The sequence below is a fragment of the Leifsonia sp. Root227 genome, from assembly GCF_001428745.1.
In the GTDB taxonomy this organism is placed as follows: Bacteria; Actinomycetota; Actinomycetes; order Actinomycetales; family Microbacteriaceae; genus Leifsonia.
Genome location: NZ_LMIO01000004.1, coordinates 56110 through 167600 on the forward strand (window position 1 = coordinate 56110; position 111491 = coordinate 167600).

The following is a 111491-nucleotide window of genomic DNA, read 5'->3' on the forward strand; positions in this document are numbered from 1 at the left end:
ATCCACCGCGACCGGGCCCGGCGAGCTGATCGCCGCCGTCACCGCCGAGCGCGGGCCGATCGGGGCGCTGATCCTCAGCCACGCCCACGACGTCGAGTCGGGAATCCTCGACACGACCGCCGACAGCTTCGACAGGCACGTCGCCGTCAACGCCAGGGCGAGCCTCCTCCTGATCGCCGCCTTCGCACGCCAGGTCGCACCGGGCGGCGGGGCGATCGTCGCACTCACCAGCGACCACACGACGGGCAACCTGCCGTACGGCGCATCCAAGGGTGCACTGGACCGCATCGTCATCTCCGCAGCACGAGAGCTCGGCCCGCTCGGCATCTCGGCGAACGCCGTCAACCCCGGCCCCATCGACACCGGCTGGATGGACGACGAGCTCCGGGAGACGCTCACCCCCGCGCATCCGCTCGGACGCCTCGGCACCCCGGCCGACATCGCGGCCGTCGTGTCCTTCCTGGTCTCGGACGAAGGACGCTGGGTGTCCGGGCAGCTCCTGCACACCGACGGCGGTTTCTCGGCGCGCTTCTGAGCGGAGGCCCGCGATAGCGTTGGTGCGTCGTGAAGCAATCCACCGCCCGCCCGGTCGACCGGGACATCCTGCGCCTCGCCGTGCCCGCGCTGGGCGCGCTGGTCGCCGAGCCCGTCTTCCTGCTCGCCGACTCCGCGATGGTCGGGCACCTCGGCGTCGCGCCCCTCGCCGGGCTGGGGATCGCCAGCGCGATCCTGCAGACGATCGTCGGCCTGATGGTGTTCCTCGCGTACAGCACGACGCCCGCCGTCGCCCGCCGCCTCGGCGCAGGGGACCTGCGCGGCGCGGTGGCGTCCGGGGTCGACGGCTGCTGGCTGGCGCTCGGGCTCGGCATCGTGCTGGCGGTGGGCGGCTGGTTCGCGTCCCCGGCGCTGGTGAGCCTGTTCGGCGCATCCACTGCCGTGTCGGAGGCGGCGACGCGCTACCTGGAGATCTCGATGCTCGGGCTGCCCGCGATGCTGCTCGTGTTCGCGGCGACCGGTCTGCTGCGCGGGCTGCAGGACACGAAGACGCCGCTCGTGGTCGCCGTCGCCGGGTTCGCGGTCAACATCGTGCTGAATTACCTGTTCATCTATGTCGCAGGGCTCGGGATCGCGGGGTCGGCGGTCGGGACGGTCGTCGCGCAGTGGGCGATGGCCGCGGTCTATCTCGTGATCGTCGCGGTGAACGCGCGCACGGTCGGCGCACCGCTGCTGCCGCACCACACCGGACTCACCAGCACGGCCAGATCGGGCGGCTGGCTGCTGCTGCGCACGGCCAGCCTGCGTGCGGCGATGCTGCTCGCTGTATTCGCCGCGACCAGGCTCGGGCCCGACGAGCTCGCCGCGTTCCAGGTGGCGATGACGGTGTTCGCGACCGTGGCTTTCGCACTGGATGCACTGGCCATCGCCGCGCAGGCCCTGGTCGGCAAGGGGCTCGGGGCCGGTGACCTGGCCGGGGTGCGCGCTGTGCTGAGGCGGTGCATCCAGTGGGGCATCGGCGCCGGGGTGGTGCTCGGCGGGGTGGTGCTGCTGACCAGCCCGGTCGCTGCCGGGCTGTTCACTGGCGATGCGACGGTGGCCGCGCTGCTGCCGCCCGCGCTGGCGATCATCGGCGTCGGAGCGCCGCTGGGCGGGTACGTGTTCGTGCTCGACGGCGTGCTGATCGGGGCGGGCGACGCGCGCTACCTCGCGCTGACCGGGCTGGTGAACGTCGCGGTGTTCGTTCCGCTCGCGGCGGCCGTCGTGGCGTGGGGAAGCCACGACGTCGCCGGGTTGGCCTGGCTGACGGCGGCGTTCGCGTTCGGCTACATCGGCGCGCGGGCGGTCACGCTCGGCCTGCGGGCGCGCGGCGACAGGTGGATGCGCGCTGGCGCCTGAGCGGCGCGCGGGGTCAGCCGAGCCAGGACCGCGCGGCGACCACGAGGGCGCGCACGCCCGTGCCGATCGTCGGCTGCGCCAGCGGAGCGAAGTGCGGCGAGTGGTTCGACGGGATGTCCGTCTCCGCCGTTCCCGCCGCCATGGCCGCCGCGACCTTCTGCGGGTCGCCTCCGCCGAGCATCCAGTAGACCAGCGGAACACCGGCCGCCGTCGCCAGGTTGCCGACGTCCTCGCTGCCGGAGAGCGCGCCGGGGTCGAAGATGCGGTCCTCGCCGAACTCCGCAGCGAATGCCGCGTTCACCCGCGCCGTCGCCTCCGGCTCGTTCACCGTGACCGGGTACCGCTCGCCGTAGACCACGTCGGGCGCCACGACGGCACCGGATGCCGTCGCCTCGGCCGCGATGATCCGCTCGACCGACGAGAGCACCCTGTCGCGCACCTCCTCGTTGAAGCTGCGGACGCTGATCCCGAGGGTCGCGTCTGCGGCGATGATGTTGTTCGCGGTGCCGGCGTGCAGCGACCCGACCGTCACGACGGACGTGTCCTGCGCCGCCACCTCACGGGACACGACGGTCTGGAGCCGCATGACGGTCGCCGCTGCCATCACGACGGGGTCGATGGTCGTCTCCGGGCGCGAGCCGTGCCCGCCGCGGCCGTGGAGGGTGACCTCCATGGTGTCGACGGCGGCCATCGCCGCGCCGGAGTGGGCGCCGAGCATCCCGGCAGGGAGAGGGGTGACGTGCTGGCCGAGCACGATGTCCGGCGTCGGCACCTTGTCGTAGAGGCCGTCCTCGATCATCACCTGGGCGCCTCCTCCGTGCTCCTCTCCCGGCTGGAAGACGGCCACCAGCGTGCCGGACCATGCATCGCGATCGGCGACGAGGCGCTCGACGGCGCCGAGCAGGCAGGTGATGTGGATGTCGTGACCGCACGCGTGCATGACGGGGACCGTCGCGCCGGTGTGATCGACGCCGGTCTGGGTGGACGCCCAGTCGAGGCCGGTGTCTTCGAGCACGGGCAGCGCATCCATGTCGGCGCGCAGCAGCACAGTGGCGCCGTCTCCGTTGCGGAACACGCCGGCGACACCGGTGCCGCCGATGCCGGTCACGACCTCGACGCCGAGCCTGGTCAGCTCGTCGGCGACGATGCCGGAGGTGCGGTGTTCGGAGAAGGAGAGCTCCGGGTGGCTGTGCAGGTCGCGGTACAGGGCTTCGAGATCCATGATGCCCAGCCTATGCGCGACGCGCGCCTGCACCGCCCGACTCACGCGGTGCGCGGCGCCGCCGTGGTGTTGCCCAGGTGGAACACGCTCGTGAAGGTCGCCGGATGCGCGACTCTGCCCTCGAGCATGTCGACGATCGCCGCGCCTGCCGCCCTGCCCTTGTCGACAGCGGGCTGCACGAGGGTGGTCAGGTCGTACGGCCAGAGGCCGTCGACGCGGGCGCCGTCGAAGCCGACGACGCTGACGTCGGCCGGCACCTCCAGGCCGGCCTCCTCAGCGGCGCGGATCACGCCGGCGGCGAGCAGGTCGCTCTGCGCGATGATCGCGGTCGGGCGCTTCGCCGGGTCGTCCAGCAGGGCGTGACCGGCGATGCGGCCCTCCTCCACGAACGATCCGCGGGTGATGTACCCACCGGCTTCCGGGAACACGTCGCGGACGCCGGCCAGGCGCTCGATGGTGGTGTTCGAGCTTCCCGCTGCCACGCGCTCGGCGGTGAGCGAGCCGCGCGAGCGGTCGCGGGTGAGGGAGAGGGTGACGACGGCGACGTCCGTGTGGCCGAGGTCGGCGAGGTGCTGGGCGGCGACGCGGGTGGCCTCGCGGTTGTCCTGGGCGATGGTCAGGACCTCGTCTGCCGGGTCGCCCTCGATCGCGACCAGCGGGATGCCTCGCTGGCGGAGCATGGCGACCGACTCGTCGAGGCGGGGGCTGCAGCCGATGAGGACCACCGCATCCATCGGCGCGTCCTCGATGCGCTGGGCGGCCTCCCCCGCGTCGGTGAGGATGAGCAGCCCGGCGTCGATCGCGGCGATCTCCTCGGAGATGCCGTCGAGGAGGGCGATCTTGATCGGGTCGCGGAAGGCGTCGCCGACGCGCTCCTCCATGACGACGCCGACGATGCCGGAGCGGCCGCGGCGCAGCGACCGGGCGCGCGGGTCGGGGCCGGCGTAGTTTAGCTGCTTGGCAGCGGCGAGGACGCGGTCGCGGGTGGCGTCGGAGACGGGGCCCGTGCCGCTGAAGGCGAGGGAGGCGGTGGAGTTGGAGACGCCGGCCAGGCGGGCGACCGCGGCGAGCGTCGGGCGGACGACGGCGGCCGCGTCCTGCTCCGGGTCGGGCTTCTCCACGTCTGACTTCTCCACCTCGGGGGTCGTGCTCGTGTCGTTCACATGTGGTAGCTTAGTCGAATCGTTTCGATCGAAACGATTCGACACCCCTTTCGCCCACTCAAACAGCAGGATTCAGCCGATGTCGCAGACGACCCCGACCAGCACCAGAAGCCGCCGCGAACTGCACGCGTGGCGCAACGCGGTGTTCGTCATCTTCATCCTCAGCGGGCTCGCAATGGCCAGCTGGGTCGCCCGCATCCCCGGCGTGCGCGACGGCCTCGGGCTGGGCAAGGACCCGTCCGCTGTCGGGCTGCTCATCCTCGGGCTGTCGGCCGGAGCGATCGTCGGCCTCGTCGCCGCGTCCCCGCTGCTCGTCCGGTTCGGCCCGCACAAGGGCATGGTGGGCGGCCTGTTCATCGTGTCGGCCGGCATGATGCTCATCGGCGTCGGCGCATCCATCGCCCACTCGGTGCCGCTGGTGGCGATCGGCCTCATCCTCCTCGGCTTCGGCAACGGGATGGTCGACGTGATGATGAACGTCGAAGGCACGGCCGTCGAGCGCGAGATCGGCAAGACCCTGATGCCGCTGATGCACGCCTGCTTCAGCCTCGGCACGGTCATCGGCGCCGGCTTCGGAGCAGCGGCGGCCGCCCTCGGGATCGACGTCTCGTGGCACCTGATCGTGACGGCCGTGGTGATCGCGGTCGCCATCGTCATCGCCGTCCGTTTCGTCCCGCGCGAAGCCGAGCTCGGCGACGAGGTCGCGAACACGCCCGCCGTTCCGTTCCGCCAGCGGATGCGCGAGAACCTGGCCGTCTGGGCGGACTGGCGCCTCATCCTCATCGGCGTCGTGATGCTCGGCATGGCGTTCGGAGAGGGCTCGGCCAACGACTGGATCTCCCTCGCGGTGGTCGACGGACACGGCCAGAGCAACTCGACGGGCGCACTGGTGTTCGGCTTCTTCGTGGCCGCGATGACCCTGGGCCGCGTGCTCGGCGGCCCGCTGGTCGACCGGATCGGACGCGTCCTCGCCATCCGGATCACCGGCGGCCTCGGCGCGGCAGGGCTCCTCATCTTCATCCTCGGCGGACCGCTCTGGGTGGTCATCATCGGCACGGTGCTCTGGGGCTTCGGCGTCTCGCTCGGCTTCCCGCTCGGGATGTCCGCCGCCTCCGAGGGCGCGGCCAACCCCGCAGCGCGCGTGTCTGCTGTGGCGATCATCGGCTACTGCGCCTTCCTGGTGGGACCGCCGGTCATCGGCTTCCTCGGCAAGGAGTTCGGCCTGCTCAACGCGCTCTACCTGGTGCTCGTGCTCCTGATCGCGGCGTTCGCGGCGGCCGGCGCTGTGCGGCCGGTCGCGAAGCCGGCGCCCGCGGCGTCGCCGGCGTCTCCCGCTTCCGAGCCCGCCGCGTAGCGGCGCGCACGCCTCGTGCGCAACGTGCGGTCGCGGCCAACGTGACCGCACGTTTCGCACGAACGACCGTCGCCACGCGTGGCGCGAGTCGCGCGAGTCGCACGAGTCGTGCGAAAGGCGCGATGGGAGCGTCAGCAACCGCACGTTCGGCACGAATCATGCGGTGAGTCAGGCGAACTCGAGCGTGAAGGAGATCGGAGTCCGGAACGTTCGGATGGAGCGCGGCGGTGCCCACTCCGGGTACGGTGCGCGAGCGAACGGCCGGAGCAACGTGCGACAGAGCGCGGCCGAGGAGTTGTAGTCCACCCAGCGGACAAACCTGCGCATGCTTCCCCTGCGCCAGAGCGCCGGGCCGCCGAGCACCCAGACAGCGCCGGCGACGGGGACCAGCACCCACAGCAGGAACGACCGGACGATGAAGAGCGCGACCAACCCCGCGGGTCTGAGGTTGAAGGGCACGCGTTCCATCGTCGCGACGATAGCCGCATCGTTCCAGCCACGCGCCGGCGCCGGGCTAGACGAAGTGCAGCGACACCGGCGTGGGGACGGGCGCGGTCGACAGGAACGTGAGCGCCCGCGACTGCTGGTCGAAGGCGAACACGGTGACGTCGCCGCTGTCCTGGTTCGCGGTGAGCACGCGCGACCCGCCGGGGGCGACCACGAGGTCGCGCGGCGTTCGGCCCTGCGTGGGGACCGCATCCACCAGGGTCAGCGAGGCCGAGGGGCCATCGAACGCGAACACCGCGACCGTGTCGTCGCCGCGGTTCGTGACGAAGACCGTGCGGCCGTCGTCGGTCACCCGCACCGCGGCTGGGCTGTTGACACCGGATGCGCCCTCCGGCCTGGTCGACGTCGACGACGCGACCACGAAGCGGCCGCCGTCGCGGCGCAGCACGTCGATCGTGCTGTCCAGTTCGTTCGCCACGAACGCGTGCCGCGCATCCGGAGCGAACACGATGTGCCGGGGGCCGGCAGCGCCGAGCACGATCGTCGCTTCAGGGCGCGGCGTCAGCGAGCCGTCGTCGCCGAACGCGTACCAGCGCACGTCGCCGAGGCCGAGGTCGACCACCACGAGGTCGCCGGTGGTCGGGTCGAAGCTCAGCTGGTGGACGTGCGGGCCCTCCTGCCTGTCCGCGTCCGGCCCGCTGCCCTCGTGCTGCACGAACGCCGTGCGCGCGGCCAGCGAACCATCCTCGGCGAGCGCGAACACCGAGATCGAGCCGCCGCCGTATGTGCCGGTGGCGAGGAAGCGCTCCGACGGGTGCAGCGCCAGGTGCGCCGGCGCAGCGCCGCCGGACGACTCGGACGAGAGCTCGACAAGCGCACCGTCACCGGCCGCACCGTCACCGGCCGCACCGTCACCACCCGCGCGGGCGAACGCCACGATCGCCCCGTCCGGCTCCGTCTCGCTCACCGCGTACACGCGCGACCCGTCCGCCGTCGCCGCGACCCACGACGGGTTGGCGACCTCGGCGACGACGCGCGCATCCCGCACGGTCGTGCCGTCGAACTCTGCCTGCAGGATGCCGCGGGCGCGACCGGAGACGTGCGGAAGGATTTCGGTATACGTGCCGATGAGGAGTTGGCGGGTCATGTGCCCATCCTGCCAGCGCCGTAGGATGATCCGGTGCGTCTCGTCATTGCCCATTGCTCCGTCGATTACGCCGGTCGCTTGAGCGCTCACCTGCCGCTCGCGAACCGGCTCCTCATGCTCAAGTCGGACGGCAGCCTCCTCGTCCACTCCGACGGCGGCTCGTACAAGCCGCTCAACTGGATGAGCCCGCCGTGCACGCTGATCATCCTCGAACCGGACGACGCCCAACGGGAGGCGGGGGTCACCGAGGTCTGGAAGGTCAGCCAGGCCAAGACCGCCGACATGCTCGTGGTCTCCATCCACGAGATCCTGCACGACTCAGCGCACGACCTCGGCGTCGATCCCGGCCTGCAGAAGGACGGCGTCGAAGCCCACCTGCAGAAGCTCCTCGCCGAGCAGATCCACCTCCTCGGCGACGGCCACACCCTTGTGCGCCGCGAGTACATGACCGCGATCGGCCCCGTCGACATCCTGGCCAGGGATGCGCAGGGCGGCGCGGTCGCCGTCGAACTGAAGCGACGCGGAGACATCGACGGCGTCGAGCAGCTCACCCGCTACCTCGAGCTGATGAACCGCGACCCGCACCTCGCCCCCGTGCAGGGCGTTTTCGCGGCGCAGGAGATCAAGCCGCAGGCGCGCACCCTCGCCGAGGACCGCGGCATCCGATGCCTGGTGCTCGACTACGACGCGATGCGCGGGCTCGACGACAGCGACAGCAGGCTGTTCTGATGGCCGCGTCCCCCCGGTTCCCGCAGAGCTACGAGAACGTCGCCGTCCGCAAGGCGCTGGCCGCCATCGCGGCAGAGCCGACCCTCGAACACCTGGATGCGCTCCTCGCCGCCGCGACGAAGGGCGGCCTGGTCGTCGACGTCACCGGCTCCACCCCGCAGGACACCCGTCTGCGCACCCTCACCTCCACCGCCGGCGAGCCCGTGCTGCCTCTGTTCACGTCGATGAAGGCGCTCCGGGATGCGGTCGGCGCGACCGAGGAGGGCGCAGGGACGCAGGTGCAGGCCGTGATCGTGCCGGCCGTGGAGGCCCTCGGCTTCATCCGCTCGGCCGAGTTCGTCGCCGTGCAGTTCAACCCCGGCGCCGAGCAGACCATGGTGGTCGCGCGGTCGCACATCGAGTCAGCTCTCAGCGAGCACTGAGACGTTTCTGAAACACCTCACATACCATAGGACAGCTATGACCAACCCGACCACCACCGTCACTCGCACCTGGACCTGCGTCCTCTTCGACCTCGACGGCACACTCACAGACTCCGCACCCGGCATCACCTCCTCGCTCGCCACCACGTTCGAGAAGCTCGGCATGCCCGTGCCCTCCCCCGGCCAGCTCGTCGAATACGTCGGCCCTCCGCTGCTCGACTCGCTGCAGCAGTTCGCCGGCATGACCGAGCAGGAGGCGCGCGACGCTCTCACGATCTACCGCGCCGACTACCACGAGCACGGCGCGTTCGACTCTGCCGTGTTCCCCGGCATCCGCGGGCTGCTGACCCGGCTGCACGCCGCGGGCATCCCGCTGGCCGTCGCGACCAGCAAGCCGGAGCTGCAGGCCACGCGCATCCTCGAGCACTTCGATCTCGCGCAGTACTTCGACGTCATCACCGGCGCGTCGGAGGACGAGACGCTGAGCGCGAAGGCAGACGTCGTCGCCGAGGCGCTGCGCCGTCTGACAGCTCAGGGCGTCGACCTGGCGCACACCGTCATGGTGGGCGACAGGGCGTTCGACGTCGAGGGCGCAGGCGAGAACGGGCTGCCGACGATCCTGGTCGAGTGGGGATACGGATCCCCGGCAGAGGCCGCGGGCGCCATCGCCGTCGTGCACTCGAGCGACCAGCTCAGCGCGCTCCTGCTCGGCTAGCGTTCTTCGCCGTCTGCTGTGGGCAGATCCGGTGTCAGCGTGCGCGAGTAAGCTGATTGTTTGCAATTCCGGATACAGATACAGCACTAGGAAACAGATATGCAGTCACGCAAGAAAATGCTCGTTCCGGCCGTCATCGCGGCGGCCCTCACCATCGGTTCCCTCGCAGGCTGCGCCAGCGGCAGCGGGAACGACTCGTCCTCCACCCCCTCGGCCTCCGAGACCGCCGCAGCTTCGGCAACGCTCCCCGCGAGCTTCCCGAAGAACGACGTCCCGCTCGTCGACGGGATCGTGCTCGTCGCCCGCGGCGACGAGGCCAACGGCTGGTCCGTCACGGTCCAGCCGAAGAGCAAGACCGGCTTCGCCGACGCGAAGGCCGCCCTCGAGAAGGCCGGGTACACCGCCCAGTCCGGTGCAACGGACAGCAAGGCCGTCTACACCAACGACAAGTACACGGTCGCCATCGGCACCCCAGGCGTCTCGGTCACATATACCGTCACCGCCAACTAGCGCCCACCCGTGCAGCCATCGAGCCCACGTCTCTCGCCTCACGACGCGTTCGTGAAGTGAGAGCACCTGGGCTCGATCGCGTTAAGCGGGGGCACAGCGGGCCGGTGCCTACGAGTCGATGATGCGGACGAGCTCGTCGATGAAGGCGGCGAAGCTGTCGGCGCGCCGGATGAGGCCGAGGACGGCGTCGCGGTCGGAGAAGACCTCGACGAACTGGTCGAAGACCGTCTGGAACGACGCGCGCCCGCCCGTGTCGAAGGCGATGAACGCGATCACGTTGACCCGCGCATCCCCCCAGTCCATCGCGGTGTCGTTGACGACGATCGCGATGGCCGTGCGCTTGGCGCTCATGGTCATGGCGTGCGGCACGGCGAGTGAGTCGGTGAACGCCGTGGACGACATGTGCTCGCGCTCGATGGTCTTGTCGACGTAGTCCTGGTCGATCGCCTCTGCGGCGATCATCCGGTCGCCGAGCGCCCTGATCATCGAGATCGGGTCGCGGGCATAGAAGTTGCGCAGGAACAGGCCCTCGTCGAAGTACTCGAGCAGGTCGTTCTTGATCCGCGCCCTCCTGCGCTGCCGCCGGATGCGCGCGATGGCCTGCCTGGTGTGCTCGATGTCGGTCTCGGTGAGGAACGGCTGCACGATCACCGTGTTCTCACGCCGCCCGCGCGGGTCGATGGTGCTGAGCACCAGGTCGGCGTCGATCGCATCCCAGTCGGCCTCGGTGGAGGTGATCACGGCGGTGACGTCGAGCTCGTCGCCGAGCGCGCTCTCCAGCCGCTCCCTGAGCAGGATGTGCATGTCGTAGTAGTTGGGGCAGATGACCGCGCAGGTGACCGCATCCCGTCGCCGGGACTGCTGTTCCAGGTATGCGCCGACGTGCATCGCGATGTATGCGATCTCGTCGTCGTTGACCACGATGTCCTCTGCGGCCTGCAACCGGCTGGCGATGTAGACCGCCAGCTCGTAGATCATCGGGTACGAGCTCTTGATCGACCGGGTGAGCGGGTTGCGCGAATACGACTTCTCGTGGGCGCGCGCCACCAGGTTCTGCACGTGCAGGGTGAGGCGCACGATGAAGTTCTCGTCGCGGAGGTCGACCAGGTACTCGGTGGATGCGCGTGCCACGATCCCGCGCACCACCGCGAGGTCGTCCTCGCTCACGAACTCGGCGACGGTGTCGCTGCCCGCGCCAGGCGCGATCACCCTGGTGCGCAGCAGGATGGCCAGGTAGCGCAGCTCTGTCGGATCGAGAACGACGTCGAAGTGCTCGGCCACGAGGGTGCCGAGGTCGTCGGCGAGGGTCTGGATGGTCTCGTTCACCTCCGGGTCGGCCGTGGCAGGCAGCACGCGATCCTTCGCGACGCGGTCGAGGGCCACGGCCATGTGCAGGAGCACGTCGTTGATGCCGTATTCGTTGACGAAGAACCCGCGCGCATCCAGCATCTCGACCAGATCGGACTTGAAGCTCGCGAGCCCCTGGGAGTCGAACGCCTCCTGGATCCGCGCGATGTCGACGACGCCCTGCCGCATCTCGTCGCGGAACAGGCGGCTGAGCAGCTTGCGCCTGGCGATCTCCGGGCCGGCGAGCTGCACGACGGGGCCGTGCCTGGCGAGCGTGAGCTCGGTGTCGGCGAGGAGGCCGCGCATCCTGGTCAGGTCGGACTCGATGGTGGAGTCGCTGACGAACAGGCTCTCCGCGGTCTCGTAGACGTCGATGCCGTCCGGCTCGTCCAACAGGCGGCGCACGAGGAAGACGAGCCGTTCCTGCGGTGAATCTGCCGTGTCGCCCGACCCTGCGCCGAAGCCGGCGCCTGCGCCGGCCTCCACCTCTTCCAGCCAGCGGTCGTATGCGTCGCGATCGAGGCGGTAGCCGTTCGCGCTGGACTCCACCAGTTCTTTCAGCGCTGCCGTATAGCTGCGGATGCTGCGAGTCGTCACGCCGAGCTCGCTCGCGAGTTCAGCGGCGGTTACCCAGGCAGCACGGCGCGCGAGAATGTCGAGCATTCTCGTCTGCTTCGCCGAGAGAGCCACAGCGACCACCTTTCCCTGACGAGTCAACCACCTCCCGCGTCTCCTGCGACGGCTCCCCCGCGATCTTTCCGCACGGGAGGAAGAAACGCTGCTGGAACGCCGACGGGATGCGGACCAGCATCGAAGAAGCTCCATCCGCACCATCTCGAAAGGCAAGGCAGATCAATGAAGATCCTCGTCGTCTGCGGCGCGGGCGCGTCCAGCACGTTCGTCGCCCTGAAGCTGCGCAACGCAGCTGCCGCCCGCAGCGTCGACGTGACAGCGGTCGCGGGGAGCGCCAGCCAGCTCGAGACGTTCGCGGACGTCGACGTCATCCTCGTCGGCGCGCACCTCTCGTCCGAGCTCCCCGCCCTGCGTGAGCTCGCCGCCGCATCCGGCGCCGCCGTCGCCGTCCTCCCAGCGGTCTCCCCCGCAGCGATCGACGGCGCCGTGGCGCTCGACCTGGCGCTCGGCGCGAAGGCAGCGGCACTATGAGAAGCCGGGAAGGGTTCCCGAGCCACATCGAAGGAGCACACAATCATGGCTGAGCGGATCATCACTGTCGGTTCGACCCACGGGCTGCACGCGCGCCCGGCGAAGCTGTTCGTGGAGGCGGTCGGCAAGTCGGGCGCTTCGGTGAAGCTGACCAAGGAGGGCGGCAAGACCGTCGACGCCGGCAGCATCCTCGGCGTCATCTCCCTCGGCATCGACCACGGCGACAAGATCGTCCTCACCACGGACGCGTCGAACGGCGAGGCCGTGCTCGACGACCTGGCCGAGATCATCGCCACGGACCACGACGCCTGATCATGGCCGACACCACAGAGACCACCGTCCTCACCGGGGCGGGCATCGGCCAGGGCACCGCGATCGGCCGCGTGCTCCGGATGTCCGACCCACTCCCTGAGCCGGCAGACACACCCAGCTCCAGCACCCCCGACGAGGAGCGCGCCCGGTTCGCGTCCGCCGTCTCCGTCGTCGCCGACGACCTGCGCGGACGCGCAGCGAAGGTGCATGGCACAGCGGCGGATGTGCTCGAAGCGCAGTCGATGATGGCGGAGGACTCCACTCTCGCCTCCGACGTCTCCGACCGCATCGGAACTGGCAAGACCGCAGAGCGAGCCGTGTTCGAGGGTTTCGCGGTCTTCCGCGACATGCTCATCGGCCTCGGCGGATATATGGGAGAGCGCGCCACCGACCTCGACGACGTCGCCCAGCGTGTCATCGCCGCGCTCTCCGGTCGCCCTGCCCCCGGCGTTCCCGAGTCGGACACCCCGTACATCCTCGTCGCCCACGACCTGGCCCCAGCCGACACCGCCCTGCTCGACCTGACCAAGGTGCTCGGCCTGGTCACCCGCGAAGGCGGCCCGACGTCGCACACCGCGATCCTGGCGCGCGAGAAGGCCATCGTCGCCGTCGTCGGCGTCGCGGGGGCGGACACGCTCGCGGACGGCACAGAGCTCATCGTCGACGCCGCATCCGGAACCGTCTCCGTCGCCCCGGACGCCACCCAGCGCGCGGACGCGGAGAGTCGCATCGCCGAGCGCGCTGCCGCCCTCTCCGGCGGCGTCGAGCCCGGCGCCCTCGCCGACGGCACCGCCATCCCGCTGCTCGCCAACCTCGGCTCGGCAGACGGAGCCCAGAAGGCCGTGGATGCGGGCGCGGAGGGTGTCGGACTGTTCCGCACCGAGTTCCTCTTCCTCGACCAGCGCATGGCTCCGACCGTCGAGCAGCAGCGCGCGGAGTACATCCGGCTGCTGTCGGCGTTCCCCGGCCAGAAGGTCGTGGCGCGCGTGCTCGACGCCGGCGCCGACAAGCCGCTCGAGTTCCTCAACGACGCGCACGAGGACAACCCGGCGCTCGGTCTGCGCGGCCTCAGGGCGCTCCGCGCCAACGAGGACCTGTTGCGCGAACAGCTCACCGCTCTCGCGGAGGCCGACGCTGCCACCGACGCCGACCTGTGGGTCATGGCCCCGATGGTCGCCACCGTGGAGGAGACGCGCTACTTCGTTCAGCTCGCCACCGAGTTCGGCCTCAAGACGGTCGGCGTGATGGTCGAGATCCCCTCCGCTGCGCTGACGGCGGACCGCATCCTGCGCGAGGCCGCGTTCGCATCCATCGGCACCAACGACCTCACCCAGTACACGCTCGCCGCCGACCGCCTGCTCGGCTCCGTCGCCGGGTTCCAGGACCCGTGGCACCCGGCCGTCCTCCGCCTGATCGGCGAGGTCGGCGCAGCCGGACGCGAGCACGGCAAGCCGGTCGGCATCTGCGGTGAGGCCGCTGCGGACCCGCTGCTCGCGGTGGTGCTCGTCGGCCTGGGCGCCACGACTCTGTCCATGTCGCCGTCGGCAATCGCCGACGTGCGCATGTCCATCAAGCGTTTCACCCTCGACCAGGCGAAGCACCTGGCCGAGGTCGCCATTGCCGCCGACGGCGCGGCAGAGGCCCGGGATGCGGTCACGGCCGCGATCTCCGGGCATCCCCCTCAGTAACCCCGACAGAAACGAGGCACCACAATGTCCACGGCGTCAGAGACGACGACACGGAAGCCGGGCGGCGCACGCGTTCACGTGCAGCGCTTCGGTACCTTCCTCTCGAACATGGTCATGCCGAACATCCCCGCATTCATCGCGTGGGGGTTCATCACGGCCCTGTTCATCGCGACCGGTTGGCTGCAGAGCACCAACTGGGCGATCAGCGGCATCCTGGGCGGCTTCGGCGACCAGGCCAAGATCGGCTGGCAGGGCGCGGCAACCGTGCTCGCCCAGGACGCGGGTGGTCACACCTTCCAGCAGTACGTCGGCCTCGTCGGGCCGATGATCACGTACCTGCTGCCTCTGCTCATCGCGAACACCGGTGGCCGCATGGTCTACGGCGTCCGCGGCGGCGTCGTCGGCTCGATCGCCACCATGGGCGTGATCGTCGGCAGCAACATCCCGATGTTCATCGGCGCGATGATCATGGGACCGCTGAGCGCCTGGGTGATCAAGCAGGTCGACCGCATCTGGGACGGCAAGATCAAGGCCGGATTCGAAATGCTGGTCAACAACTTCTCTGCCGGCATCGTCGGCATGCTGTTGTCGATCGGCGCGTTCTTCGGCATAGCCCCGGTCGTCGAATGGCTGAGCAGCGTGCTCGGCAACGCCGTGAACTGGCTGGTCTCGCTGCACCTGCTGCCGCTCGCGAGCATCCTGATCGAGCCAGGCAAGGTGCTGTTCCTGAACAACGCCATCAACCACGGCGTGCTCACGCCGCTCGGCATCGAACAGGCGCAACAGACCGGCAAGTCGATCCTGTTCCTGCTGGAGGCGAACCCCGGCCCCGGCCTCGGCATCCTCGCCGCGTACTCGTTCTTCGGTCTCGGCGTCGCCCGCGCGAGCGCCCCCGGCGCCATCATCATCCAGTTCTTCGGTGGCATCCACGAGATCTACTTCCCGTACGTGCTGATGAAGCCGATCCTCATCGTCGGCGCCATCGCGGGCGGCATGACCGGTGTCGCGATCAACGCCGCCTTCCAGACCGGCCTCCGTGCCCCTGCCTCCCCCGGCTCGATCATCGCCGTGCTGCTGCAGACCCCTGGCCCGAGCCTCGTCGGCGTCGTACTCTCGGTCGTGGGTGCCGCTGCGGTGTCGTTCATCGTCTGCTCGGTGATCCTGCGGGCGAGCCGCAAGCGCGACCTCGCCGCGGGCAACGCCGGCGACATGACCGCCGCCGTCGCCGCGACCCAGGCCAACAAGGGCAAGGAGTCGAGCGTGCTGCAGAGTCTCGTCAACGAGGGTGAGCACGACACCGGCGACGCCCAGGGCGACGCCACCTCGCGGCTCGTGCGCAACATCGTCTTCGCCTGCGACGCGGGGATGGGGTCGAGCGCGATGGGCGCATCCGTCCTCCGCAACAAGATCAAGAAGGCCGGAATCGACGGTGTGACCGTCACGAATCAGGCGATCAGCAACCTCGACGGCACCGCCGACCTGGTGATCACCCAGCGCGAGCTGACCGACAGGGCGAAGGGCCAGTCGCCTGACTCGCAGCACGTCTCCGTCGACAACTTCATGAACAGCCCGCGCTACGACGAGGTCGTCGACCTCGTGAAGGCGCAGCAGAAAACACCGGAGGAAGCGAACAAATGACCGACACAATTCTCGACCGGGCGAACGTCGTGGCCGCGGGTTCCGCGACCTCACGGGAGGACGCCATCCGCGAGGCGGGCGCGCTGCTGGTGAGCGCAGGAGCCGTCGAGCCCGCGTACGTCGACTCGATGCAGGACCGTGAGAACACCGTGTCCACGTTCATGGGCAACGGCCTCGCGATCCCGCACGGCACCAACGAGTCCAAGGACGAGATCAAGCGGTCGGCACTGTCGTTCATCCGCTACTCCTCGCCGCTCGACTGGGGCGGCGAGGAGGTGCGGTTCGTGGTCGGCATCGCCGGTCAGAACAACGAGCACCTGGAGATCCTGTCCAAGATCGCGATCCTCTTCTCGGAGGAGGACGACGTGCAGAAGCTGCTCGACGCACCGGATGCGGACGCCATGTTCGCGCTCCTCGCCGACGTGAATGAGTAGGGCGGGCGAACGAATGAAAGCCGTTCACTTCGGCGCAGGCAACATCGGCCGCGGCTTCGTGGGGCTCCTGCTCCACGAGGCCGGGTACGAGGTGGTCTTCGCGGACGTCAACGCCGAACTGATCGACGCTCTCGCCGCCGCTGACTCTTACCGGGTGCACGAGGTGGGCGAGACCTCGAAGACGACGGTGGTCGACGGCTTCCGCGCCATCAACAGCGCACAGGACGAGGCGGCCCTGATCGCGGAGATCGCGACCGCCGACATCGTCACCACGGCGGTCGGACCGCGCATCCTGCGCTTCGTGGCTCCGGTGATCGCGGCCGGGCTCGCCGCGCGCGCCGACGATGCGCCGCGCCTGGCCGTGCTGGCCTGCGAGAACGCGATCGGCGCGACCGACCTGCTCGCCGCCGAACTGTTCGACGGCCTGCCGGACGACGAGACCAGGGATGCGCTGGCAGCCAAGGCGATCTTCGCCAATACCGCTGTCGACCGCATCGTGCCCGCCCAGGACCCGGATGCGGGCATCGACGTGACCGTCGAGGCGTTCTACGAGTGGGTGGTCGACCGCAGCCCGTTCGCGGGCGCGGAGCCGAGCATCCCCGGCGCACACTTCGTGGACTCGCTCGCGCCGTACATCGAGCGCAAGCTGTTCACGGTGAACACCGGCCACGCGACGGTGGCGTACACCGGCTTCCTGGCCGGCGCGACGACGATCAGCGAGGCCATCGCGATCCCGTCCGTGCGCTCCGCCGCGGAGGCCGCGCTGGCGGAGACGTCGGCGGCGCTCGTCGCCAAGCACGGCCTCGACCCCGCCGATCTGGCGGCGTACCGGGCGAAGATCCTGGACAGGTTCACCAACCCGTACCTGGTCGACGAGGTGACGCGCGTCGGCCGCGAGCCGCTGCGCAAGCTCGGCAGGAACGACCGGTTCATCGGCCCGGCCGCCGACTATGTGCAGTACACGGGCGGCATCCCGGAGGCGCTGCTGACGGCGGTCGGCGCCGCGCTGCGGTTCGACGTGCCCGACGACACCCAGAGCGTCGAGCTGCAGCAGCTCCTGCGGGAGGCGACGGCCGAGGACATCGTGACGGAGATCACCGGCGTCGCAGAGGGCGAGCCGCTCTTCGCGCCGCTGGTGGCGACGGTGCTGGCGGCACAGGAGTCGCGGCGCTAGACCTCACGCATTGGGCACGAGAGTGGCCGTCGGATCGAGACACCAGTCGAGAACCGACGGCCACTCTCCGTATCCGGCCGTGCGCTCCAGGTGTCCGCCGCCCGGGATGATCGTGACCGGGATCCCCAGCGGCGCGCCGAACACGGCCTGCGCCCCCTCCGGGCAGAACGGGTCTGCGTCCGAGGCGGCGATCTGGGCCGGTGTGCCAGGGGCGGTCAGCGGCAGGGCGGCGAACGCGGCGATCTCCGGCTCGTCGGCGATGAAGGACGGCGCCGGCGGGGCGACGAGCAGCACGCGCTCGACGGTGTCCTCCGGCGGGCGCGCTCCCAGCCAGAGCAGGCAGGACAGGCTGTGTGCGAGCACGGTGACACGGGCGCGGCCGGTGTCGTCGTCGCCGTCCGCCGCCTTCTCCAGCGCCGCGGCCACCGCCGCCTGCCACGCCGCCACGTCGGGGTGCGCCGCATCCGGGAGCTGCGGGTACACCACCCGTTCGCCGCGCGACCGCAGAGCGGAGGCGAGTTCGTGCTGCCAGTGGCCAGGAGGACGGAAGTTGTCCCAGCCGTGCAGGATGAGGAAGGCGCGGCGGCCGGCCTGAGTCGTCCGGGTCTGAGGTGTCTCGCTGCTCACACCGCGACTCTACGCAACGCGCGGCCCGGCGTCTCGTCCGTGCGCATCCCGTCGGCCAGCACAGGGCGCCCTGCCACGAACACCCATGGGATGCCCGCCGCCTGCTGCCGAGGGTCGGCGTACGTCGCGCGGTCGGCGACGGTGGCGGGGTCGAACAGCACCAGGTCGGCCGTGAGGCCGGGGGCGATCCTGCCCCTGTCCGTCAGGCCGAGGCGCGCAGCCGGGCGAGCCGACAGGTGCACGATCGCGTCCTCCAGCGTCAGCACCCCCTCCTCGCGCACGTAGTGGCCGAGGTAGCGCGGGAAGGTGCCCCACGACCGCGGGTGCGGCTTGGCGCCGACCAGGATCCCGTCGCTTCCGCCGGTGTGGCGCTGGTGGCGCATCATCGTGCGGACGTTCTGCTCGTCGCCGACATGCTGCAGGATGCTCGTGCCCAGCCGGTCGGCGACGAGCAGTTCCAGATACACAGACGATGGCGGGGCGCCCCGGTCGGCGGCGATGGCGGAGATGCTACGGCCGACCGCGGAGGCGAGCGCCTGGTCGCGCACGCCGGAGATCTCGATGGTCGCCCAGTCGACGGGGACGCCGTGGCAGCCGTCCGTGCCGACCACCTCGAGCTCGTGGGCGACCCGCGCCTGCACCTCCTGGTCGCCGAGGCGGGCGATGGTGGCCTCCGGACCGCCGACCGCCGCCCAGCTCGGCAGCAGCGCAGAGAGCGTGGTGGACCCGGCCAGGTACGGGTAGGTGTCGAGCGTGATGTCGACGCCGTCCGCGAGTGCGCTGTCGATCAGCGCGACCAGCTCGGACGCGCGGCCCCGGTTGACGCCGAAGTTCATGGTGGCGTGCGTGAGGTGCAGCGCGCACCCGGAGCTGCGGGCGATGTCGATCACCTCGGCGTACGCGTCGAGCGCGCCGGCGCCGTACGACCGCTGGTGCGGCGCGTAGAAGCCGCCGTGCCGGGCGACCACGGCGCAGAGGGCGGCGAGCTCTGCGGTGTCCGCGAACATCCCCGGCACGTAGGTGAGGCCGGAGGACAGACCGAACGCTCCGTCGCGCATCCCCTGGGCAACGATGGCGCGCATCCGGTCGAGTTCGTCCGGGGTGGCCGGGCGGCGCTCGTTGCCGACCACGGCCATGCGGACGGAGCCCTGCGGGATGAGGTAGGCGACGTTGGCGGCCGGGCCCCGCGCATCCACGGCCGCCAGGTAGCCGGCCACGCTGCGCCAGGAGTATTCGAGGTCGGGGACGCCGTTCCAGCCGGCGAGCTGTTCGAGGAGGACCGGCATCGTCTCGTCGGTCGTCGGCGCGTATGAGAGGCCGTCCTGGCCGACGAGCTCGGTGGTGACGCCCTGGGAGACCTTGGCGAGATGTGCGCTGTCGGAGAGGACGGCGAGGTCCGAGTGCGCGTGCATGTCGATGAAGCCGGGGGCGACGGCGAGCCCGTCCGCGTCGACGATGCGGACGCCGGTGGTGTCGAGGTGCTCGCCCACCGCCGCGATCCTGTCGCCCTGCAGCAGCACGTCAGCGCGCCGGCCTGCGCGACCGGTGCCGTCGAGCACCAGGCCGCCACGCAGAAGCGTGGGCCGCACTGCGCTGGATGCGCGGCTCACGATCCCTTCGCCGCCGCCACGAACGCGGCAGCGCGGTCGGTGACCGCTGACCAATCGGCCGCCTCGATGGCCGCCGCAGACACCACGCTCGATCCAGCGGTGACGGCGAGCGCGCCCGCCTGCACCCACGCGGCGGCGTTGTCGGCGTGCAGCCCGCCCGACGGAACGAAGGGAACGCCGGGGAAGGGCCCGGCCAGGTCTTTCAGGTAGCCGGGGCCGACCAGCGAGGCGGGGAAGATCTTCACGGCGGCGGCGCCGGCCTCGACCGCGCGCATCACCTCGCTGGGGCTGAGCGCTCCGAGGAGGAACGGGATGCCCGCCTCCCGGCAGATCGCTGCGACGCCGTCGTGCAGTCCTGGCGTCACGATGAAGCGGGCGCCCGCGGCGATGGCGGCCTCCGCCTTGGCCTCGTCGGTGACCGTGCCGGCGCCGACCAGCGCGGCTGCGCCTCCCTGCTCGGCCGCGGCGGCCGCAGCGGCGACGGCCTCTGCCACGATCTGCTCGACGCCGGGGGTCGTGAAGGTGAACTCGACCGTGCGGATCCCCCCGGAGACCAGCGCTGCGCACAGGGCGGCCGGGTCGTCGATGCGCGGGGCGCGCACCACGGTGAGGGCGCGGTCGGCGCGCAGAGTGCTGAGGAGGGCGGGGTCGCTGTCGTTCATCTTGCTCCTGAGGGTGCGGGGGTGGTCGTCATCCGAAGGCCGTCTCCAGCAGGCCGATGACCTGCGGCGTCTCCGCCGTCACGTCGTCCACCACCGGAAGCGCCCGCCACTTGTCGAACGTGGTGCACGGGTGCGACAGGCCGAACCGGATCACGTCACCCACCTCCACCACGGCCGACTCCGGCACGCGAACGAAGGTGTGCTGGTCGTTCATCGCCGTGGCGACGGCGCCGGCGAACGGCGTCACGGTGTGCTCGCCGAACCGGCGCAGCGCCTGCGGCACCGGGAGGCCCTCGTCGTACGGGAAGTCGCGTTTGCCTGCATCCACCAGGACCAGCCAGGGCTCCGGGCGGGACACGACCGTGGCCCAGCCGTGGATCGCGGAGCGGAACTCCCCTCCCGGCCCTCGGCGGAGCGGCGTGATGCCGCTGTAGAAGCCGTCGTCGTGCGTGATGTACGCGCCGGAGCGCAGCAGCACGTCGACCGGCATCCCTCGCTCGCCTGCGAGGTCGCGGCGGGGCGCGAGCACCTCGGCCACGACGTCGAAGTATGCGCTCCCGCCCGCGGTCAGGATCGTGGGCGCGTCGCCCTGGTAGAGCCCTGCGCCCTCGATGGCGTCGTGCAGGGCGAGCATCCGCTGCAGGTAGGAGCGCACCACGGCGAGCGCCGCGTCCGATCCGTCGTGGGCGAGCGCGCCCTCGTAGCCGGCGACACCGGCCAGCCGCAGGCCGGTGGATGCGGCGACCTCCTTCGCAACGTCCAGTGCGTCCTCCACGGTGCGCGCCCCTGTGCGGCCGCCGGGCGCGCCGAGCTCGATGAGGACGCCGAGCCTGGGCTGCGCGGCTGGCGCGGCGTGCTCCGCCGTCTCTGCCAGCACCGCATCCATGATCTGTACCGCGCGCACCGAGTCCGCCCACACCAGCACCCGTTCGGCGTGCGGCGCCGCGTACCGGAGTGCGTCAGGCTGCACCAGCGCGTTGGCGAGCATGATGCGCGGGACGCCCCACTCGACGGCGACCGAGAGCTGCCACGGGGTCGCGACCGTGATGCCCCAGGCACCGGCGTCGAGCTGGCGCTGCCAGAGTTCGCGGTTCATGGTGGTCTTGCCGTGCGGCGCGATGCCGACGCCTGCAGAGGCGCACCAGGCGGCCATGGTGGCGAGGTTGTGCTGCACAGCGGCCTCGCTCACCGTGACGAGCGGTGTGGGGAAGGCGGTCAGCGGGGGCCGGCGCTCGGGGAGCGCCGCGATGTCCTCCTCCGCGTATGCGAGCGGCATGGCCTTGCTGGCGAGCACACGACTCCTTCACGCGTTGCATATAGCGCAACGCTGATTGCGTAAACTGTTGCCTCTGTTCTAGCATGACGACCATCCCCGACGGAACCCCGCAGCAGCAGGAGCAGCAGCAGCCGTCGGCACGAGACCGAGACGAGGAGCGAGTGGGCGCACTGGTGACGATCGGCGAGGCCATGGTCGTCCTCTACCCCGAAGCCCACCGCCCGCTCGCCGAAGCGGAGACCTTCGGCTCCGACGTCGGCGGCGCGGAGTTCAACGTCGCCACCTCCCTGGCGCGGATGGGGCTGCCGACCGCCTGGATCTCCCGCCTCGGCGATGACGGCTTCGGCGAGCGCATCCGCGCCACCGCCTCCGACGCCGGGCTCGACCTGTCGGCGGTCGACACCGACGACGACCGCCCCACCGGCATCTACGTCAAGGAGACCACCAACGGCCCGGACGGCGCAGGCACGCGGATGCACTACTACCGCCGCGGCTCCGCGGCCTCCGCCATCGGCCGCGACAGTCTCACTGCCGAACCGGCCGCGAGCATCCTGCGCGACGCGGCGATCGTGCACACCAGCGGCATCACGGCCGCCATTTCCGCAAGCGCCGCCGAGGCAGTCTCCGCTCTTCGCGAACTCACCGGCGAGCAGACCACGATCAGCGTCGACCTCAACCACCGGCCGCGGCTCTGGCAGGGCAGGGACACCGCGCCGCTCGACGCGCTCGTCGGCCAGGCGGACACGCTGTTCCTCGGCGCAGACGAAGCCGAGAGGCACTTCGGGCACAGCGACCCGCAGCGGTTGTTCGACGCGCATCCCCTGCTCGAACGGGTGGTGCTCAAGGACGACGCGCGCCGCGCATCCAGCTACCTGCGGGACGGCGGGGAGATCCACGTGCCGTGCCTGACCGTGGAGGTCGTCGAGCCTGTCGGCGCCGGCGACGCCTTCGCCGCGGGATACCTGGCCGGGCTCGCGGAGGGCCGCGACGCCGCCACGTGCCTGCGGATCGGCCACGCGCTGGCCGCGCTGACCCTGATCGGGCACGGCGACCGCCCTCTGACGGTCCCGGATGCACGAGAGCGCGCCCTGATCGCGGACGCAGACGACGACACCTGGTCGCGCTGGCGCGTTCACCCCGGCGAGATCCCGTGGCGGTCGGCCACGTGAGCCAGTCGCTCTCCCGCGCCCTCGAGCTGCTCGACCTCGTCGCGAACGGCACAGGCAGTCTCGACGCGCTCGCGGACGCGGTCGGCGTGCACAAGACCACCGTGCTGCGGCTGCTCAGGACGCTGGAGGAGCACGGTTACGTCACCCGTGACGCCGAGTACCGCTACCACGTGGGCTCGGCGGTCTTCCAGCTCGCCCAGACCTCCCTCGACTCGCGGGATGTGCGCGGCGTCGCCTCGCCCGTCCTGCGCGCCCTCGGCGCTGACACCGGCCAGACCGTGCACCTCGCCGCGTACGACGCGGGGACGGTGACGTACATCGACAAAGTCGAGTCCAGGCAGCCGCTGCGGATGTACTCGCGCGTCGGGCTCCCTGCCGCGCTGCACGCGACAGCGGTCGCGAAGGTGCTGCTCGGCGGGCTGGACGACGCAGAGCTGGCGCGCATCGCATCCGCGGTCGACTACGAACGGTTCACCGGCAACACGATCGGCTCGGCGGCCGAGCTCGTCGACGAGGTGCGGCGCAGCGCAGCGCGCGGCTGGGCGCAGGACCACGAGGAGCACGAGACGTTCATGAACTGCGTCGGCGCGCCGGTGTTCGGCGCGGACGGGCGGATCGCCGCTGCAGTGTCCGTGTCCGTGCCGAACGTCGTGCTGCCGTACGAGGGCGTGCTCGGGCTGCTGCCTGCGCTGCACGACGCCACAGCCCGCATCTCCGCCGAGCTCGGCTTCGCCGGCGACGCCCCCTTCCTTCCTCCCGCATCCCCACCGTCTCGAAAGGACACCCATGACTGACCGCACCGCCATCGTCACGTCGGACGCTCCCGCCCCAGCGCACACCTTCTCCCAAGGGGTGCAGCGCGGACCGTTCCTGCAGGTCTCCGGCCAGGGCCCCGTCGACCCGGCGACCAACGAGTACCTCTTCCCGGACGACGTGGCGGCGCAGACCACCCGCACGCTGCAGAACGTGGAGGCGATCCTCGCCGCGGGCGGCGCGACCTTCGACGACGTGATGATGCTCCGCGTCTACCTGACCAAGCGCGAGGACTTCGCGATCATGAACGAGGCATACGGCGCGTTCGTCACGCCGCGCGTCGCATCCGGCGTCCTCCCCGCCCGCACCACCGTCTTCACCGGCCTCCCCCGCGCCGAGATGCTCGTCGAGATCGACGCGCTCGCCGTCCTCGCCTGACCCTGGCCCCTCGCCGCTCCCCGCTTCGCGTGCACAAATCCCGGCTCGCGCCGATCGCGGTCCGCCGGGGCATGGAACGATAGACGCGTGGAAGAGCGCGTGGTGCTGCAGGTGGACGGTGTCGGCTTCGTGCGCGGAGGACGGACGATCCTCGACGGGATCGGGATGCGCGTGCACGCCGGAGAGCACTGGGCGCTGATCGGCTCGAACGGCGCAGGAAAGAGCACGATCCTCAGCATGCTCGGCGCCGTCGTGCATCCCACCAGGGGAACAGTGGAGGTGCTCGGCCGCCGCCTCGGGCGCGTCGACCTGCGCGAACTGCGCGGCCTGATCGGTCACGTCAACCCGCGGCACGAGGTGCGCTCGCCCCTGACCGTGCGAGACGTGGTGCTCACCGGAGCCACGGGCACCACAGAGCGGATGATGCGCTGGGAGCCGACCGAGGAGCAGGAGCGCAGAGCGGACGAGCTCATCCAGCTGCTCGGGATGCACGACCTCGCCGACGCGGTCTGGCCGGTCCTCTCGCAGGGCGAGCGCGGCCGCGCCCTCATCGCCCGCGCCCTCCTGCCCGACCCGCATCTGCTGCTGCTGGACGAGCCGAGCACCGGGCTCGACATCGCGGCCAGGGAGCACCTGCTCGACCGGATCGACGGGCTGCGCGCCCAGCATCCCGACCTGGCGAGCGTGCTGGTGACGCACCACCTCGAGGAGCTTCCCGCGACCACGACGCACGCCATGCTGCTCCGCGACGGCCGCATCGTCGCGCAGGGCGCCGCCGACGACGTGCTCACCAGCGAGCTCATCTCGGAGACGCTCGACTACCCGCTGGAGCTGACCCGCACCGACGGCCGCTGGGCCGTCAGAACCGCGAGGAACTGGGGCTGAGACCGGCCAACATGGGAATCGTCCCCGCCGGGGTCGCGCCGCCGTCGCACGGTGGTACGTTTCGCATGTGAGCCGCATCGTGTCGGTGGCTCCGGTCGTGCCCGACCGGAGTTACAGCCAGGGCGAGATCACCGCGGCTCTGCTCGCGATGATCACCGCCGATCCAGGGCGTCAGGCGGTCATGCGTCGCATCCACGCATCCAGTGGGGTGGAGACGCGCAATCTCGTGATGCCGCTCGAACAGTACAGTTCGATCGCGTCGTTCCAGGAGTCCAACGACTTCTTCATCGCCGAGGGCACCACCCTCGCCGAGCGCGCCCTCACCGGTGCGCTCGCTGCGGCCGGCCTGCAGCCGACGGACGTGGACTTCCTCCTCTTCACCTCGGTGACCGGCATCGCCGCGCCGTCGATCGACGCGCAGCTGGTGCAGCGGCTCGGCCTGCGCACCGACGTCAAACGGCTGCCGAGCTTCGGGCTGGGCTGCGTCGCCGGCGCAGCCGGGATCGCCCGCGTCCACGACTACCTCACCGGCCACCCGAACGAAGTCGCCGTGCTGCTCTCGGTCGAGCTCTGCTCGCTCACCGTGCAGGCCAGCGACGACTCGATGGCGAACATCGTCGCGAGCGGCCTGTTCGGCGATGGGGCGGCAGCGGTGATCATGGTCGGCGACAACCGCGCCAAGCAGCTCGGCCTCCCCGGCCCGGAGATCGTCGACACCCGCAGCCGCATCTACCCCGACACCGCGGATGTGATCGGCTGGGACATCGGAGGCACCGGCTTCCGCATCGTGCTCAGCGCCGGCGTGCCCGAGGTCATCGACCGCAACTTCGCCTCCGATGCAGAAGGACTCCTGGCCGCGCACGACCTGACGATCGCCGACGTCGGAGCCTGGGCGGCGCACCCGGGCGGCCCGAAGGTGCTCGAAGCGTTCGCCAGGGCACTCGACCTGCCGGACGGCGCCCTCGACGCGAGCTGGCGCTCGCTGGCACGGGTCGGCAACCTGTCGTCTGCCGCGGTGCTGCACGTGCTCGCCGAGCTGATGGATGCGCACCAGGCGCCGGGCACGAACGGCCTGCTCTTCGCGCTCGGCCCAGGCGTGACCGCCGAACTGGTGCTGCTGCACTGGGCGGACGGGAACGCGGAGTCGCACGACCGCGCGGCTCTCGACGGCGCGGCTCTCGACCCGGAGGACGACGGCACGGCGATGGGCACCGCCGCGTGATCCTGTACGCGATCCTGGTGCTCGCCACCGGCGGCGAGCGCATCGCCGAGCTGATCGTGTCGTCGCGCAACGCGGCCTGGTCGTTCGCGCGCGGCGGCGTCGAATACGGCAAGGGGCACTTCCCGCCGATGGTGGCGCTGCACACCGGGCTGCTGCTGGCCTGCCTGGCCGAGGTGTGGTGGGGCGGCCGTCCGTTCATCCCGTGGCTGGGGTGGCCGATGCTGGTGCTCGTGCTGGCCAGCCAGGGCCTGCGCTGGTGGTGCATCGCCGCCCTCGGACCACGCTGGAACACCCGCGTCATCATCGTGCGCGACCTGCCACTCGTCACGCGCGGGCCGTACCGCTGGCTGAAGCACCCGAACTACATCGCGGTGGTGGTGGAAGGGTTCGCGCTCCCGCTCGTGCACACCGCGTGGATCACGGCCATCGCGTTCACGGTGCTGAACGCCGTGCTGCTGCTGGCGGTGCGCATCCCCTGCGAGAACCGCGCGCTGGCGTCGGTGGAGCCAGCGCGAGCATGAACGCCGCGCCCGGCCTGATCGTCGTCGGGGCAGGCCCGGTGGGACTGGCGTGCGCGATCGAGGCGCGGCTGGCCGGGATAGCCGTGCTGGTGATCGAAGCCAGGGACGACCCGATCGACAAGGCGTGCGGTGAGGGCTTGATGCCCGGCGCGCTCGCCGCCCTGCACGTGATGGGGGTCGACCCTGCCGGGCATCCGCTGGCCGGGATCGCCTACCTGGACGGCACGAGGCGGGTGGAGCACCAGTTCTCGGAGCGGCCGGGGCGCGGCGTGCGCCGGACCACACTGCAGCAGGCGCTCGCGACGCGGGCGCGCGAACTCGGGGCGACCGTCGAGCGGGCGCGCGTCGTCGGGCTGGAGAACGGGACGGACGAGGTGTCGGTGATCCTCGCGACGGACGCCGCGCATCCCACGGGTGGCAGACGCACGGCCCCGTGGCTGATCGCGGCAGACGGACTTCACTCCCCGCTCCGCCGTCTCGCCGGTCTCGACGGCCGCCCGCAGCGGGATGCGCGCCGCCGCTTCGGGGTGCGCCGCCACTACGCGATCGCGCCGTGGACGGACCTCGTCGAGGTGCACTGGGCGGCGGACGTCGAGGCGTACGTGACCCCGGTGGACGACAACCTCGTCGGCGTCGCCGTGCTCGGCCATCGGCCGCTCGACCAGGATGCGGCACTCGCGCGCATCCCGCAGCTCGCCGAGCGGCTGCGCGGCGTTGAGGCGGTCAGCTCCGTGCGCGGGGCCGGCCCGCTGCTGCAGCGCACGAAGGCGCGCACCGCCGGCCGCCTGCTGCTGGCCGGAGACGCCTCCGGCTATGTGGACGCCCTCACCGGCGAGGGGATGCGCGTCGGCTTCGCCCAGGCACGCGCCGCGGTCGCTGCGGTGGTGGCCGCGGACCCTGCGCGATACGAGCGGGCGTGGCGGACGACAACGCGCGACTTCCGCATGCTCACGTCCGGCCTGGTGACGGCGGCCCGCTCGCCGATGCGCGGCAGGATCGTGCCTGCCGCCACCGCCCGCCCCCAGCTTTTCGGTTCCATCGTCGAACGGCTGTCGCGGTAGCGAGGCGTGTGCCGTAGTATGTGACACGTTCAGTGATCAGATGCGGTATGTCCCGGGAGCCAGATGGGTGAAGCGAACCAGCCCGTCCAGGGCAGCGGGCTGTCGCGCCGCACGACGATCACGTTCTATCTCCCGGAGGAGCTGCGCAGCCGGGCACGGGCCGTCTACCGCTCGACGTCGTTCGAGGAGAAGGACAGCAGCTGGTCGGAGATGCTCAACAAAGCGCTCCTCACTGAGATCGGGCGTCGCGAGGCGATCTACAACGACGGCGTCCCGTTCACGGGCCGCGACGATCCGCTCCCGCCTGGCCGCCCGATCGGCTTTTAGCCGCCGGGAGCGCGTCAGTGCGTCAGCGCTTGGCGAGGGTCCCGAGCTTGTCGCCGCCGTTCTTGTAGACGGTGAGGGTGTCGCCGTCGACCTTGGCGGTGTGCGCGAGGTTGAGCCACGGCGTGACGCCCTCGCAGGCCTTCAGAGTGGAGGCGAACGGCCCGAACGTGAAGGTGTCTCCCGAGACCGTGCCCTTGCCGCTCATGTCGTTGCAGCCGTCGTTTCCGTGGAACGTTCCGTCCGACTCGATGGTGAGCGACGGTTGTCCAGCGGTGTCCTCACCCCAGGAACCGGTGAAGGACGACGCGGACGACGAGCATCCGGAGAGGGCCGCCAGCACGACGGCGGCGGCGATGGCGATGGCGGGGCGGACGAGCCTGGCGGTCTTCATGGCTAAAACCTAGCGGCGATCGGTCACGACCGGAATGCATGCATAATCTCATTTCGACATCCGATTGCATCCCGCCGACGCGAGGGTAGCGTGACGGCAATGACAGACAGCACGAGCACAGATAGCACGAGCACCCGCGACGACGACCTCGCCACCATCTCCGGCCTCATCTCGGCGTCCCGCGTTGCGCTCTTCACCACGCAGACCGCGTCCGGCGCCCTGCACTCCCGGCCGCTCGCCACCCAGAAGGCCGAGTTCGACGGCGACCTGTGGTTCTTCACCCAGGACCCGAGCCCGAAGGTCGCCGACATCCACGCGCATCCCCAGGTCAACGTGTCGTACGACACGGGGAAGGGCTACCTGTCGCTGGCCGGCACGGCCGAGCTCGTCCACGACAGGGACAAGGTGGACGAGCTGTGGAGCCCGTCGATGGAGGCGTGGTTCCCGGAAGGCAAGGACGATCCAGCCGTCGCGCTCCTGCACGTCAGCGCGGAGTCGGCGGAGTTCTGGGCGTCGCACGAGCCAGGCATCGTCAAGGTGTTCAAGATCGCCAAGGCGGCCGTCACCCACACGCCGCCGGACATAGGCGAGAACAAGACCGTCGAGCTCTAGAGCACGACCCTCGTGGATGCGCGCAACGACTCCCGCGCGGCCAGCGCGACTCTGAGCGCATCCACGGCGGCGCTCGTCGGGCAGCGGTCCGGCGGGCTGCCCTCTGTGACGCAGTCGAGGAAGTAGCGCGCCTGCGCGACGAACGGCTCGCCCTCGGCCGGCTGCAGCGCATCCACGCCGTCCGTGCCGACCAGGTCGAGGCTGGTGCTGAAGGCGAAGCCCTCCGGCAGGTCGGCGACGCTGAGCACGGTCGCCACCCCGCCGTCGCGGTACTCGGTCGTGGTCGTCACGGGCGCGCCGTATCCGCCAGGGGTTCGCACGGCCGTCACCGCCACCGGCTCCCCGAGGTGCAGGTTGGCCTGGTCGAAGTCGTGGATCGCGAAGTCGACCACCATGCCACCGGACTGCTCCTCGTCCGCGAGCCAGTCCGGCCGGTGCGGCGACGACGTGAGCCGCGTGGCCCGCAGCGCGCGGACCCGCCCGATCCCTCCGGCGGCCACCCGCTCGGCGAGCTCAGCGTACGCGGGGAAGAACCGCACGACGTGCGCCACCATCAGCACGCCGGGCGCGCGGTCGGCGGCAGCGGCGACGGCGCGCGCATCCTCGACGGTCAGCGCGATCGGCTTCTCCAGCAGCACGTTCCTGCCCGCCTCCAGCGCGCGGATCGCGAGCTCTGCATGCGTCGGGGTCGGGGTGCAGACCGACACGATGGTGACCGCCGGATCGGTCAGCGCTTCGTCGAGCGTCGTCGCCCAGCGCGCATCCGGTGCGGCAGGCAGCGACGGGCGACGACGCGGCGACACCACGGCGTGCACCCGGACGCCGAGCGCGAGCCAGGCGCGGGCGTGCGCCTCCGCCATCCGCCCTGCGCCGACGATCGCGACACCGTGCGATGGGCGGCTCACCGCACCACGCGGTTGATCTCGGCGGCGTCGAACAGCTTGTCCAGCACCAGCCGCCCCGCACCGCGGATGCCCGCCCTGTCCTTCGTCACCGACACGGCGATGTCGAGGTTGTCCGTCACCATCGGCAGGCACTCGAAGTAGATCGCCGAGCGCACGCCGGCGACGAACGCCTCCGCCTCGCCGAGGATCCCTCCGAGCACGAGCCGCTGCGGGTTGAAGAAGTTCATGATCGTCGCGAGCACGCCGCCGACCCTGCTGCCTGCTTCGCGCAGCATCTGGGTGGCCAGTGGATGCGCATCCCTGGCCAGCGCGAGCACCTCGCTCGTGTCAGCGACCTCCACCCCGGCGTCGCGCAGGGCCTGCACGATCGCCGCTCCCCCCGCCACCGCATCCAGGCAGCCGGTGCGACCGCAGGAGCACAGCACGGGTGGTGCGCCAGGCACGCTGACGTGGCTGATGTCCCCCGCCATGCCGTGGTAGCCGTGGTAGAGCCCGCCGAGCGCGATCACGCCGCAGCCGATGCTCGATCCGGCCTTGACGAAGACGAGGTGCTGCACGTCGTCGCCGAGGGCGTCGTGCTCGCCGAGCGCCATCAGGTTGGCGTCGTTGTCCGTGGCGGCGGGAAGGCCACTCAGCTCTGTCATGGCCGCGGCGACGTCCACGCCGTTCCAGCCTGGCATCCTCGACGGCGAAACCATGCGGCCGGTCGTGGAGTCGACGGGGCCAGGCAGGCCGATCCCGTAGCCGCGCAGGCGCTGGCCCGCTTCGGCGTGCTCGGCGACGAGCGCGTCGGCGACGGTCATGATCCAGCGCAGGATGCGCTGCGGTCCCTGGCCGATGTCCATGTTCTCGTTGCGCACGGCGATGAGACGCCCGGAGAGGTCGATGAGGCCGAACGTGGCATGGTGGGAGCCGAGGTCGACGGAGCAGACGACACCGCTGCTCGGGTCGACTTCGAGGGTGCGCGGGCGGCGGCCGCCCTGGGAGACGCCCTCCCCCGCCTCACGGATGTAGCCGGAGGCGATCAGGGCGTCGATGCGCTGGGCGACCGTGGACGGCGACAGCCCGGTGCTGCGGGCGATCTCGGCGCGGGAGCGCGAGTGTCCAGAACGAATCAGGTCGAGGATCGCCCCGGCGTTCGAGCCGTGGAGCTGGTGTGCGTCGATGGTGCTGGTCATGGCGCAGCTCGCTCTCCTCTGAACACGTGTGAGTTGAGGATACTGTACCGACTTTCTTCGATTTCGCATTAAGTAATTCCAATATTGCGCAAAACTAGGTTCACTTAGTACGCTTTCCGCAACCCGGACCACCGGCCGCTCGACCAGGCCAGATCAATGACGACGCGAGGAACCCGCATGACCGCAGCAACCGACCAGCAGCTCATGGTGAGCCTGCGCGCCGTCGACAAGCACTTCGGCGAGCTGCACGTTCTCCAGAACATCGACCTGGACGTGCACCCCCAGGAGGTCGTGGTCGTGGTCGGCCCGTCCGGCTCTGGCAAGTCGACGCTGTGCCGCTCGATCAACCGCCTCGAAACCATCGACTCCGGCGAGATCCGCGTCGACGGCGAACTGCTCCCCGTCGAGGGCGCCGGCCTCGCCCGCCTCCGCGCGGACGTCGGCATGGTCTTCCAGTCGTTCAACCTCTTCGCCCACCGCACGATCCTCGACAACGTGACGCTCGCCCCCATCAAGGTGCGCGGCACGAAGAAGGCGGAAGCGGAGAAGGAGGCGATGGTCCTGCTCGACCGCGTCGGCATCGCCGACAAGGCGCACGCCCACCCCGCCCAGCTCTCCGGCGGCCAGCAGCAGCGCGCCGCCATCGCGCGAGCCCTCGCCATGCACCCCAAGGTCATGCTCTTCGACGAGCCGACGAGCGCCCTCGACCCCGAGATGGTCGGCGAGGTGCTGGACGTGATGACCTCGCTCGCCAAGGAGGGCATGACGATGATCGTCGTCACGCACGAGATGGGCTTCGCCCGCCGCGCCGCCGATCGCGTGGTCTTCATGGACCGCGGTCAGATCGTCGAGCAGGCCACCCCAGCCGAATTCTTCGACTCGCCGCGCTCCGAGCGCGCCAAGTCGTTCCTCGCTTCCGTCCTCTCGCACTAGCGAACGGAAGGCTTCGCCCTGCACCACCCGATCGCATCCCCGATCGCCCCCATTGGAAAGGACGCACCACATGATCCGCAGCATTACCCGCAGGAAGGCAACGGCCGCCGGAATCCTGCTGGCCGCTGTGACGCTCGTCGTCACCGGCTGCTCCGGCACCACCAGCCTCCCCGGCTCGAGCGCGAGCTCCAGCTCGTCCAGCGCCGACTCGCCCTTCACCGACGCCCCTGTCGCGAAGGCCTCGCTCATCATCCCCGGCTCCACGATGGAGAAGATCAAGAAGCGCGGCAAGCTGATCGTCGCCGAAGCTCTCGACGCACCGCTGCTGTCGCAGCAGGACCCGACGAACCCCGACCAGGTGACCGGCTTCGACGCCGACCTCGCCAAGCTGCTCGCCACGTACATCCTGGGCAAGCCGAACGTGGAGATCGTGCCCCCGGCGTCGGAGACGCGTGAGGCGATGCTGCAGAACGGCACCGTCGACGTGGTCTTCAACACGTACACGATCACCGAGGAGCGCGCGACGCAGATCGACTTCGCCGGCCCGTACTTCGAGTCCGGCCTGGCCGTCGCCGTCAAGAGCGACAACACCACGATCAAGAGCGTCAAGGACATCGACGGCAAGAACGTCATCGTCGGAGCCAACACGCCCGCCGTCACCGAGGTGCCGAAGGTCGCCCCGAAGGCGAAGGTCACCGCGTTCGCGACCGACCCCGCCGCCGTGCAGGCGCTCATCCAGGGCCGCGGCGACGCATACGTGCAGGACTACACCCTCCTGGCCAGCGACGCTGCCAGCGAGAAGCAGATCAAGGTCGTCGGCGAGCCGTTCACCAAGGAGCCGTACGGCATCGGCCTCCAGCACGGCGACTCGGACTTCAAGTCGTTCATCAACGACTGGCTGAAGACCATCCAGAAGGGCGGCCAGTGGGGCAAGGCGTGGAAGACCACGCTCGGCACCGTGACAGACTCCGCCATCCCGACCCCGCCGGAGATCGGTTCCGTCCCCGGTTCCTGACCGGCCCATGACCGGAGCCCCCTGCTCCCCCGGCTCGGGGCTCCTTCGACTCGGGATGCGCGCGGCGCGACCACACATGCCCGCGCGCATCCCGACCAACAGGTCCTTCGCACCACCCCACCATCTCCCCTTCCCGTAGCCACGTGCAGTGAGTGAGCAATGAATCCCCTGATCGACAACCTCGGACCGATCGTCCAGGCGCTCGGCACGACGCTGATGATGGCGCTCATCGCCGGTGTCTGCTCGATCGTGCTCGGCGTTCTCGTGACGGTCGCGCGGGTCAGCCCCATCCCGATCCTGCGCGCAGCAGCCTTCCTGTACGTGCAGTTCTTCATCAACGTCCCGCTGCTCGCGCTGCTGCTGCTCGCCGTGTTCGCACTCCCGGACGCCGGCCTCCTCCTCCCCCTGACCCCCACCGCCATCATCGTGCTCACCGTCTACGAGGCCGCGTACGTCGCAGAAGCCGTGCGCTCCGGCGTCAACACGGTCTCGGTCGGCCAGGTCGAAGCATCCAGAGCTCTCGGCTTCACGCTGGCGCAGTCGTTGCGGTTCGTGGTCATCCCCCAGGCGCTGCGCGCCGTCGTGCAGCCGATCGGGAACGTGATGATCGCGCTCGCGATGAACACGGCTCTCGCCGCTGCGGTCGGCGTCGTCGAGCTCACCGCAGAGGTCAACAAGATCAACCTCATCGCCGCGCAGCCCATCCTGATCTTCTCCGGCGCCGGCCTCATCTACATGGCCATCGCGCTCGCGATCGGCCTCGCGGCCGGCTGGGTCGAACGAAAGGTGGCGATCGTCCGATGATGGATCAGCTCATCCCCGACCGCCCGGCGGCCAGGCCCGCCCGAGCAGCTCGCGCCAAGCGCGGGAAGAAGCGCACGTACGCCGCCTCGTTCATCTACGACCAGCCGGGGCCGCGCGGCCGCAGGAACATCCTGATCGGCTCCGTCGTCAGCAGCGTCGTCTTCATCGTCGTCATCGGCATCGGCCTCTGGCAGTTCGCATCGCACGGGCAGTTCGCGCCGGAGCGCTGGCAGCCGTTCACCGACTGGGCGATCTGGCAGTACCTGCTGGTCGGCCTCCTCGGAACGCTCGAAGCCGCTGCCATCGTCGCCGTTCTCGGCGGCGCACTCGGCGTGCTCCTCGGCCTCGGCCGGATGAGCAACCAGCGCTGGCTGCGCTGGATCTGCTCCGCGTACATCGAGATCGCGCGCACCATCCCCGTGCTGCTGATGATCTACCTGATGCTGTTCGGCCTCCCCCAGATCGGCATCAACCTGCCGACCCTGTGGAAGCTGGTCGTGCCGCTGACCATCGCCAACTCCGCCGTCTTCGCCGAGATCGTGCGCGCCGGCGTCGGCAGCCTCCCGCGCGGCCAGCGCGAGGCGGCGCTCAGCCTCGGGATGCGCGGGGCCCAGGCCATGCGCTTCGTGGTGCTCCCGCAGGCCTTCCGCAATGTGGCCCCGTCGCTCATCACCCAGCTCGTCAGCCTGCTGAAGGACACGTCGCTCGGCTACATCGTCGCCTTCACCGAGCTGCTCTACCGTGGTCAGGTGCTCGCGTCGTTCCTGCACCTGCTGATCCCGACCTACATCGCCGTGACGGTCATCTACCTGGTGGTCAACGGCAGCCTCTCCGCTCTGGCGTCTCGTCTGCAACGCGGCTCCCGCCGACGCCCTTCGACCCAGCCGGCGCTGCCCGGCCTCCCCGCCATCGATACGAAAGCCGCGAATGTCTGAGTCACCCGCCCCCGCTGCCACCCCTGCAGTCGCCCCAGCCGTCGCCTCGCTCGCCGAGCTGGCCACTGTCACGCGCTCCGGCCTGATCGAGAGCCGCCACTTCGGCAGCCTCGTCGCCGTCGACCCGTCCGGCGCCACCGTGCTCGAGCTCGGCACTCCGGATGCGGTCATCCTGCCCCGCTCGACGGTCAAGCCGCTGCAGGCGCTGGCGTGCCTCACCGCAGGCGCCCCGCTCGCGGGCGAACAGCTGGCCATCGCCGCCGGCAGTCACACGGGAGAGGACGAACACGTGCGGGTCGTCCGCGCGATCCTCGAGCGCGCCGGCCTCGACGAATCGGCGCTCGGCTGCCCCGTCGACCGTCCGGAAGACGAGGGCACGTTCGAGCGGCTGGTCCGCGCCGGCGAGCCGCGCGCTCGCGTGCGGATGAACTGCTCGGGCAAGCACGCCGCGATGCTGCTGGCCTGCGCCGTGAACGGCTGGTCGACACACGACTACCTGGACACCGCGCATCCCCTGCAGCAGCACGTCCGCGCCACGATGGCCGAGCTGACAGGGGTCCCCGTGGAGTGGGACGCGATCGACGGCTGCGGCGCTCCGCTCTTCGGAACGACCGTGCGCGGCGTCGCCCAGTCCTTCCGCGCGCTCGTGCAGGCAGAGCCGGGCACCCCCGCCGCGCAGGTCGCGGCCGCGATGCGGGAGCACCCGTTCTACGTCGGCGGCTCCGGCCACCAGAACTCGACCCTGATGGAGACCGTGCCCGGCGCGCTTGCCAAGGGAGGCGCTGAGGGTGTCATCGGCGTCGCAGCGGCCGACGGCACGGCCGTCTCGATGAAGATCGTCGACGGCAGCCCGCGCGCCACCACCCTGCTCGCCCTGCGCGTGCTGGAAGCCCTCGGCACCGACATCTCCGGCGCGACGACGCTCACCGCCCTGCCCGTGCTCGGGGGAGGCGTGCCTGTCGGCTCGATCGGCGTCGGCAGCGACCTGGCGGCGGCGCTGGAGCGCGTCGCGTGACCCTGCTCGAAATCTGCCTGGACGACCTCGACGGCGTCGCGGCCGCCGAACGCGGAGGCGCTGATCGCATCGAGCTGTGCGCTGCCCTCAGCGAGGGCGGCATCACGCCGTCGCTCGGCACGGTCGCGGCGGCGCTCCGTCAGGTGACCGCGATGGGGGTCAACGTGCTGGTGCGCCAGCGCGGAGGCGACTTCGTCTACAGCGAGCCCGAGGTGGCGGCGATGGCCGACGACATCCGCGCAATCCGCGAGCTGCCCAACCCCGCCGGTGTGCCGCTCGGCTTCGTGATCGGCGCACTCCGCCCGGACAACACGATCGACGTCGCAGCCGCCTCGCGCCTGCGCGCGGCATGCGGCGACGCACCCGTCACGTTCCACAAGGCGTTCGACCAGACCCCTGACCTCCCTGCGGCGCTGGACGACCTCATCGGACTCGGAATCGACAGGGTGCTCACCTCTGGCGGCGTGACGACTGCCGCCGACGGCTCGGAGAAGCTCGCCGAGCTGGTGGTGCGGTCGCGCGGCCGGGTGACGATCCTCGCCGGTGGCGGCGTCCGCGCCGCGAACGTGGCCGAGCTGGTGCGCCGCACCGGTGTGACAGAGGTGCACCTCCGGGCCGGCGAAGCGCAGCCGAGCGCTGCCCGTGCCGCCGGCGCAGAGCCGAGCGTGTACGACTCCGGGTACCGCATGGTGACGTCCTCCGCCGCCGTGGCCGCTGTGGTAGCGGAGCTTGCGCGGGTGGCGGCATGAGCGCATCCACTGCTGAGCCTGTCGCCGGCGTCGTCCGCGATCGTGCCGTTCTCGCCGTCGACCTCGGCGGCACCGCCATGAAGGGCGCCGTCGTGTCCGCATCGGGCGACGCGGTCGCCGAGCTGACCAGGCCCACCCCGTCCGCAGACGTGGTGGCGGCCCTGGTCTCGCTGTTCCACGACCTGCGCGACCTGGCCGCCGACGCGGGATGCGACGTGATCGGCGCCGGGGTCGTCACCCCCGGCATCGTTGACGAGGAGCGCGGGATCGTGCTCTACGCCTCCAACTTGGACTGGCGGGACGTTCCCCTCCTGGACACCATCCGCGCCGCCCTCGATATGCCCGTCGCCCTCGGCCACGACGTGCGCGCGGCCGGGATCGCCGAACGTCTGATCGGCGCCGCACGCGGCTTCGACGACTTCGTGCTCGTTCCGATCGGCACCGGTGTCGCGGCCGCGCTCATCACTGCGGGCGGCACGGTAACCGGCGCCACCGGCGCCGCCGGCGAGTTCGGCCACATCCCGGTCATCCCAGGCGGCGAGGAGTGCACCTGCGGCCAGCGCGGCTGCCTGGAGGTGTACGTGTCGGGAGCCGGCCTGGCACGACGGTACGCGGCGGCGGGCGGGAGCGACCTCAGCTCGCGCGAGATCGTCGCGCGGCTGGGCACGGACCCGACAGCCGACCGCGTCTGGTCGCAAGCCGTCGACGTGCTCGCTCAGGGCCTCAACATCATGACCCTCCTCCTGGACCCAGGCGTGATCGTCCTCGGCGGCGGGTTCTCCCGCGCAGGCGACGCCCTCATGGTCCCTCTCACCGAGCGCATGAGCGACGGCCTCGCCTGGCGTTCGCGCCCGCTCGTGGTGCGCAGCGAGCTCGGAGGCGACGCCGGACGAACCGGCGCCGCCATCCTCGCGTTCCGTGCTGCAGGCCGAAGCGACCTGCCGGCATCCTGGGCCGAGAGGTTCGAGAAGCGGCCCGTTCTGGCCGAATAGGCAGCTCCTCGAACCCCGCCGGGCTCAGTGGATGCGGTGGTGACGCACCGCTGCAGCCTCACGGTTGCGGCGGGCGAACAGCAGCACGACACCCAGCAGCGCCAGCAGTGCCGCGAGCGCCCCGAGACCCGAGATGTCGGAGCCGGTGGATGCGAGCATCCCGGCCGACGTTGCGTCGCCGTCCGCGAGGGCGGTGACGGAGCCGGGGTCGGCCGCTGTGGTGGTGCCGTCGGTGCCGCCACCGGGGGTCGACGGGGTGCCGGGGTTGGCCGGTGTCGTCGGGGTGGTCGGCGTCGTCGGCGTCGTCGGAGTGGTCGGCGTCGTCGGCGTCGTCGGGGTGGTCGGCGTGGTCGGCGTGGTCGGCGTCGTGGTGGCGCCGGTGGTGCCGCTGTCGCCGATGACGCTGATGGCGTTGCCGCCGACGGTCACCGGGATGCCCAGCCCGACCGGAAGCTGGATGCCCCCGAGCAGGCCACCGTCACCGCTGGTCGACGGGGATCCCGCAGACCCGGTGCTTCCACCCGTGGTCGCGGAGCCGCTGGACGAACTGTCGCCCACAACGCTCACCGCATTCCCACCAGCGGTCACCGGCACGCCGGCGCCGATGGGCAGCTGGATGCCCGAGAGCACCCCGTTGTCCCCCGTGGTCGTCGGAGCGGACCCGCCGCCGGCCGACCCGGCTGCTGGAGCAGTCGCGGTCGAACCGGTCGAGGTCGAGTCACCGAGAACGCTGATCGCGTTGCCGCCGGCCGTCACCGGCACGGCAGCGCCGATCGGCGCTTGGATGCCCGACGCGATACCGTTCGCGCCGGTGGTGGTCGCACCAGAACCCGTCGAGGTTCCGGCGGCAGGAGCAGTCGTCTTCGAACCGGTCGACGTCGAGTCGCCGAGGACGCTGACCGCATTGCCGCCGGCCGTCACCGGCACAGCAGCGCCGATCGGCGCCTGGATGCCCGACGCGATACCGTCCGCGCCCGTCGTCGTCGCGCCAGAACCCGCGGGGGTTCCCGCTGCCGGAGCGGTCGCGGTCGATCCCGTGCTGGTCGAGTCGCCGAGCACGCTGATCGCGTTCCCGCCGACCGTCACCGGCACAGCCGCATCCACGGGGGCCTGCGTTCCGGAGGCGACGCCGTCCGAACCGGAGGTCGTCGGACCGGATGCCGCGGGAGCAGCAGCCGCAGGAGCGGGAGCAGCAGCCGACGTGGAGTCAGCGGTCGCCGCATCCCCCACCGCGCTGATCGAGTTGCCCGTGACCGTCACCGGCACGTTCACATCCACCAGGGCCTGCGTGCCGGAGAGCACACCGCCCAGCCCGGAGGTGTCGACCGACGCGGAAGGGGCGGGCGCGGCAGCAGGTGCAGCAGCGGCAGGCGCCGCAGCCGTCGCGTCCGCGCTGCTCGAGTCACCGAGCACGCTGATGCCGTTTCCGCTGATGGTCACAGGGACGGTCAGGTCGACGACGGCCTGCGTCCCGGATGCGGTGCCGTCACTTCCGCTGGTCTCGGCCGCGTTCGCGACGCCGACACCCGCCAGTGACAACCCGCCGAGGAAGAGGGTGAACCACAACCCCCTCGACACGTACTTGTTCATGGTCTTGCCTTTCGATTGAGTGTTTGTGCTCCCACACGGGAGACTTCGGTCGAGTTCTGCCGTAGAAGGGCAGAGGCGACCCACTCAGTCGGGGCTGGTGTCGTGGTCGAGCACGGGCGACGCCGGAACACGGTCGTCGCCGAACGCACCGAGCAGGCCACCTCGTGCGGCGAGAGGTGCATTGAAGCTCTCCGGGACGGCCGCACCGGATGCGGCGCCACCGGTTCCCGCCCCGCCGGACCCACTACCCGTGGTCGGCGCAGGCGGAGTCGCAGGCGATGGCCCTCCCGGCTCGCCAGGCGTCGCAGGGACGCCGCCCGGCAGCGTCACAGAGCGTTCGCCAGCGGTCGCGACAGCCAGTGGATGCGCACCCGCGCGTCCAGCACGATCCGTCACGAGAATCGACGCGCCTGCACCGGCTCCCTGCGCGGCAGGAGCGGTCAGGGCGAGCTGGCCGCCCGCATCCGCACCCGGGGCACCAGGACCGTCGACACCCGGCGTACCCGGGGCACCCGGAACACCCGGCGTTCCTGGCACGACAGGCGGAAGAAGAGGCGGAATCGTGACGATCGGCGTCCCGGTGACCGGATCGACCGCGTTCGTCGCACCGTCGACCACGGAGGCGACCGTGTCGTCCACCGCGTCGGTGACCGGGGTGACGACCGTGGCGACGGGGTCGTCGCCGAGCAGGCCGTTGGTCAGCGGGATCGAGTTCACGACGTTGTCGACGGCGGTCACGACCGGCGTCACCGTGCTGGTCACAGGAGCCTGGTCTGCGATGCTGCCGAGCGTGTCCGTGACCGGCGTGGTCACCGTTGCGACCACATCCTGGACGGGATCCGGTACGACGGGCGCGACCGCCTGGGTCACACTCGTCGCGGCGTCGGTCACGCCGCCGACGACCGAACCGACCGTCTTGTCGAGGTCGGAGACCACGCCGCCGACCGCCCCAAGCACCGAGTGCGCGGGAGGTGGCGGGGCAGGCTCCGCGGCGGACGCCTGAGACGAACCGAGGAAGAAGCCGAGGATCACGAGCCCGGCGCCGCCGATCAAAGACCCGATCAGCACGCGTGCAGGGGAGAAGGCGGTGGGCTGTTCAGCCGCTTGTACCAACCCGATCACCCCCTGACCGTTCGAGACAATCGCGACTGTACTCCTTCGTCTACCCGACAGGAACCGTCTCGGACGAGGTTTTTGCCGAGCCGTCCGCCGCCCGAGCGCGCGAGCGTCGCGCGGCCGACGCGGCGAACACCATCACGACCACGGCGCCCACGGTGATGAGCGCGCCCGCCCACAGCGGCGACGTGTACCCGAGCCCTGCGGTGATCGTCACTCCGCCGATCCACGCTCCGAGGGCGTTGCCGACGTTGAAGGCGGCGATGTTCGCGCCGGACGCGAGGGTGGGCGCATCCGGTGCGTAGTTCATCACGCGCATCTGCAGTCCTGGCACGGTCGCGAAGCCGAAGGCGCCCATCAGCACCAGGGCGATCACGGCTCCGACCGGGTTGCCGGCGACGAGCGCGAACACCGCGAGAATCACCGCGAGCCCGGAGAGCACCACGATCAGCGTCCGGTCGAGCGCGCGGTCGGCGAAGCGCCCCCCGAGCGCATTGCCGGCGAACAGCCCGACGCCGAACAGGATGAGCAGCCACGGCACGGCACTGGATGCGAACCCGCTGACCTCGGTGAGTGTGAAGGCCATGTATGTGAACGCTCCGAACATCCCGCCGAAGCCGAGGACGGTCACCACGATGGACAGCCAGACCTGGCCGGAGCGGAACGCGCGCAGCTCGTGGCGGAGGCCGCCTTGCGCCGCCGGGTCCGCCGGGTCTGCAGCGCCCGTGCCCTTCGGCACGAGGGTCGCCACTCCGACCGTCGCCAGGACGCCGATGATCGCGATGGCCCAGAACGTGGACCGCCAGCCGAGCGCCTGGCCGAGCAGCGTGCCGAACGGGACACCGAGGACGTTCGCCGCGGTGAGGCCGGTGAACATGATCGCGATGGCGCGAGCCTTCTTGTCCGGCGCGACCATCCCGGCCGCGACCACGGACCCGATGCCGAAGAACGCGCCGTGCGCGAGAGCAGCGAGGACGCGGCCGGACAGCATGAGCGTGTATGTCGGGGCGAGCGCCGACACCGTGTTGCCGACGATGAACAGCACCATCAGCCCGAGCAGCGCCGCCTTGCGCGGGAGCCGGTTGATGGCCGCCGTGAGGAAGAGGGCGCCGACCACCACCCCGAGCGCGTAGCCGGAGATGAGCCAACCCGCCGCCGCTTCGTTCACGTGGAAGTCGGCGGCCACCTCGGGGAGGAGGCCGGCGATGACGAACTCGGTGAGGCCGATGCCGAAGCCGCCGAGGGCGAGGGCGATGAGGCCGACAGGCATGAGAACTCCTTGATGCTGATACTCTGATAGTTGCAAGCGCGTCATAAATAGTTGCACATGCAACTACTTTCCGCAACCCGTGGATGCGCGCGCCGGCACACAGACGACCGAGCACAGACGACCGAGCACGGGCGACCGAGCACAGACAGGAGGCCCCGATGGGAATCACCGACGACGCCGTCGAGGTGCGCGCCCAGGGCTGGCGGACCCTCGCCGCACTGCACAACTTCATCGAGAGCGAACTCGAACGCGCGCTCAGCAAAGAGGTGCAGCTCTCCGTGGTCGAATACACGGTGCTCGACGCCCTCAGCCGCCAGGACGGCTGGCACATGCGCATGCAGCAGCTCGCCCGCGCCAGCGCGCTCAGTCCGTCTGCGACCACGCGCCTCGTCAACCGGTTGGAGGAGCGCGGCCTCCTCACCCGCGTGCTCTGCGACGACGACCGCCGTGGCATCTACACCGAGCTCACGGCCGCGGGCCACCACCTGCTCGACGCGGCACGCCCCATCCACGACGACGCCCTCGAGCGCGCTCTGGCCGAGGCCCACGACGTTCCGGAGCTCGCCTCGCTGATCTCCGCGCTCCCCCAGCTCGCGCTGGTGCACTGAGACCGCTTCGCTGAGGCTGCTCAACTGAGACCGCCTCGCTGAGACTGCATTCCTGAGAAAGGGCGCCCCCGATGCTCCGCACCATGTTCAAGTCCAAGATCCACCGCGCGACCGTCACGCACTCCGACCTGCACTACGTCGGCTCGCTCACGGTCGACCTCGACCTCCTCGACGCGGCCGATCTGCTTCCAGGCGAGCAGGTGAGCGTTGTCGACATCGCCAACGGAAACCGCTTCGAGACCTACCTGATCGCCGGCGAGCGCGGCAGCGGCGTGATCGGCGTCAACGGGGCCGCCGCCCACCTGGCGGAGGTCGGCCACCTCGTTATCGTCATCTCATACGCCCAGCTCACGGATGCGGAGGCCCGCGCGTTCGAGCCGACGGTGGTGCACGTGGATGCGCAGAACCGCATCGTCGCCGTGAACTCCGACCCTGCGGGCGCTCTGGTGCCCGGCGTCGAGACCCCTCCGTTCGCGGTGCGCTAGACACACCAGCGCAGTGCGGCTCAGCGCAGGATCTCGACCAGCGCGATCCAGCTGAACAGCGCGGCCCCGATCAGCGCCACGATCGTCCCGGCCGCCACGAAGTAGAGCGCAACGGGGCTCGACAGCACCCCGAGCACCCCGCCCACCGCGAAGATCGCAAGCGGTGCCACGAACGACGCGATGTGCTGCGCATCCCACCGGTGGAAGTCGGCCCGCTCCGGATCGCGCAGGATGGCCCGCGCGGCCAGCACCGCGATCACCACCCCGATCGCCGTGCCCACGAGCGTCACGATCCCGTACGCCCACAGCGCCTGGCCGGGGATGAGCGCAGCGCACGCCAGCACGATGCCGAGGATGAGCGCCGCGATGGCGGCTCCCGCCCGCGCGGCGAGTCCGCGCGACTCGGCGATCTGCTTGATGTTCACCGACAGCGCCACGATCAGCAGCCCGCCGAGGGCGGCCCCCGCTCCCGCGATGGCGACGTTGAACTCCGCCCACGGCTCGAGCTGCGCATCCATGCCCACATGGTAGCGACGGGATGCGGTCCCCCGGCAGCCCCGCGAGGCCGGTGCTTGCGTCGCGTTTCCCGGGTTTGCCGCGCATTTGGCGGCTTTCATGGCGCGTCGGCCACGCGTTGGCGTATAAAGAGGCCATGAGCGAACCGATCGAGAAGTGGGTGGCACTCTATCGGCGGGCGTGGGAGTCCAACGATCCGGACGACATCCGGGCGTTGTTCACCGAGGACGCCAGCTACCGCACCGAACCGTTCGCCGAACCATGGGACGGGCACCTCGAGATCGTCGAGGGCTGGCTGGATGCGCAGGACGACCCTGGCGCGGCCACGTTCGAGTGGCGCATCGCAGGCCAGGATCAACTCACCTACTTCGTCGAGGGCGTCACCGACTACCGCGACGGCCCCATCTACAGCAACCTCTGGGTGGTGAAGCTCGTGCCGGATGGCCGCGCCGAGGAGTTCACCGAGTGGTGGATGGAGCAGGAGTCCGCGCAGGACTGACCCGTCGACTCTCCTCCGCCTCCTCTGTGGGCCCGCCTCCTACAGCGAGCCGAGCCAGAGGCCGAGGCCGGCGGCGGCGAGCGCGAGCAGCATCATGCCGAACGCGTTGAACGCGGCAGCGCGGTAGCGGCGCTGCTGCGCGAGTCGCACGGTCTCATAGCTGGCCGTGCTGAACGTGGTGTATCCGCCGAGGAAGCCCGTCCCGATCACAGCGCGCCACTCCGCCGGCAGGCCGTTGGCGATCGCGAGGCCGGTGACCAGGCCGAGGAGGAACGACCCCGTCACGTTGATCACCGTGGTGCCGAGCGGGAACGAGACCACGATGCGGCTGCGCAGCACGCCGTCGAGCACGAGGCGCGCGACGGCGCCGAGCCCGCCGGCGACGGCCACCCCGAGCACGAGCAGCGGCGTCATTCGGCGCGCCCCAGCCGTGCGGCGAGCGCGATCCCCGCGAGCGTGGCCGCCGCGCCCACGACGATCGTCGCGATGGCGTAGAGGATGCTGCCGCCGAGGTTCTGGGCCGCGATCAGCCCGTCCGCATCCACCGCGAACGCGCTGTACGTGGTGAACCCGCCCAGGATGCCCGTGCCGGCGAACAGGCGCAGGTTGCGGCGCATCCCGTGGTCGGGTCCGCGCAGCGCGAGCGTCTCGAGCAGCCAGCCGAGCACGAACGCGCCGACCACGTTGATGCCGAACGTCGCCACCGGCAGACCGGCGAGCGGGGGCACAGCGGCCGAGATCAGGTAGCGGACCGTCGTTCCGAGGGCGCCGCCGGCGAACACGAGTCCGAGGTAGCGCCAGTGCAGATGCACGGGAACGGGTCTGGTCGTCGACACAGCGGTATCCACCCTTCGGTCAGGAAGCGTAGGAACTATCAGCGGACGACGCGGTTCGGGCACGGCACGGGTGCTGCCCAGGCGAGATCCATCGCCGTCCGCCCACTATACCGATGCACCCGATACCGGCCCGTCAGACCGGCGGGTCCTCCCACGGCAGCGCACCCTTGCCCGGCACGGGCGCCAGGGGCACCACGATCACCGGTCGGTGCTGCCGGTGCGCCAGATGCACGGCCACCGATCCGTTGAAGAACTCGCGGATGCTCCCCCGCAGCCCGGCCTCACGCGTCCCGACCACGATGTAGCGCGCATCCACGTCGTCGGCCAGCTTGGTGAGCGCCCACGACGGGTCTCCTGCGAGCTGCTGCAACTGGTACGGCACCCCCGTGCCGTCGAGCACCTCCCTGATGCGTTCCGCCAGCTCAGGGTCGAACGTCTCGTCCTCGACCTCCGGCAGGTCCGGGTCGTACGGCAGGGCGACCACCGTGCCGTCGACGTAGCTCGACACCAGGTACCGGTTGGGGTCGACGTTCGCGCAGACCAGGGGGACGTCGAGATCGTCGGCCAGTTTGATGGCCTGTTCGAGGACCGTCACCGGCTGTCCGGGGACGACCGCGACGAGGATTCCGCCACGCAGAGTGCTGTCGTTGCCGCTCATGTCCCTAGTGTGCACCACCTGTGCCCTCGACGGCTGCAGGATGCTGGGGTACGGTCGCGGTAACGCGCTGACCCCGCGGGTCGGCGCCGCAACACACCCGACAGAACGACAGCCACCAACGAACAGGGAGCCCGATGAGTTTCGAGAAGCCGCCGCTTCCCCGCGAGCGACGCAGGACCACGAAAGGCTTGCGGCCGCTGCCCGAGCTGACGAAGGACCTGGTCGCCCAGTTGCGGAGGCTCGTGGCGAGCGAGCTCGCACTGTTCAAGGCGGAGATGAGCGCCAAGGCGAAGGCCGCCGGCGTCGGCATCGGCCTGTTCGTGGCCGCCCTGATGTTCGTGTTCTTCGCGCTCTGCGCCCTGGTGACCACGGCCGTGCTGGCCTTCGCACTGATCGTCCCGGCCTGGCTCGCGGCCCTGATCGTCGCGGGCATCCTGCTGGTGCTCGGCATCATCACCGCCCTCATCGGCAGGTCGAGCCTCAAGCGCGGCGTTCCGCCCGTGCCGGACGACCTCAAGCAGGAACTGGGCGACGATCTTCGCGCCCTGAAGGGAGAGCGACCGTGACCGACCGCCGCCCCGAGCGTCCTCCCATCCCCGACGGAGCGGGCATCCCCACGATCAAGCTCGACCTGGAACAGACCAGGGACGAACTCGCCTCGACGCTCGACGACCTGTTCGCGACGTTCAACCCCGGGGTGCAGATCCGCTCGCATCCCGTGCTGTTCGTCGGGTTGTTCCTCGGCGTCGTCGCCGCGGCCGCTGGAGCGGTCGCCATGCTGACGCGAGGCCGGTCGCGTGCCCGCTGACCGCGGAGGCGTCGGCGCTGCACGCGCGGAGGCCGTCGGCCGCATCGAGCGGATGCACCGCGTCTCGTGGTTCAAGCTGCCGTGGGGGTTCATCCTCAAGCGCACGTTCCGGAGCTTCTCGCTCGACGCCTGCACCGACCTCGCCGCAGGGTTGACCTACTTCGCCGTGCTGTCGCTGTTCCCGGCGATGATCGCACTGGTGAGCATCCTGGGCCTGATCGGTCAGAGCCAGGCCGGCATCGACGCGCTGTTCCAGGTGGTGGAGGAGATCGCTCCCGGCACACTGGATGCGGTCAAGGGCCCGATCGAGAACCTCGCCGCCTCCCCCGCCAGCGGCTGGGCGCTCGCGATCGGCATCGTCGGCGCGATCTGGTCGGCCTCCGGCTACGTCGGCGGCTTCGGTCGTGCGCTGAACCGGGTGTACGGGGTGCGGGAGGGGCGGACGGTGTTCTCGCTCCGTCCCGTGCAGCTCGGCGTCACGGTCGCCGCGCTCGTGCTCATCGCGCTGATGGCGCTCCTGCTGGTGGTGTCCGGTCCGGTGGCGACCGCCATCGGGAACGCGCTCGGCGTCGGCAGCACCGTCGAGGTGGTGTGGTCGATCGTCAAGTGGCCGATCATGATCGTCGCCATCGTGCTGCTGGTCGCCCTGCTGTATTCGGCGACCCCGAACGTCAAGCAGACGAAGTTCCGCTGGCTGACCACCGGCTCGTTCGCCGCCATCATCGTGCTCGGGATCGCCTCGGCCCTCTTCGCGTTCTACGTGGCCAATTTCGGCAGTTACGACAAGACGTACGGCGCGCTCGCCGGCATCATCGTGTTCCTGCTGTGGATCTGGATCGCGAACGTCGCCCTCCTGCTCGGCGCCGAGCTCGACTCGGAGATCGAGCGCGCCAGGCAGCTCGTCAGCGGCATCGAGGCGGACTCTGTGCTGCGCCTGCCGCTGAAGTCCGACAAGGCCATCGTGAAGGCTCGGGATGCGGCGTCCTCCGACATCCTCGCCGCCAGGGAGATCCGCAAGCGCTACCGTTAGGCTCGCGCTATGAGCACGGATCAGCCAGGACAGGACCGCCAGGGTACGACCGTCCCGGACTCCCGCGGCAGGACGGGGCTGGACCTGGTCGGCCGCGACCTCGACGGGAATCCGGACGTGCGCATCCTGGATGTGGAGGTCACCTCAGACGGCTGGCACGTGCTGCGCCGCACCACGTTCGACTACCGCGGCCGTGACGGCGCGTGGACGACGCAGGCGCGCGAGACGTACGACCGCGGCAACGGCGCCACGATCCTGCTCTACGACCAGGAGGCGCGCACGCTGCTGCTCACCAGGCAGTTCCGCTTCCCCGCCTACGTCAACGGCCACCCGGACGGGATGCTCGTGGAGGCTGCAGCCGGACTGCTCGACGACGACTCGGCCGAGGAGGCCATCCGGCGCGAGGCCGCGGAGGAGCTCGGCGTGACGGTCGGCGAGCTGAGCCATCTGTTCGATCTCTACATGAGCCCCGGCTCCGTCACCGAACGGGTGCACTTCTTCGCCGCGCCGTACGCGGCCAGGGACGTGCGAGGAGGAGGCGGGGTCGAGGAGGAGGGCGAAGAGATCGAGCCGGTGACCATCGGCTACGACGACGCTCTCGCCCGCATCGCCGACGGCACCATCGTGGACGGCAAGACCGTCATCCTGCTGCAGTGGGCGGCGCTCAACCTGTTCGCGCGCTGATCGTCTGGCGCGGGTCCGTCGGGCGCAGCCGGATCGTCACACGCTGATCGTCTTCGACGCTGCCAGCACCTCGCCGTTCGCATCCAGCGCCTGCACCGCGACGTGCTGCGCCTGCTTCACCAGCAGCGAGGTCTCGAACCCGGAACGCTTCACCGTGCCGACCGGAGCCGGCTCGCCGGACGTGGAGGCGAGCACCCGCCAGGAGTGCACCTCCGTCGCGCCGTTCCAACTCGCGAACACGCGCATCCCGCCGCCCTCTGAACGCACGGCGACCGAGGGGGCCGTCGTGGGGTGCGCGACCCAGGCGTGCCTGGACGCCCGGTAGGAGATGGCGCCGAGGGTCGCCTCGTAGACCGCGTCGCCCGCCGCGGTGAACTCCGTCACGGCCGGGTCGGTGCCCCAGCCGACGAGGACGTTGCCGTTCGGCAGCACCTGCACGCTGCCCATCGCGGTGCCGAGGTGGTTGTCGTAGCGGTACTCCTGTTCGAGCGTCGCGGTGGTCTCGCCCGTGTCGAGCGAGAACTTCAGGCCGCGGGATGCCCCGTCCGTCCCCGAGTACAGGTGGTTGTCGAACAGCGTGATCGTGCCGTCGTCGTGGCGGCGCACGTCGTGCTGCCAGGCGAACACCGCGTCCTTCTGCACGGCGATGTCGCTCTTCTTGCCGCCGAACCGCCACTTCACGTCGCCCGTCGCGCGGTCGATCGAATAGATCGTGTGGGTGTGCCTCGCCGACACGAGGAGCCGGTCGCCGTCCTCCTCGACCGCGTTCAGGTGGTAGGCGTCGAAAGCGCGCCCCGCCGTCGTGCCGTCGTGACCCGCATCCTGGGTGAGCCCGAGATACGTCTCCGAGACCGGGATGTGGTCGAGCGCATCCCAGTCGAGCAGCACCTTCCCCGTCTCCACGTCGATCTCCTGCACGTGGCAGTCGTAGAGGTAGCCGTTCTTCGGTCCGCCGATGGAGCTGAGGTCGGCGGGCTTCGTCGCGTAGACGGTGACGAGTGCCGTGCCGCGGTCCGTGAGATTGAACTCGTGCAGGTCGGCGTCGAGGCCGTTCCCTGCTGAGACGGTCGCGATGGTCGCGTACGTGGAGTCGAGAATCTTCCCCTGCCCAGCCCCGTGCCCGCCCGTGCTCTTTCCGGTCCAGTACGTGAGCACGGGCTCGCCGCGGTAGGTCTGGACCTTCAGGTCGGTGACGTTCGCCTTGGTCGGCTCTATCCACACGGGCTCGCCGTTCTCACGCACGATGGCGCCGTTGAAGCCCGTCACCTGCTGGGTGACGAACACGAAGCCGGGCGCCGTCGTCCCCGTCTTCCACGAGGTGATGGCGGGAACGGTCAGGTCGGAACTGACGAACGAGCGCAGCACCGGCTGGGCGGTGGAAGACGCGGACGGTGTGGCCTGGCCGGTCGCCGCGGACGAGCCGGAGCCCGGCCGGGTGGCGGCGATGGCCGCCGCAGCGACGCCGACCCCGAGCATGGTCCCTCCGGTGATGAGGGCGCGACGCGAGAGAGCAGTGGTCTTCCGCTTCTGCGCCTGGTCTGGTGCTGGTTCGGGCGCGTCGGATTGCCTGTCGGTTCGTTCAGGGGTCACCCCTCCACTATCCGCGCGTTTTTCAGCGCGAGCTAGGTCGCACCTGTGAGCGACCTGAGGACCACGGGGTCAGTGGGCGAAGCTCGTGACCTGCCCCTCGGTCGGCATGGGCGCCTCCAGCGCATCCAGGTAGTCGGCGGCCTCCCTGATGTCGACGACCAGGCTCTCGGCCAGGTTGCGGCTCAACCCGTTGCGCACCACGATGCGCTGCACCACCAGGTCGGAGAGGTCGTCCGGCATCGGGTACGCAGGGATCAGCCAGCCTTTCAGCCGCAGGCGTTCCGACAGGTGGTAGAGATTCCATTTGTCGGTGTGCCCCGGCGTGAGCTGCCAGGCGAACACCGGGATGTCGGTGCCGTCGTTCCAGAGAGTGAACGCATCCATCGCTGCGATCTCGCCCGCCAGGTAGACCGCGACGTCCTGGCAGGCTTTCTGCACCCGGTAGTAGCCGTCCCAGCCCAGTCGGAGGAACAGGTAGTACTGCAGCAGCACCTGCGCGCCAGGCCGGGAGAAGTTGAGCGCGAACGTCGGCATGCGGCCGCCAAGGTAGGTGACGTCGAAGACCAGGTCCTTCGGCAGCGCATCGACCGAGCGCCAGACCACCCAGCCGAGGCCCGGGTACACGAGCCCGTACTTGTGCGCTGACGTGCTGATCGACGCCACCCGCTCCACCCGGAAGTCCCAGGCGAGGTCGGGCTGCAGGAACGGCGCGATCATGGCGCCGGACGCGCCGTCGACGTGGATGGGGATGTCCAGCCCGGTCTCCGCCTGGATGCGGTCGAGCGCCTCGGCGATGGCGGCGACCGGCTCGTACATGCCCGTGTACGTGACCCCCATGATCGCGACGACCCCGATGGTGTTCTCGTCGACGTACTTCTCCAGCTCGAACCCGTCGAGCACCCTGTGCTCGTCGCTGATCGGCACGAAGCGCGGCTCCACATCCCAGTAGTTGCAGAACTTCTCCCAGCACACCTGCACAGCGCTCGACAGCACGAGGTTCGGCTTCTCGACCGACTTCCCCTCCGCCTTCCTCGCATGCTGCCACCGCCGTTTCAGTGCGAGCCCGCCCAGCATGCACGCCTCGGACGAACCGATGGTGGATGTGCCGACCGCCTTCGCCTGATCGGGTGCGTTCCACAGCCCGGCGAGCATCTTCCAGCACCGCGCCTCGATGGCGGCGGTCTGCGGATACTCGTCCTTGTCGATCATGTTCTTGTCCGCGGATTCCGCGTAGATCTTGTCGGCCTGCGGATCCATCCAGGTGCCGACGAACGTCGCCAGATTGAGCCGCGAGTTCCCGTCGAGCATCGCCTCGTCGTGCACGATCTGGTACGCGGTCTCCGGCAGCGACTCCCCCGACGGCAGGGTGTTCAGCGGGAAGTCGGTCGCCTCGCCCGCTCGCGCGAACAGCGGATTGAGCTGGTTCTGCTCGCTGAGACCGGTGTGTTCGTGATGCGACTCGTGCGGCTGCCCTGCCTGCGATGTGGTCATGCTGCCACGGTAGGCCTGTGCGGTGTGGTGGCGCCATTGTTCCGGGCGGGCCATGCCACCGTGAGCAATGAGAAGATCGTTGCGTGACGCCGAAGAACCCACAGGTGTCGGGCTGGCGGCCCGACTTCCTTCCCGCGGATGCGCAGTTCGCACGTCAGGCCAAGCGTCTACGCGCGCTGGTCGGCCAGCAGCTGATCGAAGCGTGGACCGTGTGGTTCGTCGATGACGACTGGTTCGCTGATCTGCCCGTCGTACTCCGCTTCGACACCGGAGCTCAATTGGAGATCGCCTGGGAGAAGTTCGACGACCTGTCGATCACGTGGGACACCATCGACGTCGGCGTGCCCCCGGTAGCGTGGGTGGAGCGGCCCCTTGAATGGCGCCGGAACGCCGACCATGCCCTGCTTTCACGCGTTGGCGGAGTCGTCACGGACATACGGGCGACGCGGGGCGTGCTCGAGACTCAGAGCGTCGACGATCCAAGCGACACTCGCGCTCGGTGGCTGACCACAGGAGTGTGGCTCGCCACTGACCGCGGCGACCTTCGGATCTTCAACGCTCTGGATGAGAACGGCCTCGACTCAGAGGCGGTCGACCCGGATTCCCCGTGCGGCTGGCGAGCCCTCTGAGAGCATCCAACGTCAGGACGTCGCAGCGGATCCGCTGCGCCTGAACGCGCCCGCTGTCTAGCCCTGCGCGAGCGTCGGCGCTGTGGCGTTGCCGAAGTCGATGTGCAGGTGGTTGCAGGTGTCGTCGAACGGCTTGAAGTTCTCGACGCTGATCGAGGAGCGGCAGTTGATCTGGCCGAGGCCGGAGCCGTTGGGGACCAGCGGGTCGAGGATGCTGATCAGTTCGAGCGAGCGCGAGTCGCCGCCCGTGAGGGGGGCGCCGTCGAGGAGGTAGAAGTCCACGGCGTGGCCTCCGCCGTTCGCGTAGTGCGACGACTCGGTGCCTGCGCCTTCGATCTGGCCGGTGCAGCGGCGGTTGATGTCGCTGACGCCCACCTGGGAGAAGTGCTCGAGTGCGACCGAGATCGACTGCAGCACCCGGTAGTCGACGCCGCAGCCAGGGACGGCGTTGCCCTCGGCGAGGTCCGCGATCTCCGGGATGTGGTTGGGGGTCGAGCCGACGAGGCGGCCGGAGGCGACAGCGCCCATCAGCTGGACCGCGAGCGCCTCGACGCTCGGCGACACCGAGGTGTTCATGGTGGAGTCGAGCATCTGCGGCGACTCGGCGATCTGCATCCCGTCGCGGGAGACGACCTGGGCCGTGGTGCCGCCGCCGGTGAGCGTCTGGACGGCGAGGGCCGTGCGGGCGTTGCCCATCGGCGACGCCTCAGCCGAGCTCGCATATGCCGGAAGGGCCGCGGTTCCGAAGAACGCGGTCAGCGCGAGGAGCACAGCGGCGTGGAAGCCGAAGCGCTTGCGATGCGTGACGTGCACCTTGCGGAAGATGCCCTGCCGCGGTGCGGCGACGACGGCGCCTGGCTGCTGCGTGGTGCGCCGTGCCGACAGCTCGCGCCTGGTCGGCTTGACGACGATCCGCTCGCGCTTCGCCGGACGCTGACGCTCAGCCTCGACGCGTTCGCGCCGGCTGACGAAGACCTGTCCGGGGTCGGTCGAGAGCTCCGCCGGCTCCTGGACGTCGACGACGACCGGAGCCCGATAGGTGCGGCGAGACCGCGACGGGGCACTGGACTGGGGCAAGCTAGGTCTTTCTGAGCGGGGGGTAATGCGCGGGGCTTTGCGCAAACGCGTACTGATCTGTTTTACCCGATATCGCCTGAAGGTTCCATCAACATGCATAGATTCCCCGGCCGCAGGGGCCCGTCCCGCGCGTTCGGGTCACGCAGGAATGGGCCCCTGACCGGGGGTTTCATCGCGGGTTGCACCGCTTTGATGAAAACGAATCTACGGTGTCCGCGTTTTGGGGGACCGACGGGGTACGGCTGTTACGACACGAACCGCCCGGCGCGGCCAGGACGCGGCTCCGAGACGGCTCCAAAACGGCAGCCAGACGCGAGCGTCAGGGGATCGCGACCGCCAGTTCGACCCCGCCGGAGCGTTCGCGCAAGGCGACCTCCGCGCGCCCGGCCAGGTCCCTGAGGCCGATCCCCGCTCCGGGGGATGCGAGCTCGCCTCCCGACGTCACGCGCACCAGCACGCCGCCGTCCTGCCCGCGCGTCAGGTCGAGGGTCACAGGCGACCCGTCCCCGTGCCTGACCGCGTTGGCCAGCCCCTCGGACATCGCGTCGACGACCGCCTCGCAGCGACGGTCGTCGTCCAGGCGGTCCCACACGGTGTCGTCGATGCGCACGTCGAGCGTCATCGCCCGTCTCCAGCTGTCCGCCAGCATCCGGATGCGCGTGCGCGCGTCCGTCGCGGGCCGCGCGCCCCGCAGTCCGGTCCTGATGCGGTCGACGGCATCTCGCACTGCAGTCGCTGCGTCAGCGGGGGTCGCTCCGCTCATCCCGACAGCGAGGGCGCTGGCGATCAGTTCGGACTGCACCCCGGAGTGCAGCAGCCTGGCGATGCCCTCCCGCTCGTGGTCGTAGTCGACGCGCACGCGCGCCGCCGCCTCGACGGCCGCCTGCATCGACTCCTCGATCTCGCTCTGGTCGGCGCGCACGCGCACCGACAGCGACGACACGAACGCGACCGCCGCTGCGATGCACGGATAGATGAAGGCCTGGAACACGATCAGGTCGGGGGCGAAGCCGAGCGCGCGCAGCATCCTGTCGCTCTCGACGGTGAGCACCACCCCTGCCACGACGTAACCGGCCAAGACGGTTGCCACTCGGGCTGCCGGCCGGCGCATCAGGGAGGAGAGCCTGGCGACGCCGATGTTCGCCAGAAGGAGGATGGCGAGGGTCACCGGAATCTGGATGACGGCGAGGCCGACCCCGTATGAGCTGAGCGCGAACGGCGTGACCATCCCGACGAACAGCACGGCGGTCGGCAGTGGCGGCGCCGCCCGCATCCCGCCGATCACGGAGCCGAGCCAGCCGAGCCTGCCGGACGACGACGACTCGACGGCGGCGCGCTGCCCCGGCGTAGCGTCCGCGGCGTAGAGCTCGTGGCTCGCCGGACGGACGATGTCGTTCGCGAGCGAGCGCAGCAACCGGGAAGCGTCGGCCGGCTCGATTCCGGCGAGCATCGCGGGGGCGGCGGCGTCCTCGATCTGCGCGAGCACCGCATCCACAGACGTCGCCCGCAAGGTCCGGATGCGCTCGCGTCCCGCCCGCTCGTCGGCTTCCGCCGCCTGCCGCACGGCGTTGAGCCGCCGGTACACGCCGCGGTGGTCGCGCACCAGATCGACGCCGATCGCGATGAGCGGGAACACGGAGAGGCAGATGACGACGTTGATGGCGATGCGGGCTCCGAGCTCACCCACCTCGACAGGGATGCCGAGCAGGCCTCCCGTCCACAGGAACAGGAACGGCCTGAGCACGCCGACGGCCGCGAAGAGCACCAGGACGACGACCGCGCGCATCCGGTCGGGCGTCACCCGCAGCACGCCGTATGCGGCCAGCATCGCGAGGCCGACCGCGAGATGCTCGACGCCGGCGACGGCTTCCGCCTCGCCGAGCGAGCGGCCGCCGTCCACGTACTGCACACCGGACATGACGGTCATGGCGAACGGGAACGTGATGATCCAGGTCCACCAGGTGATCGCGTTGCGCCCCGTCGCACGCGCGAGGAGGCGGCGGGTGGAGACGAGGTTCACGACCGGGCCATTCGAGCTCAGCCGAGCCCGGTCTGCGGGTCGCCGAAGGTGGCGGTGTAGAGGGTCGCGGCGGCCACGCGCGGCGTCAGACGGTCGTCGCCGGAGACGCCGAGCGCGTTGAAGATCCGCTCCATGCTCTTCTCGACGGCGCGCACGGTGACCCCACGACGGCGCGCGATCTCGGCGTTCGAGAACCCGGCGGCCAGCAGCCGCGTCGTCTCGAGCTGCGCTTCGCTCAGCCGCAGCAGCGCCGCCCGGCCGTCACCGCTCGGAGCCTCCCGCGACACCGGGCGCTCGGCGAGCGCTGCCTCGGCGGCCACCACGAGTTCGTCGATGTCGGCGATGGCGCCCTTGTTCACGAACGACGCTCCGGCGACCGTCTCCCGCGCACGGGCGGACGCCGCCTCGCGAGACAGGTTGCTGAGGAAGACGATGGCGAGATACGGCGCCCGTTCGCGCAGGATCGTCGCGAGCTCGAGGCCGTTCGGCCGTTCCCCCAGGTCGATGTCGGTCACCAGCAGGTCGGGATCGGCCTGATCGGCCAGCCGCAGTGCATCGGCGGACGACGCAGCCGGGGTCACGTCGAACCCCCGCCGTTCGAGCGCTTCGGCCACGAGCGAACGCATCAGCGCGTGGTCCTCGACCACCAGCGCCCTGCGTCTCCACCCGTCCACCGCCATGCCCGACAGAATATCGGCGTGGGCGGGCGGCACCGGACCGGTGGGTGCACCCAGTTCGGGGCTCCGCAGTGCGCCAGCCAGGAAAGGATGCCCGCCCCGGGGTTCGCGCGGCCCGGGGCGGGCAGTCGGTGGTCACCCCCGCGCGATGCGGAGGGTGACGAGCTGGAACGGGCGGAGGGAGATGGCGACCGCACCAGGGCCGGACCCGTCGCCGGAGCCGCCGTCGCCGGAGCCGCCGTCGCCGGTCGCGCCGGTGACAGCATCCTGTGCCGTCTCGCGTTCGAGCAGGTCGGTCTGCGTGACGCCGGTGTGCGGGAAGTGGACGCCGATGCTCGCCGTGGTGCGCGAGCCGTGCGCCTCGTAGAGCCGCACGATCACGTCGCCCGAGCCGTCCTCGGCGAGCTTCACCGTCTCGATCACCGCGGCCGGGGTCTCCGACGACACCAGCGGCTCGACGGCGGTCGCCTGGCCGGTGCGCGCAGGGAGGTTGAGCCGGTAGCCCGCCTCGATCGCCGCATCCAGGCCGCCGACGACGATCGAGGTGCGCAGCGTGTGCTCGCCCTGGTCGGCATCCGGGTCCGGGAACATCGGCGCCCGCAGCAGTGTCTGCCGCACGAGCGAGTACGTGCCTCCACCGTCGCGGGCGCGACGGGTGATGTCGTGGCCGTAGGTCGAGTCGTTCGCGACGCCGACGCCGAAACCGGCCTCGGCGACGTGCACCCAGCGGTGTGCCGGCGTCTCGAACCGGGCGGTGTCCCAGCTCGTGTTGGTGTGCGTCGGCCGCTCGATGTGACCGAACTGGATCTCCGACCTGGCGGACGCGGTGTGCACATCCACGGGGACCGCCAGCTTCAGCATCCGCTGCTTCTCGTGCCAGTCGACGTGCGTGAGGATGTCGAGCGCCGCAGAGCCGGCGTCGAGCGACACCGTCTGCGTGACGACGGACGAGCCGAAGCTGCGCACGATCCGCAGGGCGACGCTGTCCGCGCCGTCCGCCACGACCTCCAGGCTGTCGAGCGCCGTGAGGTCGTCGCCGAACCGGCGGTACTCCACGTCCACGTCCCACGCGTCCCACTGGGTGGGGGTGTCACGGAAGAGCTGCAGCAGGTTGGCCCTGGTTCCCGGCGGGAGCGCCTCCCGGCCGGACGCCGCCTCGACGATGGAGGTCACCAGACCGTCGCCGTCGACCGTCACCGTGATGAGCGCGTTGGCCAGGACGAAGCCGTCGCCTGAGCGCTCGATCCTGGCATCCCCTGGCCGAGATGCGGTTCCAGCGCCGAAGGCGGGAACGCCGTCGACCGCGAACGGCGACGCGTTGAAGACGACAGCAGTGGATGCGGCGTCCCCCAGCGCCGCCACCGACCGGGCGATCACGCCCTCCAGCGCCTCGGCAACGATCCCGTAGTTCTCCACCGCCTGGTCGTGCACCCAGCCGATCGACGACCCAGGCAGGATGTCGTGGAACTGCTGCAGCAGCACGGTCCGCCACGCCTGGCGCAGCTCCTCCACCGGGTATGCGGCCCCGGCGCGCACGGCGGCCGTCGTCGCCCACAGCTCTGCCTCGTGCAACAGGTGCTCGCTGCGGCGGTTGCCGTGCTTGGTGCGAGCCTGCGACGTGTACGTTCCGCGGTGGAACTCCAGGTAGAGCTCCCCAGCCCACACCGGCGCGGGCGAGAACTCGGCGGACGCCGCCGCGAAGAACTCGGCCGGCGTCGCGACCCGCACGGTCGGCGAACCCTCCAGAGACGCGGTGCGCTTGGCTGCGGCGACCATCTCCCTGGTCGGCCCGCCACCTCCGTCGCCGAAGCCGAACGGGACGAGCGAGGTGTTCGCGCTTCCCTTGTCGGCGAAGTTCTGCTCCGCGTGCGCGAGCTCGGCGCCGGAGAGCACCGAGTTGTATGTGTCGACCGGCGGGAAGTGCGTGAAGATCCTGGTGCCGTCGATGCCCTCCCAGTCGAACGAGTGGTGCGGGAACTTATTGGTCTCGTTCCAGGAGATCTTCTGGGTGAGGAAGTAGTCGGCCCCTGCCGCGCGGGCGATCTGCGGGAGGGCCCCGGAGTATCCGAACGAGTCGGGCAGCCAGACCTCTTTCGGCTCGAAGCCGAACTCCTCCAGGAAGAACCGCTTGCCCTCCACGAACTGGCGGGCCATCGCCTCCGAACCCGGCATGTTCGTGTCCGACTCCACCCACATGCCGCCGACCGGTACGAACCTGCCCTCGGCCACCCGCACCCGGATGCGCTCGAACAGCTCGGGATAGAACTGCTTCATCCAGGCGAACTGCTGCGCAGACGAGCAGGCGAACACGAAGTCCGCATCCTGGTCCATCAGGTCGAGGACGTTGGAGAATGTGCGGGCGCACTTGCGGATCGTCTCCCGCACAGGCCACAGCCACGCCGAGTCGATGTGCGCGTGCCCGACCGCGAAGATCGAGTGGGCCGTCGCGGCCGCCGGGGAGGCGAGCACCCCGGCGAGCGCGGCCCGGCCGGCCGCTGCCGTGCCGTGCACATCGGTCGGGTCGACCGCATCCACCACCGCATCCAGTGCGGCGAAGAGGGATGCGCGGCGCGGCGACTGCTCCGGCAGCACGGCGGCGAGGCCGCGCGCCGTCCACACGTCCTGCACCAGCTCCCACACCTCGCGGTCGCGGTGCACGACGGCCATACGCCGCAGCGCGTAGATGGGATGCTGCGGTGCGGTGGATTTGCGGCCAAGCTTGGTGGGGACGAAGTCCACGAACTCGCTGCCCACATCCGGATTGGCCGCCGCCTCGACGTAGACCTCGAACGGCTGACCGGGAGCGAGGCGCAGGCGGACGTAGCCGTTGAGCGGTTCGATCGCCTTGATGATGGTGCCGTCGGTCGCCCAGACCAGGCCCTCGGCCTGGAAGCCGACCTGTCCTGCTGTGAAGCCGAGGTCGACGACCAGCTCGACGTCGTCCGGGTCCGCGTCCCACTCAGCGGGAACGGTGCCGGTGACGCGGAACCAGACCGTCCCCCACGGCCGGCCCCACGCCTGCCCGAGCTCGAACGGCGTGAACGTGTTCGCGACGGCCTGCGCGAACGGCACCGGCTCGTCCGGCACCTCCCACGCCTCGATCGTCACGGGCGCGGACGCGCGCTCCAGTGCGGGTGCGAGACGCTCGCGCACGAAACGGTCGACGCGCATCTCGACGAGCTGGTTCTGTTGATACAACGAGACTCCTTATATAAGAGGTACGGGGTCTAGCCCTTGACGGCTCCGGCGAGCGCGGACGAACCACCGAGCACGCGGGAGACGAGGACGTAGAGGGCGATCACGGGCACGGAGTAGATGAGCGAGTACGCCGCGAGCTGGCCGTACGCGACGGCTCCGTACTGCCCGAAGAAGGTGAAGATGCTGACGGCGGCCGGCTGGTTCTCCGGGCTGAGCAGCAGCACGAACGGCACGAAGAAGTTGCCCCACGCCTGCACGAACACGAAGATGAACACCACGGCGATCCCGGGGCGGACGAGCGGGACGACAACGGTCCACAGCGTTTTCATGCTCGACGCACCGTCGACCCACGCTGCCTCCTCGAGGGAGAGCGGCACGGAGTCGACGAAGTTCTTCGTCATCCAGATCGCCATCGGAAGCGACGATGCTGCCATGAACAGGATCGTCCCACCGATCGAGTCGATCAGGTTCAACGACACGAACAGGCTGTAGACCGGGACCATCATCGCGGTGATCGGCAGGCAGGTGCCGAACAGGATCGCGTAGAGGAACGGCTTGTTGAACCTGTTGCGGTAGCGGGACAGCGGGTACGCGGCCAGGATGGCGACGATCACCGTGATGAACGCGCATCCCGCAGACAGCAAGAGGCTGTTCCAGAGCGGCACGAACGCCAGGTCCGGTGTGAGCACCTTCTGGAAGTTCTCCAGGGTCCACTGCTTCGGCCAGCCGACGGCCAGGGTGGCAGAGCCGTCGAACGACGCGAACACCACCCACACCATCGGAAGCACGAAGACGAGCCCGATCAGCAGCAGCAGGATGTTGGCGGTCCACTTGAGAGCGAGACCGCTCGGCGATGACAGGCGCATCAGTCCACCTCCGTCTTGAGAGCGCGCACGTAGACGATGGCGAACACGGCGCCCACGAGCAGCAGGATGGTCGCGATGGCGGTGCCGTAGCCCAGCTCGGAGAACTTGAAGGCCTCCTGGTAGGCGAGCACGGGGAGCGTCATGGACTTGTTGCCAGGACCGCCTCCCGTCATCACGTAGATGAGGGTGAAGACCGAGAGGGTCTGCAGGGTGATCAGCATCAGGTTGGTGGAGATGCTGCGGCGGATCATCGGCAGTGTCACCAGGAAGAACCGCTTGATGCCGTTCGCGCCGTCGACCTCCGCCGCCTCGGTGATCTCGGGCGGCACCTCCTGCAGCGCCGCCGAGTATACGAGCATCGAGAAGGCGGCGCCTCGCCAGGTGTTGGCGAGGATCACGGCGAGCATCGGGAACGCGAACAGCCACGACGGCCCGGTGATGCCCACCATCGCGAGGATGGCGTTGAGCGTGCCCTTCTGGCTGAAGAACGCGTACGACGCGAACGCGGCGACGATCTCCGGCAGCACCCACGCGCCGACGACGAACGTCGACACGATGGCGCCGACCACCCGGCCGCCCGCCCGCATCAGCAGGGCCAGGACCATCCCGACGATGTTCTGCCCGATGACGGCGGAGCCGATGAGGAAGACCAGGGTGAGGACCACCGCGACAGGGAAGTCCGGGCTGTTGAACAGGTCGATGTAGTTCTTCAGGCCCACCCACTCGCTCGACGCGGCCGCGGCCCCGGTGAGCGACGAGTTGGTGAACGATCCGTAGAAGGAGGAGAGGATCGGCCCGACCAGGAACACGACCAGGAGGCCGATGGCCGGGATGAGCGGGACGGTCCTCGCGACCGATCGCCGGACTCTGCGCGAACGTGCCGTCCGCTCCGGGCGGGGCGGCCGGGAGGTTCCCCGGCCGCTCGCGCCCTCGGCGACGGCGTCGATTGTCGACGTCACTGTCTGGTTACTCCGACTTCGTCTTGTCCTTGCCGACGATGCCGACGACCGTGTCGTCGTACGCCTTGGCGGCTTCGGCTGGTGACTGCTGGCCGGTCATCACCGACTCCATGGCCACCTGGATCCCGTTGGAGATCTTCGAGTAGTCCGGGGTCGCAGGACGGAACTTGGTCACATCCACCAGCGAGGCGAAGAACGTGGATGTGGGGTTCGACTTGGCGTACGCCGGGTCGGCCGCGACGTCCTTGCGCACCGGGATCTGGCTGAGCGAGATGTCGAAGTCGAGCGAGTTGGCCTTGTTGAGGGCGTAGGAGATGAACTTCCAGGCTTCGTCCTTGACCTTGCTCTTCGACCCCATCGACAGCGTCCAGCCGCCCGACATGCTGATGCTGCCCGGCTCCTGGCCGGTCTGCGTCGGCATCGGAGCGACGCCCATCGTCTTCTCCCACTCCGGCCAGTTGGTGTCGCCGGTGGACTGCCAGGTGCCTGCGACCCACGAGCCGTCGAGGTTGATGGCGAGCTTGCCCTGCGGGATGAGCTGGCTGGTCACGATGTTCTGGTAGTTGGTGTCGCTGGTGATCTCCTGCGACGGGCCGAGGCCGCCCTGGTAGACCTCCTTCAGCACATCCAGGGAGTCGGTGAACGCCTTCGAGCCGGTGATCCACTTGCCGGACGATGCGTCGTACAGGCCGTCCTTGCTCGCTCCGTAGAGCAGCATCTCGAAGCCCTGCATCGAGCTGGCCTCACCGCCGGCCTTGCCGGAGAAGATGTTGATGGGGGTGACGCCGGGGACCTTGTCCTTGATGGTCTTGGCCGCATCCAGCACGTCGTTCCAGTCCTTCGGCTTCCAGTCGGCCGGCAGCCCTGCCTTGGCGAAGATGTCCTTGTTGTACCAGAGGGCGCGGGTGTCCGTGCCCATCGAGACGCCGTAGATCTTGCCGTCGTCGCCCTTGCCTGCGTCCTTGGCGTTGTCGTAGAACTGCGACCACTCGTCCCACTTGTTCACGTACGAGTCGAGCGGTTCGAGGTACCCGGCCTGCGCGTCGGAGCGGATGAGGAAGGTGTCCTCGTAGAGCACGTCAGGTGCGGTGCTGGCGCTGCGGTTCATCAGCGAGAGCTTGGTGTAGTAGTCGTTCTCAGCGGCCTTGATCGGAACGAGGGTGACCTTCTCCCCCGGGTTGGCCTTCTCGAACCCGGCCTTCGCCTTGGCCATGAACTTGGCCATGAGGTCGGTGCCGAAATCCTGGTATGCCACCTTGATGGTCTTGCCGTCGTTGGACCCGGACGACGAACATCCGGCCAGTGCGACGAGTGCGGATGCGGCCACCACGGCGACCAGAACTCTGCTGCGTTTCATCGATGCTCCCTTGCTTCGATGTCCGGTGGGCGCCTTCCCTGCCCTGCGGTGCCGGACCTTGGTTGTAATTTATAAATCAATTTGATTTATTTGGCAATGGGTGCGAGGAAAATGCCTGATGAGACCCGGATGGGGGTCGACGGGATGGGAGTCGAGCCGCGCCCTACACCCGGCCGCGCGGCGAGAAGGTCGCGTCGAGCACCAGGCACGCCGCGCCCACCGCGGCGACGTCGGCGCCCACAGCGCTCGACTCCGTGATGACGGGGTGGGTGAGGATGTCCATGTCGAACTCGTGCATCCAGCCGGGGAGGCGGGCGGCGTAGAACGGTTCGAGCCGGTCCCAGGACGGGCCGCCGAAGACCACGCGGTCGATGTCGAGCAGCGCGGAGAGGTTCGAGAGATAGTACGCGGTGTTCCGGATGGACCTGTCGAGGATGCTCGTGGCCACGTCGTCGCCCGCCGTCGCCGCCTGTGTCAGCTCCGTGAAGAGGGCGTCGACCGTCTCGACGTCGAGGTCGAGCTCCACGCCGTCCGGGACGGGTTCTCCGCCCGGCGCGGAGAGGACACCGGCCCAGATCGCCTGCATCACCAGGCGGTACGGACGGACGGATTCGCCGTAGCAGCCGCGACGCCCGCAGGCGCAGAGGGCGCCGCCTGGGTCGACGATCGCGTGTCCGACGTCGCCGGCGTTGTGGGTGGCGCCCGTGTAGACGTCGCCGCCGAGCACCATCCCGACCCCGACGCCCGTGCCGTAATACACGAACACGTAGTCGTGGCTGGCGTCCGCCGAGTCGCGCCAGCGCTCGGCGACCGCGGCCGCTGTCACGTCCTTCGCCACCAGAGAGGACAGGCCCGTCGCGGCCCGCAGTTCGTCGCGCAGGTGGAAGTCGTTCCAGCCGGGGATGAGCGGCGGCCGCACCACCACGCCCGTCTCTGTGTCGATCGGGCCGGGTGCCGCGACGCCGACACCGCTGACCTTCGCCCGGTCGACGCCCGACTCCGCCAGCACCGTGCCGATCGCCTCCACCACGATAGCGAGGGTCTGCATCGCGTCGCCGGACACCGGAGAGTGGCGGCGTGCCTCAGCGACCACCTCGCCCTCCAGGTCGAGCAGCACGCAGGTGATGACCGTGGGGTCCAGGTGCACCCCGACCGCGTACGAGCCCGTCGGCTCCAGCTGCAGGATGGTGCGCGGCTTGCCAGGACCGTCGATGCGCTTGCCTGCCTCGCGGATGAGGCCCTGGTCGATCAGCCTCCTGCTCACGTTCGACACCGTCTGCGCCGACAGGCCGGTCGAGCCGACCAGCTCGACTCTGCTGAGGCCTCCCTCGGAGCGGCGCACGGCATCGAGCACGACCGTGTCGTTGAACGCGGCGATCGCGGGGAGGTTCGCTCCTCTGGGCATACGCCTCCTTCAGTGTGCGTCGGGTCGCCTTCGTAGGATACATACCGAGCCGCAGTCGGTCGCCGACGCCCAGGGCGGCCGACGCCCATCCGTTCCGTAGACTTGCTCCGAACCTGGAACGACGGACGGAGACAGCATGGGATCGAGGTGGGCTCGCGTCGCGCGCGGGTTGCTCGCATCCTGTGTCGCGATCTTCGTCGCCGCCCTGTTCCACGTCGCAGGCGGCGGGGCCGCGCCTGGGGCGCTCCCGCTCGCGCTCAGCCTCGCGTTCTCGACCGTCGCATCCATCGCCCTCACGGCGCGGTCGCTGTCGCTGTGGCGGCTGACGATCGCGGTCGGGTTCAGCCAGTTCCTGTTCCACCTGCTGTTCGGTCTCGGCACGGGCACGGCCACGTTCAGCGCTCCCGCCGGCGCGACGCACCTGCACGCCGGCTCGCACCTGACGATGACGATGCCCGGCGTCACTCCGGGCACGATGCCCGGCCCGATGCCATCCCACGACGACCTCAGCCTCGGGATGTGGGGAGCCCACCTCACCGCCGTGCTCGTCACCGTGATCGCGCTGCGCTTCGGCGAGCAGGCGTTCTGGGGACTCCTCGAGACCACCAGGATGCACGTGGCCAGGTTCGCCGACCGCCGCATCCTGGACAGGCTCGCCATCGCGCCGGCCATGCTCGAGCACGCCTCCTCCGCCGTCGCCGGCGCCGTCTCCCGCGAGCCGGCGCTTCTGCGCGACCTCGGCGTCCCCCTCCTCCGGCTGCGCCACCGCGGGCCACCCCTGGCCGTCGCGTCCTGACGGAGCGTTCCACGATCGTGCGTGGCGCCCGTCTGCCGGCGCGCACCCGCACTCATCGAACGCTTCCGAACAAGGACAGAACTCCCATGAAGAAACGCACCATCGCCGCGTCCATCGCCGCGGCCACCACCGGCCTCCTCCTGCTCTCCGCTCCGCTCGCGGCCAGCGCGCACGTGCACGTCACCCCCGACCAGGCAGAGCCTGGCAGCTACGCGACGCTCACCTTCAAAGTGCCGACGGAGTCGGCGACGGCGGGCACGGTGAAGCTCGTCGTCGACCTGCCGACAGCCGACCCGTTCACCTCGGTCACCTACCTCCCGCTCGCCGGCTGGACCACGACCGTGGACACCGAGACCCTCGCCAAGCCGGTGAAGACCGACGACGGAACCATCACGCAGGCTCCCGTGCGCGTGACCTGGACCGCGGACTCCGGCGTGCAGATCGCACCAGGGCAGTTCCAGGAGTTCACGATCTCGGCGGGCGCCGTGCCCAAGACCGGCCAGCTCGTCCTGCCGACGCACCAGTACTACAGCGACGGCAGCGTGGTCGACTGGAGCGAGAAGACCCCGGCGTCCGGGGCAGAGCCCGAGCACCCTGCGCCGACGATCTACGTGACCGACCCTGTGCCGGCCGCCGACGGCGAGAACCTCGTCGCGAGCTCGACGCCGGCGCCGGTCGCCACGTCGTCCGGGCTGGCGGCCGACGCCCTCGCGATCGGCCTGGGCATCGGCGGACTCGCGCTCGGCGCCATCGCGCTCGTCGTCGCCGTGTTCGCGGCCACCAGGCGCGGGCGTGGGAAGGTGGGGGCATGACGCACCGCATCCGCACCGCATCCATCGGGGCGTTGACCGCCGCCATCGCGGCCGTCGCTGTCGCGGTGCTTCCCGTGGCGAGCGCGTCGGCGCACGACTACCTGGTCGGCAGCGACCCGGCGGCCGACGCCGTCGTGAGTTCGCCGCTCGACGCGGTGAAGCTCACATTCAACGACCGCGTGCTCGACATCGGCGGCAACAGCGCGCTGGTGACCGTGACGGGTCCGGACGCGGCGACCCGCCACTTCGAGACCGGATGCGCGACCATCGCGGACACGGTCGTAAGCGCACCGGTGGCGCTCGGCGCCGCAGGGAAGTACACGATCACCTACCAGATCGTGTCGGCGGACGGCCACCAGGTGTCGAACTCGTACGCGTTCAGCTACCAGCCGCCGGCAGGAACGGCAGAGGCGGCAGGCACGGAGAAGACGGCGTGCGGCGCCAGTACATCCACGCCGAGCGCTGAGCCGACCACCTCGGCGACGCAACCCGCCGCCGCCGAGCCGACGGAGACCGCAGGGTCCCCGCAGCCGACCGCAGCCGCATCCACGGATATCGGCCTCGTGATCGGGATCGCGGTCGCCATCGTGGTGCTCGCGATCATCGCGGTGGTCATCGTCCTCCTCACCGCCCGCCGCAAGCCCAAGCCCGGTCCCGGTCCCGGCCCCGGTCCCACGCCCGACGAGTAACAAGCAATCGAGTCCGGACTTGTTCACACCTCGCGACGGCGTGTCGCCTGAACAAGTCCGGACTCGATGGATGCGCTGGGGGGCCGGGGGCGTCAGGGGGTCGGCATGCCGCCGTTGACGTTGAGGGTCTCGCCGGTGACATAGCTGGACTCCGCAGAGGCGAGGAAGACGTACGCCGGCGCCAGCTCGGTCGGCTGACCGGCGCGGCCGAGCGGCGTCTGCTCGCCGAAGTCGGGGAGCTTGTCCTTCGGCTGACCGCCAGCGACCTGCAGCGGTGTCCAGATCGGCCCTGGCGCGACGGCGTTCACCCGGATGCCGCGCGGCGCCAGCTGCCCGGCGAGCGCCTTGGTGAACGTGTTGATCGCTGCCTTCGTGGTGGCGTAGTCGACCAGGATCTCGCTCGGCAGGTATGCCTGCACCGAGGTCGTGTTGATGATGCTCGAACCGGGCTCGAGGTGCGGGAGCGCCGCCTTCGTGATCCAGAACATCGCGTATACGTTGGTGCGGAACGTCTCGTCGAACTGCTCGTCGCTCAGGTCCTCCAGCCGTTCGCAGAACTGCTGCTTGCCCGCGTTGTTGACCAGGATGTCGATACCCCCGAGCGCTTCGACGGCGTCGGCGACGAGCCCACGGCAGGCCTCGGCCGTCGTGATGTCGTACGGCAGCATGGCGACGGTCGCGCCGCTGCCCTCTACGACGGCCGCGATGCGGCGGGCGTCCTCCTGCTCGTCGGGCAGGTAGGCGATGGCGACGTCTGCGCCCTCCCTGGCGAACGCGATCGCGACGGCAGCGCCGATCCCGGAATCGCCTCCGGTGACCAGCGCCTTCCGCCCGGTCAACCTGCCCGTGCCGCGGTAGGTCGCCTCACCGTGGTCCGCCTTGGGCGCGAGGTCCGCATCCAGGCCAGGCGCATCCTGGTGCTGCTTGGGGGCGTCGACGGAGTCGAAACGGTCGACGGGATTCTGAAAGGTCAGTTGGTCGGTCATGAGGCGGACGGTACGCCGGGCCGCACGCGCGTCGCAGGGGGTTTACGCCGGGCAGGGCGCGGGCGTAACGTCTCCGCATGGACAAGGACGCCCAGAACCAGCCGACAGCGGTACCCACCGAGCAGATGGACCCGGACATCGTTCCGGCCCCGCTCCCCGACCCCGCCGCCGTCGACGACGGAGACGAGGAGGACGGGCGCCTCTGAGCACAGCGATGGCGCGGTGATCCTGGTCAGTCGGGGGCGCCGCCTGATGCCGTGTCCTCTTCGGTCTCGGCGTTGTGGTGCTCCTGCTTCGACGGTTCGGAGTCCTGACCGTGGTCGTGGATGGCTGCCGTGAAATCGGCGCTCGTCATCTCCTTCTCTCCGTCGTCGAGGTCGGGGCGGTTCTGGTCGCTCATCCGGTGATCCTTCCGTCGCGGGGGCGCCGGTGCGCCCCGTAGGCTCCGGACGGTAGCCCCCGCATCCGTCCGGCGGAAGGGGGTGTGGACGGCAACAGGTGGCAGTTTCGCCGGCGCCAGAGGACACACACGTCCGGTTGAGCCCGCGCACAGCCTCGTGAGGCAAGGTGGGCGGGTGGAGATCGTTGTCGACGTGGTGCTCGTGGTGCTCGCCGTCGTCGCCATCGCCGCGGGGTGGAGCAACGGAGCCATCCGTGCCGCCGGTTCCCTCGTCGGACTGGGACTCGGACTCTGGGCCGGGCTGAGCCTCGCTCCGCTCGTCGTCGCCTGGCTCGCCGAGGCCGGCTGGGGAAGCGTCACGGAGCGCTCGGTCGTCGCCGCCATCGTCATCCTGGTCTGCGCCGCCGTCGCGTACGCCATCGCCGCCGGACTGGCGTCGCTGATCGGAAAGCTGCTGCGCCACGGACCGATCCGCTGGCTCGACTCGCTCGTCGGCGCCGTGCTCGGACTGCTCACCTGGGCCGTCGTGGTCTGGCTCGTCGCCGGTTTCGCCATGGCCACCAGCCTGGCGACGGTCGTGCAGGCCGCCAGTTCGTCACGCGTCGTCGCGACCCTCGACAGCATCGCGCCGTTCCCGGCCAGCACGGTGCTCGGAGCGGTCGACGACGCCCTCGCGGGGGCCGGTCTTCCCCAGGTGTTCGAGAGCGGCGAGTCGATCAAGACGATCCAGGCGCCGGACCCGTCCGTGCCGAGCGCCGTGGCGGCGACGGAGTCCTCCGTCGTCACCGTGCTCGCGTCGAAGCCCGCGTGCGGCGTCGACTCGGAGGGCAGCGGCTGGGTGGTGCAGAGCGGCAGGGTCGTGACGAACGCGCACGTGGTCGCCGGCGCATCCACCATCGTCGTGCGGGAACCGGCCACCGACAGGGTGGAGCGGGCGACGCTCGTCGCGTTCGACCCTGAGCGCGACCTCGCCGTCCTCGATGTCACCGACCTCATGGCGCCGCCGCTCGACATCGGGCCGGATGTGACCGCCGGCGCCCAGACGTACGCGGCGGGCTATCCGGGCAACGGCCCGTTCACGATCAGCCCGGAGCGCGTGCGCGACCGCATCATGGCCCGCGGCACCGACATCTACCAGTCCGGATCGGTCGACCGCGACATCTACTCGCTGCGCGGCAGCGTGCGTCCCGGCAACTCTGGCGGTCCGCTGCTCGACTCGTCCGGCGACGTGGTCGGCGTGGTGTTCGCCCGCTCGACCGTCGACCCCGACACGGGATACGCGCTCACGCTCGCCGAGCTGCGGCCGGTGCTGTCGTCGGTGAGCTCCGCGCCGATCAGCTCCGGCGCCTGCTCCACGGGCTGATCGCGCGACGCCGCGCGGAACACTTTCGGGCGCGAGGTGGTTGGCTGGTGACATGAAGGCTGTCACTTACACCTCGACCGGACCATCGGATGTGCTGCAGTACGGCGAGCGCGACGAACCGCACGCCGGACAGGGCGAGGTGCGCGTGCGCATCCACGTGTCCGGCGTGAACCCCACCGACTGGAAGTCGCGCAGCGGCAGCGGCGCCGGTGAGCTCGCCCGTGCGCAGGTGCCCAACCAGGACGGCGCAGGCGTGGTGGACGAGGTCGGCGACGGGGTGAGCGGGCTCAGCGTCGGAGACAGGGTCTGGGTGTGGGATGCGGCATACCAGCGCGCCGACGGGACAGCGCAGGAGCTCGTCGTGCTGCCGGAGCGCCAGGTCGTGCCGCTGCCACAGGATGCGTCGTTCGACCTCGGCGCGTCCGTCGGCATCCCAGCGCTCACCGCCCACCGCGCGCTCACCGTGCACGAGGGAGGGCCGGCAGAGCTGTCGCCCGGCGCGCTCCACGGGCGCACCGTCCTGGTCGCCGGTGGAGCGGGCGCGGTCGGCCACGCAGCCATCCAGCTCGCGGTGTGGGCGGACGCGACCGTGATCGCCACGGTCAGCAGCCACGCGAAGGCCGAGCTCGCCAGAGCGGCCGGCGCCCACCACGTGGTCAACTACCGCGACGGCGACACAGCCCAGGCGATCGGCGCTCTCGCCCCGCGCGGCGTGGACATCGTGGTCGAGGTCAACCCGGCCGCCAACGCGGAGCTGGACGCGCGGATCGCCGCCCCGAACGCATCCATCGCCGTCTACGCGGACTCCCCCGGCGAGGCGACCGTCGCCATCCCGGTGCGGCCGAGCATGGGCAAGAACCTGCGCTACCAGTTCGTGCTCACCTACACGACGACCCCCGCGTCGAAGGACGCCGCGGTGCACGCAGTGGCGGCCGCCATCGCGGACGGCGCGCTGCCGATCGGCGCGGAGCACGGTCTGCCGGTGACGCGGTTCCCGCTCAGCGAGACCGCAGCGGCGCACGACGCCGTCGAGGGCGGCGTCGTCGGGAAGGTGCTCATCGACGTGGCGTGACGGCCCCGTCGCCGATCAGGGCCGATCCGGTCAGGCTTCCGGCGCCTGGCCGGTGTAGAAGCCGTAGGTCGCGTCGGCGTTCCTCGCCGCCTGCTCCCTGTCCGCTCCGGCGGCGACGTGCGCGGCCGCCCAGCGGTCGGCCACGGCACGAGTGAACGCCTTGCCGTCGTCGGAGAGCGCCCAGGCCTCGCCCTCCTCGGGTGAGATCGCGCCATCGAGACCGCCGAGGTTGAGAGCGAGGCCGACGAGGGCCTGATCCCAGCCGACGCCGGTGGCCCCTGGACCGAACGTCTCCCACATCCCGGCGGGAACATCGGCGACCAGGGCGGAGTGCTCCAGCTCGAACCGCGTGCTGTCCTCCGTCACGGCCGTGAGCCGCACGGTGACCCAGGTGACCCCTCCGCCGAACTCCCAGGTCACGCGGTACTCGGCGCTGCCGTCCGCCGGCGGCGTGCAGGACAGCACCTCGCCTCCGGCGTTGCCGGTGAGCTGGTATCGGCCGCCGAGGCGGAGGTCGCCGGAGACGGGGAGGAACCAGCGGGCGATCCGCTCTGCGGTCGTCGTCGCCTCCCAGACATCGTCGATGCCGGCCGGATACTCCTGGCCGATGGTCTGGATGCGCGTGGGAGCGCCATCGAACTCCTCGGTGCGCAGACTCCGGGTGACGGCGTCGATCTGCGGGGTCACGTCGACCATGATTGCTCCTCCTCGAGGTGTGCTGGATCATCGGAATGCGCGCGCTCGGCGGCCAGGCGGCGCTCACGTCCGCCCCTCGCCAGTTCGGTGCCGAGAGCCGCGAGCGGGCCGCGCCAGAAGCGCTCGAACGGGCTCAGCCAGTCGTTCGCCTGCTGAAGTCCGTGCGGGTCGACCGCGTACAGTCTGCGGGTGCCCTCCGGACGGACGGTCGCGAAGCCATGCTCCCTGAGTATCCGCAGGTGCTGCGACACCCCCGGCTGGCTGATGCCGAACTCCTCCACGATGACGGAGGAGAGGCGTCCTGCCGACTCCTCTCCCTCCAGGAGGAGTTCGAGGATTCGCCGCCTGACCGGGTCTCCGAGAACGTCGAACGCGTGCATGGACCCAATTGTTGCGTTGCTTCTTATATAAGTCAAGCCTTAATAATGGAGGCGGGCGACGAGCTGCGCACGCGGGCCCGCCCCGCCTGGACCACCAACGCCACGGCGGCGGCGAGCGCGATCGCCGCCGCGTATCCGAGCGCGGTCGGCAGGAGACCGACGACGCCGATCAGCTCGCCGGCGATCAGGGCGGGAACGCCGTACGCGATGTAGCTGACCAGGAAGATGCCGGCGAACAGCTCTGCACGCTGGTTGTTCGGCGCGAGCGGTGCGAGCATCCGGAGCATCGAGGAGAACCCGGCGCCGAAGCCTGCGCCCGCGATGACGGCCCCGGCGAACAACAGCCAGAGCACCGCGAAGGCCATGCCGGCGGCTGCGACGGCGATGCCGATCACGATGGCGACCATCGAGACGATGGCGGTCCTGCGTGCTGGCGCACGGGTGAGCAGCAGTCCGGCCGTCGCGCCGACCGCGGGCGGCACGGCCACGATGGCGCCGTTGAGCAGCCCGCTGTCCAGGTGGAAGACCCCGCTCAGGATGGACGGGGAGAGGCCGATGAACAGGCCTGCGAGCATCCAGGTGGACGCGAAGAGCGGGATCGCTCCGACGAACTCGGCCCGCGCCGCGCGCGGGATGACCAGACGCGGGATGAGCGAGCCGAGCGCTCCCGGCCGTCGCGTGACGGTCTCCCGCACACCGAGCACCACCAGCAGGCCCGCCACGAACAGGACCACCAGCGAGACGAAGACGATGGTGGTCGGCTGCGGCACGAACTGCACGGCGAGGCCGGTGAAGAATGCGCCGAGCGCGATGCCGCCGACCGGTGCCGTGCTGCCGATGGTCGCGCCCAGCTTCTTGTGCCGTTCTGGCGCGAGTTCCACGATCGCGGCCGTGAAGGTGCTCATGGCCGCGCCTGTCGCCACTCCCTGCACCGCGCGGGCGGCGATGATCCAGCCGATGTCCCTCGCGAAGAGGAACATCAGCATCGCGACCGCCTGCAGGGCGAGAGCGCCGATCAGCACGGGTCGGCGGCCGATGTGGTCGGAGAGCGAGCCGGCGACCAGCAGCGTGACCAGGAGGGTGATGGCGTAGATGGCGAACGCGACGGTGAGCAGCCACGGCGCGAAGCCCCACTCATGCTGGTAGAGCACGAAGAGCGGACTCGGAGCCCCGACGGCGAGGGCGACGGCCACGAACGCCAGCGAGGTGCCGATGAACGCCGGCATCGGGCGCAGCCTGCGGCGCGCGCGGCCGGCGTCGGTGCGGCCGGCAGAGCCCGCCGGGTCCACTGCACGGCGGATGCGCGCGACGGAGGCGGTGCTGGTCTCTTCTGCTGTCGTCATGATTCCCTCCAAAAGCAAATCTGATTGCTTTAAGGATGCTAAACCCCCGCGCCCTTCAAAAGCAACAAGATTTGCTTTAAGCTATTCCGTATGGAGACAACCACCCCGAAGCGCACGGGGGGACGCAGCGCTGCGGTCATCCACAGTGTCCGGACCGCCGTCGAACAACTCATCAAAGAACGCGGACAAGACCGCGTCACCGTGCCGATGATCGCCGAGCGCGCCGGCGTCAACCCCACGAGCATCTACCGCCGCTGGGGCGACCTCCCTACCCTCATCAACGACATCGCCACCTACCGGCTCGACCCGGAGCGTCCGCTTCCGGCGAGCGGCAGCCTCAGGGAAGACCTCACGGTCTGGGCCCGCGAGCTGGTCAACCACTACCGCAAGCCGGTCAATGCCGCACTCCTCCGCGGCGGGGCGGGAGCCGCGGGAGAGTCGACCTCCGACTGCCTGCGCAACCGGCGCGAAGAAGCCACGATGTTCGTGGAGCGTGCCGCCGACGTCGGGCTCACGGTCGACGACATCGTCGACACCGTCGTCGCCCCGATCGTGCACCGCACGATCTTCCAGCCGTGGCGGCTCACCGACGACACCGCCGACGAGCTGGTCACGCGACTCTTCCGCCTCGCCGACTGACTCGACCTGGATGCCGTCGCCCGCGGCCTCCGCAGGTGGCGTCCCAGCCGCTAGGGTCGGGAACGTGAGTCGGGAACCTGGCCAGGAGGAGCGGGGCGGAGCGAGGCGGACCGCCGCGGAGCGCGCCGCAGCACGCTCCGGCTGGGCCGTCGGCATCGCCACGGCCGCGTACGGCATCTCCTTCGGAGCGCTCGCCACCGCATCCGGGCTGGACGTCTGGCAGACGTGCGTGCTGAGCCTGGTCATGTTCAGCGGCGGCTCGCAGTTCGCGCTGATCGGCGTGCTCGCCTCCGGCGGCGTGGCCGCCGGAGGGTCTGCGATCGCGGGGGCGGCCCTGCTCGGCGTGCGCAACTCGTTCTACGCGCTCCGCCTCTCCCGCATCATCGGACCAGGCTTCTGGCGGCGCACGGCCGCGACCCAGCTCACCATCGACGAGTCGACAGCCGTGGCGACCGCCCAGCAGGAACCGCGGGCGCAGCGCATCGGCTTCTGGACGACGGGCCTGGTCGTCTACATCGGCTGGAACATCACCACGCTGGCCGGCGCCCTGCTCGGCAACCTGATCGGCGACGTCAAAGCGTACGGCCTGGATGCCGCTGCCGCCGCGGCATTCCTCGGCCTGCTCTGGCCGCGGCTCAAAGCACGACAGACCCAGGCGGTTGCGGTCGCGGCCGGGTTCGTCGCCACCATGCTCACCCCGTTCCTGATGCCTGGCCTGCCGGTGCTCGCCGCAGCGGCGGTGGCGATCGTCGTCGGCGTGCTGAACCTGTTCGGTCGCCGCAGCGATCCCCCGCGCCCTGAGGCGATCCCGATGGAACGCGAGGTGGAGCCGTGACGACCTGGAACATCATCCTGCTCGCCTCGATCGCTGTGCTCGCCCTCAAGGCGGTCGGCTGGCTGGTGCCGCCGAAGGCGCTCGACCACCCGACGGTCGCGCGGGTCAGCGACCTCCTCACCGCAGCGCTGCTCGCCGCTCTCATCTGTGTGCAGACACTGGGCGTCGGTCAGGCGCTGCAACTGGATGCGCGGCTCCCCGCCGTCGCGATCGCCGCCGGCCTCTACGCCCTCCGCGTCCCCTTCATCGTGGTCGTCCCCGCCGCAGCCGTCGTCGCCGCCCTCATCCGCCTCCTCACCTGACCGGCGCCAGCGAACCGGCAGGGTGTCGGAGGCGCTTCGTATGCTCAGGACGCAGCGGGCCGGGCTGCGGACCAGAAGGAGAGCAGTGGGCGCGTGGCACCCGGTGACGAACGCGCAGGCGAACGAGTGGGTCCTGCGTCAGGGGACGCTCGGCGCACCGTACGCCGTGGTCCGCCGGTTCGCGTTCGGCGACCCGAACCGTCCGGACGTGTGGTTCCGAGTGGTCACCTGGGCGCCCGCATCCACTGGTCGTGAGCTGATCGGCTGGTGCCGCACCCTGGAGGCCGCCGCGGCCGCCGGCTGGGACTACCGGTGCGCGGAGGAGTCGTGGCGCCACCACCTCGCGGCCAAACGAGTGGATGCGGCCGCGATGGCGGACCAGCGCCCTCCCGCCTCCGAGCTCGTGCGGTTCTATCGCGCGGCATTGCGGCGTCGTCCGACCGGGAGCACGATGGAGCGGACACCCTCTGGAAGGCGAACATGAGCGAACCTGTCGACGTCGATCCCGCGGATGGCCGCAGCGAGAGCGCCTCTCAGCGGGCGGATCGGAACTGGGCGGACATCCTGCAAGAGCTGCGTGTGACGCAGACCGGCACGCAGATCATCAGCGGCTTCCTGCTGACGATCCTGTTCCAGCAACGGTTCGGGGAGCTCGACGGCTTCCAGGTCGGCTTCTATCTCGTGCTCGTGGTGCTCGCCGCCGCGTGCACGGCGCTCGGCCTCGCGCCGGTCGCGCTGCACAGGCAGCTCTTCCGCCATCACGAGAAGGTGGAGACCGTCGCCATCGCGAACCGGCTCCTGCGCGCGACGCTGGCGCTGGTGGCGCTGCTGACGAGCGGCGTGGTGTTCTTCGTGTTCGACGTGCTCCTCGGCCCGGTGGTGGGAGCCATCGTGGGAGGGGTCGTCCTGGCCATGCTCGTGGTGCTGCTCTACGTGTTCCCCCGTGCGACGCTCGGGCGCGTCAGTCGATGACGGCCGCCGTGCGGTCGAGGATCGCCGCCACGTCGGCGAGCACGGACTCGAGCATCCCGATGGCAACACTGTCACCGGACGCGACCGCCTCCGCGAAGTCGAGCACTCTTTCCCTGTCGAGGATGCTCGCGGCCGACGGGGTGAGGTAGAGGTAGCGCAGCACGCGCAGGTGGACCGTCTCGATGGCCTCGGCCAGCACCTGGTTGTCGATGGATGCCAACGCTATGAGCAGCACCCGCTGGAAGATCTCGATGGGCGACACGCCTCCATCGCGCTCCAGGCGGCCGGCGACCAGTCGCAGCTCCAGCTCGTCGCCCTCCGTGCGCAGCCTCAGAGCCTCGGCGAGCGCATCAGGGTAGAGCTTCTGCAGCACCAGGACGGCCCCGGCGATCTCTTCGTCGATCATGGGCGCGACGCGGGTGAATCTGTTGGGCGCGGTCGTGACCAGGCCAAGCGGGACGAGCCGGCTCAACGCCTCGCGGATGGGCGTGCGGGACACGCGCAGCCAGGCCGTGAGCTCGGCATCCTTCAGCCGCTCGCCCGGCACGAAGCCTCCATTCAGGATGCGGGTGAGCAGCACCTCGAAGACGTCGTTGCGCAGGAGCCGACGATCGGCGGTCAGCGCAGGCATACCGGTCGGAAAGCTCGAAGAATCGTCAATGGTCATGGGTTGGTCTGTTCTTCCTGTTCACGGATTTGCGGGAGAGCGGATGTGGCCCAGGGAACGGGTGGTATATTTCTATGTATATCTCCAGGTATATCATTGAGCATCTAAGCTTGACAACCTTTCATTTACCCGAAGGAGCCGGCTATGCCGATGCCGACAGACCACGTGGCCCGCGTTTCGCTCTCCGACGAGGCGTACACGCGCATCGAGGCGGCGATCATGAACGGCACCCTCGAACCGGGTGAGCGCCTCCGCGACCCCGATCTCGTGCAGTGGTTGGGAATCTCCCGCACACCGATCCGTCACGCCCTCGACCGTCTCCTCGACCAGGGGCTCGTCGAGATGGAGCGCAACCGCTACACCAGGGTCGCCGGTTTCGACATCGCTGGTGTGCGCCAGGCGATCGAGGTGACGGGCGACCTCTGGGCAGGGGCCGCCCTCCGCAACCGCGAGCGGTGGTCGGAGGACGAACTCCGCCTGCTCGACGACAGCTGCGCCGCCCTGGTGGATGCCGCCCAGCAGAACGACACCGGCCTCTACGTCGAAGCTGTCGAGCAACTGGCCACCCTCTACGTGCGCGTCGAAGGCAACGCAGTCCGGCTGCGCACCATGTCCAACGTGATGCCGCAAGTGCGTCGCGTCGCCCGCAAGCTTTCCGGCCGGGTGGATGCGGACGCAGTGCGCGCCTTCGCCATCCCTCTCGCGGAAGCGACGAGGAACGGAGACGGTGAAGCCGCTGCCACCCGGATCGGCGCGTACATCGCGCGCATCGGCGATGCACTCGACGCCCTGCAGAACTGACCACTGCTTCCGGGGGCTGCACGGTCAGGAAGATCCGTGCGGGCCCGGATGCCCCGCCCCGGAGCCCCTCATAACCTGGTCTCAGGCGTTCGACCGGGGGGACGAACTACCGGGGGGAAACACAGATCGAGGCCGGAGCGGCAAAACGCACCGGCCTCGATTCTTGTGTCCTGGTGCTCGCCGACGTCGGCACGCGCTGAATGCCTACCGCTCGACCACGAAGGCGACGTGTCGGCGGAGGACCGTCATCGCATCCCGGAGCGCCTTGTCGGTGGCGCAGCTCGCTTGCGCGACCATCCCGACCCCTGGGCCGGCGAACACGCGAAGCAGCGCAGCGTCGTGCAGGGTGACCCCGGAGTCGACGGGCGAGTAGACGATGCGCAGCACATCCATGGTGCTGCCTTTTCCGGAAGCCGCGGTGTCGTTCAAGGCGAGGACGGAGCCGGCGCGCAGTGCGCGGTTCTCGTGGAGATCGCTCGTCGCGTCGACGAGGGCGGCGCTGGAGCGGGCGTCGTCGTGGTCGACGACGTAGTCCTCGTCCGTGACGTCGAAGCGGTCGAGGCTGACGATGCATCCCGTGCCGCGCTGGCGGTACTCGATGTACGAAGCGTCCCCGCCCGGCTCGACCGTCCAGCCGGAGACACGGTCGAGGTCCGTGTAGAACGAGATCGCTCCTGCGTCCGCCTGGGTGAGGGCCGCGCCGTCTGCGAACGTCAGTGCCGACGGGCGGGCGCCGAGCCCCGAGACGCATCCGGTCAGCAGCACGGCGACGGCCACGGCAGCGCTGCACGCTGCGATGACCCGACGGGATGCGGTGGTCGCGAGCACGTCCTCCCCCTTCTACGCTCCCCATCCTCGCACGCACCGCGCGGGCCGAACAGCACGAAAGCCGGACCCCGAAAGGGGTCCGGCTTCGTGTGTCGCTGCTGGTGACTACTTGGTCAGCGGCTCAAGGGTCGGGTCGTTGGCGTACGCCTCCGCCGCGTTCTCCTTGGTCACGACGACCGGGGTGAGCAGGTAGGCCGGGACGACCTTGACGCCGTTGTTGTACGACTTGTCGTCGTTCGTCTCAGGCTTCTTGCCCTGCTGCAGGTCGGAGACCATCGCGATGGCCTGCTTGACCAGCGCGCGGGTGTCCTTGTTGATGGTCGAGTACTGCACGCCGGCCATGATCGACTTGACCGACTCGGCCTCGGAGTCCTGACCGGTGACGATCGGGACCGGCTTGCCAGCGCCCTGCACCGAGGTGATGATGGCGCGGGCCAGGGTGTCGTTCGGCGACAGGACGCCGTCGAGCTCCGTCGAGCCGTAGTTCGCGGCGAGCAGGGTGTCCATACGGGTCTGCGCGTTCGCCGGGAGCCAGCCCTGGGTGGAGGTCTGCTTGATGTCGGTCTGCTTGGAGACGACCGTCAGCGTTCCGTCGTCGATCTTCGGCTGCAGGATCTTCATGGCGCCGTCGAAGAAGACCTTCGAGTTCGCGTCGTCCGGCGAACCGGAGAACAGCTCGATGTTGTACTTGGTCTTGTCCGGGTACTTGGCCTTCATGCCGTCGAGCAGGGCCTGGCCCTGGAGCTCGCCGACCTTCTCGTTGTCGTACGCGACGTAGTAGTCGACGTTCGGCGTGTTGAGGATGAGGCGGTCGTACGCGATGACGGTCGCGCCGGCGTCGTGCGCTGCCTTGGCCTGCGCGGCGAGCTGGCCACCGTCGACGGCGCCGATGATGACGACCTTGGCGCCGTTGGTGATCATCGACTGGATCTGCGACTGCTGGTCGGAGACGCCAGAGCCACCGGCGTACTGGACGTCGCCCTTGAAGCCGGCGTCCTTGAGGCCGTTGGTGAACAGGTCGCCAGCGAGCACCCAGTTCTCCGACGTCTTAGTCGGGAGGGCGACGCCGATCGTGGCGCCCTTGTCGAAGCCGGCGGCTCCGGTCGAGTCGCCTGACGAGCCACGGCTCGAGCAGCCCGAGAGGGCCAGCGCGGCGGCAGCAGCGACGGCCACTGTCGCGAGTGCGATTTTGCGCATGTGTGGATTCACTTTCTCTTGTTGAAGGTGGTGCAGGGATGGAACAGACGGGTAAGTCTTGGGGGGTTGGCTATTTGGTCAGGGAGCGCGAGCTCGCCTCGGCGGAGTCGGCGTCCGGCATGACCACGGGCTGGTCGGCGCCGATGGCGTCCGCGGCCTGCTTCTTGCCGCCGCCGAACATCCTGCCGATCAAAGACGGACCTCCGCGGCGCTTGGAGTAGACGTCGATGCCGACGGCGATCAGCAGCACGAGGCCCTTGATGATCTGGACCTTGTCGGAGGTGACGCCGAGCAGCTGCAGGCCGTTGTTGAGGACGGCGATGACGAGACCACCGACGATGGAGCCCGCGACGGTTCCGATACCGCCGGAGACCGCTGCGCCACCGATGAACACGGCGGCGATGGCGTCGAGCTCCCAGCCGAGACCGTCCTGCGGTCCGGAGGAGACCGAGCGGGCCACCGCGATCATGCCGGCGAGAGCAGCGAGCACGGACATGTTCATCATCACGTAGAAGTTGATCCGCTTGATCTTCACACCGGACAGCTCGGCGGCGTGCCAGTTGCCGCCGACCGCGTAGATGTGGCGACCGAAGATCGTGCTGCGCGTGATGAACGAGTAGAGGATCACGAGGACGCCGAGGATGATGCCGGATACGGGGAAGCTGGTGCCGATGCGACCGCCGGCGAACACGAACGCGAAGTAGATGACGACGGCATCGACCACGACGACCTTGAACACGCTGACCCACAGCGGCGCCTTCTCGGAGCCCATCTTGGTCTGGCTGCGACGGGTGCGCCACTCCATCACGGCGACGACGATCGCGATGATGAGACCGAGGAGCAGGGTGGAGTTGTTGTAGCCGAAGTCAGGTCCCCAGTCGGGCAGGAAGCCGCCGCCGATGAAGGTGAACCCGTCGGGAACCGGGATGGTGTTGGCGTTTCCGATGAACTGGTTCAGGCCGCGGAAGATGAGCATGCCCGCCAGGGTGACGATGAACGCGGGGACGCCGACGTATGCGACCCACCAGCCCTGCCAGGCGCCGATCACGACACCGATCAGGAGGCCGAGGATGATCGCGAGCGGCCACGGGACATGCCACTCCGTCATCGACTTGGCGACCACGATGCCGACCACCGCCGCCACAGAGCCGACCGACAGGTCGATGTGACCCGCGATGATCACCATGACCATGCCGATCGCCAGGATGAGCACGTATGCGTTCTGGTTGACCAGGTTGATCAGGTTCACGGACTCGAGCGTCTTGCCGCCCGTCGCGATCTCGAAGAACACGACGATGACGACGAGTGCGCCGAGGATGCCGAACTGGCGACCGGCGGACTGGCCGCTGCCGAACATCTTGGCGAGGTCGCGGATACCCCCGGACTTCTTCTTTTCGGGAATCTGTGTGGTCATTATCGGGCAACCCTCTTCTTGGCGGATGTCATGCTTTTCAGGAGCGTTTCAGGGGTGGCCTCCGCGATCGGAAGCTCATTGGTGATCTGGCCCTCGAAGATCGTGTAGATGCGATCCGAGATGCCGAGGAGTTCTGGGAGCTCGGAGGAGATGACGACGACGCCCTTCCCCTGCGCTGCGAGCTGCTGGATGATGCCGTAGATCTCGAACTTGGCGCCGACGTCGATGCCGCGGGTGGGCTCGTCCAGGATGAGCAGGTCCGGGTCGGTGAACATCCACTTGGCCAGGACGACCTTCTGCTGGTTGCCGCCGGAGAGCGTGCTGACGCCGCGCTCCACATCCGGGGTCTTGATGCGCAGGCTCTTGCGGTACTCCTCCGCGATCGCGAACTCCTGCTGGTCGTCGACCACGTTGAAGCGCGAGATCTTCTGGAGCTTGGCGGAGACGATCGACTCCTTGATGTCGTCGAGGAGGTTGAGCCCGAGCACCTTGCGGTCCTCGCTCACGTACGCCATGCCGTTCGCGATGGCGTCGCTGACGTTGCGGACCTGGATCTCCTTGCCGTCCTTGTAGATCTCGCCGGAGATGAAGTTTCCGTACGAGCGGCCGAAGACGCTCATCGCGAGCTCGGTGCGCCCTGCGCCCATCAGGCCGGCGAAGCCGACGATCTCGCCGCGGCGCACGTGGAACGAGGAGTCCTTGACCACGAGGCGGTCGGCGACCTGCGGGTGCTGCACGACCCAGTTCTTCACTTCGAAGAACGTCTCGCCGATGTTGGGGGTGCGGTCGGGGAAGCGGCTCTCGAGCGTGCGTCCGACCATCCCGCGGATGATGCGGTCCTCGTCCACGCCGTCCGCTTTGACGCTCAGGGTCTCGATGGTGCGGCCGTCGCGGATGATCGTGATCTCGTCGGCCACGCGCTCGATCTCGTTGAGCTTGTGGGAGATCATGATCGAGCTGATGCCCTTGCTCTTGAGGCCAAGGATGAGGTCGAGCAGGTGCTGCGACTCCGCCTCATTGAGCGCAGCGGTCGGCTCGTCGAGGATGAGGAGCTTGACCGACTTGTTGAGCGCCTTGGCGATCTCGACGAGCTGCTGCTTGCCGACGCCGATGTTCTTGATGGGGGTGTCAGGGTCGTCGCTGAGGCCGACGCGGGCGAGCAGCTCGGTGGCGCGGGACTTGGCCTCCCGCCAGTTGATGACGCCGCCGCGGCCCGGCTCGTTGCCGAGGAAGATGTTCTCGGTGATCGACAGCTCGGGGATGAGCGCCAGCTCCTGGTGGATGATGACGATGCCCTCGTGCTCGCTGGACCGGATGTCCTTGAAGCGCATCTCCTGGCCGTTGTAGACGATGTCCCCCGTGTACGTCCCATACGGGTACACGCCGGAGAGGACCTTCATCAGCGTGGACTTTCCTGCACCGTTCTCGCCGCAGATCGCGTGGATCTCATCGGCTTTGACGGTGAGGGAGACATCCTCGAGTGCCTTCACACCAGGGAACTCCTTGGTGATCGCGCGCATCTCCAGGATGACTGCGTTCGACGGCATCGTCGCTCCTTCGGGTTTGTTGCTCAACTGCGAACCATCTGCCTAAGTAGTAAACGCTAAAGTCAGGCTTGGCGTCAAACAGTGAACACAACAAGTAAATAACGGTCTTGATCCGGTGGGCAGGGTTCCGCGCTATTCGCGGCCGGCGAGAGACGCTTGGATCACCAGCGCGGCGGCCCCCAGGGACTCCGCCCGGTCGCCGAGCGACGACATCCGGACGGTGGTCGTCTCGCCGATCACCGGGATCGCGTTCTGCAGGATTCCGTGCCGGATCGGGTCGAGGAGCGCATCCCCGAGCCCGGCCAGCGGGCCGCCGATCAGCACCAGCTCCGGGTTGATCACGTTGGCGATGTTGGCGATGGCCTGGCCGATCGCCTGCCCGGCGTCCCCGACGACGCGAAGCGTCGCAGGATCGCGCTCGATGCCCTTGCGGAGGATGTCCTCCGTGGTCACCTGCGTTTCAGAGCCGCGGCCGAGGGACTCGATCATCACGGTCGTCGATGCGACCGTCTCCAGGCAGCCGCGGTTGCCGCAGCGACAGATCACGCCGTGCTCGGTGACCGGCGTGTGCCCGAGTTCGCCCGTGATCCCGAGGTAGCCGTAGTACGGCTGGCCGTTGAGGATGAGCCCGGCGCCGATGCCGGAGCCGATCTTCACGAAGATGAGGTTGCGGACCCCGCGGTTGGCGCCCCAGGTCACCTCCGCGAGCGCGCCGAGGTTGGCGTCGTTGTCGACAACGACGGGGAATCGGAAGGCGTTCTCGAGGTCGCGCAGGTTGACGCCGACCCACTCGGGGAGGATCGCGCCCTGCAGCACGGTTCCCGTCCTGCGGTCGATGGGGCCGGGGATTCCGACGCCGACGGAGAGGACGGATTCGCGCGCGGAGCCGTTGGCGACCAGCAGCCGGTCGATGAGCTCGGAGGCGGCGAGCAGGCTCGCATCCACGTCGTAGCCGAGGGGCAGGGCGATGCCCTCCTCCGCCAGCACCTCGTATCCGAGGGTCGCGAGCACCACGCGGACGTGGCGGCGCCCGAAGTCGACGCCGACGGCGATATCGCCGGTGTCGGTGAGCTGGACGAGCAGGGCGCGGCGGCCTCCGCTGTTGACGGGGCTGGTCGCGACCACGCCCTTCGCCGCCATGTCTCGCACGATGTTCGAGACGGTGGCGGTCGACAGTCCCGTTCCGCGCGCAAGCTCCGCCTGGGTGGCAGGGCCGTTGGCGAGGAGGAACTCGAAGAGCCGCTCCTGGTTCAAGTGCCTCAGTGCGCCTTGCGACCCGGGGTTGCGTGCGCCACGTACGAGAGAGCCCGAAGTGGCGGTCATGCGATAAGGGTGCAGGAGCGAACCCTTGTAGTCAAGTTGTGAACGTAACCCCACGGTTGGGGCACAAGGTCGCTTCAGGTTTCTCACGCAGCGGCACGCGGCCGACTCAGCGGGTGGAGGAACCCCGCGCATCCCGTTGCTGGGACAGGCTCCAGACCTCGCCGACGACCATGTCGGCCGGCCCCTCCCCTGTGGTCACGAAGTGGTCGACGTACGGGCCGATGAAGGCCTGCCAGCGGGCGTTCGCCTCGTCGCTGTCGAGTGCATCCATCGCCGAGGCGAAGTCGTCGCAGTCGACCAGGTGGAACAGATCGCGGCCGCTGCGCCAGATGGTCCAGTCGTGGATGCCGACGCGCGCGAACGACTCGACGAGGTCGTCCGGGATGGTGGCGTGGGCCTCCTCGTACCCGGCCTCGTGGCCTTCCCGGACGATGGAATGCAGTGCGACGCGCATCGGATTCTCCCTGGGGTTGGAATGCTATAGGAAATAGTAATAGGGTTCATGGGACGAGCGAAAGGACTCTCGATGCCCACTCTGCCGACCCAGCCGACCCGATTCCAGCGACTCGGCCAGCCAGGAGCGGAGATCCCCGTCGTCAGTGACGGCACGACGAGCTGGGACCTGCGGCCGATCACCGCCGACATCGACGGCGCGTTCCTCGCCTCCGACGGGCTGGTGCGCGCATCCGCCGCAGCGCTCGCGGGCGAACTGCCGACGATCGACCCGGCCGGGATGCGCGTCGGCGCTCCGATCTCCAGGCCGACCGCCGTCATCTGCATCGGGATGAACTACGCAGCACACGCACGAGAGTCCGGCGCGGAGCCGCCCACCGACATCGTCGTCTTCTACAAGCATCCGAACACCGTGGTCGGGCCGTACGACACCGTGCTCGTCCCTCCCGGATCGACCACCACCGACTGGGAGGTGGAGCTCGCCGCGGTGATCGGGAAGCGCGCGCGCTACCTGTCGTCGCCGGAGGAAGCACTGGAGTGCATCGCCGGGTTCGCCGTCGCGAACGACGTGTCGGAGCGCGAATACCAACTGGAGCGCTCGCTCGGCCAGTGGAGCAAGGGCAAGAGCTTCGAGACCTTCAACCCGCTCGGGCCGTGGCTGGTGCCGACCGCCGCGGTGGGCGACGGCTCCGGCCTCGGCATCTGGTCGACGGTCAACGGCGAGCAGCGCCAGCGGTCCAGCACCTCCGACCTCATCTTCGGCGTCGCAGAGATCGTCTACCGGCTCAGCCGGTTCACGGTGCTCGAACCAGGCGACCTGATCAACACGGGAACCCCGGAGGGCGTCGGCCTGTCCGGCCGGTTCCCGTACCTCGCGCCGGGCGACGTGGTCGAACTCGGCATCGACGGACTCGGCGAGCAGCGCACCACCGTGCGCTCCGCCGACTGAGACAAGGAGAGACAACGGTGTCGCAGAACTTCGAAGGACTCGTGGCGGCCGTCACGGGCGGCGCATCCGGGCTCGGCAGGGCCATCGCGGACGAGCTCGCCTCCAGGGGCGCCAGGGTGTTCGCCCTCGACCTCGACGCCGCAGCGGTCTCCGCGCCGCATACGGGCATCCGGTGCGACATCGGCGACGACGACTCCGTGCGCGACGCGATCGCGGCTGTGATCGCGGACGCCGGCCGACTGGATGTGGTGGTCGCCAACGCGGGCATCGGCGCGCAGGGCGACGTGCTCGCCAACGACGACGCCGAGTGGATGCGCGTGCTCAACGTGAACGTGATCGGCTCTGCCCGCACCATCCGCCATGCCCTCCCGCACCTGCAGGAGTCTCCGTCGCCCGCCGTGGTGCTGACGAGCTCGATCGCGGCGTGGGCCGGCCTCCCCCAGCGCGTCCTGTACTCGGCGTCCAAGGGCGCCGTTTCGGCGATGACCCTGGCGATCGCCGCCGACTGCCTGCCGCTCGGCATCCGCGTGAACGCGGTCGCGCCCGGCACGGCCGACACCCCGTGGGTGGGGCGTCTGCTCGACTCGGCCACCGACCCGGATGCGGAGCGCGCCGCCCTCGCAGCACGCCAGCCGAGCGGGCGCCTGGTGCAGCCGCAGGAGGTCGCGGAGGCGGTCGCCTACCTCGCCGCGCCGGGCTCCGCATCCACCAACGGCGTCATCCTCGCCGTCGACGGCGGCATGTACTCCCTGCGCCCCCGTCGCTGACCCCCCCGCCCCGAAGCAATCGAGCCGGGACTTATGCACACGACACGCCGGTCGAGCGTATGCATAAGTCCCGGCTCGATTGCTTGGGACGGGGCTGAGGGGGGTCAGAGGGGGGCGGGGACGGCGAAGGTGTGGACGGCGAGGGAGGCGTCGAGCATCTGCATGCCGGTGCCGGGGGTGAGCGGGGCGCGGTAGCGGCCTCCGGTGACCTCGACCGGGGCGACGAAGTGCTCGTGGAGGTGCTTCGTGTACTCGATCATCCGGTTCTCCTGGCTGCCGGAGACGGCGACGAAGTCGAACATCGAGAAGTGCTGCACCGCCTCGCACAGGCCGACACCTCCCGCGTGCGGGCAGACGGGGACCCCGAACTTCGCTGCCAGCAGCAGGATCGCGATGTTCTCGTTGACCCCGGCGACGCGGGTGGAGTCGATCTGCACGATCGCGGCCGCCTGCGCCTGCAGGAGCTGCTTGAACAGCACCCTGCTCATCCCGTGCTCCCCCGTCGCGATCGGGACAGGGGCGACAGCGCGGGCGATCGCCGCGTGGGCGAGGATGTCGTCCGGGCTGGTCGGCTCCTCCACCCAGGCCAGGTCGAACGGCTCAAGAGCGCGGATCCAGTCGATGGCCTGGTCACGGTCCCAGCGCTGGTTCGCGTCGATCGCGATCCGGATGTCCGGACCGACGGTCTCCCTGGCGATGCCGAGCCGGCGCACGTCGTCGGCAAGGTTGTCGCCGACCTTGAGCTTGATCTGCTGGAAGCCCTCCTCCACGGCCTCGCGGGCGAGCCTGCGCAGCTTGTCGTCGGAGTAGCCGAGCCAGCCGGGCGTGGTCGTGTATCCCGGGTAGCCGAGCGCGAGCAGCGTCGCCTCCCGCTCTTCCCGACCGGGGACGGCGGCACGGAGCAGCTCCAGCGCTTCCTCGCGGGTGAGCGCATCGCTGAGGTAACGGAAGTCGACCAGGTCGACGAGCTGCTCCGGAGTCATCCTGGCCAGCAGCTGCCAGAGCGGGAGTCCTGCGCGCTTGGCCTTGAGGTCCCAGAACGCGTTGACCACGGCACCGATGGCCATGTGCATCACGCCCTTCTCCGGGCCGAGCCAGCGCAGCTGCGAGTCGTAGACGAACTCGCGCCAGAACCCGCCGAGGTCGTCCAGGATCTCCTCGACATCACGACCGAGCACGCGGTGCGCCACTGCATCGATCGCGGCGACCTGCACATCGTTGCCGCGGCCGATCGTGAACACGAACGCGTGACCGTCATGGCCATCCACAGCATCCGTCGTGATCCGGAGATACGCAGCCGAATAGTCCGGGTCCGGATTCATCGCGTCCGAGCCGTCCAGCATGGCCGACGTCTCGAACCGGACGTCTCGAGTTTCGAATCCAGTGACGATGCTCACGCGCATCCCTTCCCATCCGTCGCCGAGCGCACCATCACGTCGGGCTTCCAACCAACATCCTATTGGATATAGGTAGACGTGCGCCAGTCGTTGCCCAAATCCGTCGGCGAGCCACGCCGCGACGAGAGCAGGATGGAGCGCATGACAGCGAAGACACTCACCGTCATCGGGGCTCCCTCGAGCGCCGGAAGCTACGCGGCCGGCCAGGAGCAGGCGCCGCGCGTGCTGCGCGAGCACGGGCTCCTTGAGCGGTTGCGCGCGCGCGGCATCGCCGTACTGGACAGCGGGGACGGCCCGCTGCAGGTGTGGACGCCCGACCGCGCGCATCCACTGGCCCAGAATGTCGGGCAGGTGGCGGAGTCGGTCCTCGCCGTCTCGGAGGCGACGAAGCGCGCGCTCGCCCAGACGGACGCGGTGCTCGTGCTCGGCGGGAACTGCCTGGTCACCCTCGGCGTGATGCGGGCACTCACGGAGCACGACCCTGCACCCGGCCTGCTCTACGCCGACCGCCACTCCGACCTCAACACCCCGGCCACCACCACGGACGGCGCGCTCGACTGGATGGGCGTCGCGCACCTGCTCGGCGTCGAAGGCGCGACGTCGGAACTGCTGGATGCGCTCGGCCGATCTCCGCTCCTCGCGCCGTCCTCGCTGCACCTCTTCGGCATCGACCCGGACGCAGCGACCCCCGGCGAGCGCCGCATCCGGGATGGGCTCGGGCTGACGATGACCACCGCCGATCAGCTCCGCGACGATCCAGCGGCGGCCGCACGCGCCGCCGTCTCGACACTCCCAGACGGCCCGCTCGCCGTGCACCTCGACGTGGACCTGCTCGACTTCACCGACGCGCCTATCGCCGAGGACACCGGCGGCCGCAACACCGGCCCGACCCTCGCCGAGGCAATGGATGCGCTCCGCGTCGCCACGCACGACCCCCGCTTCCGCGCCCTCTCGGTCGGAGAGCTCAACCCCACCCGTGCCGCTGGCGACCCTGCCGCGATCGACCGGTTCGCCGACGCGTTGGCCGGGCTGTTCTGAGCCAGGGCTGTTCCGAGCCCGATCCCGAGCCCGATCCGTTCCGAGCCCTTCTGAGCTAGCTCGCCTTCTCCGCCTGCTCCAGGCTCGTCGAGATGCGCAGGTAGGACTTGGTGATGTGGTCGAGCATCGCGTTCTCTGCGGCGACGGCGTCCCCGGCGCGCAGCGCCTCGAGCACAGCTTCGTGCTCGCCGGAGGTCTCGTCGACCACGCCGTGCTTGAAGTAGATGCGGTACTGGTGCATGTGCGAGCGCAACCGCGCGATGGCGTCGGAGAGCAGCGCGTTGCCGGAGTGCTCGGCGATGATGCGGTGGAAGGCCGCATCCTGGTCGGCGAAGTCCTTGTAGTCGCGGAACCGGTCGTCGCCGCTCTGCGCCGCCTGGCCGCTGGCGTGCATCGCATCGCAGAGCTCTTCGAGCTCGACCAGCGTCTCCGGCGTGAGCTCGCCGACCGCGTTGCGGGTGGCGTACGGCTCCATCAGGCGGCGCATCTCGAAGAGCTGGCGCAGGCCCTCGCTGTCGAGCAGGGGCGCGGCGGTGTAGCCCTTGAGCGCCTGCTTGACCACCAGGCCCTCCGACTCGAGCCTGGCGAGCGCCTCGCGCACCGGAGTGGGCGAGACGTTGAGCTGGCGGGCGATGCCGTCGATGCTGGCCCGGCTTCCCGGCTCGATGACCTGGTCCATGAGCAGTCCGAGAACCGCGTCGTACACGTCGTCGGCGAGCGCCCTCCTCGCGGGGAGGAAGTGCGCGCCAGGTGCTGGTTCGGTGGTCATGCAGACATCGTAGGGGTTCGTCGGAGCGAAAGAGAGGATAGAGGATGCAGGATTCTCACGGCAGCAGCCCCGCCTCCGCGAGTTCCGCCCAGAGCGCGTCCGGCACGGGAACGGCCGCGAGCCCGGCGTTGCGGGTGATCTGGTCGGCCGAGTCAGCACCGAGCACGACGGTGGCGACGGCCGGGTGACGCAGCGGGAACTGCACGGCCAGCTGGGGCACGGTCACGCCGTACGGAGCCGCGATGTCCGCGATCCTCGAGGCGCGCTCGACCAGCGCATCCGGTGCCGTGCCGTAGTTGTACGTCGCTCCCTGGATCGGCCGGTCGGTCGCGAGGATGCCCGAGTTGAACACCGCTGCGACCGCCACGGACACGCCGCGCTCTGCGGCGGCGGGAAGCAGGTCGTGCTCGGCCGCCTGGTCGAGCAGCGTGTACCTGCCGGCGCACATCACGATGTCGAGGTCGGTCTCCCGCACGAACCTGGTGAGCATCGCCGACTGGTTCATTCCCGCGCCGTACGACCGGATGACACCCTGCGACCGCAGCTCGTCGAGCGCGGGGAACGCCCCATCGAGCGCCTCACGTTCGTGCTCGTCTGGATCGTGGACGAACACCACGTCGATGCGGTCGAGGCCGAGCCTGGTCAGCGAGTCCTCGATCGAGCGGAGGACGCCGTCGCGCGAGTAGTCCATCCGCCGCCGCGTGGTCGACGGCACGGCGAACAGGTTGCCGATGTCGGTGTCCCCGTCGCGGTAGTCGGGGTTGGGTTCGAGCACGCGGCCGACCTTGGTCGACAGCACGAACGCATCCCGGTCGTACTGCTGCAGCCCGAGGCCGAGGCGCTGCTCCGCCAGGCCGAGACCGTAGTGCGGGGCCGTGTCGAAGTACCGGATGCCCGCCTCCCACGCCGCGGGCACGATTCCGGGCCAGACGTCGGCGGCGAGCGGGCGGTAGAGGTTACCGAGGGCGGCGACGCCGTAGCCGATCGGTCCGACTGTCAGTCCGCTGCGGCCGTATGCACGGGATGCGGTGAGGGTGTTCACGATGTCCATTCTGCTCAGCCGACCCTCAGGTCGTCGATGGCGTCGAAGTCCCATTCGATGCCGAGGCCGGGCGTGGTCGGGGCGACGCCGGCGCCGTCGCTCACGATCATCTCGCTGCGCGTCACGGCGCGGAGCTGCGGGATGTGCTCCAGGTAGAGCGCGTTCGGGATGGCGCAGCACAGCGAGACGTGCAGCTCCATCAGGAAGTGAGGCGCCACGGACACGTTGAACGCCTCCGCCAGGTGCGCCACCTTCAGCCACGGCGTGATGCCGCCGACCCGCGCCACATCCACCTGCACGATCGAGGCTGCGCCTGCCTGCAGATACTCGCGGAAGTGCCCGACGGAGTAGATCGACTCCCCCACCGCGACCGGCAGGCTGGTGGCCTCCGCGAGCCGGCGATGCCCTGCGACATCCTCTGCCGGCAGCGGCTCCTCGAACCAGAAGATGTCCAGCTTCTCGAACAGGGCGGCGCGCCGGATCGCCTCCGCCGCCGTCATGGACTGGTTGGCGTCGACCATGATGTCCATGCCAGGCCCGACAGCATCCCGAACGGCGGCGAGCCTGTCGAAGTCCTCGTGCCCGCGCGGCTTGCCGACCTTGATCTTCACGCCGTTCATCCCCAGCGCCTTCGACTCCATGGCCTGCGCGACCAGCTCTTCCGTCGTGAAGTGCAGCCAGCCGCCCTCCGTGTCGTACAACGGGATGCTCGGCCGCGCACCGCCTGCCGCCACCCACAGCGGCAGACCGGCGGCCTTGCAGCGCGCGTCCCACACCGCCGTGTCCACCGCCGCGAGCGCGAGCGACGTGATGAGCCCGACCGTGGTGGCGCGGGTCGACGAGAAGAGCGCACGCCACACGGCCTCCGGACGGTTCGCGTCCATCCCGAGCAGCACATCCAGCAGGCCGGTGCGCAGCAGGCTGAGCACCGCGCCGCCACCGGTGCCGATCGTGTAGCTGTAGCCGACGCCCTCCACGCCCCCCGCGGTCCGGATGCGCACGAAGATCGTCTCCTGCTTCACGAACGACTGCACAGCATCCGTGCGGACGGTCTCCACTTCGAGATCGCTCAGCCACGCCTCGGCGAAGACGATGGTGCCGTCCACGGCGATGCGGTCGATGGGCGGTGCGAGGGTCATCTGATCTGCTTTCCTGGATTGTAGGTCGGGTCGGCTGCGCGTCTGCGTTTCCGCGCGGGTCACCGGCCGCCGAAGCCGCCGAGGGCGACGCCCTTGATGAGCTGGCGCTGCAGCACGGCCACGATGACGAGCGACGGGATGATCGCGAGAGTCGACGCGGCCATCATCAGACTCCACTGGGTGCCGTGCTCCCCGGTGAACATCGAGAGGCCGAGCGGGACGGTCGCGAGCTCCTGGCTGTTGATGATGATCAGCGGCCAGAGGTACGAGTTGTAGTAGCCGACGAAAGAGAACACCCCGAGCACGGACAGCGGGGCCGTGAGCTGCGGGAGCAGCACCGACCACAGGGTCCTGAACCGGGATGCGCCGTCGATCAGCGCCGCCTCCTCGAACTCGATCGGGATGGTCAGGAAGAACTGCCGCAGCAGGAACGTGCCGAACGCTGTGAAGGCGAACGGGATGATCAGCGCCGTGTACGTGTCGACCAGACCGAGCTGGTTCATCATGATGAACAGCGGCACGACCAGCACTTCCTGCGGGAGAACGAGCGTCAGCACGTAGAGCAGGAAGATGCGGTCGCGGTACTTGAACCGAAGCCGGGAGAACGCGTACGCGGACAGCACGGCGACGATCACCGACAGCAGCGCGCCCATGATCGCGACGAAGAAGCCGTTGAAGATGAAGCGCCCGAACGGCACCAGGGTCCACGCGTCCACGAAGTTCGACCACTTGACCTCGGAGCCGATGAACGACGGCTTCGCCGAGAACACCTCGGACTCCGGCTTGAGAGCCGAGAAGAACATCCAGATGAACGGGAAGGTGAACACCAGTGCCACGATCGCCATCACCAGGGTGTTGAGCCAGGTCTTGGTGGCTGTGACCTTCTGGGCGCGGCGCATCCTGGGCTTGCGCCGGGTCACGGTGTCGCGTGCGAGCGTCTCACTTGTCATAGTTCACCCACTTCTTCTGCCCGGCGAACTGCAGGGCGGTGATGAGCATCACGACGATGAACAGGATCCAGGCGAGCGCCGATGCGTAGCCGAGCCTGTCGAACACGAAGCCGTTGCGGTACAGGTAGAGCACGAACGTGTTCGTCGACTCGCCAGGGCCGCCCTGGGTCAGGATCTGCGGCTGCACGAACACCTGGAACGCGCCGATCATGGTCATCGTCATGGTGAAGAACAGCGAGGGCGAGATCATCGGAAGGATGATCGACCGCAACCGCTGCCAGGCGCTGGTGCCGTCCATCCTGGACGCCTCGAGGATCTCCTTGGGGATGCTGCCGAGACCGGCGGAGAGCACGATCACGTTGTAGCCGAACGACTGCCACACCGACATCGCGATCACCGAGAACAGGGCGAACGACGCATCGGACAGCCAGCTGGGGCCCTGGATGCCGACGGACGCGAGAGCCGAGTTCACCAGGCCGTTGTCGCTGAGCAGCAGTCGCCACACCAGAGCGTTTGCGACCATCGGCGTGATGGCCGGGAGGAAGAAGATCACCCTCCAGAAGCCGGAGAACTTGATCCTCGTGTTCAGCCACAGCGAGACAGCCAGCGCGAGCACCAGGTTGAGCGCTGTGTAGACGAACGCGAAGATCACCGTGTTGATCAGGACCGTGTAGAACGTCGGGTCGGAGAACAGTTTCTGGTAGTTGGCGAAGCCGACGAAGGTCGGGGTGCCGAACAGCGGCCACTCGAACAGGCTGATGACCAGCGAGCCGAGCAGCGGGACCAGGATGAAGAAGGTGAATCCGGCAAGCCCCGGCCACAGGTAGGCGAGCGCGACGAGACCGTCGCCCTTGCGCTTCTTGTTCGCGCGAGGCGGGGTGGGGTGCGGGACCCCGAAGGGCCTCGTTTCGGGCGCGGCGGACGCCGCCGTCTCCTTCGAGACGACGGCGCCCGTGATCAGCGGGGAAGCCATGCGGCTACTGCCCCACCGAGTTCTGGATCGTGTTCATCACGTCCTTTGCCGTCTTGTCACCGCGGTACCCTTCGACGCCGTACTGGGTGAACAGGGTCTCCACCTGATTCCAGGTGGGGGTGGTGAGCTGCGCCGTTGCGTTGCCGAGCAGTGCCTGCACGGCCGCGGCCGCCTCAGGCGTCTTGCCCTCCGCCCACGCCGACTGGGCGTCTGCACGGGAGGGCACGATGCCGCGCTTCTCCGCCTGGCCCTTGAGCACGCTGGTGTCCGTCATCGCCTGGATGGCCTTGAACGCGCCGTCCGGGTCCTTGCAGTTCTTCGCGATGCCGAAGCCGGAGCCCGCCGTCATACCGTGCGCCTTGCCGGAGGTGGACGGGACGATCGTCACGCCCATCTGGAACTTGGCGGCGCTGGCGAAGGTGCCGTACATCCACGGCCCCTCGATCAGCATGTCGGCCGTGCCGCCGGTGAACGCCGCCTGGGCGACGTCGGAGCCGTCCGCCGCGTTCGGCGCCGCTGCGATGCCCTCCTTGTTGACCAGGTCGAAGTACGACTGCACCTGGTCGACCAGCTTGGAGTTGGTCAGGTCGAGCTTGCCGTTCTTGACCGCCTCAGCGCCGTCGGCGATGGCCCAGGCGTTCGGGATGAAGAAGCCGGGCTCGATGGCGAGCGCCTTGTGGTCGGCCGTGGTGAGCTTCTTCGCGTCGGAGAGGAACTGCTCACGCGTGTACGTGGTGCTCGGGAGCTCCAGACCGGCCTTCTTGAACGCATCCACGTTGTAGTAGAGGACGATCGGTTCTGCGTCGTACGGGATGGCGCGGATGGTGCCGTCGACCGTCATGCCCTTGAGCATGGACGAGTCGAACGCCGAGGTGTCGAGCTTGTACTTCTTGATCAGGTCGTTCAGCGGCATGAGCAGCCCGCCGAGTTCTTGTGCACGCGCGGCCTGCGTGGTGAGCAGGCAGGGCGGGTTGGAGCCGCTGAGACGGGTCTTGACCTTCGTCCAGTAGTCGTTGAAGCTCGGTCCGTCGATGGTCACGTCGAGCTTCGGGTCGACCTTCTTGCCGAGGTCGATGAAGCCCTGCCACTGGTCGCGGTCGCTTTGACTGCTCACCCAGGTGTACATCGAGATGGGGCCACCGGATGCGTTCCCGCCTCCGCCGCCCGCGCATCCCGCGAGTGCGGTGAGCGCTCCTGCCAGTACGATTGCGGTTCCGATCCTGCTCGCCGCGCGCTTGCTTCGTGGTGTCACTTGCTGTGCCTCCTCCATTGGATTCATCAAAATGTGATCGCCTACTGAGCCTGCTGTTTCGCGGAGGTGCCCTCCCGGGCTCCAGATCCACGATCCTATAGGGTCTTTGATATAGGTTATGGGGAGCATAAGCGGATGCGCCCCGGCAGGTCAAGTAGTCGACCGGGTCTGCCTTCAGGCGAAGTCGATCGCGATCACGTCGACGACGGCCCCGGATGCGCTCGGCGCCGGGATCAGGAGCTCGCCGAGCGGCTCCACATCCCGCGACGCCTGCTCGTGCACCTCGTAATTGACCTCGTACGGCAGCTGCTCGCCCGTCGCTAGCAACCGGATGCCCGTCACCCTGCCGACAGGGATGCCGCGCACGATCACCTGCTCGATCGGCCGCATCACCAGGTGCAGATAGATCGTGCCTGGACGCGCGGTCGACGGACCGTAGTAGTCGACCCCGACGGTCGGCGAGACGCCGACGACGCTCTCGGCGTGAGCATCCATCCAGCCGCCGATCTCGTCCAGCGTCTGCACCTGCGACTCATTGAGGCTGCCGTCGCCCTTCGGGCCGATGTTGAGAAGCAGGTTGCCTCCGCGGCTCGCCACCTCGATCAGAGTGGTCACCAGCGACGTGGTCGACTTGCTCTTGGTGTCGCCAGGGCGCCAGGCCCACATCTGACCGATCGTGAGGCAGAGCTCCCACGGCCCGGTCGGCGCCGTGACGGGGAAGCCCTGCTCCGGCGTCTTGTAGTCGCCCTGGCCGAGCAGGCGGTCGTTGATGACCACATCCGGCTGCAGGGATTTGATGAGCGCGCGCAGGCCCGCACTGTCCCACTCGGGCTCTGAGCGCTCCCACTCGCCGTCGAACCAGAGCAGGTCGATGGTGCCGTAGTTCGTCAGCAGCTCGGTGAGCTGGCCGCGCAGGTAGTCCTGGTAGCGCGCCCAGGCCTCCGGGGACGGGCGGCGGTGCTTGTCGTCGGCGACCGGTGTGCCCGCGTTCGCCGGGTCTCCCGCCGCCGGCCAGTGCTCGAGCGGGTACGGCCGGTCGCTGTCCTGGAAGGCGGGGTAGTCCGGGTGGTTCCAGTCCGGGAGGCTGTAGTAGATGCCCACCCGGATGCCCTCGGCGCGGATCGCGTCGACGAACTCGCGGGTGATGTCGCGGCCGAACGGCGAGTGCTCGATGCCGAAGTCGGAGTGCTCGGTGTGGAACATCGAGTACCCGGCGTGGTGCCGGGCGGTGAACACGACATAGCGCGCACCTGCGCGCTTGGCGAGGCGGGCGAGGGCGACCGCATCCCATTCGACGGGATTGAAGGTGGGCGCCGTCGACTGGTACTGCTCGACGCTGACGGTGTCCTCCACCGCGTCTGAGCCGGGGATGATGGACCGGCCGACGAGCGGCCAGGAGATCTCGATGCCTTGCTGGCTGGCGTGATCCCAGTGCACGAACAGACCGAATCCTGCGCCGATGAACCACTCCCCTCCCGGGAGCTGGAAGTCGTTCGGACGCACGAAGGAGTCGGGTAGAGCGGTGAGGGTCGAATCCACGGGGAGAACTCTCCTTTGAGTAGGGATGCTATTGCCTATAGGATATGGAATCGGGATGCGTCCCACAATCCATTCAGCGAAGAAGGAGAATCTCAGCGTGGCAATGTTCACTGACGACCCCGTCCGCCCCGAGAACTACCAGCGGTTCGAGCGCGATCTCCCGTCCTGGTTCAGCGACGCGAAGCTCGGCATCTTCGTGCACTGGGGTCCGTACTCCGTTCCTGCCTGGGCAGAGCCGATCGGCGAGCTCGGCACTATCGAGAAGCAGTACTGGTTCGCACACAATCCTTACGCAGAGTGGTACTACAACACCATCCGCATCGAGGACAGCCCGGCGGCCCAGCACCAACGCGACGCGTACGGGGGCGCCCCGTACGACGACTTCATCGACGCCTGGCACCCGGACGAGTTCGATCCTGATGCGTTCATCGCCCTGGTGAAGAGCACGGGTGCCGGCTATTTCGTGCCGACCACCAAGCACCACGACGGCGTCACGCTCTGGGACGCTCCTGGCACCGACGGGCGCAACACGGTGGCCCGCGGCCCGAAGCGCGACCTGATCGGCGCATTCGAGAAGGCCACCAGGGATGCCGGCCTCCGCTTCGGCGTGTACTACTCCGGCGGACTCGACTGGCACTTCTCCCAGCTCCCCCCGATCACCGACGATGGCCAGGAGTTCGGCCGTCCCGTCGACGCCGCCTACGCGGAGTACGCATACAAGCACGTCGAGGACCTGATCGAGCGATACTCGCCCGACGTGCTCTGGGGCGACATCGAGTGGCCGGACGCGGGCAAGCCGTCCGGCCCGTTCTCGATGGAGAACCTGTTCGAGAAGTTCTACGCTGCGACCCCGGACGGGGTCGCCAACGACCGCTGGGGCACGACGCACTGGGACTTCCGCACCAGCGAGTACCAGCAGGGCCTCAGCGTGGAGGGAGAAGGCGGCTGGGAGAACTGCCGCGGCATCGGATACTCCTTCGGCCACAACACCCTCGAAGACGAGACACACCTGCTGAGCGGGCCGGATGCGGTGAAGACGTTCGTCGACATCGTGTCGCGCGGCGGCAACCTGCTGCTCAACGTCGGCCTCACCGCCAGCGGCATCGTGCCTGAGCTGCAGCGCAGGACGCTGGAGCACCTGGCGGCGTGGAACGCGGTCAACGGAGAGGCGGTGTTCGGGTCCTCGACCCTGGATGCGGCGATCGCCGGGCCGTCCGCAGGGGATCAGGGCGCAGAGCCGTGGGTGCGCTGGACGCGCAGCGGGGACGTCGCGAACGCGTTCGTGGACGCGACGGGAGCTGTCTCGCTCTCCGGCGTCTCCTCCGCGGTCGACGCGGCGTCTGCGCGCCTCGCTGACGGAACGCCGATCGCCGTGACGCGCGACGGAGACACCATCACGGTGTCTCTGCCCGAGCCCGCCGTCGCCGGCCCCACCCTCATCCGCTTCGCCCTGGCGGCCTGAGCATGACCGTCGACGCCCACCTGCACCTCTGGGATCTGGATCGGGTCGCGTACCCCTGGCTGACCGATGCGCTCGCACCGATCAACCGCACGTTCGCCCTCTCGGAGATCGAACCGCAGCTGCGTCAGGAGGGCGTCGACGGCGCCGTGCTCGTCCAGGCGGCGAACTCGCTGGAGGACTCGGAGGCGATGTTCGCCGTCGCGGCCTCGTCCTCTCTCATCGCCGGCGTCGTGGCCTGGGTCGACCTGCTCGACCCGGCCACGGCGGCCGCCCAGCTCGACGCATGGTCGGCGCATCCCGGATTCGTGGGGGTGCGCCACCTCATCCACGACGAGCCGGACGCCGACTGGCTGGCACGGGATGCGGTCCAGCATTCTCTCGCGCTCCTCGCCGACAGGGATCTCGCGTTCGACGTGATCGGCGTGCTTCCCCGCCACCTGAAGCACGCGCTCTCGCTCGCCGAATCGCTGCCCGGGCTCCGGCTCGTGATCGACCACCTGGGCGCACCGCCCGTCGGAGCAGGCGACCAGGGAGCCGAGCCGTGGGCGTCCCTGATCACCCGGCTCGCCGCGCATCCGAGTGTCTTCGTCAAGCTCTCCGGGCTCACCACGCTCGGCGCCGCCGGGCGGGCGACCGCCGACGACCTGCGGCCGTACGTCGAGCACGTGCTCGACGCGTTCGGTCCGGGCAGGGTGCTGTTCGGCGGCGACTGGCCGGTCTCCACCCTCGCCGGACCGTACGCGGAGACGTTGCGCGTCTCCCGCGAACTCGTCGCCGGTCTGAGCGCCGACGAGAGAGCCGACGTTTTCGGACGTGCGGCAGACAGGGCGTACCACCTAAGCTGAGCCCCATGGATTTCGGGGGGCTCATCCTCGTCGTGCTGGGGGCAGCAGCGGCGATCGCATATCTGACGTTCGTGGTGGTCGCCTTCGTGCAGATCGTCCGCGACCGCTCGTTGGCCTGGCAGGCGCAGGCGATCTGGCTGGTCACCATCCTGATGCTGCCGCTCGGCGGCACCATCGCGTGGTTCGCTGTGGGGCACCGCACCAAGGAGTTCGAGCGGATGCTGGTGCGCTGAGCGATGCGAGAATGGGCGCATGCCCATCCTGAACAAGGACATGCAGGTCTGCATGTCGCTCGCCGCCCGGCCGAGCAACATCGGCACCCGGTTCCACAACTACCTCTATGACGAACTCGGCCTGAACTTCATCTATAAGGCGTTCACCACGACCGACCTCGAGGGTGCTGTGCGCGGCATCCGGGCTCTCGGCATCCGCGGCTGCTCGGTGTCGATGCCGTTCAAGGAGGCGATCATCCCGCTGGTCGACGTGATGGAACCGTCTGCACTCGCGATCGAGTCGGTGAACACCGTGGTCAACGACGACGGCGTGCTGACCGCATCCAACACCGACTACGAGGCCGTGGCCGCGCTGCTCGCCGAACACAGGGTGGACCCTGCGCAGCGCGTCCTGCTGCGCGGCTCCGGGGGCATGGCGAAGGCGGTCGTCGCCGCCTTCCGCGGCGCCGGGTTCGACGACCTCACCATCGTCGCCCGCAACGAGACGGCCGGAGCGTCGCTCGCGGAGAAATACGGATACACCTGGGTGGCCGCCGACCCGGAGCCCGGCTTCGACGTGATCGTCAACGTCACCCCGCTCGGGATGCGCGGGGAGAGCGAGCACGTGACGGCGTTCGCCGAGGAGCACATCGCCGCGGCATCCACGGTGTTCGATGTGGTGGCGTTCCCGTCGGAGACGCCGCTGATCGTGGCGGCCCGCGCGGCAGGAGCCGCCGTCATCACCGGCGCCGAGGTGATCGCCCTGCAGGCTGCTCGCCAGTTCGAGCGGTACACGGGCGTCGCGCTCACCGCCGACCAGGTGGCGCGGGCATCGGAGTTCTCCCGCGCCGAATGAACGTCGCCTGGACGGCACGACCGGAGTAACGTGTGCCGCACGTGACCGAAGGGAAACCAGATGGGCGTCGGCAGTGGGATCTTCTTGGTGGTGGTCGGCGCGATCCTCGCGTTCGCGCTGAACGTGCAGGTGTCGTGGATCGACGTGGCGCTCGTGGGCTACATCCTGATGGGCGCCGGCGTGGTGGTGTTCGTGCTGTCGTTGATCTTCATGCTGCGCAGGCGCAGGACGACGACCGTGAGCCGCGGCGGCATCGACCCGGCGACCGGTGAGCGCGTCCAGGAGAAGCGCACGCGCTCCGACGACTTCTGACGCCGTCCGAATCCGACCATTCTCTTTGTGGCGTGGATGGTCTAGGCCGATTCCCGCACCACGACATGCGAACTGTTGGCAGCCTCCCGAAGCGGGTCCAGTCCGATCGCCACGTTCGCGTCACGCTCTGGTGAGGAACGCGAGTTCGACGATCCAGCGGGTCTTCTTCGGCTCCGTCCGAGGGTCCGTCAGGTAGATCTCGCAGCGCGACGCGAAGGCTTCGCCATCCGGGCGTGGCTGTGTATCCAGTTGGAGGTCGTGCTCGCGGATCCAACTGTGCAGGAGTTTGTTCGCCGCCATTGATCTCGCGCGATACGCCAGCACGGCATAGTTGCCGGCGGGGATGACGCCGGCCTGGACCCGCTCGTCCGTGGCGTCGGACTCTCCCGCCACGCCGACCTCGATCTGCATCAGATCGGCCATGTTCACCACGTGGAGACGAAGGAAGAAGGGCCCCGCCGGTTCGACACCGTGTTCATCGAGCCAGCCGATCAGTTCTGCGAGTAAACGGTCTCGATTGGAGAGCATCGTCCGGAAAGGGACGGTCTCGCGGATGCCGAGGGTCGCGACGGCCGGGCGGAAGCTCAACTCCGGTCCGCTCACGATGTCCAGCTCACCTGCGCTCACGCGAACATCCTCGCACGCACGTCAGGCCCGGCGATGGATCTCATGGCGTCGAGTGTGCGGCGTCGCTCCAGAGCCAGCGAAGACCGTCGGGCAAGAGCACACCGCCGTTACGCCGACCAGTGGAGGGAGTCCACCGGACGCAGGGAGATTGTCGAGGACGGTTCCGCCCCTCACGTCGCCCTCCGGGTCGAGGTACCACCAGCCGTCATCGAAGAACATGACGGCGCTCTCGACCGACGCCGAGTGCCCAGAGGGACGATGGGATCGTCACCGCCATCAGCTCAGACGCACCGACGACGCCATCGACACGGTCGACTCGCGGGCGACAGTGGTGAACGGCACCTCGATGACCCGCGGGGGTCGCTTGGTCGCGGCGCGGTCCCCGATGCGCTCGATGAGCGCCGTGACCGCACGGTCGGCGATGTCGGCGCGACCCGGGTCGATGGTGCTCAGGCTCGGCATGGCGAACTGCCCGTCGACGAGGTTGTCGAAGCCGATCACCGCGACATCCTCCGGCACGCGGATGTTCTCCTGATGCAGGATGCGCAGAGCGCCGAGAGCGAGTTCGTCGTTCAGGGCGAAGATCGCGTCGAACGACGTGCCCGAGGACAGCAGTTCCTGTGTGGCGGCGGCACCGTCCGCCCGGTGCCAGCCCTCGCGGAAGACGACGAGCTCGTCGCCGGTGTCCACCCCGAAGTCCGTGAGGGCGCGCCGATAGCCCTCCAGCCGCAGAGACGCCGACCCCACCAGCTCCCCCCGATGCGCACCCAACACGGCGATCCGGCGTCGTCCCGAGTTCAGCAGGTGCGCGGTGGCCGCGTACCCGCCGTTCACGTTCTGCATGAGGACGTGATCGGTCGGTCCTTCGAAGATGCGCTCACCGAGCAGCACCAGCGGATAGTCCACGTTCAGGTACTCCGCGTCGTCGTTCGACATGCCGAGCGGGGAGAACAGCAGACCGTCGAGCATGGACAGCCGCGAGCCGCGCAGGAGCTCGAGCTCGACGTCCCGATCACCGCCGGTCTGCTCGATCAGCGTGACGAAGCCGAGCTTCCTCGATGCCTCGAGCACGGCGTCCGCCAGCTCGGCGAAATAGCTGAAGCTCAACGATGGGACGGCGAGCCCGATCACGCCCGTGCGTCCCGCGCGCAGGTTCCGCGCGGCGAGATTCGGCTGATAGCCGAGCTCTTGGATGGCGGACAGCACCCTCTCCCGCGTCGACGCCTTGACGAATTCGTAGCCGTTCACGACGTTGGAGGCGGTCTTCACGGAGACCCCGGCCGCAGCGGCCACATCCTTCAGTGTCGCGACCACGCGGCGCCTCCTTCGACGGATTTACAACGTTGCTAGCTTCGCACACGAGACGCCGGAGCCACCAAAAGACAGGACACGTGCATCGCCCCCTGGTGGGGCGGGGGGTCGTCGGCTGGCACGGCCGGCACCCAGGCCGGATTCCTCGGATCGAGGGCGCCGCCAGCTCCAGTATGGGGGGGATAGAACTGGCGGCGCCGGTTCCGCGCCTTCAGACGCGAAACGGGAGGCAAGCACAGAGAAGATGCGCCTCCACTGAGTAAGACACACCACCGCCGAATCCATCACGCCAGCGCCGAATCCGCCACCTGCCGGCGTCGTCGACCGGGCCTCTGGGTGCCCGATATGCTGACCTCACGCGCGGGAGGCACGACAGACGGCGAGTTAGCAACGATGACCATTCGGGTTGGAATCGTGGAGGATCATCCCGCCATGATGCTCGGGACGATAGCGATCGTGAACGCCCAGCCAGACTTGCGCGTCGTTGCGGCGGCGAACAGCATCCGTCAGGTGCTGGCGCTGCGAGAGTTCCCCGACGTGGTGCTGCTCGACCTCTCGCTGAGCGACGACTCGAGCCCGTTCGCGAACACACAGCTGTTGGCCGCGGGCGGCGCGCGCGTGCTGGCGTACACGTCGGGTGACCGTCCCGAGCTGGTCCGCGATGCCGCGCGAGCCGGGGCGGTGGGGATGATCCGCAAGACGGAGCAGACCAGCGCCATCGTCGACGCTGTCCGGACGGCGGCTCGGGGCGGGGTGGTCGCCGGCGCGGATTGGGCGGCGGCGCTGGAGGGCGATCGCCTTCTCACCGATGCCAGGCTCACCCCCCGCGAGTCCGAGGTATTGGCGCTGTATGCCTCAGGCGCGACGGCGGACCATGTCGCGGAGCTGCTGTACCTGTCCCGCGACACCGTGACAGAGCACATCAGCAACATCCGCAAGAAGTACCTGGCGGTGGACCGGTCAGCACCGACCAAGGTCGACCTGTTCCGCCGCGCAGTCGAAGACGGCTTGGTCGACTCGCTGTGAACAGTGCGCGACCCGCCGCCCCGTGGGCGATCGAGCGCATGCTCGGGTGGGTACTTGCGCTCGGCGGCCTGGTGCTGACGCTCGCCGCCGGCGACCGCGTCCTGCGGACGACGGACGAGTTCGTGCTGTGGTGGTCGGCGCTCGCGTTCGCGGCAGTCGGCCTCATCGCAGCGATCGCCGCGGGGGGCCGCGTGCTTCCTCTGCGGATCGTGCACGCGCTCGGCGTCTCGGCCATCGTCGTCACGATCCTCGCCCAGGCGACCGTTTTCCTCGGGTACAACGGCGCGCATCCCGACCTGCTCCGGCCGTGGATCTGGGCGCTGGAGCCGATCATGATGTGTTTTGTGGCGCTGATCACCCCGTTACCGGTCACGATCGGATACGTCGTCCTCAGTACGCTCGCTCCGGCGCTTTCCGGACTCCTCTTCCTCGGACGCGTGCCGCACGAGGTGCTGCTGCAGACTCCGATCCATCTGGGCAATGCAGCCTTCGTCGCGATCCTGATCGGAATCCGGTCCCGGCTTCGCGACAGGGAACGGATCGAGCAGGAGGGCCGTCGCAGCGTCGAGCGCGGGGCACTGTCTCAGGCGCGAGCCGAGCGGCAGGAAGAGCTCTCCCGCCTGGTGCACGACGAGGTCCTCTCGACACTGGTCGCGGCCACACGGCTGCCGGGGAAGCCCATCCCCGAGTTGCGGGCGGCCGCGGAGGTCGCGTTGCGCGTGCTGGGTGCTGCTGCCGCGCCGGACGCCGAGGACGGAGCAGAGGAGGACGTGTGCAAAGCCCGTCAGCGGCTCGTCACGATCGCGTCGCGGTGGATTCAGCCGGCTGACGCCCGCATCGACGCCGCGATCGGGCGCCTCCCCACGCTCGTGGTGTCCGAGGCGGGACGAGCGATGGCGGAGGCGCTGCGCAACTCTGCTCTGCACGCCGATGGAGCGACGACTCGCCGGGTGACCGGAGTGATCGGCCCGGACGCGCTCCGCTTGGTCGTCACCGACGATGGCCCCGGCTTCGATGTCGATACCGTGCCCGCGGAACGGCTGGGCGTGAGGGGCAGCATTCTCGGGCGGATGCGAAAGCTGCCAGGTGGGTCTGCGACGATCCACTCTGATGTGTCCGGCACCCGCGTCGAGCTGGAGTGGCTCCGATGAGCCCAGCACCCGCGAGGACGGCCAGCGCCGGGCTCGCGACCACGGGCGCCAGGGTGGCACTGATCGTGGTCTGGCTGACGGGCGTCGCGCAGGCTGTGCTCGGTGGGTGGTTCCCCGACTCGGGTGGCGCGATCGGGGTCGTCGGCTTCCTGCTGCCCTTAGCCGGAGCGGTGCTGGTCACCTCGCCCGCGCCCGGGCCGCTGCCGCGGCGGCGGGCGCTGATCGTGCTCGCCGGTCTGCTCGTGGTGGCGGTGTCCGTGCTCCTGTTCCTCGAGCTGGCAGACCCCAGCGCCGGCGAGGTCTGGCTGTTCAACGTGAACTCGTATCTGGCGGCGCTCCTGATCATGCGGGGCAATGTCGTGATCGGCGGCATCGGAACCGTCGCCGTCGTCGCGTTCGCACTGGCGTGGGGGGTGTACAGCGGGCGGCTGGGCGTGGATCTCGCCGAGCTGGTCCTCCCCGCCGTCAGCGCTGCAATCGTGGGCGCGACCTGGCGCTTCGTCCTCGCCGCGGTGGTCCGTCGCGAGCATTCCGCCCGCGAACGAGCGGCACTGGCCGATGCCGAAGCCCGTGCCGCGGAAGACGCGACGCGAGCATCCCGCGCAGAGCTCGCAGAGATCCTGCGGATCGCCCGACCATCACTGAACGATCTCGCCGCAGGTCGGACGATCGACGACGGGTTCCTCCGGCAGCTCACTGTCGCCGAGGGTGGGATTCGGGACCGCATCCGGGCTGCGGGGCTCGCGCATCCAGCGCTGGCGGAGGCTGTGGACGCGGCGCGGCGCGGCGGCGCACGCGTCCTGATGCTCGGCGGAGAGGACCCGTCGGGAGCGGTGATCTCCGACACCCTCGCCGGGGCCCTCGCCGAGCTGGTGGCACAGACGGTCGACATCACCATCCAGGCACGAGGAAGGGGTGTCGTCTCTGTACTCATGCGTCCGGAGGGAGGCCCGGCCGTGCGGGTGCTCCTCGACGCGGAAGGTCAACCCGCGAACGGCCAGACGAGCGGCACGTAGAACACCGCCACCAGGAAGTACAGCGCCATCAGCGGCAGGCCGAGTCTGGCGTAGTCGCCGAACCGATAGGCTCCCGGCTCCATCACCATCAGATTCGCCGGTGTCGCGACAGGGGTGAGGAACGCTGCGGCACCCGCGACGGTGAGCCCCATCAGGAACGGCAACACGGATTGGTGTGTGGCATCGGCCAGGGCGACAGCGACCGGCGCGACGATCAGCACCGTCGCCGTGTTGCTGATCAGTTGGCCGAGAACCAGAGTGATCAGCACGATGACCGCCAGAGCAGCATATGGGCCGGCGTCGCCGAGCAGCGAGCTCAGCGCATCCGCGATCGCCGTCGCCGCACCGGTCGTCTGGAATGCCGTGGCCATCGGGATCATCCCTGCCACCAGAATGACCGTCGTCCACGAGATCGACCGGTACGCGCGCGTGACGGACACCACCTTGGTGAGCACGAGCACCACGGCGGCGAGCATTCCCGCTACGGCGGCGGGGACGATCCCCGTGGCGAGGAGCACGATCATCACGAACAGGATCACGGCGGCTCGCTTGGCCCCCGCGCCGAGCGGCACCGCGCGGCGGAGCGTGGCGGGATCGTCGACGACGAGCACTTCGCCGCTCCCGCTGGTGTGCTTGTGGAGGTCGTCCCAGCTTCCGTCGAGCAACAGTGCGTCGCCGGCTCGCAGGACCGCTCCCCTCTCGGCGAGCGGCTCCCCCGCGCGATTCACGCCGAGGATCATCAGGTCTCCGCTCGGGGTGCACATTCCGGCGAAAACGTGCAGGCCGATCAGGCTGGACCGCGGCGGCACGACGACTTCGGCGATCCCCCGTCCTGCCGTCATCATCGCGCGATCGGATGCGACCTCGTAGTCTGCCCGCAGGGTCGCGGCGAGCTGTTCCACGTCGATCGGCGCGGAAGCGGCTGTGCGGTGCGGCAGGAGGCGCGATCCGAACAGGAGGATGATCGCCAACGTGCCGACCAGCAGCGGCAGGCCGGCCAGTGCGAATTCGAAGAAACCGAACTGCCGTCCGCCGGAGTCGGCGGAGAGATCGGACACGATGATGTTCACCGGAGTGCCGGTGAGGGCGAGCATGGATCCCGCGTGCGCAGAGAACGCGAGAGGGATCAGCATCTGAGAGGGGGCGACCTTCGCTCGTGCCGCCACGACGACCACGAGGGGCAGCAGGGCGGCGACGGAGCCGTTCACGCTGATCACCGCGGTCACCACCGCGACGAGGATGCCGATCGTCAGGAGCAGTGGCACGCGTCGCACGCCGGCGCGGCTGATCACCTCCTGCCCCGCCCAGGCCACGATCCCGGTCGATTCGAGCGCTTCGCTCACCACGAACAGGGAAGCGATGAACAGCACCGTGGGATCGCCGAACCCGGCCAGCGCCTGCTGAAGGTCCAGGATGCCGGTGAGATAGAGCGCGAGCGAGACGCCGATCGCGACCGCGCCGAGTGGAATCCGGTTCGAGACGAAGGCCACCACCGCGACGGAAAGGATGACGAGGGTGGTGACGATCGGATCCATTGCCCTGACACTAGGGCGGCCGTCACCCCTGTCCCACCCCCATGTCTGGGGGGTTATCTTGCAGGTCGGACGCGCCACTCGGAATCATGGAAACGGCGGCGGATGTCCTCGCCACCGATCCATGCACCGTACTGAAAGGGCGTCATCCGTGGCCTTGCACCGAAGTCGTCCGCAGTCCGTCCGGCGACCGGCGCGTGCATCGTGAGCAGTGACGCGGCCGCGCTGACGAAAGCCCCGAACAAGGGCTTTCTGAACTGGATCGAGAAGGCCGGCAACAAGGTGCCGAACCCGACGATCATGTTCCTCTACCTGATCGCCTTCATCGCGGTGCTCTCCGCAATCCTGTCCTGGGTGGGAGTGTCCGTCACCGACGAGGTCGTCACCCCTCTTCCGCACGATCAGTTCGCGCAGGTCAACGAACAGTTCGGCGGGAACTGGCAGATCTTCGACACCACGACCGGTCAGCCGGCGGATGTGCCCGACTACACGGTCGAGACGCGCACCGTCGAAGTGCAGAACCTGATCTCCATCGAAGGCATCCGCTTCTTCTTCTCGTCGTTCGTCAACAACTTCGCCGGCTTCGGGGTCGTCGCCGTCGTCCTGATCGCGATGGCCGGTGTCGGCGTCGCTGAGCACGCCGGCCTCATGGGGGCGCTCATCCGGCGAACGGTGAAGGTCGCTCCCAAGCGGTGGCTGGCGTTCATTCTCATCTTCGTCGGCGTGCTCTCTTCGGTGGCGACGGACGCCGGTTACCTCATCCTGGTGCCGCTCGCCGCCGCCGCGTTCTTCACCGTCGGCAGACATCCACTCGCAGGGCTTGCAGCGGCGTTCGCCGCCGTCGGCGCCGTGTTCGGGGTGAACCTGCTGATTACTCCGAGCGACAGCATGCTCACCGAGGTCACCAATGAGGTGCTCTCGGCCGCAGGGATGAAGACCCTCGAGGTCACCCAGAACTACTACTTCTCCGTCGCCTCGTCGATTCTGATGGCAGTGGTGGTGCTGCTCGTGACGGTCTTCATCACGGAGAAACGACTCGGCCCATTCAATCCGGCGGACTACACGGCGGGCGACGGCGCGGACGAGAAGGTCGACGAGAAGGCGGAAGCGCGAGGGCTGAGGTTCTCGTTCTGGGCGCTGATCGGCTTCATCGCGGTCATCGTGCTGCTCACCGCTCCCCCAGGCGCGCCGCTGCGCGACCCGGAGACCGGCGCGATCATCGGCACCACGCCATTCATGGCCAGCCTCGTCTTCATCATCACGCTCGCGTTCCTGGTCTGCGGCGTCGCATACGGAGCGGGGGCGAAGACGCTCGTCGGCGGGAACGCCGCCGTAGCGGCGATCGCCAAGACTTTCGGGAGCCTCGGCGGCCTGCTCTTGATGTTCCTGATGATCGCGCAGTTCATCGCGCTCTTCAACTGGTCGAACCTGCCGACGGTCGCCGCGATCTCGGCGGCCGAATTTCTGAAGTCGGCGAGCGTTCCGGCGATCGTGCTGCTGGTCGCGTTCATCCTGGTGATCGTGATTCTGGACTTCATCCTCCCCGGGCTGGTGCCCAAGTGGGTGATCTTCGCGCCCGTATTCATCCCGATCTTCGCCTCGCTCCACGTGGCCCCGCAGACGCTGCTGGCCGCTTATCGAGTCGGCGACTCACCCATCAATGTCCTGACCCCGCTGATGGTGTACTTGCCGTTCATGGTCACCGTCGCGCAGCGGTACAAGAAGGACGCCGGTATCGGCACCATCATCGCGCTGATGATTCCGTACACGGTCGCGATCCTGGTGAGCTGGACGCTGCTGTTCATCACCTGGTTCCTGCTGGGGATCCCGTGGGGCCCTGGCTCTCCGGTGCAAACCGGCGGCTAGGGCCGCCCGGAGTCGATCGTCGCCCCCGCCATTCGTCACCCCGCCATTCGTCATCAGAGGAGCACAGAACATGACCAGCAGGCAGAACACGGTGACCCAGGCCGATATCGCCGCCGTTCCGGGGCTCGACGCCCTGGATGCGGTGTCGGTGATCGTCGGCTCGCAGACCGATGCCGAGGCGATCGGCATCGGCGTGTACTCCGACGCCGACGTGCCACGGTCCCTCGGGTTCGATCGTGCAGACCTCGCGGACGCGGGATTCGAGGGGAAGGCGGGCTCTGCCCTGCTGCTGCCGCAGGCATCAGGGCCGGATCTGGTCGCGGTCGGTCTCGGACCCCTGGCCGATGTCGACGCAGCGGGCTTCCGCGACGCCGCCGCATCCCTCGTCCGGACCGCATCCCGCAGGGCCAGGCTGAGCCTTCGCGTCGACGACCTGGCCGGCGTCGACCCGCTCTCCGCGATCCGTGCAGCCACCGAGGGCGCCCTCCTGGCCGGCTACCGCTACACGGCGCTGAAGAAGACCTCGACGCACGTTCCGTTGATCTCGTTCACGCTGGATGTTCCGGACACGGACGGCGCGGACCTCGCCATCGCTGCCGCCTTCGTATCGGCCCGCGCCACCATCGTCGCCCGCGATCTGGCGAACACCCCTCCCGGTCATCTGACCGCGACGAAGCTGGGCGAGATCGCCGTCGAGCTCGGCACGCGATTCGGATTCGGGGTGGAGCTGTTCGACAAGCAGGCGCTCGTCGAGCTGGGCTGCGGAGGTCTTCTGGGCGTGAACCAGGGCTCGACGGAGGAGCCTCGGATGATCAAGCTCGAGTACACGCCCGAGGATGCGACGGGTCATCTGGGTCTCGTCGGCAAGGGCATCATGTTCGATTCCGGCGGCATCAGCCTGAAGCCGAGCGACCCGATGCATCTGCTCATGAAGATGGACATGAGCGGCGCCGCTGCCGTGCTCGGCGCGTTCACGGGGCTGCGCGACAGCGGAGTGCGCACCAGGGTGACCGGCTGGCTGATGTGCACCGACAACATGCCCTCCGGCACGGCGTACAAACTCGGCGATGTGCTCACCGCGCGCGATGGAACCACTGTCGAGGTGAAGAACACCGACGCCGAAGGGCGCTTGGTGATGATGGACGCACTCGTGCTCGCGAACGAGGCAGCCGTGGATGCCATCGTCGACATCGCGACGCTGACCGGTGCGGCCCTGGTATCGCTCGGCGCAGCCACCGCCCCGATCTTCGGCAATGACTCTCGCACGGTCGAGTTGGTCCGCGCGGCATCCGCTGCCGCCGACGAACCGGTGTGGCAGCTGCCGCTGGAGCAGAAGTACCGCCGGCAGTTGGACTCCACCATCGCCGACATCGCCAACCTCGGCGGCCCCTACGCCGGTGCCACCACCGCCGCGTTGTTCCTCCAGCACTTCGTGGGCGAAACCCCGTGGGCGCACCTCGATATCGCGGGCACCATGCACGCGGACCAGGACGACTCCTGGCGGACCGTCGGCGCGACCGGATTCGGGGCACGGATTCTGCTCGAGACCGCCCGCACGTTCGCCAAGAAGGACGCAGCATGACGCGTTCACACCGGATGGCGCTGTTCTCGATCACGGCACTCGCCACGACACTGATACTGACGGGATGCGCTCCCGCTGCGGCGCCTCCTGCCGGCACCTGGGGTTCATCCACGGAAGGCGAGCCCCAGCTCGTCCTGCAAGCGAATGGCTCCCTGTCCGGCACAGACGGATGCAACCGTCTCAGCGGAACCTGGAGCACATCGGGAAGAACGGTGACGTTCGGGGAAGTGGCGTCCACGCGGATGGCGTGCCCGGGGGTGGACACCTGGCTGACCGACCTGGCCACGGCGACCGTTTCCGGCACCACCATGCACGTCCTCAACTCTTCCGGCACCGAGATCGGAAAACTCTCCCGCTGAGCCGGCCGATGGGGACACCCATACGCCTTCGGTAGCGCCGTCGCGCACCGACCTCCGGCCACCCAGCCGGCCGGACCGCCACACCACGCCACGCCACGCCACCGGGAGCTTTCGGCTGTCCCACCACAGCCCGGAATCGTGCCTCGAACGGAACCTCGGATCGCCCACTCGGCGCCGTTGCCGCCTTCCGGGGGCGGACGCGAAGAATCCGCGTTATCGACAGCTCCCCATCGGGTCTTCAAGGGTGGGTCAGCTGTATCTCAGCATGAATCAGTGTCGACCCGACGCGAACACGAGCCCGCTCACGCAGGCACGGGGTCGCGCACGCGGTTATTACAACGAAGTAGACAGGAGATTCACATGAAAAAGTTGACCACAGGACTCGTGGCAGCGGGCGGAGGGCTCGTTCTCCTCCTCGGCACCTCCGGATCGCTCGCCTTGTGGAACGACGCCGCGAACGTGGACGCCGGCAGCGTCTCGTCCGGTGTGCTCACGGTCGCCGCGACCGGAGGGTCCTGGTCGGATGACCTCGACCACTGGGTTCCTGGCGATTCCGAAACATACACCGCGAACGTGTCCGTCGTCGCGCAGGGCGACAACCTCACCTCGCAGATCTCGATCGACCCAGCATCTATCACGGGCGATCCCGAGCTCCTCGACGCACTCGATGTGTCCCTCACCTTCGGCACACCCACCGGGGGAACTTTCACGCCCGTCGCCGGTGAAAACAACGTCTTCGACGTCGTGCCGGACGATCCGACATCGACCACTCCGATCACAGCTCCCGTGACGGTGACCGTCACCTTCCCCGCCGACTCCGTCACGGACACCGTGGCCCAGGGGCAGACCGTAGAGCTCAGCGGAATGAACTTCGTTCTGCAACAGGTCGCTCCCTAACGAGGCCGGTCAGTGGCACGATACGAAAGGCCGTGCCGGCCGCGGGGCCGAGGAGACGTCACGTCTGCGCGGCCCCGCGGCGGATCACTCTCGACCACGGCCTTCCTCGTCGTGATCCTCGCCGTGGCGGCGCTGACGATCACGCGCGGAAGCTACGCGCTCTGGAACGCGACGGCCCCGATCGCCTCCACAACGATCGTGTCCGGCACGTTGACCGCCACCATCGCTGTCGGCGCTACGGCCTCGCCGACGAGCACGACAGCGGAATTCGGGCCGGCGACCTGGGCAGGCATGCTGCCCGGAGAGACACGGCTGGCCGACTTCACCGTCGCGAACACCGGCAACACCCCGTTCACCCTCGCTGCCTCGCTCGACGATGCCACGGCGAGCAACGGGGACGTACGTTTCGCCGCCGGCCCTGCCCCGTGCCCGGATGGCGGCGCAGACCTCGAAACACTCACGGAAACCGCGGTCCGCATCGGCCCAGTGCAAACGGCATCACAAGCTCTCACCTATTGCCTGGCGGTGACGCTGCTTCCAGACGTTCCGGCGAGTTCCCAAGGCTCGAGCATCGCCGCGTTCACGTTGCTTCTCTCGGCAGATCAGGAGACGCCATGAAACGGACACGAGTCGATCGCGGCCGTCGTACAGCGGTGGCCTTGTGCTCCCTCCTCTCTCTAGCACTCGTTCTCTCTGGACTGGGCGGCGGTATGGTCGCGGAGGCATCGTGGAGTGCTCGACTGACCGCCACCGGTGTTGTCGGTGCCGGCAGCGTGGCCGTCTCGGTGGGAGCGCTCCCGCCGATCGCATTCACGAACTCGTCGATGACCGCTACCGCGGCGGTCACCGTCTCGAACACGACCACAGGCGTCAGCCCTTTTCCGGCCGCTGTCGAAACAGAGTTCACGACCTCCAGCACCGACCAGCTCGTCTCATCCACCCGTGCACTCGCGTGGCCCGTGTCGGCCGCGACGGAGTGCACAAACACTGCCATCCCGAACGGGGATGCGGTTCAGGGCACGTGGGCGGGCGGCGTCACGGTGAACACCGCCGCGCTCGCCCCTGGCGACTCCCAGGTCATCTGCATTCGCAGCAGCATCGACTCCCGCCAAGACGCCGCCGCGGTCTCCGGCGCACGGACAGCGGACGTCAGCGTTGAAGCACGGCTGTCCCTCCACGCCTTCGCTGCTACAGCCGAGGCCGCTTCCGCGATCAGCACGTCGCAGATCTACCCCTTCGCAACGCTCGGCAACTTCTGGTACAACATCAATCCGTCCGGCCAGTCAGGGTGCTTCGACGTGACCGGCGGGGTCAACACTGCTCCCGGTGCACTGCTAGGAACCTTTCCCTGCCACGGAGATCTGGACCCGAGCTTCTCCAATCAATGGTTCACGCTCACCCCGTTCGGCGGCTCGATCGTGGGCATTCGCTCAGCCGGCCCTGCCAATCGATTCGCTCAACCGAACACGACGGGCGGCGTCGCGATGCAGCTTCGAGACACTGCCGAACCCGCGCAAGGCTGGGAGCCCCAGCTTGTTGCGCCTGGCCTCTTCCAATTTGTGAACGACGCATCCGGACTGTGTCTCACGGCGGGTGTCTCGTCGTCGCCCCTCTCCACACAGGAATGCAATGGATCAGCGCTGCAGTCGTTCAGCGCCACCCAGCTGCCGGTCGCTGCGCCGACGGACACGGGAGACGGAACGTGATGCGCGCGGTGGCCCGCGGCTGCCTGCTTCTCCTGACGACGGGCCTGCTCATCGGCACCGGCGGTCCCGCTCTGGCTGACAACGGTGCCGAGCCTGCTCCGCACATCGCCGAAGTCTCCCCGGATGGCATGACGTATACCCGCTCATACAGCGGCCTCTTCGACGGGAACATCCTTGTGCCGCACGGCACGGCGACCGACTCGTTTCTCGTCAAGAACAACGGCACAACGCGTGGGTACCTCCGTATCGTTCTCACCTCCGTCGAGATACCGAATCTCGACGTCCTTGACGCATTGACGATATCGGCGGGCACGACAGAACAGCCTGGGCGGCCGCTGCCTGTCTCCGCTGCGAGGCCGTGCCTCACGCTGCTTGAAGGCGCATCGCTACCAGCGGGGCAGAGCGTGCAGGTGAGGTCGGTGCTGGCTTTGAACGATCTCTCGGGAACTCACGGCCAGAACGGTGCCATCGAATTCAGCTTGGGAGTTCTCCTCTCTGAGAGTCCGGCTCAGAACGACGACGCGTGTCCGGGAGACAGGCCATCCCCTGGACCGATTGCCGATGCGCACCCCGCGCCTCCCGGAGCACTTGCA

The 111491-nt window shown here is 69.3% G+C and carries 118 protein-coding genes and 1 riboswitch (1 of these 119 running past the window's edge); of the genes, 66 read left to right on the top strand and 52 right to left on the bottom strand.

The features are described 5' to 3' along the window. A protein-coding gene (locus ASE16_RS14890; protein WP_082581499.1) for an SDR family oxidoreductase crosses the window boundary here: on the top strand, window positions 1-535 show its 3' portion. Its footprint begins 131 nt before the window's first position; 535 of the gene's 666 nt are visible here — the last part of the coding sequence; the start codon falls outside the window, past its left edge; its stop codon occupies window positions 533-535. A gap of 29 nt (window positions 536-564) precedes the next feature. Further along, entirely contained in the window at window positions 565-1893 is a 1329-nt protein-coding gene (locus ASE16_RS14895; protein WP_235500523.1) for an MATE family efflux transporter, read from the top strand. A 13-nt stretch (window positions 1894-1906) separates the two neighbouring features. Here ASE16_RS14895 and ASE16_RS14900 read toward each other — a convergent pair whose 3' ends face one another. After that, window positions 1907-3115: an amidohydrolase gene (locus ASE16_RS14900; protein WP_055896762.1), complete on the bottom strand. Its 1209-nt coding sequence runs from the start codon at window positions 3113-3115 to the stop codon at window positions 1907-1909. 41 nt (window positions 3116-3156) lie between these two features. Continuing rightward, window positions 3157-4236, bottom strand: coding sequence for a LacI family DNA-binding transcriptional regulator (locus tag ASE16_RS14905; protein WP_055898801.1), 1080 nt, complete (start codon window positions 4234-4236; stop codon window positions 3157-3159). Window positions 4237-4357: 121 nt separating this feature from the next. Here ASE16_RS14905 and ASE16_RS14910 point away from each other — a divergent pair, with 121 nt between their 5' ends. After that, on the top strand, window positions 4358-5632 hold the full coding sequence (locus tag ASE16_RS14910) for an MFS transporter (protein ID WP_055896764.1): 1275 nt from the start codon (window positions 4358-4360) through the stop codon (window positions 5630-5632). A 168-nt stretch (window positions 5633-5800) separates the two neighbouring features. Here ASE16_RS14910 and ASE16_RS14915 read toward each other — a convergent pair whose 3' ends face one another. Beyond that, a complete protein-coding gene (locus tag ASE16_RS14915; RefSeq protein WP_055896766.1) occupies window positions 5801-6100 on the bottom strand; it encodes a hypothetical protein in 300 nt (99 codons plus the stop codon). 46 nt (window positions 6101-6146) lie between these two features. Then, a complete protein-coding gene (locus tag ASE16_RS14920; protein WP_055896768.1) occupies window positions 6147-7226 on the bottom strand; it encodes a lactonase family protein in 1080 nt (359 codons plus the stop codon). Window positions 7227-7259: 33 nt separating this feature from the next. Between ASE16_RS14920 and nucS the strand changes: the two genes are divergently transcribed. The 4 genes from nucS to ASE16_RS14940 all read left to right on the top strand — a co-directional run bounded on the left by nucS (window position 7260) and on the right by ASE16_RS14940 (window position 9602). Continuing rightward, on the top strand, window positions 7260-7955 hold the full coding sequence (gene nucS, locus ASE16_RS14925) for an endonuclease NucS (RefSeq protein ID WP_055896771.1): 696 nt from the start codon (window positions 7260-7262) through the stop codon (window positions 7953-7955). Next, window positions 7955-8377: an SseB family protein gene (locus ASE16_RS14930; RefSeq protein ID WP_055896774.1), complete on the top strand. Its 423-nt coding sequence runs from the start codon at window positions 7955-7957 to the stop codon at window positions 8375-8377. Before nucS ends, ASE16_RS14930 begins: the two co-directional genes overlap by 1 nt. A gap of 37 nt (window positions 8378-8414) precedes the next feature. Further along, window positions 8415-9092 carry an HAD hydrolase-like protein gene (locus ASE16_RS14935; protein ID WP_055896777.1) on the top strand — a complete coding sequence of 226 codons (678 nt, stop codon included), beginning with the start codon at window positions 8415-8417 and terminating at the stop codon, window positions 9090-9092. Window positions 9093-9191: 99 nt separating this feature from the next. Next, on the top strand, window positions 9192-9602 hold the full coding sequence (locus tag ASE16_RS14940) for a hypothetical protein (RefSeq protein ID WP_055896780.1): 411 nt from the start codon (window positions 9192-9194) through the stop codon (window positions 9600-9602). A 108-nt stretch (window positions 9603-9710) separates the two neighbouring features. Here ASE16_RS14940 and ASE16_RS14945 read toward each other — a convergent pair whose 3' ends face one another. Then, window positions 9711-11639, bottom strand: coding sequence for a BglG family transcription antiterminator (locus tag ASE16_RS14945; RefSeq protein ID WP_055898804.1), 1929 nt, complete (start codon window positions 11637-11639; stop codon window positions 9711-9713). Window positions 11640-11804: 165 nt separating this feature from the next. Here ASE16_RS14945 and ASE16_RS14950 point away from each other — a divergent pair, with 165 nt between their 5' ends. The 6 genes from ASE16_RS14950 (at window position 11805) to ASE16_RS14975 (ending at window position 17359) form a co-directional block, all read left to right on the top strand. After that, window positions 11805-12113 carry a PTS sugar transporter subunit IIB gene (locus ASE16_RS14950; protein WP_055896783.1) on the top strand — a complete coding sequence of 103 codons (309 nt, stop codon included), beginning with the start codon at window positions 11805-11807 and terminating at the stop codon, window positions 12111-12113. A gap of 45 nt (window positions 12114-12158) precedes the next feature. After that, on the top strand, window positions 12159-12425 hold the full coding sequence (locus tag ASE16_RS14955; protein WP_055896787.1) for an HPr family phosphocarrier protein: 267 nt from the start codon (window positions 12159-12161) through the stop codon (window positions 12423-12425). Between the two features lie 80 nt (window positions 12426-12505). Beyond that, the gene (ptsP, locus tag ASE16_RS14960) at window positions 12506-14113 is read left to right on the top strand and encodes a phosphoenolpyruvate--protein phosphotransferase (protein ID WP_055898808.1); all 1608 of its coding nucleotides are present in this window, start codon (window positions 12506-12508) and stop codon (window positions 14111-14113) included. A gap of 24 nt (window positions 14114-14137) precedes the next feature. Beyond that, a complete protein-coding gene (locus ASE16_RS14965; RefSeq protein ID WP_055896790.1) occupies window positions 14138-15751 on the top strand; it encodes a PTS mannitol transporter subunit IICB in 1614 nt (537 codons plus the stop codon). Next, entirely contained in the window at window positions 15748-16185 is a 438-nt protein-coding gene (locus ASE16_RS14970; RefSeq protein ID WP_055896792.1) for a PTS sugar transporter subunit IIA, read from the top strand. The genes ASE16_RS14965 and ASE16_RS14970 overlap by 4 nt, the downstream gene beginning before the upstream one ends. A gap of 13 nt (window positions 16186-16198) precedes the next feature. Continuing rightward, window positions 16199-17359, top strand: coding sequence for a mannitol-1-phosphate 5-dehydrogenase (locus tag ASE16_RS14975; protein ID WP_055896795.1), 1161 nt, complete (start codon window positions 16199-16201; stop codon window positions 17357-17359). Between the two features lie 3 nt (window positions 17360-17362). Here the strand turns inward: ASE16_RS14975 and ASE16_RS14980 are convergent, their stop codons facing one another. The 4 genes from ASE16_RS14980 to ASE16_RS14995 are packed head-to-tail and all read right to left on the bottom strand — an operon-like array spanning window position 17363 to window position 21552. After that, window positions 17363-17986 carry an RBBP9/YdeN family alpha/beta hydrolase gene (locus ASE16_RS14980; RefSeq protein WP_055896799.1) on the bottom strand — a complete coding sequence of 208 codons (624 nt, stop codon included), beginning with the start codon at window positions 17984-17986 and terminating at the stop codon, window positions 17363-17365. Further along, complete coding sequence (locus tag ASE16_RS14985) at window positions 17983-19596, bottom strand: N-acyl-D-amino-acid deacylase family protein (protein ID WP_235500525.1); 1614 nt, start codon at window positions 19594-19596, stop codon at window positions 17983-17985. The genes ASE16_RS14980 and ASE16_RS14985 overlap by 4 nt, the downstream gene beginning before the upstream one ends. After that, window positions 19593-20258, bottom strand: a complete 666-nt coding sequence (locus tag ASE16_RS14990) for a bifunctional 4-hydroxy-2-oxoglutarate aldolase/2-dehydro-3-deoxy-phosphogluconate aldolase (protein ID WP_055896802.1) — start codon at window positions 20256-20258, stop codon at window positions 19593-19595. The genes ASE16_RS14985 and ASE16_RS14990 overlap by 4 nt, the downstream gene beginning before the upstream one ends. Window positions 20259-20286: 28 nt before the next feature. Continuing rightward, window positions 20287-21552, bottom strand: a complete 1266-nt coding sequence (locus ASE16_RS14995; RefSeq protein WP_235500526.1) for an alanine racemase — start codon at window positions 21550-21552, stop codon at window positions 20287-20289. 65 nt (window positions 21553-21617) lie between these two features. On the opposite strand from ASE16_RS14995, the gene ASE16_RS15000 reads away from it, so the two are divergent. From ASE16_RS15000 to ASE16_RS15035, 8 genes are all read left to right on the top strand, one after another. Next, a complete protein-coding gene (locus ASE16_RS15000) occupies window positions 21618-22703 on the top strand; it encodes a sugar kinase (protein ID WP_082581501.1) in 1086 nt (361 codons plus the stop codon). Further along, on the top strand, window positions 22700-23497 hold the full coding sequence (locus ASE16_RS15005; protein ID WP_055898822.1) for an IclR family transcriptional regulator: 798 nt from the start codon (window positions 22700-22702) through the stop codon (window positions 23495-23497). The genes ASE16_RS15000 and ASE16_RS15005 overlap by 4 nt, the downstream gene beginning before the upstream one ends. Further along, window positions 23490-23894, top strand: a complete 405-nt coding sequence (locus tag ASE16_RS15010) for a RidA family protein (RefSeq protein WP_055896805.1) — start codon at window positions 23490-23492, stop codon at window positions 23892-23894. Before ASE16_RS15005 ends, ASE16_RS15010 begins: the two co-directional genes overlap by 8 nt. Window positions 23895-23981: 87 nt before the next feature. Next, complete coding sequence (locus ASE16_RS15015) at window positions 23982-24779, top strand: ABC transporter ATP-binding protein (protein ID WP_055896808.1); 798 nt, start codon at window positions 23982-23984, stop codon at window positions 24777-24779. Window positions 24780-24846: 67 nt separating this feature from the next. Then, a complete protein-coding gene (locus ASE16_RS15020) occupies window positions 24847-26001 on the top strand; it encodes a type III polyketide synthase (protein WP_082581502.1) in 1155 nt (384 codons plus the stop codon). Further along, the gene (locus tag ASE16_RS15025; RefSeq protein WP_055896812.1) at window positions 25998-26522 is read left to right on the top strand and encodes an isoprenylcysteine carboxyl methyltransferase family protein; all 525 of its coding nucleotides are present in this window, start codon (window positions 25998-26000) and stop codon (window positions 26520-26522) included. Before ASE16_RS15020 ends, ASE16_RS15025 begins: the two co-directional genes overlap by 4 nt. After that, entirely contained in the window at window positions 26519-27583 is a 1065-nt protein-coding gene (locus tag ASE16_RS15030; protein ID WP_055896815.1) for an NAD(P)/FAD-dependent oxidoreductase, read from the top strand. Before ASE16_RS15025 ends, ASE16_RS15030 begins: the two co-directional genes overlap by 4 nt. Before the next feature lie 63 nt (window positions 27584-27646). Beyond that, window positions 27647-27910, top strand: coding sequence for a hypothetical protein (locus tag ASE16_RS15035; protein WP_055896818.1), 264 nt, complete (start codon window positions 27647-27649; stop codon window positions 27908-27910). A gap of 22 nt (window positions 27911-27932) precedes the next feature. On the opposite strand, the gene ASE16_RS15040 is transcribed toward ASE16_RS15035, so the two are convergent. After that, window positions 27933-28301 (bottom strand): META domain-containing protein, encoded by a 369-nt coding sequence (locus ASE16_RS15040; protein ID WP_055896821.1) that lies wholly within the window; start codon window positions 28299-28301, stop codon window positions 27933-27935. Between the two features lie 99 nt (window positions 28302-28400). Here ASE16_RS15040 and ASE16_RS15045 point away from each other — a divergent pair, with 99 nt between their 5' ends. Next, entirely contained in the window at window positions 28401-28913 is a 513-nt protein-coding gene (locus ASE16_RS15045; protein WP_055896824.1) for a pyridoxamine 5'-phosphate oxidase family protein, read from the top strand. Here ASE16_RS15045 and ASE16_RS15050 read toward each other — a convergent pair. Beyond that, window positions 28910-29818 carry a Gfo/Idh/MocA family protein gene (locus tag ASE16_RS15050; RefSeq protein WP_235500527.1) on the bottom strand — a complete coding sequence of 303 codons (909 nt, stop codon included), beginning with the start codon at window positions 29816-29818 and terminating at the stop codon, window positions 28910-28912. The two genes, ASE16_RS15045 and ASE16_RS15050, sit on opposite strands and share 4 nt — an antisense overlap. Next, a complete protein-coding gene (locus ASE16_RS15055; RefSeq protein WP_055896827.1) occupies window positions 29815-30996 on the bottom strand; it encodes an ROK family transcriptional regulator in 1182 nt (393 codons plus the stop codon). The genes ASE16_RS15050 and ASE16_RS15055 overlap by 4 nt, the downstream gene beginning before the upstream one ends. A 204-nt stretch (window positions 30997-31200) precedes the next feature. On the opposite strand from ASE16_RS15055, the gene ASE16_RS15060 reads away from it, so the two are divergent. The 7 genes from ASE16_RS15060 to ASE16_RS15090 all read left to right on the top strand — a co-directional run bounded on the left by ASE16_RS15060 (window position 31201) and on the right by ASE16_RS15090 (window position 37439). Beyond that, window positions 31201-31929: an amino acid ABC transporter ATP-binding protein gene (locus tag ASE16_RS15060; protein WP_157480470.1), complete on the top strand. Its 729-nt coding sequence runs from the start codon at window positions 31201-31203 to the stop codon at window positions 31927-31929. A gap of 70 nt (window positions 31930-31999) precedes the next feature. Beyond that, a complete protein-coding gene (locus ASE16_RS15065) occupies window positions 32000-32944 on the top strand; it encodes a glutamate ABC transporter substrate-binding protein (RefSeq protein WP_055896832.1) in 945 nt (314 codons plus the stop codon). A gap of 159 nt (window positions 32945-33103) precedes the next feature. Further along, the gene (locus ASE16_RS15070; protein ID WP_055896835.1) at window positions 33104-33748 is read left to right on the top strand and encodes an amino acid ABC transporter permease; all 645 of its coding nucleotides are present in this window, start codon (window positions 33104-33106) and stop codon (window positions 33746-33748) included. Further along, a complete protein-coding gene (locus ASE16_RS15075; RefSeq protein WP_055896837.1) occupies window positions 33745-34683 on the top strand; it encodes an amino acid ABC transporter permease in 939 nt (312 codons plus the stop codon). The genes ASE16_RS15070 and ASE16_RS15075 overlap by 4 nt, the downstream gene beginning before the upstream one ends. Next, the gene (locus tag ASE16_RS15080) at window positions 34676-35698 is read left to right on the top strand and encodes an asparaginase (protein WP_055896839.1); all 1023 of its coding nucleotides are present in this window, start codon (window positions 34676-34678) and stop codon (window positions 35696-35698) included. Before ASE16_RS15075 ends, ASE16_RS15080 begins: the two co-directional genes overlap by 8 nt. Then, window positions 35695-36447, top strand: a complete 753-nt coding sequence (locus ASE16_RS15085; RefSeq protein ID WP_055896841.1) for a copper homeostasis protein CutC — start codon at window positions 35695-35697, stop codon at window positions 36445-36447. The genes ASE16_RS15080 and ASE16_RS15085 overlap by 4 nt, the downstream gene beginning before the upstream one ends. Beyond that, window positions 36444-37439 carry an ROK family protein gene (locus tag ASE16_RS15090; protein WP_055896844.1) on the top strand — a complete coding sequence of 332 codons (996 nt, stop codon included), beginning with the start codon at window positions 36444-36446 and terminating at the stop codon, window positions 37437-37439. Before ASE16_RS15085 ends, ASE16_RS15090 begins: the two co-directional genes overlap by 4 nt. A gap of 24 nt (window positions 37440-37463) precedes the next feature. Here the strand turns inward: ASE16_RS15090 and ASE16_RS15095 are convergent, their stop codons facing one another. The 3 genes from ASE16_RS15095 to ASE16_RS15105 all read right to left on the bottom strand — a co-directional run bounded on the left by ASE16_RS15095 (window position 37464) and on the right by ASE16_RS15105 (window position 41415). Continuing rightward, a complete protein-coding gene (locus ASE16_RS15095; protein ID WP_235500528.1) occupies window positions 37464-39029 on the bottom strand; it encodes an LPXTG cell wall anchor domain-containing protein in 1566 nt (521 codons plus the stop codon). A gap of 84 nt (window positions 39030-39113) precedes the next feature. Further along, window positions 39114-40151 carry a hypothetical protein gene (locus ASE16_RS15100; RefSeq protein WP_157480413.1) on the bottom strand — a complete coding sequence of 346 codons (1038 nt, stop codon included), beginning with the start codon at window positions 40149-40151 and terminating at the stop codon, window positions 39114-39116. Between the two features lie 40 nt (window positions 40152-40191). After that, window positions 40192-41415 carry an MFS transporter gene (locus ASE16_RS15105; protein WP_055896850.1) on the bottom strand — a complete coding sequence of 408 codons (1224 nt, stop codon included), beginning with the start codon at window positions 41413-41415 and terminating at the stop codon, window positions 40192-40194. 158 nt (window positions 41416-41573) lie between these two features. Here ASE16_RS15105 and ASE16_RS15110 point away from each other — a divergent pair, with 158 nt between their 5' ends. After that, on the top strand, window positions 41574-42023 hold the full coding sequence (locus tag ASE16_RS15110; RefSeq protein WP_055896854.1) for a MarR family winged helix-turn-helix transcriptional regulator: 450 nt from the start codon (window positions 41574-41576) through the stop codon (window positions 42021-42023). 71 nt (window positions 42024-42094) lie between these two features. Continuing rightward, window positions 42095-42508: an aspartate 1-decarboxylase gene (panD, locus tag ASE16_RS15115; RefSeq protein WP_055896857.1), complete on the top strand. Its 414-nt coding sequence runs from the start codon at window positions 42095-42097 to the stop codon at window positions 42506-42508. 20 nt (window positions 42509-42528) lie between these two features. On the opposite strand, the gene ASE16_RS15120 is transcribed toward panD, so the two are convergent. Then, the gene (locus tag ASE16_RS15120) at window positions 42529-43026 is read right to left on the bottom strand and encodes a hypothetical protein (protein WP_055896861.1); all 498 of its coding nucleotides are present in this window, start codon (window positions 43024-43026) and stop codon (window positions 42529-42531) included. Between the two features lie 134 nt (window positions 43027-43160). Between ASE16_RS15120 and ASE16_RS15125 the strand changes: the two genes are divergently transcribed. After that, window positions 43161-43523: a nuclear transport factor 2 family protein gene (locus tag ASE16_RS15125; protein ID WP_055896863.1), complete on the top strand. Its 363-nt coding sequence runs from the start codon at window positions 43161-43163 to the stop codon at window positions 43521-43523. Between the two features lie 39 nt (window positions 43524-43562). Here ASE16_RS15125 and crcB read toward each other — a convergent pair whose 3' ends face one another. The 3 genes from crcB to ASE16_RS15140 form a co-directional block, all read right to left on the bottom strand. Continuing rightward, entirely contained in the window at window positions 43563-43937 is a 375-nt protein-coding gene (gene crcB, locus ASE16_RS15130) for a fluoride efflux transporter CrcB (RefSeq protein WP_055896866.1), read from the bottom strand. Beyond that, entirely contained in the window at window positions 43934-44359 is a 426-nt protein-coding gene (locus ASE16_RS15135; RefSeq protein ID WP_055896869.1) for a fluoride efflux transporter FluC, read from the bottom strand. Before ASE16_RS15135 ends, crcB begins: the two co-directional genes overlap by 4 nt. Before the next feature lie 22 nt (window positions 44360-44381). Next, window positions 44382-44464, bottom strand: a riboswitch (Fluoride riboswitch). A 28-nt stretch (window positions 44465-44492) separates the two neighbouring features. Further along, window positions 44493-45017, bottom strand: coding sequence for a universal stress protein (locus ASE16_RS15140; protein WP_055896872.1), 525 nt, complete (start codon window positions 45015-45017; stop codon window positions 44493-44495). Window positions 45018-45151: 134 nt separating this feature from the next. On the opposite strand from ASE16_RS15140, the gene ASE16_RS15145 reads away from it, so the two are divergent. From ASE16_RS15145 to ASE16_RS15160, 4 genes are read left to right on the top strand one after another with little or no spacing between them, the layout of a single operon-like run. Further along, window positions 45152-45583, top strand: coding sequence for a phage holin family protein (locus tag ASE16_RS15145; RefSeq protein WP_055896875.1), 432 nt, complete (start codon window positions 45152-45154; stop codon window positions 45581-45583). Further along, the gene (locus tag ASE16_RS15150; RefSeq protein ID WP_055896878.1) at window positions 45580-45825 is read left to right on the top strand and encodes a DUF3618 domain-containing protein; all 246 of its coding nucleotides are present in this window, start codon (window positions 45580-45582) and stop codon (window positions 45823-45825) included. Before ASE16_RS15145 ends, ASE16_RS15150 begins: the two co-directional genes overlap by 4 nt. Further along, window positions 45815-46855 carry a YihY/virulence factor BrkB family protein gene (locus ASE16_RS15155; protein ID WP_055896881.1) on the top strand — a complete coding sequence of 347 codons (1041 nt, stop codon included), beginning with the start codon at window positions 45815-45817 and terminating at the stop codon, window positions 46853-46855. Before ASE16_RS15150 ends, ASE16_RS15155 begins: the two co-directional genes overlap by 11 nt. Window positions 46856-46864: 9 nt before the next feature. Continuing rightward, complete coding sequence (locus tag ASE16_RS15160; RefSeq protein ID WP_055896884.1) at window positions 46865-47539, top strand: NUDIX domain-containing protein; 675 nt, start codon at window positions 46865-46867, stop codon at window positions 47537-47539. A gap of 36 nt (window positions 47540-47575) precedes the next feature. On the opposite strand, the gene ASE16_RS15165 is transcribed toward ASE16_RS15160, so the two are convergent. Beyond that, the gene (locus ASE16_RS15165; RefSeq protein ID WP_157480414.1) at window positions 47576-49129 is read right to left on the bottom strand and encodes an arylsulfotransferase family protein; all 1554 of its coding nucleotides are present in this window, start codon (window positions 49127-49129) and stop codon (window positions 47576-47578) included. A gap of 69 nt (window positions 49130-49198) precedes the next feature. After that, window positions 49199-50620, bottom strand: a complete 1422-nt coding sequence (locus tag ASE16_RS15170; protein WP_055896890.1) for a glutamate decarboxylase — start codon at window positions 50618-50620, stop codon at window positions 49199-49201. A gap of 83 nt (window positions 50621-50703) precedes the next feature. Between ASE16_RS15170 and ASE16_RS15175 the strand changes: the two genes are divergently transcribed. Further along, entirely contained in the window at window positions 50704-51249 is a 546-nt protein-coding gene (locus ASE16_RS15175; protein WP_157480415.1) for a hypothetical protein, read from the top strand. Between the two features lie 57 nt (window positions 51250-51306). Here the strand turns inward: ASE16_RS15175 and ASE16_RS15180 are convergent, their stop codons facing one another. From ASE16_RS15180 to ASE16_RS15215, 8 genes are all read right to left on the bottom strand, one after another. Continuing rightward, window positions 51307-52326, bottom strand: a complete 1020-nt coding sequence (locus ASE16_RS15180) for a hypothetical protein (RefSeq protein ID WP_235500529.1) — start codon at window positions 52324-52326, stop codon at window positions 51307-51309. Between the two features lie 319 nt (window positions 52327-52645). Beyond that, on the bottom strand, window positions 52646-54346 hold the full coding sequence (locus tag ASE16_RS15185) for a hypothetical protein (RefSeq protein WP_055896896.1): 1701 nt from the start codon (window positions 54344-54346) through the stop codon (window positions 52646-52648). 17 nt (window positions 54347-54363) lie between these two features. Further along, on the bottom strand, window positions 54364-55026 hold the full coding sequence (locus ASE16_RS15190; RefSeq protein ID WP_082581503.1) for a response regulator transcription factor: 663 nt from the start codon (window positions 55024-55026) through the stop codon (window positions 54364-54366). A 132-nt stretch (window positions 55027-55158) separates the two neighbouring features. Further along, the gene (locus ASE16_RS15195; protein ID WP_055896899.1) at window positions 55159-58221 is read right to left on the bottom strand and encodes an alpha-mannosidase; all 3063 of its coding nucleotides are present in this window, start codon (window positions 58219-58221) and stop codon (window positions 55159-55161) included. A gap of 29 nt (window positions 58222-58250) precedes the next feature. Next, a complete protein-coding gene (locus ASE16_RS15200; RefSeq protein WP_055896902.1) occupies window positions 58251-59087 on the bottom strand; it encodes a carbohydrate ABC transporter permease in 837 nt (278 codons plus the stop codon). Next, a complete protein-coding gene (locus ASE16_RS15205) occupies window positions 59087-60046 on the bottom strand; it encodes a carbohydrate ABC transporter permease (RefSeq protein ID WP_055896905.1) in 960 nt (319 codons plus the stop codon). The genes ASE16_RS15200 and ASE16_RS15205 overlap by 1 nt, the downstream gene beginning before the upstream one ends. A gap of 7 nt (window positions 60047-60053) precedes the next feature. After that, window positions 60054-61403 carry an extracellular solute-binding protein gene (locus tag ASE16_RS15210; RefSeq protein WP_055896908.1) on the bottom strand — a complete coding sequence of 450 codons (1350 nt, stop codon included), beginning with the start codon at window positions 61401-61403 and terminating at the stop codon, window positions 60054-60056. A gap of 163 nt (window positions 61404-61566) precedes the next feature. Next, window positions 61567-62808 (bottom strand): ROK family transcriptional regulator, encoded by a 1242-nt coding sequence (locus ASE16_RS15215; RefSeq protein ID WP_055896911.1) that lies wholly within the window; start codon window positions 62806-62808, stop codon window positions 61567-61569. Between the two features lie 136 nt (window positions 62809-62944). Here ASE16_RS15215 and ASE16_RS15220 point away from each other — a divergent pair, with 136 nt between their 5' ends. From ASE16_RS15220 to ASE16_RS15230, 3 genes are all read left to right on the top strand, one after another. Next, window positions 62945-63604: a hypothetical protein gene (locus ASE16_RS15220; protein ID WP_055896914.1), complete on the top strand. Its 660-nt coding sequence runs from the start codon at window positions 62945-62947 to the stop codon at window positions 63602-63604. Between the two features lie 86 nt (window positions 63605-63690). Continuing rightward, complete coding sequence (locus ASE16_RS15225; protein ID WP_055896917.1) at window positions 63691-64416, top strand: YcnI family protein; 726 nt, start codon at window positions 63691-63693, stop codon at window positions 64414-64416. Next, the gene (locus tag ASE16_RS15230) at window positions 64413-65105 is read left to right on the top strand and encodes a copper resistance CopC family protein (RefSeq protein ID WP_082581504.1); all 693 of its coding nucleotides are present in this window, start codon (window positions 64413-64415) and stop codon (window positions 65103-65105) included. The genes ASE16_RS15225 and ASE16_RS15230 overlap by 4 nt, the downstream gene beginning before the upstream one ends. A gap of 92 nt (window positions 65106-65197) precedes the next feature. Here the strand turns inward: ASE16_RS15230 and ASE16_RS15235 are convergent, their stop codons facing one another. Next, complete coding sequence (locus ASE16_RS15235; protein WP_055896920.1) at window positions 65198-66091, bottom strand: glucose 1-dehydrogenase; 894 nt, start codon at window positions 66089-66091, stop codon at window positions 65198-65200. A gap of 77 nt (window positions 66092-66168) precedes the next feature. Here ASE16_RS15235 and ASE16_RS20280 point away from each other — a divergent pair, with 77 nt between their 5' ends. Beyond that, window positions 66169-66297, top strand: a complete 129-nt coding sequence (locus ASE16_RS20280; protein WP_268765820.1) for a hypothetical protein — start codon at window positions 66169-66171, stop codon at window positions 66295-66297. 26 nt (window positions 66298-66323) lie between these two features. Here the strand turns inward: ASE16_RS20280 and ASE16_RS19810 are convergent, their stop codons facing one another. Then, on the bottom strand, window positions 66324-66491 hold the full coding sequence (locus tag ASE16_RS19810; protein WP_157480417.1) for a hypothetical protein: 168 nt from the start codon (window positions 66489-66491) through the stop codon (window positions 66324-66326). A gap of 175 nt (window positions 66492-66666) precedes the next feature. Here ASE16_RS19810 and ASE16_RS15240 point away from each other — a divergent pair, with 175 nt between their 5' ends. Together ASE16_RS15240 and ASE16_RS15245 are read left to right on the top strand one after the other, a co-directional pair. Then, complete coding sequence (locus ASE16_RS15240; protein ID WP_055896923.1) at window positions 66667-67854, top strand: MarP family serine protease; 1188 nt, start codon at window positions 66667-66669, stop codon at window positions 67852-67854. A gap of 52 nt (window positions 67855-67906) precedes the next feature. Continuing rightward, window positions 67907-68926, top strand: a complete 1020-nt coding sequence (locus tag ASE16_RS15245; protein ID WP_055896925.1) for an NADPH:quinone reductase — start codon at window positions 67907-67909, stop codon at window positions 68924-68926. A 30-nt stretch (window positions 68927-68956) separates the two neighbouring features. Here ASE16_RS15245 and ASE16_RS15250 read toward each other — a convergent pair whose 3' ends face one another. From ASE16_RS15250 to ASE16_RS15260, 3 genes are read right to left on the bottom strand one after another with little or no spacing between them, the layout of a single operon-like run. Continuing rightward, window positions 68957-69622 carry an SRPBCC domain-containing protein gene (locus ASE16_RS15250; protein WP_055896926.1) on the bottom strand — a complete coding sequence of 222 codons (666 nt, stop codon included), beginning with the start codon at window positions 69620-69622 and terminating at the stop codon, window positions 68957-68959. After that, window positions 69610-70002 carry an ArsR/SmtB family transcription factor gene (locus ASE16_RS15255; protein ID WP_055896928.1) on the bottom strand — a complete coding sequence of 131 codons (393 nt, stop codon included), beginning with the start codon at window positions 70000-70002 and terminating at the stop codon, window positions 69610-69612. The genes ASE16_RS15250 and ASE16_RS15255 overlap by 13 nt, the downstream gene beginning before the upstream one ends. A gap of 32 nt (window positions 70003-70034) precedes the next feature. Continuing rightward, entirely contained in the window at window positions 70035-71345 is a 1311-nt protein-coding gene (locus tag ASE16_RS15260) for an MFS transporter (protein ID WP_055896931.1), read from the bottom strand. Window positions 71346-71435: 90 nt separating this feature from the next. Between ASE16_RS15260 and ASE16_RS15265 the strand changes: the two genes are divergently transcribed. The 5 genes from ASE16_RS15265 (at window position 71436) to ASE16_RS15285 (ending at window position 74093) form a co-directional block, all read left to right on the top strand. Further along, on the top strand, window positions 71436-71984 hold the full coding sequence (locus ASE16_RS15265; RefSeq protein WP_055896933.1) for a TetR/AcrR family transcriptional regulator: 549 nt from the start codon (window positions 71436-71438) through the stop codon (window positions 71982-71984). Between the two features lie 64 nt (window positions 71985-72048). Further along, the gene (locus ASE16_RS15270; RefSeq protein WP_235500530.1) at window positions 72049-72819 is read left to right on the top strand and encodes an AzlC family ABC transporter permease; all 771 of its coding nucleotides are present in this window, start codon (window positions 72049-72051) and stop codon (window positions 72817-72819) included. Further along, the gene (locus ASE16_RS15275) at window positions 72816-73121 is read left to right on the top strand and encodes an AzlD domain-containing protein (RefSeq protein ID WP_055896935.1); all 306 of its coding nucleotides are present in this window, start codon (window positions 72816-72818) and stop codon (window positions 73119-73121) included. The genes ASE16_RS15270 and ASE16_RS15275 overlap by 4 nt, the downstream gene beginning before the upstream one ends. An 85-nt stretch (window positions 73122-73206) precedes the next feature. Next, on the top strand, window positions 73207-73605 hold the full coding sequence (locus ASE16_RS15280; RefSeq protein ID WP_055896937.1) for a hypothetical protein: 399 nt from the start codon (window positions 73207-73209) through the stop codon (window positions 73603-73605). Further along, a complete protein-coding gene (locus ASE16_RS15285; RefSeq protein ID WP_055896939.1) occupies window positions 73602-74093 on the top strand; it encodes a DUF6328 family protein in 492 nt (163 codons plus the stop codon). The genes ASE16_RS15280 and ASE16_RS15285 overlap by 4 nt, the downstream gene beginning before the upstream one ends. Here ASE16_RS15285 and ASE16_RS15290 read toward each other — a convergent pair. Continuing rightward, on the bottom strand, window positions 74083-74724 hold the full coding sequence (locus tag ASE16_RS15290; protein ID WP_055896941.1) for a GntR family transcriptional regulator: 642 nt from the start codon (window positions 74722-74724) through the stop codon (window positions 74083-74085). The genes ASE16_RS15285 and ASE16_RS15290 overlap by 11 nt on opposite strands. 180 nt (window positions 74725-74904) lie before the next feature. Here ASE16_RS15290 and ASE16_RS19870 point away from each other — a divergent pair, with 180 nt between their 5' ends. Continuing rightward, window positions 74905-75561 carry a GntR family transcriptional regulator gene (locus ASE16_RS19870; protein WP_055896945.1) on the top strand — a complete coding sequence of 219 codons (657 nt, stop codon included), beginning with the start codon at window positions 74905-74907 and terminating at the stop codon, window positions 75559-75561. 204 nt (window positions 75562-75765) lie between these two features. Here ASE16_RS19870 and ASE16_RS15300 read toward each other — a convergent pair whose 3' ends face one another. The 6 genes from ASE16_RS15300 to ASE16_RS15325 all read right to left on the bottom strand — a co-directional run bounded on the left by ASE16_RS15300 (window position 75766) and on the right by ASE16_RS15325 (window position 82324). After that, the gene (locus ASE16_RS15300) at window positions 75766-76389 is read right to left on the bottom strand and encodes a hypothetical protein (protein WP_055896947.1); all 624 of its coding nucleotides are present in this window, start codon (window positions 76387-76389) and stop codon (window positions 75766-75768) included. 105 nt (window positions 76390-76494) lie between these two features. Beyond that, window positions 76495-77586: a sugar-binding protein gene (locus tag ASE16_RS15305; RefSeq protein ID WP_055896950.1), complete on the bottom strand. Its 1092-nt coding sequence runs from the start codon at window positions 77584-77586 to the stop codon at window positions 76495-76497. Between the two features lie 70 nt (window positions 77587-77656). Further along, window positions 77657-79000: a multiple monosaccharide ABC transporter permease gene (gene mmsB / locus ASE16_RS15310; protein WP_055896955.1), complete on the bottom strand. Its 1344-nt coding sequence runs from the start codon at window positions 78998-79000 to the stop codon at window positions 77657-77659. Then, window positions 79000-80547: a multiple monosaccharide ABC transporter ATP-binding protein gene (gene mmsA / locus ASE16_RS15315; protein ID WP_055896958.1), complete on the bottom strand. Its 1548-nt coding sequence runs from the start codon at window positions 80545-80547 to the stop codon at window positions 79000-79002. Before mmsA ends, mmsB begins: the two co-directional genes overlap by 1 nt. A gap of 132 nt (window positions 80548-80679) precedes the next feature. Beyond that, window positions 80680-81870 (bottom strand): ROK family transcriptional regulator, encoded by a 1191-nt coding sequence (locus tag ASE16_RS15320; RefSeq protein ID WP_055896960.1) that lies wholly within the window; start codon window positions 81868-81870, stop codon window positions 80680-80682. 106 nt (window positions 81871-81976) lie between these two features. Next, window positions 81977-82324, bottom strand: coding sequence for an L-rhamnose mutarotase (locus ASE16_RS15325; protein ID WP_055896962.1), 348 nt, complete (start codon window positions 82322-82324; stop codon window positions 81977-81979). A 72-nt stretch (window positions 82325-82396) separates the two neighbouring features. On the opposite strand from ASE16_RS15325, the gene ASE16_RS15330 reads away from it, so the two are divergent. Next, on the top strand, window positions 82397-83272 hold the full coding sequence (locus ASE16_RS15330) for a fumarylacetoacetate hydrolase family protein (protein ID WP_055896964.1): 876 nt from the start codon (window positions 82397-82399) through the stop codon (window positions 83270-83272). A 17-nt stretch (window positions 83273-83289) separates the two neighbouring features. Then, the gene (locus tag ASE16_RS15335) at window positions 83290-84039 is read left to right on the top strand and encodes an SDR family NAD(P)-dependent oxidoreductase (RefSeq protein ID WP_055896966.1); all 750 of its coding nucleotides are present in this window, start codon (window positions 83290-83292) and stop codon (window positions 84037-84039) included. 104 nt (window positions 84040-84143) lie between these two features. On the opposite strand, the gene ASE16_RS15340 is transcribed toward ASE16_RS15335, so the two are convergent. Beyond that, window positions 84144-85436: an enolase C-terminal domain-like protein gene (locus tag ASE16_RS15340; protein ID WP_055898846.1), complete on the bottom strand. Its 1293-nt coding sequence runs from the start codon at window positions 85434-85436 to the stop codon at window positions 84144-84146. Window positions 85437-85577: 141 nt separating this feature from the next. On the opposite strand from ASE16_RS15340, the gene ASE16_RS15345 reads away from it, so the two are divergent. Beyond that, window positions 85578-86474 (top strand): arginase family protein, encoded by an 897-nt coding sequence (locus ASE16_RS15345; RefSeq protein WP_162255982.1) that lies wholly within the window; start codon window positions 85578-85580, stop codon window positions 86472-86474. Between the two features lie 55 nt (window positions 86475-86529). Here the strand turns inward: ASE16_RS15345 and ASE16_RS15350 are convergent, their stop codons facing one another. The 7 genes from ASE16_RS15350 to ASE16_RS15380 all read right to left on the bottom strand — a co-directional run bounded on the left by ASE16_RS15350 (window position 86530) and on the right by ASE16_RS15380 (window position 94138). Continuing rightward, window positions 86530-87243: a GntR family transcriptional regulator gene (locus ASE16_RS15350; RefSeq protein ID WP_055896970.1), complete on the bottom strand. Its 714-nt coding sequence runs from the start codon at window positions 87241-87243 to the stop codon at window positions 86530-86532. A gap of 55 nt (window positions 87244-87298) precedes the next feature. Continuing rightward, the gene (locus tag ASE16_RS15355) at window positions 87299-88285 is read right to left on the bottom strand and encodes an aldo/keto reductase (RefSeq protein WP_235500531.1); all 987 of its coding nucleotides are present in this window, start codon (window positions 88283-88285) and stop codon (window positions 87299-87301) included. A gap of 14 nt (window positions 88286-88299) precedes the next feature. Next, the gene (locus ASE16_RS15360) at window positions 88300-89424 is read right to left on the bottom strand and encodes a mandelate racemase/muconate lactonizing enzyme family protein (RefSeq protein WP_055896974.1); all 1125 of its coding nucleotides are present in this window, start codon (window positions 89422-89424) and stop codon (window positions 88300-88302) included. 59 nt (window positions 89425-89483) lie between these two features. Beyond that, window positions 89484-90374: a carbohydrate ABC transporter permease gene (locus ASE16_RS15365; RefSeq protein WP_055896976.1), complete on the bottom strand. Its 891-nt coding sequence runs from the start codon at window positions 90372-90374 to the stop codon at window positions 89484-89486. Next, entirely contained in the window at window positions 90364-91347 is a 984-nt protein-coding gene (locus ASE16_RS15370; RefSeq protein ID WP_055896977.1) for a carbohydrate ABC transporter permease, read from the bottom strand. Before ASE16_RS15370 ends, ASE16_RS15365 begins: the two co-directional genes overlap by 11 nt. A gap of 4 nt (window positions 91348-91351) precedes the next feature. Next, window positions 91352-92599 carry an ABC transporter substrate-binding protein gene (locus tag ASE16_RS15375; RefSeq protein WP_235500532.1) on the bottom strand — a complete coding sequence of 416 codons (1248 nt, stop codon included), beginning with the start codon at window positions 92597-92599 and terminating at the stop codon, window positions 91352-91354. A gap of 174 nt (window positions 92600-92773) precedes the next feature. Continuing rightward, window positions 92774-94138, bottom strand: coding sequence for an alpha-L-fucosidase (locus tag ASE16_RS15380; protein ID WP_055896981.1), 1365 nt, complete (start codon window positions 94136-94138; stop codon window positions 92774-92776). A 103-nt stretch (window positions 94139-94241) separates the two neighbouring features. On the opposite strand from ASE16_RS15380, the gene ASE16_RS15385 reads away from it, so the two are divergent. The 5 genes from ASE16_RS15385 to ASE16_RS15405 are packed head-to-tail and all read left to right on the top strand — an operon-like array spanning window position 94242 to window position 97825. Continuing rightward, window positions 94242-95600 carry an alpha-L-fucosidase gene (locus ASE16_RS15385; RefSeq protein ID WP_235500650.1) on the top strand — a complete coding sequence of 453 codons (1359 nt, stop codon included), beginning with the start codon at window positions 94242-94244 and terminating at the stop codon, window positions 95598-95600. 2 nt (window positions 95601-95602) lie between these two features. Continuing rightward, window positions 95603-96445, top strand: a complete 843-nt coding sequence (locus ASE16_RS15390; RefSeq protein ID WP_055896987.1) for an amidohydrolase family protein — start codon at window positions 95603-95605, stop codon at window positions 96443-96445. Between the two features lie 5 nt (window positions 96446-96450). Continuing rightward, window positions 96451-96678 carry a PLDc N-terminal domain-containing protein gene (locus ASE16_RS15395; RefSeq protein WP_055896992.1) on the top strand — a complete coding sequence of 76 codons (228 nt, stop codon included), beginning with the start codon at window positions 96451-96453 and terminating at the stop codon, window positions 96676-96678. Window positions 96679-96697: 19 nt separating this feature from the next. After that, the gene (locus ASE16_RS15400; RefSeq protein WP_055896994.1) at window positions 96698-97513 is read left to right on the top strand and encodes a shikimate 5-dehydrogenase; all 816 of its coding nucleotides are present in this window, start codon (window positions 96698-96700) and stop codon (window positions 97511-97513) included. 60 nt (window positions 97514-97573) lie between these two features. Continuing rightward, the gene (locus tag ASE16_RS15405; protein WP_055896997.1) at window positions 97574-97825 is read left to right on the top strand and encodes a DUF6458 family protein; all 252 of its coding nucleotides are present in this window, start codon (window positions 97574-97576) and stop codon (window positions 97823-97825) included. A gap of 120 nt (window positions 97826-97945) precedes the next feature. Here the strand turns inward: ASE16_RS15405 and ASE16_RS15410 are convergent, their stop codons facing one another. Further along, the gene (locus ASE16_RS15410; protein ID WP_055897000.1) at window positions 97946-98452 is read right to left on the bottom strand and encodes a GyrI-like domain-containing protein; all 507 of its coding nucleotides are present in this window, start codon (window positions 98450-98452) and stop codon (window positions 97946-97948) included. A gap of 276 nt (window positions 98453-98728) precedes the next feature. Next, a complete protein-coding gene (locus ASE16_RS15415; protein WP_055897004.1) occupies window positions 98729-99766 on the bottom strand; it encodes a LacI family DNA-binding transcriptional regulator in 1038 nt (345 codons plus the stop codon). A 390-nt stretch (window positions 99767-100156) separates the two neighbouring features. On the opposite strand from ASE16_RS15415, the gene ASE16_RS15420 reads away from it, so the two are divergent. From ASE16_RS15420 to ASE16_RS15430, 3 genes are read left to right on the top strand one after another with little or no spacing between them, the layout of a single operon-like run. Continuing rightward, window positions 100157-100789: a response regulator transcription factor gene (locus tag ASE16_RS15420; RefSeq protein ID WP_082581507.1), complete on the top strand. Its 633-nt coding sequence runs from the start codon at window positions 100157-100159 to the stop codon at window positions 100787-100789. Beyond that, on the top strand, window positions 100786-101940 hold the full coding sequence (locus tag ASE16_RS15425) for a sensor histidine kinase (RefSeq protein WP_157480418.1): 1155 nt from the start codon (window positions 100786-100788) through the stop codon (window positions 101938-101940). The genes ASE16_RS15420 and ASE16_RS15425 overlap by 4 nt, the downstream gene beginning before the upstream one ends. After that, complete coding sequence (locus ASE16_RS15430; protein ID WP_055897010.1) at window positions 101937-102956, top strand: hypothetical protein; 1020 nt, start codon at window positions 101937-101939, stop codon at window positions 102954-102956. The genes ASE16_RS15425 and ASE16_RS15430 overlap by 4 nt, the downstream gene beginning before the upstream one ends. Here ASE16_RS15430 and ASE16_RS15435 read toward each other — a convergent pair. Continuing rightward, window positions 102923-104491 (bottom strand): SLC13 family permease, encoded by a 1569-nt coding sequence (locus ASE16_RS15435; RefSeq protein ID WP_055897013.1) that lies wholly within the window; start codon window positions 104489-104491, stop codon window positions 102923-102925. The two genes, ASE16_RS15430 and ASE16_RS15435, sit on opposite strands and share 34 nt — an antisense overlap. 201 nt (window positions 104492-104692) lie before the next feature. On the opposite strand from ASE16_RS15435, the gene ASE16_RS15440 reads away from it, so the two are divergent. From ASE16_RS15440 to ASE16_RS15465, 6 genes are all read left to right on the top strand, one after another. Continuing rightward, on the top strand, window positions 104693-106354 hold the full coding sequence (locus ASE16_RS15440; protein WP_200949671.1) for an AbgT family transporter: 1662 nt from the start codon (window positions 104693-104695) through the stop codon (window positions 106352-106354). Window positions 106355-106424: 70 nt separating this feature from the next. After that, window positions 106425-107936 (top strand): leucyl aminopeptidase family protein, encoded by a 1512-nt coding sequence (locus ASE16_RS15445; protein ID WP_055897016.1) that lies wholly within the window; start codon window positions 106425-106427, stop codon window positions 107934-107936. Further along, window positions 107933-108295 carry an META domain-containing protein gene (locus ASE16_RS15450; protein ID WP_235500533.1) on the top strand — a complete coding sequence of 121 codons (363 nt, stop codon included), beginning with the start codon at window positions 107933-107935 and terminating at the stop codon, window positions 108293-108295. Before ASE16_RS15445 ends, ASE16_RS15450 begins: the two co-directional genes overlap by 4 nt. Before the next feature lie 360 nt (window positions 108296-108655). Beyond that, entirely contained in the window at window positions 108656-109192 is a 537-nt protein-coding gene (locus ASE16_RS15455; protein ID WP_055897022.1) for an alternate-type signal peptide domain-containing protein, read from the top strand. Between the two features lie 111 nt (window positions 109193-109303). Further along, window positions 109304-109810, top strand: a complete 507-nt coding sequence (locus ASE16_RS15460) for a hypothetical protein (RefSeq protein ID WP_055897025.1) — start codon at window positions 109304-109306, stop codon at window positions 109808-109810. Window positions 109811-110232: 422 nt separating this feature from the next. Next, entirely contained in the window at window positions 110233-110898 is a 666-nt protein-coding gene (locus ASE16_RS15465) for an RICIN domain-containing protein (protein ID WP_157480419.1), read from the top strand. Window positions 110899-111491 lie beyond the last annotated feature (593 nt).

Bases quoted from the DNA above. Each gene is read 5' to 3' on its own strand.
- ASE16_RS15065 (WP_055896832.1), top strand. From the start codon at position 32,000: ATGATCCGCAGCATTACCCGCAGGAAGGCAACGGCCGCCGGAATCCTG.
- ASE16_RS15190 (WP_082581503.1), bottom strand. From the start codon at position 55,026: ATGGCGGTGGACGGGTGGAGACGCAGGGCGCTGGTGGTCGAGGACCAC.
- ASE16_RS15125 (WP_055896863.1), top strand. From the start codon at position 43,161: ATGAGCGAACCGATCGAGAAGTGGGTGGCACTCTATCGGCGGGCGTGG.
- ASE16_RS15010 (WP_055896805.1), top strand. From the start codon at position 23,490: ATGACTGACCGCACCGCCATCGTCACGTCGGACGCTCCCGCCCCAGCG.
- ASE16_RS15265 (WP_055896933.1), top strand. From the start codon at position 71,436: ATGGAGACAACCACCCCGAAGCGCACGGGGGGACGCAGCGCTGCGGTC.
- ASE16_RS14955 (WP_055896787.1), top strand. From the start codon at position 12,159: ATGGCTGAGCGGATCATCACTGTCGGTTCGACCCACGGGCTGCACGCG.
- ASE16_RS15250 (WP_055896926.1), bottom strand. From the start codon at position 69,622: ATGGTCGACGTGACCCCGCAGATCGACGCCGTCACCCGGAGTCTGCGC.
- ASE16_RS15170 (WP_055896890.1), bottom strand. From the start codon at position 50,620: ATGACCACATCGCAGGCAGGGCAGCCGCACGAGTCGCATCACGAACAC.
- ASE16_RS15330 (WP_055896964.1), top strand. From the start codon at position 82,397: ATGCCCACTCTGCCGACCCAGCCGACCCGATTCCAGCGACTCGGCCAG.
- ASE16_RS15395 (WP_055896992.1), top strand. From the start codon at position 96,451: ATGGATTTCGGGGGGCTCATCCTCGTCGTGCTGGGGGCAGCAGCGGCG.
- ASE16_RS15225 (WP_055896917.1), top strand. From the start codon at position 63,691: ATGAAGAAACGCACCATCGCCGCGTCCATCGCCGCGGCCACCACCGGC.
- ASE16_RS15245 (WP_055896925.1), top strand. From the start codon at position 67,907: ATGAAGGCTGTCACTTACACCTCGACCGGACCATCGGATGTGCTGCAG.
- ASE16_RS15285 (WP_055896939.1), top strand. From the start codon at position 73,602: ATGAGCGAACCTGTCGACGTCGATCCCGCGGATGGCCGCAGCGAGAGC.
- ASE16_RS15350 (WP_055896970.1), bottom strand. From the start codon at position 87,243: ATGACCACCGAACCAGCACCTGGCGCGCACTTCCTCCCCGCGAGGAGG.
- ASE16_RS14910 (WP_055896764.1), top strand. From the start codon at position 4,358: ATGTCGCAGACGACCCCGACCAGCACCAGAAGCCGCCGCGAACTGCAC.
- ASE16_RS14950 (WP_055896783.1), top strand. From the start codon at position 11,805: ATGAAGATCCTCGTCGTCTGCGGCGCGGGCGCGTCCAGCACGTTCGTC.
- ASE16_RS15405 (WP_055896997.1), top strand. From the start codon at position 97,574: ATGGGCGTCGGCAGTGGGATCTTCTTGGTGGTGGTCGGCGCGATCCTC.
- ASE16_RS15080 (WP_055896839.1), top strand. From the start codon at position 34,676: ATGTCTGAGTCACCCGCCCCCGCTGCCACCCCTGCAGTCGCCCCAGCC.
- ASE16_RS15390 (WP_055896987.1), top strand. From the start codon at position 95,603: ATGACCGTCGACGCCCACCTGCACCTCTGGGATCTGGATCGGGTCGCG.
- ASE16_RS14930 (WP_055896774.1), top strand. From the start codon at position 7,955: ATGGCCGCGTCCCCCCGGTTCCCGCAGAGCTACGAGAACGTCGCCGTC.
- ASE16_RS15035 (WP_055896818.1), top strand. From the start codon at position 27,647: ATGGGTGAAGCGAACCAGCCCGTCCAGGGCAGCGGGCTGTCGCGCCGC.
- ASE16_RS15305 (WP_055896950.1), bottom strand. From the start codon at position 77,586: ATGCGCAAAATCGCACTCGCGACAGTGGCCGTCGCTGCTGCCGCCGCG.
- ASE16_RS14990 (WP_055896802.1), bottom strand. From the start codon at position 20,258: ATGAACGACAGCGACCCCGCCCTCCTCAGCACTCTGCGCGCCGACCGC.
- ASE16_RS20280 (WP_268765820.1), top strand. From the start codon at position 66,169: ATGGACAAGGACGCCCAGAACCAGCCGACAGCGGTACCCACCGAGCAG.
- ASE16_RS15320 (WP_055896960.1), bottom strand. From the start codon at position 81,870: ATGACCGCCACTTCGGGCTCTCTCGTACGTGGCGCACGCAACCCCGGG.
- ASE16_RS15040 (WP_055896821.1), bottom strand. From the start codon at position 28,301: ATGAAGACCGCCAGGCTCGTCCGCCCCGCCATCGCCATCGCCGCCGCC.
- panD (WP_055896857.1), top strand. From the start codon at position 42,095: ATGCTCCGCACCATGTTCAAGTCCAAGATCCACCGCGCGACCGTCACG.
- ASE16_RS14970 (WP_055896792.1), top strand. From the start codon at position 15,748: ATGACCGACACAATTCTCGACCGGGCGAACGTCGTGGCCGCGGGTTCC.
- ASE16_RS14965 (WP_055896790.1), top strand. From the start codon at position 14,138: ATGTCCACGGCGTCAGAGACGACGACACGGAAGCCGGGCGGCGCACGC.
- ASE16_RS15220 (WP_055896914.1), top strand. From the start codon at position 62,945: ATGGGATCGAGGTGGGCTCGCGTCGCGCGCGGGTTGCTCGCATCCTGT.
- ASE16_RS15145 (WP_055896875.1), top strand. From the start codon at position 45,152: ATGAGTTTCGAGAAGCCGCCGCTTCCCCGCGAGCGACGCAGGACCACG.
- ASE16_RS15450 (WP_235500533.1), top strand. From the start codon at position 107,933: ATGACGCGTTCACACCGGATGGCGCTGTTCTCGATCACGGCACTCGCC.
- ASE16_RS15070 (WP_055896835.1), top strand. From the start codon at position 33,104: ATGAATCCCCTGATCGACAACCTCGGACCGATCGTCCAGGCGCTCGGC.
- ASE16_RS15060 (WP_157480470.1), top strand. From the start codon at position 31,201: ATGGTGAGCCTGCGCGCCGTCGACAAGCACTTCGGCGAGCTGCACGTT.
- ASE16_RS15095 (WP_235500528.1), bottom strand. From the start codon at position 39,029: ATGAACAAGTACGTGTCGAGGGGGTTGTGGTTCACCCTCTTCCTCGGC.
- ASE16_RS15230 (WP_082581504.1), top strand. From the start codon at position 64,413: ATGACGCACCGCATCCGCACCGCATCCATCGGGGCGTTGACCGCCGCC.
- ASE16_RS14935 (WP_055896777.1), top strand. From the start codon at position 8,415: ATGACCAACCCGACCACCACCGTCACTCGCACCTGGACCTGCGTCCTC.
- ASE16_RS15455 (WP_055897022.1), top strand. From the start codon at position 108,656: ATGAAAAAGTTGACCACAGGACTCGTGGCAGCGGGCGGAGGGCTCGTT.
- ASE16_RS15030 (WP_055896815.1), top strand. From the start codon at position 26,519: ATGAACGCCGCGCCCGGCCTGATCGTCGTCGGGGCAGGCCCGGTGGGA.
- ASE16_RS15420 (WP_082581507.1), top strand. From the start codon at position 100,157: ATGACCATTCGGGTTGGAATCGTGGAGGATCATCCCGCCATGATGCTC.
- ASE16_RS15400 (WP_055896994.1), top strand. From the start codon at position 96,698: ATGCCCATCCTGAACAAGGACATGCAGGTCTGCATGTCGCTCGCCGCC.
- ASE16_RS15365 (WP_055896976.1), bottom strand. From the start codon at position 90,374: ATGACAAGTGAGACGCTCGCACGCGACACCGTGACCCGGCGCAAGCCC.
- ASE16_RS15110 (WP_055896854.1), top strand. From the start codon at position 41,574: ATGGGAATCACCGACGACGCCGTCGAGGTGCGCGCCCAGGGCTGGCGG.
- ASE16_RS15210 (WP_055896908.1), bottom strand. From the start codon at position 61,403: ATGAAACGCAGCAGAGTTCTGGTCGCCGTGGTGGCCGCATCCGCACTC.
- ASE16_RS15345 (WP_162255982.1), top strand. From the start codon at position 85,578: ATGACAGCGAAGACACTCACCGTCATCGGGGCTCCCTCGAGCGCCGGA.
- ASE16_RS15160 (WP_055896884.1), top strand. From the start codon at position 46,865: ATGAGCACGGATCAGCCAGGACAGGACCGCCAGGGTACGACCGTCCCG.
- ASE16_RS15235 (WP_055896920.1), bottom strand. From the start codon at position 66,091: ATGACCGACCAACTGACCTTTCAGAATCCCGTCGACCGTTTCGACTCC.
- ASE16_RS15090 (WP_055896844.1), top strand. From the start codon at position 36,444: ATGAGCGCATCCACTGCTGAGCCTGTCGCCGGCGTCGTCCGCGATCGT.
- ASE16_RS14975 (WP_055896795.1), top strand. From the start codon at position 16,199: ATGAAAGCCGTTCACTTCGGCGCAGGCAACATCGGCCGCGGCTTCGTG.
- ASE16_RS15370 (WP_055896977.1), bottom strand. From the start codon at position 91,347: ATGGCTTCCCCGCTGATCACGGGCGCCGTCGTCTCGAAGGAGACGGCG.
- ASE16_RS15360 (WP_055896974.1), bottom strand. From the start codon at position 89,424: ATGACCCTCGCACCGCCCATCGACCGCATCGCCGTGGACGGCACCATC.
- ASE16_RS15200 (WP_055896902.1), bottom strand. From the start codon at position 59,087: ATGCGCCTGTCATCGCCGAGCGGTCTCGCTCTCAAGTGGACCGCCAAC.
- ASE16_RS15000 (WP_082581501.1), top strand. From the start codon at position 21,618: ATGACGACCATCCCCGACGGAACCCCGCAGCAGCAGGAGCAGCAGCAG.
- ASE16_RS15430 (WP_055897010.1), top strand. From the start codon at position 101,937: ATGAGCCCAGCACCCGCGAGGACGGCCAGCGCCGGGCTCGCGACCACG.
- mmsB (WP_055896955.1), bottom strand. From the start codon at position 79,000: ATGACCACACAGATTCCCGAAAAGAAGAAGTCCGGGGGTATCCGCGAC.
- ASE16_RS14900 (WP_055896762.1), bottom strand. From the start codon at position 3,115: ATGGATCTCGAAGCCCTGTACCGCGACCTGCACAGCCACCCGGAGCTC.
- crcB (WP_055896866.1), bottom strand. From the start codon at position 43,937: ATGACGCCGCTGCTCGTGCTCGGGGTGGCCGTCGCCGGCGGGCTCGGC.
- ASE16_RS15140 (WP_055896872.1), bottom strand. From the start codon at position 45,017: ATGAGCGGCAACGACAGCACTCTGCGTGGCGGAATCCTCGTCGCGGTC.
- ASE16_RS15055 (WP_055896827.1), bottom strand. From the start codon at position 30,996: ATGACCAGCACCATCGACGCACACCAGCTCCACGGCTCGAACGCCGGG.
- ASE16_RS15045 (WP_055896824.1), top strand. From the start codon at position 28,401: ATGACAGACAGCACGAGCACAGATAGCACGAGCACCCGCGACGACGAC.
- ASE16_RS19810 (WP_157480417.1), bottom strand. From the start codon at position 66,491: ATGAGCGACCAGAACCGCCCCGACCTCGACGACGGAGAGAAGGAGATG.
- ptsP (WP_055898808.1), top strand. From the start codon at position 12,506: ATGTCCGACCCACTCCCTGAGCCGGCAGACACACCCAGCTCCAGCACC.
- ASE16_RS15385 (WP_235500650.1), top strand. From the start codon at position 94,242: ATGTTCACTGACGACCCCGTCCGCCCCGAGAACTACCAGCGGTTCGAG.
- ASE16_RS15290 (WP_055896941.1), bottom strand. From the start codon at position 74,724: ATGCCTGCGCTGACCGCCGATCGTCGGCTCCTGCGCAACGACGTCTTC.
- ASE16_RS15215 (WP_055896911.1), bottom strand. From the start codon at position 62,808: ATGCCCAGAGGAGCGAACCTCCCCGCGATCGCCGCGTTCAACGACACG.
- ASE16_RS15325 (WP_055896962.1), bottom strand. From the start codon at position 82,324: ATGCGCGTCGCACTGCATTCCATCGTCCGGGAAGGCCACGAGGCCGGG.
- ASE16_RS15105 (WP_055896850.1), bottom strand. From the start codon at position 41,415: ATGCCTGTCGGCCTCATCGCCCTCGCCCTCGGCGGCTTCGGCATCGGC.
- ASE16_RS14940 (WP_055896780.1), top strand. From the start codon at position 9,192: ATGCAGTCACGCAAGAAAATGCTCGTTCCGGCCGTCATCGCGGCGGCC.
- ASE16_RS15445 (WP_055897016.1), top strand. From the start codon at position 106,425: ATGACCAGCAGGCAGAACACGGTGACCCAGGCCGATATCGCCGCCGTT.
- mmsA (WP_055896958.1), bottom strand. From the start codon at position 80,547: ATGCCGTCGAACGCAGTCATCCTGGAGATGCGCGCGATCACCAAGGAG.
- ASE16_RS14915 (WP_055896766.1), bottom strand. From the start codon at position 6,100: ATGGAACGCGTGCCCTTCAACCTCAGACCCGCGGGGTTGGTCGCGCTC.
- ASE16_RS19870 (WP_055896945.1), top strand. From the start codon at position 74,905: ATGCCGATGCCGACAGACCACGTGGCCCGCGTTTCGCTCTCCGACGAG.
- ASE16_RS14920 (WP_055896768.1), bottom strand. From the start codon at position 7,226: ATGACCCGCCAACTCCTCATCGGCACGTATACCGAAATCCTTCCGCAC.
- ASE16_RS15260 (WP_055896931.1), bottom strand. From the start codon at position 71,345: ATGACGACAGCAGAAGAGACCAGCACCGCCTCCGTCGCGCGCATCCGC.
- ASE16_RS15075 (WP_055896837.1), top strand. From the start codon at position 33,745: ATGATGGATCAGCTCATCCCCGACCGCCCGGCGGCCAGGCCCGCCCGA.
- ASE16_RS15435 (WP_055897013.1), bottom strand. From the start codon at position 104,491: ATGGATCCGATCGTCACCACCCTCGTCATCCTTTCCGTCGCGGTGGTG.
- ASE16_RS15255 (WP_055896928.1), bottom strand. From the start codon at position 70,002: ATGCACGCGTTCGACGTTCTCGGAGACCCGGTCAGGCGGCGAATCCTC.
- ASE16_RS15120 (WP_055896861.1), bottom strand. From the start codon at position 43,026: ATGGATGCGCAGCTCGAGCCGTGGGCGGAGTTCAACGTCGCCATCGCG.